This is a genomic window from Aeromonas sp. 2HA2 (genome assembly GCF_029237345.1).
In the GTDB taxonomy this organism is placed as follows: domain Bacteria; phylum Pseudomonadota; class Gammaproteobacteria; order Enterobacterales; family Aeromonadaceae; genus Aeromonas; species Aeromonas salmonicida.
This window is the reverse complement of the sequence record NZ_JAACGB010000003.1, coordinates 115,343-230,685: the sequence shown is the minus strand read 5'-3', so window position 1 is coordinate 230,685 and position 115,343 is coordinate 115,343. Positions and strand designations below refer to the sequence as shown.

The following is a 115,343-nucleotide window of genomic DNA, read 5'->3' as shown; positions in this document are numbered from 1 at the left end:
CGGTCTCTTCCTTGATGGCCTCCCGTGGCATAACCGGGATCCAGGATGCCTGCGCCACCGATTTCATCCGCCAGCGCCTGCTCAACATGCAGAAACGTGGATTGCTGCACATGCGCGTCACTGCCGCCACCTGTTTTCACCAGGATGACTACAGCGGAAAGCTGGATATTGCCGGCCACCTCGCCAAGGCCAGCCAGGTCAGGAGCGCCTTTGCCGACAATCCGCTGATCAAGGCCGATGCGGTCAAGATCTTCCTCGATGGCGTGCTGGAAGGAGATCCCTTCACCACACCGCCCTTTCTGCCCAATGCAGGCATGCTGGAAAACTACCAGCATCCCCATCTGACCATGGATCTTGCCACCGAGCAGGTGACCATCACCGCCAACAGCGAGGATGCTGGCAGCAATGGCATCGTCAATTACCGGGATGCCGACCTCAAGGACTATGTCACCGCCCTCGATAACGCGGGTTTCAGCATTCATATGCACAGCATCGGCGATCGCAGTACCCGGGTCGGACTGGATGCCTTGCAGGCCGCCCGTACCAGCAATGGTGACAAGGGGATCCCCCATACCCTGGCCCACCTGCAGGTGGTGCACCCTGACGATCAGAAAAGGCTGGGGGAGCTGGGGCTGTATCTCACCTTCACCTACGCCTGGACCACGCCCCAGATAGCCTATGACATGCTGGTCACCCCCTTCATCCAGCCGACCAGAGCAGGACAATCCTTGAGCGAGGCACTGTATGACCCCCTCGGCTACCTGCACGATGCGCTCTATCCGGTCGAGAATGCTCGCAAGGCGGGCGCCATCCTGGTGGCAGGCAGCGATGCACCTGTGGACAGCCGGGACCCCCGCCCCTTCGTCAACATGGCAGCCGGGATCGCCAAAGCGGCGGGCGATGGCGAGGATTACCGCCCCCATCAGCGCACCTCCCTCGCCGAAATACTGGCGGCCTATACCATCAATGGGGCCAAGGCAGTACGCCAGCAAGCCGTCACAGGATCCATCGAGACAGGCAAGTCCGCCGATTTCATCGTGCTGGACAGGGATCTGTTCGCCCTGGTCGAGGCCGGAACACCGGCCAGGATAGCCGAGACCGAGGTCGAGCTGACTGTCTTCAAGGGGGAAACCGTCTACTCTCGCTGAGCCATCAAGACCCCTGCCGTGAACCATGCAGGCGGCAGGCCTTTCCAACGCCAGAAAGCAGGAGCAGCCCAGGCTGCTCTTTTTATTGCGTCAGATGAACCTCTCTTTGGCTCGCGAGATACCGCCCTTTTTCTTCCTCTTTTCCTCCTCTCTTAACACTGGCTTAAGGATCCCCTGTCACCTTGCAGCCATTGTCATGAACGGAGCCACCCTGTATGAGCACCCTCAGAGATGCCCTGCGTCGTTTCGACGGTCAGCGCCGTTGCTGGACGGCCGGGCTTGAGCGATCCCTCCTCGCCTGGCTTGCCAGACGAGGCAAGCTGCCGGCCTCAAACCAGCCACCCCAACGGATCCTCATCATCCGCAGCACCAACCGGATCGGCAACAATCTGTTCCTGCTGCCGTTTTTGCAACAGGTACGCCGCGCCCATCCTTTTGCCGAGATAGAACTGGTGTGCAGCGGTGGACAACTGCTTCCCTTGCTTGGCGACAAGCAGTTGCAGCGCATCCATCAGATCAGGTTGCAGGGCAAGCACCTTATCCCGGCACTGCCCCGGTTGTGGCATCTGCGTCGCCAACACTATGACAGTGTCTATGTGCCCTTTGCCTCCAGCACGGATCACCTGATCGCCGCCTGGGTACGGGCCAGCGAGAAGGTGGGTTTTGACGATGCCAGGGGCGATGTGCTGTTTGACCGGCTGATCGCGCCCGACACTCACTGCCACTACGCTCACCAACCGCTGCAGCTGCTGGGCATGCACGCCAGCCAGGCCGATCAGATTGAACTGGGTAGCCAGCTACATGCCGCCTGCCCCCACCTGACCGCGCTGGCACAGGCTCATCCCGGCCGCCCCCTCATCGGCTTTTTCACCGGCGCACGCAAGGGCAAGGGGCTCTCCCTTCCCCAATGGCAGCGGCTGCTCGGGGATCTGCGCCACCACAGCCCGGATGCCCTGCTGATCCAGCTCACGGATCCTGCCTCCCCTCTACCCCAGCTTGGCGACATGCAGGTATCCCTTCACACCTTAAGCGAACTGACCCGCTTCACCGGCGGCCTCACCCTCTTTGTCAGCTGCGACACTGGCCCCCTTCATCTGGCTGCCGCCAGCGGTGTGCCCTGCCTCGGGCTCTTTACCCAGACAGATCCCGCGCGCTACGGCTGCCTCGGGGTCCAGCACCGCAACCTGGTCGTCAACGATCGTAACGCCATTGCCCTCGATGCCCACTGGCTTGCCGAGACGCTGGCGCGCCAGCAAACACCTAGGGAGCGGCAAGCCCCTCTCTCCCACGTGCAGTACCAGCAAGCATCCAGGGCTCTCTTGCTTGACGGTACCGGGTTGCCCCTTGGCGTTAAAACGGGCGGCCAAAGCCAGCCGTTTTAACGCCAGGACCCGGAGAACATGAAGAGAAACAATGACTCGACGGGGTATCCCCCGCTATGATGCCTTATCGATAGCGGGCTTCGATGAGGGCCAGCTGGCCACTCTGGCGCAGCATGACCAGGACGCGGGAGAACTCGGCGGCCCGGCGGTGGAAAGGAGACGTGTTGGCGATGCAGAGGGTCAGCGGGGTCAATCCCAGCTGGAGCGGCACCTCGACTATCTGCCCGGTCAGCCCCAGCTGGCTGAGCTTGAAGTTGGCCACTATGGAGTCGGTGAACATCAGATCGCCCCGACCGGCCGAGAGCATCTTGAAGACGTTATCCACATTCATGGTCAGATGGACCTTGAATCCCACCAGATTCTCCTTGCCCCAGCCATTGCCGATATAGTCGAGAATGGTAAACCCTTTGAGATCGGCCAGGGATTTTGCCTGCTGGATCTGCACCATCCCAGGGTGTCCTGCCTCGGTGAACACCGTCAGTGCAGAGAAGGCGACCGGCTCCTCGACTATCCGGGTATAACCCCGTCGCTCCAGGGTCGGCACGGTGACGAAGCCGTCGGCTTGACCGGCACGAACCAGTTTCTGGGCCCGTAGCCAGGGATACCCCTCGTGGCTCACCTTGATATCCAGTTCGCTGGCGACCCTGTCCATCACATCCACCATGATGCCCCGCATCTTGCCCTGCTCGTCCCGCCAGGAGTAGGGGGCAAAATCATCGAAATAGACCATTTTGAGCACAGGGACAGGTGCTGCCAGCGAGCAGGTCGTCAACAACAGCGCCCATAGACAACCGATCCAGACTCCTGGTTTCATCTTTTCCAGCCCCATCGACATCAGCCTGACCTGAGCCTAGTGCAAGCAGGTCGGGTGCGGGCAAGCGGCAACAAAAACAGAGGGAAGGCTTGCGCCTTCCCTCTTTCGTTATGCCCGTTCTCTTTTGTTATGTGCAGCGCTGTTCTTTGGTCTGCACGCTAGATTTTCACTCTAGATTTCCACTCTAGATTCCCACTCTGATTTGCACGCTTGCCGGGATCAGGCCAGCTCGGTCCGCAGCGCCTTGGTGGCATTGACCATTACCTTGAGTGCGGCTTCCGTCTCTTCCCAGCCCCGGGTCTTGAGGCCGCAATCCGGGTTGACCCAGAGCCGATCGGCCGGGATCTGCTTGGCTGCCTTGCGGATTAGATCCTCAATCCAGTCCTGGCTCGGCACGTTCGGCGAGTGGATGTCATACACGCCCGGACCGATCTCGTTGGGGTAGTTGAAGCGCTCGAACGCTTCAAGCAACTGCATCTGGCTGCGGCTGGTCTCTATGGTGATCACGTCCGCATCCAGCGCCGCCACCGCCTCTATGATGAGGTTGAAGTCGCTATAACACATGTGGGTGTGGATCTGGGTGCTGTCCACCACCGGGCTTGCGCTCAGGCGGAAGGCGCGCACCGCCCAATCCAGATATGCCTGGTGATCCTGCTTGCGCAGGGGCAGCCCTTCACGGATCGCAGGCTCGTCGATCTGGATGATCTTGATGCCGGCGGCTTCCAGATCCGCCACCTCGTCACGAATGGCCAGGCCAATCTGCAGGGCAGACTGCTCGCGGCTCACGTCTTCCCGCGGGAAGGACCAGCAGAGAATGGTCACGGGCCCGGTCAGCATGCCCTTGACAGGTTTGTCGGTCAGGCTCTGGGCAAACTTGGTCCACTCAAGGGTCATGGGGGTCGGGCGGTCAATGTCACGTGTGATCACCGGCGGCTTGACGCAGCGGGAGCCATAGCTCTGTACCCAGCCGAAGCGGGTGATGGCAAAGCCGTCCAGCAGCTCGCCAAAATACTCCACCATGTCGTTGCGTTCGGCCTCGCCATGCACCAGCACGTCCAGCCCGATGGCTTCCTGGCGCTCGATGGCATCCTTGATCTGGGCCTGGATGCCCGCCTCGTAAGCACTGTCATCAATGCGGCCCGCCCGCCACTCCTGACGCAGCACCCGAATTTCCGAGGTCTGCGGGAAGGAGCCAATGGTGGTGGTAGGCAGCAGCGGCAGCTTGAGATCATTGCGCTGCGCCTGCGCCCGTACCGGATAGGCACTCTGGCGGTCGAAATCGCTGTTGGTCAGGCTGGCCAGACGAGACTGCACCGCTTTCTTGTGGACCCGGCTGTCGGACTCCCGATCGACGATGGGCTGGCTGTAGGCGGTGATTTTGTCGATGTCACCACCGTCCAGGTAGTCGGAGAGCAGTCCCAGCTCGTAGCACTTTTGCAGGGCGAAGGCGAACCAGCTGCGGGTCTGGGGATCCAGCTCGTGCTCCAGGGTGAGATCCACCGGGCTGTGCAACAAGGAACAAGAAGAGGCAACCCAGAGCCGCTCGCCGAGCTTCTCTTTCAATGCTTTCAGCGTCGGCGCCAGCTTGGCCAGGTTGGCACGCCAGACGTTGCGACCATTGATCACACCGGCCGAGAGGACCCACTGGGCCGGCAAGTGCGGGACCAGGGTCTCCAGCTGCTCGGGGGCGGCCACCAGATCCAGGTGCAGGCCATCCACCTTGAGGCTGGTGATGATGTCGCGCTGATGGGCCACTGAGCCGAAATAGGTGGTGAGCAGCAGCTTGCAGGGGCCGCTCAAGCGCTCATAGGCGTTGAGGTAGGCCAGGCGCCACTCGTCCGGCAGGTCCAGCGCCAGGGCCGGCTCGTCGATCTGCACCCACTCCACCCCTTGCGCCGAGAGCCTCCCCAGTATCTCCTGATAGACGATCAGCAGGCGGTCGAGCAGTTCGAGACGGGAGAAGCCGCTCTCTTTCTCCTTGCCAAGCCACAGATAGGAGACGGGCCCCAGCAGCACGGCCTTGACCGGCAGCCCCAGCGCCTTGGCCTCTTCCACTTCGTCAAACAGTTGGCTCCAGCCCAGCTTGAAGCGCTGATCACGGCTGAACTCGGGCACCAGGTAGTGGTAGTTGGTATTGAACCACTTGGTCATCTCGGCGGCGGCAGCAGACGGGCCGGTCGGCGCACGGCCACGGGCCACCCGGAACAGGGTATCGAGATCGGTATCCCCATGGCGGTGGCGGGCAGGCACAGCGTCCACCAGCAAACTGGTGCCGAGCACTTGGTCGTACCAGGCAAAATCCCCCACCGGCAGCAGGTTGACCCCGGCGGTGCGCTGGGCCTGCCAGTGACGCTCACGCAGGCTCTTGCCGGTGGCGATGAGTTCTGCCTGAGTGGTCTCGCCACGCCAGTAGGATTCGAGGGCAAATTTCAGCTCGCGCTTGGCGCCGATACGGGGGAAGCCCAGTGTGTGTGCTCGTGTCATAGGTCCAATTCCTTGTGCTCATTCATCTGATGGGAAACTGGATGATTTGGCCATCCAGATGTTTACACATCCAAAATGACAAGATAAGGTGGCCTTGGCTATTGAATACTCTTCAACTGGCTCTCAAATAATCCGCAACTAGCGTGCAAGAGCCTCTTCAACGGATATGCAAGAAAGCCTTCAACTGATGCAACAAGGAGCCACGTCATGGCAGTGCCAAGCAATTCAGGCCTGGAAATCAAACATTTGAGAACCCTGACCGCATTGGCCGAGCAAGGGTCGCTGGCCGGCGCGGCGCAGAGCCTGAATCTGACCCAGTCGGCCCTCTCCCATCAGCTCAAAGAGCTGGAAACCCGTCTTGGCCTGGAGCTTTTTCTTCGCAAGAGCCGCCCCCTGGTGCTGACGGCGGCGGGCCAGCAGTTGCTGGCTCTGGCCCGCCAGGTGCTGCCGGCCCTGGCACAGACCGAGAAACAGCTGCAGGCCCTGCACAGCGGTGACGCTGGCCGGTTGCACCTGGCGCTGGACTGCCACAGCTGCATTCAGTGGCTGCTGCCGCTCTTGCCCGATTTTCGTCGCCAGTGGCCCGGGGTGGATCTGGAGGTGGAGTCTGTGCCCGGCTTTGATGCAATCAATGCCCTGCTCGGCGGTCAGCTCGACTTGCTGCTCACCTCGGACGTACAGGCCCGCGGGGATCTGCACTTCGAGCCGCTGTTCGCCTTCGATCTCACCCTGGTGATGGCGCCGGATCACCCTCTATGCCACCAGGGCCGGATCACCCCGGAGGATCTCAAGCAGGAGGTGCTGCTGGTCTACCCGGTGGAGCGGGCCCGCATGGACGTGTTCAGCCGCTTCCTGCAACCGGCCGGGGTCGAACCCGCCCGCTGCAAGCTGGTGGACAATACCTCCGTCATGCTGCAGATGGCCGCCGCCGGGCTCGGGGTCGCTGCCCTGCCGCGCTGGGCCAGCGAGGAGTTTGTGCGTCAGGGACTGCTTGAGGCCAGGCCACTCGGCAACGGTGTGCGCCGCCACATGTATGGGGCCGTGCGCGCCGCCGACAAGGATCAGCCCTGTTTGCAGAGCCTGTTCGAGCGCATTCGCAGCAAGATGGGTGAGCAGAAAGAGGCGTAAAAAAGCCGCCCCTGGGGCGGCTTGCGATGAGTCGGGAGCCAGCGCCCTCAGGGTTCGTCCTGGCAGTGGGTGGCACCATGTCGCCTCGGGCAGTTGGCGCAGAGCTCGCCATCGCGGCGCTTGTAGTGCAGGCAGCAGCGCTGGCGCACATAACCGGGGGACAGCGTATCGGCCGGGATCGATGCCGGACGCCACCCCGCCAGATGCTCGGCTGGCAGGCCACAGGCGGCGAGCCAGCGCGGCGCATGTTCGCTCACCTGCTCACGGCTGACATGGGTGAAAAAGTCAGGCACCCGCACCAGGGCCGCCAGCAGATCATCGGCCAGCAGCGGGCGCACGAAACCCGGTCTGAGTCGCTGCACCCCGCCCAGCAGCGCGAACAGCGCCTGCCAGTGGGCTTGCAGCCGCTCGCCAGCCACCTTGATCAACAGACTGATGTCCCCCTTGATCATGGGGTCGGCCGGCAGGGTAAAACCGGATACCACGCCATCCTGATAGTCCTGCCCCATGCGATCGACGGCGGGGACAACACCCAACCGATAAACAGCCGCCATGGTCAGATAGAGGGATTGCCAGCAGAGCATGCCCCAGCTGCGAGTCAGCCAGTAGGCCGGCCCCGCCTCAGGGTGCGCCAGCCGCCAGTGATCATATAGCGCCGCCGCCACCTCGGCAGGGGTTGAATGGGGGGGAGCCGCCAGCAGATGAGGCCTGTCCCCCACTCCCGCCAGCCGCCCCTTGAGCGAAGGAATAACCCCGGCCGCGACGGCAAACAGGGCCCCATGATCCGCAAGCGCACTAGCCTGTGTATCCGTGGTCAGTTCCTCAAGCCCACCGGCCCCGGTGAACTGGCGACTATCGCGGACTGCCAGTGGTGCAGCGGGCCCCGGGACTGGCCCGGGGCGCAGGGTCAGAATACGTATTTGAGTCGCGCCTCCATATTGCGTTCTGCCCCGAACCAGCAGTTGTTCTGGTCATAGCAGGAGTAGTAGGTCTTGTTAAAGAGGTTGCTGGCACTCACCGAGGCCTCTACCCCCTTCAGACGCTGGCTGAGTTGGGCCAGATCGTAGGACACCGCCATGTCCATCAGGAGGTAATCCGGTACCCTGTCCGTGTTGGCGGCATCAAGCTGGGCCTCCCCCACGTAACGCAGACCGGCCCCCAGCCGTAAACCGTTATCCAGCTGGTAGTTGCTCCAGAGGGATGCCATCTGTTTGGGCACCCAGACCGGGGTCTTGCCCTGCAGGCTGGTGGTATCGCGGGTGATCTCCATGTCCTGGCGGGTATAACTCAGCGCCAGATCCAGCTGGCTGGTGAGATCGACTCGCCCCTCCAGCTCGACGCCCCTGGAGATCATCTCTCCGGTCTGCAGCTTGGGCCCGTAGACGTTGTCCGGATCCGTCACCAGCGCATTTTGCTTGGTGATGTGGAAGACCGAGGCGGTAAAAGTCTTGCTCATGTCCTCGGAAAGATACTTGAGCCCCCCCTCCCACTGATGGCCTGTGGCAGGGTCAAAAGCCTTGCCGCTCTTGTCCGCCCCCGCTACCGGCTCGAAGCTCTCGGCATAGCTCACATAGGGGGAGAAGCCGCCATCCAGCTCATAGAGGGCGCCGAGACGGAAGGAGAGGTTGTCCTGATCTATCTTGGCGAGGGACTGGCTCGCCGCTCCCTGATAGAGGGTCTGGCTGTCGGTGTCCATCCGGTAGCTGTCGTAGCGGGCGCCGCCTATGGCCACCAGCCGGTCGAGTCGCACCTGATCCTGCAGATAGACGCCGGTCTGGGACTGGCGAATGGTCTTGCTGTCCTGATAGTTGAAGGTGAGGGCCGCCGGCACTATCTGGCTGTGGTTCGGGTTGAAGATGTCGATGGCGGGGGCGGAATAGTCCAGCGTATCCCGGTAGAGCACCCGCGCATCCAGATACTGGTAATCGACTCCGAGCAACAGGTTGTGCCGGGCGCTGCCGGTCATCACCTTGCCTGCCAGCTGGTTGTCGATGACAAAGCCTTTGGACTCTTCATCGGTCAGATAGGCATTGCGGGCCAGAGTGCGGTGGTCCGCCGCCAGCGCCGCATTGTAGGTGTTCTGCTGGTTAGCCGAGGCGTCCATGTAGCGGGCGTTTTGCAGCAGTTGCCAGTTGTCGTTGAAGTCGTGGCTCAGCTTGTAGCCAAGCAGGGTCACCTCCCGGCTGTAGTGGTTCCAGTTCTCGTCGCCGAGGAAGCTGTCACTGCCAAGCTGGCCCAGGGGATTGGACTTGACCGAGCTGCTGGCCGGCACCGTGGTGTAGATGCCCGCTTGTGGGTCTTTCTGGTAGTAGAGGTTCAGGTTGAGCAGGGTACGATCACTCAACTGCCAGTCCAGCGATGGCGCGAACACATAGCGCTCCTCCTGTGAAGTCACCGCCTGCCCCTCCTTCTGGCGGGCCAGTCCCACCAGCCGATAGGCAAGCTGCTCATTGATGGCGCCCGTGCTGTCGAGGGTCAGCTCCTTGAGGATGCCGGTGCCCGTCGCCACGCTGAGGCTGTGTCTGGCCTCACGTTGCGGCCGCTTGGCAATGAGGTTGACCATGCCCCCCGGCGGCATGCTGCCGTAGAGCACCGAGGTCGGCCCCTTGAACACCTCCAGCTGCTCTATGGCCACCGGATCTATCTGGGGTTGCAGGTTCCAGTCGTTGTATTGCAGCAAGAGGCCGTCGTAGAAGTTCTGGTAGTTGTCAAAGCCACGGATATTGAACAGGTCCAGCCGGTTGACCGCCCCGCCGCGCAGCTCGGTATTGACGCCGGGCACGTAGCGCAGCGCCTCGCTCACCGAGCTCACACCACGCTGCTCCAGGGTCTCGCCGTCCACCACTGAGATGGCCTGGGGCGTCTCCATGGGGTCGAGCCGGGTCTTGGTCGCCGTGTTGCGATAGGTCTGGCCCAGTACCGTCAGGGTTTCATCGGCCACCGCGCCTTGCGCATTGGACGTGGGGGCGGCCAGCACGGGGCCGGCCAACAGGGCGGAGATGGTCGCGGCGACCAGGGTCAATGGGGGGTGAACAAGTTGCATCTGATCCTCGACTGCTTGGCACAAGTTAATGGTAACAAATCTCATTTGCATTTTATTGTGCTAATTTGCTCTCGAATTAACAATTTGGGGCATGTCGGCAGGAAGAAGGGCAAAAGAGGGGCAAAAAAAGCCCCATTCGAAGACCGGTCATGTCAGTGGAGAAAGACCTTGAATTCAAATGGCTATCTTTTCTAAAGGTAGGCTTTAATGAGATGGCTGCCAATGGCGGGGTGCCACTGCACTTGATACAGGCCGGACGATGGGCGCCCTGCCGCTAAACGACTCACTGGGTTCAGCCCTGGCGGGGGGCTATGGGCAACCAGTACTCCATGTGGGCATCGGGTTGCAAACCATCGAAGCCTAAGGCGTAACGCTCCAGCTCGAAACCATCCAGCCCCCGATAACCCGAGGCTGGCAGCCAGTGCAAGATGAACCAGTTGAGGGTCTGCCCCAGCTGGCTGATGGGGCCGACGTGGGTAAGCACGGCGTACTCCTGGGGCGGAATGGCCAGACGAGCCAGCCCGTTCGGCGGCTCGCTCCCCTCCTCTGCCGCCACGCCCGCCCAGTAGGCCAGCTGCTCCCCCGCCCCTGACACATCCACCACGCCGATCAGATCGCAGGCCCTGTCCAGGCCGCCGGCACTGCGCAAGGCACGCCAGATGGCGGGCACCGTCTGCTGAAAATCGGGCGAGCTGGCAAAGAGCCCGCGGATCAGTCCCCTGACCCCCTGCAGCATGAAACCCGACTGGCTCTCGACCCTTACCTGCACCAATCGGGGAGTATTGGCAAGCGGCATAGGCGCTCGCACCAGCGGGGTGCGCAATCCCAGCCGCAGACCCCGTTTGCGATAGGCCAGCGGCGAGCAGCCGAACTGCTGCTTGAAGGCACGGCTGAAGCTCACCTCGGAACCAAATCCGTAGTTCAGCGCCAGATCCAGCACCCGCTGGCGGCTCGTGAGCAGCGCCTCCGCCGCCAGGCTCAGCTTGAGCTCGCGCACATAGTGGGCCACCGTCAGCCCTGTCTCGTGCAAGAAGACCCGCTGCAACTGCCAGCGCGACCAGCAGCTCTGCTCGGCCAGCTGCTCCAGCGACAATGGCTGATCCAGATGCCCGTGGATGTAGTCGAGCACCCGCTCGATGCGGGTGAAATGGGCGCTCGCCTGTGGCACAGGGCCAGGGGATGCGAGGGGGAAGGTCGGTGTCATCGGGTGGTCGGGATCGCTGCCAGCAGAGGGGCACGCTCGCCCAAGTGGCCACATTAAACATGGCCGCTGCCCCGGCGGCAAGTGGTCTGCGGCCACCGGCGAACAGCGCACGCCCCGTTTGTGGCTCAACCCCCCGCGCTCACCTAAGCCCTCAACAAGGCCGTCAAGCCAGGTTGTCAGACTGTCACAAAAGTGACGCGTTTCCCTGTCAGATTGTTTGAAAACAAATATATCAATTAGATTTGAAAGCCCATAAAGTCCTCGTTCGAATCTTTTTCAGGGAGAGCCAAGATGAAGAAAATTGCCTTGATCACCGGAGCCCGTGGCGGCATCGGATCCGCCATCACCACTGCCTTGCTGGCCCAGGGGTATCGCATCATCGCCACCCACTCCAGCGGCAACAGTGCGGCGGCCCACGACTGGTACGGGGAGCAGGGCTATCGGCCGGATCAGGTGCGGCTGCTGCCGCTGGACGTGGCCGACACCGCCATGTGCCGCGAGACCCTGGGTCGCCTGTTGCAAGACGAGGGCCGGGTGGACGTGCTGGTCAACAACGCCGGCATCACCCGGGATGGCGCCTTCAAGCGCATGGCGCCAGAGCAGTGGTTCGAGGTGATCCACACCAATCTGTGCAGCCTCTACAACGTGACCCAGCCGCTGTTCGACGCCATGTGCGAGCAGCGCGATGCCCGCATCATCAACATCTCCTCGGTCAACGGCCAGAAGGGACAGTTCGGTCAGGTCAACTACTCGGCGGCCAAGGCGGGCATGCTGGGCTTTACCAAGGCGCTGGCGGCGGAAGGAGCCCGCTTCGGGGTCACGGTCAACGCCATCGCCCCCGGTTACACAGCCACCCCCATGGTGGAGGCGATCCGCAGCGATATCCTCGACAGCATCAAGGCCGACATTCCGATGCGCCGCCTCGCCAAGCCGGAGGAGATCGCCGCCGCCGTGGCCTTCCTCGCGAGCGAAGCGGGCGCCTATATCACGGGGGAAACCCTGGCCATCAACGGCGGCCTTTATATGAAATAGCGCCGGAGTCAAGGCGAACGACAGAGGGCAGCCAACAGGCTGCCCTCTGTGTTTGCAAGTCGGGACGAGCAGGTTGCCACCCGGCTCAGGGGCGCGCCGGCACGGCCCCCGAGGGCTCGGCGAAGTGGCTGCGCAGGGCCGTGATCACCCGCCGCACCTTCTCCGGGATCTCCCGCTGGGGAGTGATGGCATGGATCTCCATGGGCGGCACCCGGAAGCCCGGCAGCAGCTCCAGCAGCCGACCCTGGGCGAGATCCTCGGCGATTTCCCCCTCCGGTTGCAGCGAGACCCCCTGCCCCGCCAGGGTGAACTGGCGCAACGGCAGCACGTTGTTGCACACCACCCTGGGCTTGGGTTTGACCTTGTGACCCTGCCCCTTGTCGTCGAAGAAGGTCAGGCCTCCACTCAGCATGTCCGCCGCCAGCCAGTCGTGTTCAAGCAGATCTGCCGGACTGCGCGGTGTACCCTTGCGCGCCAGATAGGCGGGCGAGGCACACAGCAGCATCCGGGTCTGACCCAGCTTGCGCGCCACCAGGCTGGAGTCGGACAGGGTACCGACCCGCAGCGCCACGTCGATGCGCTCGGCGATGAGATCCCGCTTCTCGTCGTCGGCGATGATCTGGATGCACAGGCCGGGATGGGCCTGCAACAGGGGCGACAAGGCCCGCGCCAGCGGCTGGCCCGCCATCCCCACGGGCGCCGTGATCCGCACCTCGCCGAGCAGGCTGTCGCGCACCTCGGAAAGGCGCAGCTCGGTCTGGTTCAGCGTCTGTTGCAGCGACTGGCACCCCTGCCACACCACTTCCCCCGCCTCGGTCAGGTTGAGGCGACGAGTGGAACGGTGCAGCAGGGTGAGGCCGAGCAGGCTCTCCAGCTGGCTGATATGCTGACTGACGGCGGAGGGGGTCATGCCAAGAGCCTTGGCGGCGCCCGTCATGCTGCCCGCCTCTACCACGGCGGCGAAGATGGCGTAACGTCTGAGCTGTTCCATTATTAAATCCAGCTTACAAGTGAATCAATTTTACAGTCGATTATTAAATCACATTTGGCGGAGTAGGATAGCCCCATTCCAACAGTGAAGGAGAATCACCCATGAAAATTGCCCTGATCGGTGCCAGCGGTTTTGTCGGTACAGCCATCCTCAATGAAGCCGTCAGCCGCGGCCATCACGTCACCGCCATCGTCCGCGATGTCAGCAAGGTGGCTGCCCACCCGCAGGTCACCGCCGTGGCGGTAGATGCCCAAAACCCACAGGCACTGGCCGAGGTGCTCAAGGGGCACGACCGGGTGATCAGCGCCTACAACCCGGGCTGGACCGCACCGGACATCTACGACCAGTACCTCAAAGGGGCCAAGGCCATAGTCGCGGCGGCCGTGACCGCCCGCAGCTGGTTGCTGGTGGTCGGTGGTGCCGGCAGCCTGGAAATCGCCCCCGGCGTACAGCTGGTAGATACCCCGGACTTCCCGGCCGAGTGGAAGCAGGGCGCACTGGCGGCCCGCGACGGTCTCACCGCCCTGCGCCGTGAAACCACCCTCGACTGGCGCTTCGTCTCCCCGCCCGTGTTCCTCGAACCCGGCGAGAAGCGCGGTGGCTATCACCTCGGTGGCGATCAGGTGCTCTTTAGCGGTGACAAGCCTGCCGGGATCACGGTCGGCGATCTGGCCGATGGCGTGCTGAACGAGGTGGAAAAACCGGCCCACCTGCGCCAGCGCTTTACTCTGGGCTACTGAGTGGGCAACCGAGTGAGCGCGCTCACCGATCAGGCCCTTGTCTGATCCCTGCTCAAAGCACACAGCAAGAAGGGAGGCATCAGCCTCCCTTCTTGTTTCTCGTCTCCGATAGCCCGGCCCACTCCCGCCAGTGAACGCTATGCCAGCCAGCCGCGTGCTCTCGCAATAGCCGGGGGCCCGCTGCGCTGATGGGACAGTCGGAACACAGCCCCGTTAACCGCTCAATAAACACCCACCTGAATGGGTGTCGAATTCTATTTCGATTTTTGTATATAACTAAGAATAATTTGTTGTTTCCGTCTTATAACGCCGAACAGTAGCATCACCCTCAATCCAAATGGCGCCATCTTTACCGGTCGGCCCGGTGTGTCACCACCGACCCGCGCTGTCATGTTTGCACTGAGTCGTCGGGAAAGCCCCGGTACTCAGAAAATGAGGAGGTGCACATGGAACATTCACCACTGCCAATCATCGATCTCGCCGCCCTTGGTGGCGCCCCTGCGACTCGTCGCCAGATGCTGGCCAAGCTTGGCCGGGCGGCCCGCGACATCGGCTTTTTCTATCTGACAGGCCATGGCCTGAGCGAGGCGCAGCAGCAAGAGACCCTGGCGCTGGCGGCCCGCTTCTTCGCCCTGCCGGAGCAGGAAAAACGGGCAGTGCAGATGGTACACTCCCCCCATTTTCGCGGTTACAACCAGGTGGGCGCCGAACTCACCCGCCAGCGGCCGGACAGGCGGGAGCAGTTCGACATCATGAATGAGACGCCTGCGCTGGCAGAGGACGAGATCCATGCCCCCTGGCAGCGGCTGATAGGCCCCAACCAGTGGCCTGCCGCCCTGCCCGAGATGAAAGCGCATCTGCTGGCCTGGCAGGATCGCCTCAGCGACATCACCCTCACCCTGCTCGACGCCTTCGCCGAGGTGCTGGCGCAGCCGCAGGGAGTGTTCGATGCCAGCATTCGCGGCAAGCCCTATCAGCACATGAAGCTCATCCACTATCCGGGACGCGAAGCAGGTAGCAGCAGCCAGGGAGTGGGCGCCCACAAGGATCCCGGCTACCTGACCCTGGTGATGCAGGACGATCACTCCGGGCTTGAGGTAGAGACGGCGGCAGGCTGGATCCCTGCGCCGCCCCTGCCGGGGGCCCTGGTGGTCAATATCGGCGAGTTGCTTGAGCTGGCCTCCAACGGCTACCTCAAGGCCACCCTGCACAGGGTGGTGAGCCCACCGCCAGGGGTATCGCGCCTCTCCTGCGCCTTCTTTATGGCGGCGCGGCTCGATGCCACTGTGCCGCTGCTGACCCTGTCGCCGAGTCTGGCGGCGCAGGCGCAAGGCCCCGAGAGCGACCCCGCCAACCCGCTCTTCTATCAGGTGGGGGAAAACGTGCTGAAAGGACGGTTGCGCTCCCACTCGGATGTGGCGGCACGCCACTATACCGCCGACCCGGCGTCAGCCAACGAACAGATGGCAAGCGGGCAGACGACAAGCAGCGAGCGGCGCGAACCTCAGCCAGCCTGACTCTGCCATACCTATTAAACGGGGGACGCCGCGGCGTCCCGCCATCCAGATGACACAAGCAGTTAAGCCACAGCCTGGCAATGACGGAGTAATAGAATGAAATTCAAGACAATGAGCGTGCACAGCGGCCAACGGATCGATCCCCAGACCGGCGCCCTCACCACACCGCTTTACCAGAGCAGCACCTTCAGCTACTTCAATGCCCAGGCGGGCAAGGAGCGTTTCGCGGGTCAAGCCCCCGGCTTTATCTACAGCCGCTTTGGCAATCCCACCACAGCCGAGCTGGAGCAAAAACTGGCGGCCCTTGAGGGCGCCGACGAGGCGCTGGTGGTGGCGAGCGGCATGGCGGCGGTGAGCGCCATCATGTATGCCCTGGCCGACAGCGGCGATGAAGTGGCCTACATAGGTCCGCTCTACGGCGGCACAGATGCCTTCCTGAAACAGACCTTCAGCCGCGCCGGCATCAAGGTCACCGCCTATGAGAGCGATCAGGATCTGCTGGCCAACATTCGTCCCGCCACCAAGGTGGTACTGTTCGAAACCCTGACCAACCCCACCCTCAAGGTGGTGGATCCGCGGGTGGTAGTGGAAGCGGCCCACAAGGTGGGCGCCATCACCGTGTGTGACAATACCTTCCTCACTCCCTATCTGTTGCGCCCGCTGGAGCTTGGCATCGACATCGTCATGCACAGCGGTACCAAATATCTGGGCGGCCACGGCGACATCATCGCCGGTGTGGTGGCTGGCTCCCACGCGCTGATGAAATCCATCCGCACGGTGGCGCTCAAGCACATTGGCTCCCCCATAGGCCCGCAGGAGGCCTACCTGCTGCAACGGGGAGTCAAGACCCTACCCCTGCGCATGGATGCCCACCTGCACAATGCGCAGAAAGTGGCCGAGTTCCTGGCCGCTCACCCGGCAGTGAAGAAGGTGATCTACCCGGGCCTTGCCAACCACCCGGGTCACGACGCCCTCGGCGCCTTCGCCAGCGGCTTTGGCGGCATGGTGAGCATAGAGCTTGAAGGGGGCTTTGCGCGCTGCGCCACCCTGCTCGACAACCTGCAACTGTTCGTGCAGGCGGTGAGCCTCGGCGATCTCGAGAGCCTGGCCTGCCATCCGGCCAGCACCACCCACGCCGCCATGGACGAAGCGAGCCGTCTCGCCGCCGGGGTGAATGACGATCTCATCCGCTTCAGCATCGGCGTGGAGGACGCCGACGATCTGATCGCCGATCTGGCAGCGGCACTGGCCCTCGTCTGACGGACAAAGGCTAACCTTTACGGCGGACAGACAATCTGACGTACAAAGAGCCCGCCCCATCGCTGTGATGGGGCGGGCTCTTTTATGGCTGCCTGATCTGCCGGCAAGAGGTAATGGCGCGGCAAGCCAACAGTCGATGTCAGAAACCGAGCGCCACCCGCTTCACCGGCCAGCCCAAGGTCGCCAGTTCAGGGGCCAGTATCTTGGCATCCCCCACGACCACTATCACCATGTCATCGGGATCGAGCCAGCGCCGGGCAAGGTCTCTCAGGGTCAACGCCGACAGCTGGCTGACCGCCTGCACCCGCTGCTCCACGTAATTTTGCGGCCACTTATCCAGCAAGATGGGCAACATGTAATCCACCTCCTGGGGCAGTGTCTCGTAATCCAGCGCCTGGCGGTTGAGCACACCTTCACGCAGGGTTCTCACCTCCAGCCGGGTGGGGCCCTGCCGCTGGTATTTATCGAGCTCCTGCAAGATCTGCTGCAAGGCGGCCCGGGTGACGTCGGTGCGCACACTGCTCTCCAGCAAGAAATGACCCGCCTTGCTGTTGCCATTGAATGAGGGGTGGATCCCATAGGTATACCCCAGCTCTTCCCTAAGCCGAATATGAAGACGATCCGTCAAGGAAGCATTCATCAACCGGGCCAGAAACTGCTCGCCAACCGCATCGCTCGCCATGGCACGACGGCCCATGCGAACAAGGCTCTGGCTGGCACCGGGATTGTCCACCAGATAGATGGCGCGTCTGGCCTGCTGGCCGGTAAACCCGAGAGGCTGCAAGGTGGGTGACTGCCCCTCTGGCTCAACCAGAAAAGAGAGTGCACTCATCACCTTCTCCTGCGCCAGATCGCCGCTCACTACGACCCGGGCCTCACCGCTGCGATACACGGAGTGATAGAAGGCTCGCACGTCATCCAGGGTCAGCGTCTGCCACTGGGCCTGCGGATCCGGCACCCTGGCCAATCCGTCGATCAGCGCATAAAACTGCTGGTCGGCCTGCCACTGCGGATCCCTTGCCTGTTGTTTCAGCCATTGCCGGGTCTCGAGCTTGATGCGCTGGAAGTCCGTCGGGCGCAAGGCCGGCTGAAGCAGCAGCTCCCGCACCAGGGCCAGCGTCTCGTCAAAGTGGGAGGTCACGCCCTGTATCCAGACAGTGCTGTGGCTACCGTCATGACCAAAACTGAGTCTGGCGCCCAACTGACGCACTCGCTCCTCAATGGAGGCCAGCTGCCAACGCTCGCTGCCCTGGAAGAGCATGCCGGCTGTCAGCTCCGCCAGTCCGGCCTTGCCATCCGGCTCGGCCCTGCGTCCGCCGGGCCAATGTATGCTCATGGCAAAGGCCGGCACCTCGTCGCTGTAGTGGCCGAGCAGTGAGACCCGATCCCCCAGGCTGGCTTGCCACAGGGTCGGTATGGGCACCGCCAGAGCACCACCACTTGCGGGCATCTTGCGCCTGTCGAGGGTTTCCTTGACAAGGCGGGGGGCCAGCCGGGTGTGGGACAAGGTCGGTGGCAAGGGGGGCGGCTCGACAAAATTGGCAGGATCTGCCTGCCATTCGAGGTGATCCCCGGGCACGACGCTCAGCACCACCCTGGGTTTTTGCAGTACATAACGTTGCAGCACCCGCTGCAGATCGGCGGGGGTTACCCTGGCTATTCGCTCGAGATAGCGATGAAAATAATTGGGATCCTGAAACAGGCTATGCCCGGTACTCAACTGCTCGGCCTTGCCAGCCACGCTGTCGAGCGACCAGATGAGATCGGCACGCAAGGCATTGGCCGAGTGGTCTATCTGGGCTTTGGAGGCCCCATCCCGAGCAAAACGGGCGATGACATTGTCTATTTCGTTCTTGATGGGCCCAAGCTCCGCCCCCTGCGCCAGATTGGGGATCGCCCTGATCACCAGCATGCAGGCGAGCACACCGCACTCATGGTTGGCAAAGACAGACACCAGCTTGCCACTTTGTTGCAGCTGCTGTTGCAGCACGCCACTGGCTGAGCCACCCAATTGGTCGGCCAACAGGTCCAGGGCTTCAAAGCCGGGTTCCCGGGCAGAGACGGTGGGATAGGCCAGCACCAGCATGGGCTCAGCGACCTGATCAACCAGAGTGCGGTAGCGGCTCTTTTTCAGGGCAACAGGCCGGGTCACTGAACGGGACAGCTTGGGGCCTGCAGGCAGGGTGCCGAAATACCGTTCGACCCAGGCCAGGGTTTGCGCTGGCTGGATATCGCCACCTATCACCAGAGTGGCGTTGTTGGGGCCATACCAGCGCAGGAAGAACTGGCGTACATCCTCCAGAGTGAGACGATCCAGATCCTCGACTCGCCCGAATGGCGTATTGAAGTAGGGGTGATTGGGTGGATAGAGGGTCCGATTCAGCACCTCCGGCACCCGACCATAGGCTGGCCCGTCGACAAACTCGGCGCGCTCGTTTTTGGCGACGTCACGCTTGGCATCAAACTTCTGCTGATACAGGTTATCGAGCAGGAATCCCATCCGATCCGACTCCAGCCAGAGCACTTTTTCCAGCTGGTTGGCCGGCACCGTCTGGTAATAGCGGGTCTGATCCCGCGTCGTCAGCCCGTTGATGCCGCGCCCCCCCACCTGTTGCAACAGACGGGTATGTCCCAGCTTCCCCACGTGGGCCGAGCCCTGAAACATCATGTGTTCAAAGAGGTGGGCCATACCGGACTGACCCGGCGCCTCTTCGGCCAACCCGACCCGATAATTCATCTCTACATAGACCAGAGGATCGGAGTGATCCGGCGTCAGGATCACCGTCAGGCCATTATCCAGCCGATATTGCTGATAAGGGACGATCAGCGGATTGCTGCCCTTTTTCTGCTCCTTGACCAGCACTGGGCCAGCCAGGGCAACAACACTGAAGAAATACAATACACTCCACACGACTCTCATGTTATGTCCCAATTCTCAAGCCTGAACATTATTATTGTTTTCTGTTGTTGCACTTATTTCATATTTTTCATATTCATATCAGTCGCCAGCTGCGCCGCAATTTATCTGCTTATCCGCAGGGATATCTGGCCATGGTGCCTGATCAGCACGCCCTCGCCTCACTGACAGCCACATGGATGCCACATGGATGCATAGTTTCGTGGTGACATATCGGCATACAGGCGGGCACGAGGGGCCAAGGCCGCCAGTGTAATCAATCGGGGTCTTGAGGGATATCCTGCGGGCGCCCTCATTTGTAACAAACCATAAGATGACAAGGGCCGCAGCTTAATAGCGGCCAGCCCGTCCATTATTTCAAATAAAGATGAATCATCACTGTTTTCGACAACTCAGGCCATGAACGGATACTGCATGAAAAATAGTGAAACATGGCTATTGAGCCAGAGAAAAATAATGGGTTGCGAAGTGATGCTACCCGTTCACTTAATAACGAAACAGTCGGTATCAATACAAGAGACAACACAGCCGACATAGCCCTGGCTGTCACACAGTGTCGATATAAAAAAGAGGCAAAAAAACAGGGAGCCTGAGCCCCCTGTCATTTCATTATCCATTGTCTATCAACTTCAGCCACGGGCTAGCAGTATGTTGAGCATGCGGCGCAGGGGCTCGGCGGCGCCCCACAGCAGCTGGTCACCCACGGTGAAGGCAGCCAGATACTCCGGGCCCATGTTGAGCTTGCGCAGACGCCCCACCGGTATGCTGAGGGTACCGGTGACGGCGGCCGGTGTCAGCTCGCGGGCGGTGATGTCGCGATCGTTGGGGATCACTTTCACCCAGTCATTGTGGGCGGCCAGCAGGGCTTCGATCTCCGCCAGCGGCACGTCTTTTTTGAGTTTGATGGTGAAGGCCTGGCTGTGGCAACGCAGGGCACCGATCCGCACGCACAGACCATCCACCGGAATGGCGGCATCTTCGATCCCCAGGATCTTGTTGGTCTCGGCCTGGCCCTTCCACTCTTCGCGGCTCTGGCCGTTGTCGAGCTTGGTGTCAATCCAGGGGATGAGGCCACCGGCCAGCGGCACGCCGAAGTTGTCCACCGGCAAGGTGCCGGAGCGGGTCTTCTCGGTGATCTTGCGCTCGATATCCAGGATGGCAGAGGCGGGATCCGCCAGCTCCACCGCCACTTCGTCGCGCAGCAAGCCCATCTGGGTGACCAGCTCGCGCATGTGACGGGCGCCACCGCCCGATGCAGCCTGATAGGTCGCCACACTGACCCACTCCACCAGATCGGCCTTGAACAGGCCACCCAGGGCCAGCAGCATCAGACTGACGGTGCAGTTGCCGCCGACGAAGGTCTTGAGCCCCTTGTTCAGCGCCTGTTCGATGACGTCACCGTTGACCGGATCCAGTATGATGACGGCGTCTTTTTCCATCCGCAGGGAGGAGGCGGCGTCAATCCAGTAGCCTTGCCAGCCAGCGGCCTTCAGGCGGGGATAGACATCCTTGGTATAGTCGCCGCCTTGCGCCGTGATAATGATATCCTGCTTGGCCAGCGCCGCGATATCGAAGGCATCCTGCAAGGTACCAGCATCCACACCGAAGTTGGGGGCGGCCTCACCGGCCTGGGAGGTGGTGAAGAAGGTGGGTTGAATACGGGCAAAATCCTTCTCTTCCTGCATCCGGCTCATCAATACCGAGCCCACCATGCCACGCCAACCGACCAAACCTACTTTTTTCATAATGTCCTACCCTGGATAGCTGTTATAGAAACTGTGTATTGAAACCCGTAACCCCTTGTCCGACGCGGGCCGTTCACAAGTAGATTACAAAATACGTGTTGCGAAAAATGCGTCTGTCCACATTACGGATTGTGACGGCGGGTGCAAGTCGAATTGCGCAATATTCTGTGCCGTTCGCTGCAATATCCGCCACCCCGCCGTAGCCTTGGCCGCCAAGCGGGTATCCCCCAGCTTCTTGCGCAAGGTTGGCGCGGGATCAACGCTGGGGCTCCCAGGTTCCAATCCTGTTTTTTGCCTGCCAAACGGGCTGACCCCTGCTATTATCTGCGGCCAAACATGAGCCAATAAAAATCAGGATATTGTGATGACCGACCACACTTTTATTCCCGGCAAGGACGCGGCACTGGAAGACTCCATCGACCGTTTTCAGACCAAGCTGCAAGCCCTGGGGTTTGATATTGAAGAGGCCTCCTGGCTCAACCCCGTGCCCAATGTCTGGTCCGTGCACATCCGGGACAAGGAGTGCGCCCTCTGTTTCACCAACGGCAAGGGTGCCAGCAAGAAGGCGGCCCTCGCCTCCGCCCTTGGCGAATATTTCGAACGCCTCTCCACCAACTACTTCTTCGCCGACTTCTATCTGGGTGAGCAGGCAGCGAACGGGGATTTCGTTCACTACCCGAACGAGAAGTGGTTCCCCATCGAGGGTGACCAGTTCCCGGCCGGTCTGCTCGACAGCTTCACCCGCAAGTTCTACAACCCGGACGGTGAAGTGACCGCCGACATGCTGGTGGATCTGCAGTCGAACAACGAAGAACGCGGCATCGTCGCCCTGCCCTTCGAGCGTCAGTCTGACCACGAGACCGTCTATATCCCGATGAACATCATCGGCAACCTCTATGTCTCCAACGGCATGAGCGCCGGCAACACCCGCACCGAGGCGCGCACTCAGGCACTCTCTGAAGTGTTCGAGCGCCACGTGAAGAACAAGATCATCGCCGAGGCCCTGAGCCTGCCACTGATCCCGGACGAGGTGATTGCCCGTTATCCGGGGATCGCTGCCTCCATCGCCGCGCTCGAGGCCGAAGGTTTCCCTATCTACAGCTTCGATGCCTCCCTGGGCGGCCGTTATCCGGTCATCTGCGTGGTGCTGCTCAACCCGAGCAACGGCACCTGCTTTGCCTCCTTCGGCGCCCACCCGCGCTTCGAAGTGGCCTTCGAGCGTACCGTCACCGAGCTGCTGCAGGGCCGTGGTTTGAAGGATCTGGACGTGTTCGTGCCGCCGTCATTCGACAATGAGCAGGTGGCGGATCACCATAATCTGGAAACTCACTTCATCGACTCCTCCGGCCTCATCAGCTGGGATCTGTTCAAGCAGGATACGGATTTCGAGTTCGCTGACTGGGATTTCCGCGGTACCTCCCAGGAGGAGTTCGACCACCTGATCGGCATCTTCCACGAGCTGGAGCAGCCGGTCTACATCGCCGACTATGAGCATCTGGGCGTCTACGCCTGCCGTATCCTAGTGCCGGGCATGTCCGACATCTACCCGGCCGAAGACTTGCTGCTGGCCAACAACAACATGGGTGCCAACCTGCGGGAAGTGATCCTGGCGCTGCCGTCCCTGGAGTGGGAAAGCGATCAGTACATGGCGCTGTTCGATCAACTGGACGAAGAAGGGCATGACGAACGTACCCGGGTGCGCGAACTGCTCGGCATCGCCGCCGCCAAGGGCACCGCCCTGCACACCCTGCGGGTGGGCGAGCTCAAAGCCATGCTGGCACTGGCCGCCGGTGAGCTGGAGACGGCGCTGGATCTCATCGACTGGACCATGGAGTTCAACCAGTCCGTGTTCCCGGCTGATCGCGCCAACTATTACCGTGCGCTGCGCGCCTGTGTCGAGCTGTTCATCGACGAGGAGCGTGATCCTGAGCAGTACCGCGCCGTCTTTACCCGCATGTACGGGGAAGAGACCCTGGCCCATGCCTGGGCTAACGCCCGCGGTGAAGCACGCTTCCACGGACTGGAGGCGGCGGATCTGTCACTCGCCCAGTTCCCGCTGCACCAGAAGCTGCTGGCCGCTTACGAGAAACTGCAAAAAGCCAAACGAGCCCATAGCTGGGCCTGATGTGATAGTCTGTTGAAGGGGCCTTGATGGCCCCTTCTGTTATATGGCGTCCTGGCGAGGGGTTTGTTATTCAAAGATGAAATAAAAAACAAAAAATACCCCTAAGGGGATTGGCAGCAAAGGGGGCATGATGCGGAACGGATGCAAAGATGCCTTGCCAGTGCCTGTTTTATGGCTTGACAAAGAAATTCTTTAAAATCATTGCATTAAAAAAGCACCATTTCTGTTTCAGCTGAAACCTGGTGTAAAGAACGGCTTCCAGAGGACTCAAATATTTGTAGTAAAATTACATTCACAATCTGCAATTCTTGATCGGAGTCAATTTTGACGATCTGGCCCTTTGTTATGATTTCCACAGGCAAAACAGCAGGTACATGAGAATTGAAAGCAGAATCTCCCTTTGATTGTCTCAAGCCAGAAGCCATCGCAGCATTGGCAGAAGACATCACCTATGCCAAGGCTACCAAGCCTGCACACAAGGTCATCCCCCTGGCCATCACAGCAGGCGCTTTCATCGCCATCGCGTTTGTCTTTTTCATCACTGTCACCACGGGTGCCGGCGATGTGGCCTGGGGCCTCAGCAAACTGGTCGGCGGTCTCTGTTTCTCCCTCGGTCTTATTCTGTGTGTGCTGCTCGGTGCCGAGCTGTTCACCTCCACGACCCTGACGCTGGTGGCCAAGGCCGCCAACCGCATCACCTGGGGTCAATTGCTCAAGAACTGGGGGCTGGTCTACTTCGGCAACCTCATCGGCGGTCTCATCATAGTCGCGCTCATCATCATGTCGGCCGAGTACACGGCGGCAAATGGCCAATGGGGCCTCAATGCCCTGAAAGTGGCCCAGCACAAGATCCACCACACCTTCTTCGAGGCCCTCGCCCTCGGTATTCTCTGCAACCTCATGGTGTGTCTCGCCGTGTGGATGGCCTTCGGTGCCCGCAGTGCAACCGACAAGGTGATGGTCATGCTGCTCCCGGTGGCCATGTTCGTGGCATCCGGTTTCGAGCACAGCATTGCAAACATGTTTATGATCCCGGTCGGTATCGCTATCCATAGCGTCGCAGGCCCGGAATTTTGGCAGGCCATCGGCCAGGATCCGGCGACCTTTGCCGATCTGACCGTATCCAACTTCGTCCTTCACAACCTCATTCCTGTCACCATAGGTAATATCATTGGTGGTGGCGTCATGGTTGGTCTGACTTACTGGTTTATCTTCCGTCGTCATCATTAAGGATGATTGCGGGATACTACATCAATACCGTGTGAGGTAATGAAAATGGCAGAACTTAACGAACAGTTCCAAAAAGCATGGGAAGGCTTCGCGGCCGGTGAATGGCAGACCTCTGTCAACACCCGTGACTTCATCCAGAAGAACTACACCCCGTATGAAGGTGACGAGTCCTTCCTGGCTGGCGCGACCGAAGCTACCACCAAGCTGTGGGACAAGGTCATGGAAGGCATCAAGATCGAGAACCGCACCCATGCGCCGGTCGATTTTGATACCGACCTGCCCTCCACCATTACCGCTCACGATGCCGGCTATATCGATCAGAGCCTGGAGCAAATTGTAGGTCTGCAGACCGACAAGCCGCTCAAGCGCGCCATCATCGCCAACGGCGGTATCAAGATGGTCAAGACCTCTTGCGAAGTGTACGGTCGTCAACTTGACCCCATGGTCGAGAAGATCTTCACCGAGTACCGCAAGACTCACAACCAGGGCGTGTTCGACGTTTACACCAAGGACATCCTGAACTGCCGCAAGTCCGGCGTCATCACCGGTCTGCCGGATGCCTACGGTCGTGGCCGTATCATCGGTGACTACCGTCGTGTTGCCCTGTACGGCATCGACTTCCTGATGGCCGACAAACTGGCCCAGTTCAAGTCCCTGCAAGCTGATCTGGAAAACGGCGTCAACCTGGAAGCCACCATCCGTCTGCGCGAAGAGATCTCCGAGCAGCACCGTGCCCTGGCACAGATGAAGGTCATGGCTGCCAAATACGGCTGCGATATCTCAGTACCGGCTGCGAGCGCCAAAGAAGCCGTACAGTGGACCTACTTCGCCTACCTGGCGGCAGTCAAGTCCCAGAACGGTGCCGCCATGTCCTTCGGTCGTACCTCCAGCTTCCTGGACGTCTACATCGAACGTGACCTGAAAAAAGGCGTGCTCACCGAGCAAGAAGCCCAGGAGCTGATGGACCACATGGTCATGAAGCTGCGTATGGTTCGCTTCCTGCGTACTCCCGAATACGATTCACTGTTCTCCGGCGACCCCATGTGGGCAACCGAGACCCTGGCTGGTATGGGCGTTGATGGCCGTACCCTGGTCACCAAGAACAGCTTCCGTATGCTGAACACCCTGTACACCATGGGCCCGTCCCCTGAGCCTAACCTGACCATACTGTGGTCCGAGCAGCTGCCAATCGGGTTCAAGAAGTACTGCGCCAAGGTATCTATCGAGACCTCTTCCGTTCAGTACGAGAACGACGATCTGATGCGTCCGGACTTCAACAACGATGACTATGCCATCGCTTGCTGCGTGTCCCCGATGATCGTCGGCAAACAGATGCAGTTCTTCGGTGCCCGTGCCAACCTGGCCAAGACCATGCTGTATGCAATCAACGGCGGTATGGACGAGAAACTCAAAATCCAGATCGGTCCCAAGACCGAAATGGTCAAGAGCGAGTACCTCGACTACAACGACGTGATGGACAGGCTGGATCACTTCATGGACTGGCTGGCCAAGCAGTACGTGGCTGCCCTGAACATCATCCACTACATGCACGACAAGTACAGCTACGAAGCCTCCCTGATGGCGCTGCACGACCGTGATGTCTATCGCACCATGGCTTGCGGCATCGCCGGTCTGTCTGTTGCGGCTGACTCCCTGTCTGCCATCAAGTTTGCCAAGGTCAAGCCGGTTCGTGACGAAGATGGCGTTGCCATCGACTTCGAAATCGACGGCGAATACCCGCAGTTCGGTAACAACGACGCACGCGTCGATGACATCGCCTGTGACCTGGTTGAACGCTTCATGAAGAAAATTCAGAAGCTGAACACCTACCGTGGCGCCGTGGCGACCCAGTCCGTACTGACCATCACCTCCAACGTCGTGTATGGCAAGAAGACCGGTAACACCCCGGATGGTCGTCGCTCAGGCGCGCCGTTTGGCCCGGGTGCCAACCCGATGCACGGTCGTGACCAGAAGGGTGCCGTTGCTTCCCTGACTTCCGTTGCCAAGCTGCCGTTCGCTTACGCCAAAGATGGTATCTCCTATACCTTCTCCATCGTGCCGAACGCCTTGGGTAAAGACATGGAATCCCAGAAAGCCAACCTGGCTGGCCTGATGGACGGTTACTTCCATCACGAGTCCAATCTGGAAGGTGGTCAGCACCTGAACGTGAACGTGATGAACCGTGAAATGCTGCTGGACGCCATGGAAAACCCGGAGAAATATCCGCAGTTGACCATCCGCGTATCCGGTTATGCCGTTCGCTTCAACTCTTTGACCAAAGAGCAACAGCAAGACGTCATCACCCGTACCTTCACCGCTTCTCTGTAATCGCTTATTGGTAAGCAAGAGTCGCAGTGACTAAAAACCGGCGCCCAGGCGCCGGTTTTTTTATGTCTGCTTGCCAGCAGGCATTAACGCGAAAGGGATATGGCAGCCTTCCCCTTCCACCCGGAAAGGACTGGGGTGGATTCTCCCCTCACCCTCCTGCCCGTCTCTTCCCTCTTTTCAGTGAAGCGAAAAGCCGCAACGAGCTCCATCGACTGGCCACCAGAGCACAGGCACAGCGCACTCGGTTCCCTCTCCCGCAAGGGAGGACCAGGGTGAGGCAAAGCCTGTGTATCGCTCGCGGCAAGCCGCCAGATAGCAGCAGGGGCAGAAGAGTATGGCTCCCCTGCCCCTGCGGCATATCAACAGCACTGTGGACCGGATAACGGCTTGGCTGGCCTGGGTTCAACTCGCCCAGGTGATGATGTGATCGATCCACTCACCGGCATGGGCTTCGTGTATCACCTTGCCGCGCACCGACTGTCCCGCCTGATGCATGGCGGAGCGACTGCCGGTGATCAGCGGATGCCATTCGGGCAGGGTCTGCCCCTCGGCCAGCAACCGGTAGGCACAGGTCGAGGGTAGCCAGTCATACTCGGCAATCTTGTCGAATGTGATCTGCAGGCAATCGGGCTCTTTCTGGAAGCGGTTGCCGTAATCGGAACATTGGCAGGTCTTGGTGTTGAGCAGATCGCAGGCGACGTTGGTGAACACCAGTTCGTCGGTGTCCTCGTCAATGAGCTTGTTCAGGCAGCACTTGCCGCAGCCATCACACAGGGACTCCCACTCGGCAGCTGTCATCTGTTGCAGGGTCTTTTCCTGCCAAAAAGGAGTTGGCTGCATTTTCTCGACTTGCTGCATAGAGGGGCTCGCTAAATAGACCAGTAAAGCGCGTGGTTATACGCCTTATGGCCCGATTTTTCAAGGTTGGCGGCGGTTTTGCCTATGAACTCCCTGCCGGTACCCTGGAGCAGATCTACGATATCAAAGTCACTCACATCGTCTGTATGCAGCAAGACCGATTTACCCAATAAGGCTCACGCGGTAAGACGGGCAATCAACTACGAGCGGAGCGGAGATGCCGCCAGCCTAGTGCCTTTACCAGCGAAATGCCGACCCCTGAGCCGGCATTTTTATGGCGCGGTGTGATTGTCAGACCTGACAGAGAGGGAAGCTGCGCAAGGGCAAATGGTCTTGGTTGAACACGGATTCAGCTTGCCCCTTTAACCCGGCTCGGAGGGGCATTAGCAACCAGCGTGGCCAGCTTGCTACCCCAAGCGGCGGCAGTATTGACTCATCAGTAAGACACTGTTGGCCAATACGGTTGCAGCAGCGTAACAATCTTGGCCCGTTGGATTCTGTCCGTAGGACATAGCTGTGGCATACTAATCCCCCGTTCGTCCAAATACGTTTCTTTATTCGAAACAACTAGGTGTGAATTTGCATGAAGAATACTTCATACAGGCAGTTCAACTACATCTATTCCTTTTTCGAGAAGTTCATGACGTTGGTATGCGATTTCTAAAAGTGAATCTCTGTCATAACTATCTACAAGACATATAACAGACTCCCAAACAGGTGGGAAATCAATTAAAATTACATTTTTTTCAGCCTTTTGTAAAAGGTCTTCTAACATAGATGCTGCTGGTCGAGTATCAGAAAACCAATATTTTCCATGTGTCTCAATAGACTGAATGGCTGAAGTGTAATGATTTTTTAAAACAGCATTTTTAAGGCTGTCTTTATCGATATCCATCTTTATCTCCTCGATACATTCCACAATTAAAAACATCATATCTACGACTATACAATCTATGCTTTGACCGAGTTTATGAGCTTACTTATTTGCTCAACCCCATCAAATGTAGATGGTAAATTACCATCCTCCGTTACTATTCCGGAGAAAATAACTCTTTCAAATCGCTCCAGAGCATCAGCATCTTTGCTTTTTATTTCACTAGCATAACTAGAATAACTTTGTATAAATCGACACAATGTCTTTCTAAGATCAATCTGCAATAACTGTGACTTAACCGATTTATAATTAAAGAGAAGGACTCTGAAATAATATATAGATATTGCGACTAAAGATATTGTAGGGAAAATGGATACCAGCAAGCCATCTCTGATGACAGATAAACTATCAATATTGACATAAATAAATATAAGCTCCGCGGTTATCGGTAAAACTATAACCAATGATAACAGCTTAAGCCAAACAAGAATCCCATCGCGTTCACGTATCTTCTCTTTTGATAAATCATCAAAGCCTTGATACAAACCAACAAAATTATATGCATTTTCATATCTAGACAGAGAATCCTCAATTGATTTTACTCGACGTTCTCTTTCACTTAAATCTTTATCCCATTCTTCTTTAAGTTGCTTAGCCTTCGCCGCAACAGCATCAAAATTTTTAAGTGAGTCAATCTCGTCACTGTTTGCAACAGCCTTAAAAATAGTTATAGGCATATCACGTATTGCGAACTCAATTTGCTCTCTAGCTGACTCTTCAAACAACTCCATATTATTAAATACAAATTTCCTGGCTCTTTCGAACTCAAAAGATAAGTCATTTTTAGTTGAGAGATACAATTCAAAAAGAAACCTGAAACACATTGAACAAATGTCATCCAAATGCTCTTTACTTAGCTCATCTTTATCTGCCAATCGACTAATAAATTGATCACCAATCCACTTTATATTTATTTGACAAAAGTTGTTCCATTCATCAGGGTTCTTATCCATGGCATTAATTACTAAACGAATCAGACTATTTCGCTGTTTATCGAAATCATTCAAGGGGATTAAGCCATCAATTTTTTGCCTGAACTTAGCAAGTACAGTTTTACTTTGATTTGTGTCAAATAGTTTAATCATAAATAATACAACTCACTAAAATAAAAATATGGTATCACACTGAATTTACCATATCCTACTTTGAGAATACCTCAAGATCTAGTTGTATATAAAATGTGTTTTAATATGCTCATAAAAATGCCGCCCATTGGGCGGCATTTTTCTATCAGAGATAACAGGCTAACTAACTTACCAGCCGGTTACTTCACGCAGAGCCTTGCCGATATCGGCAAGGGAGCGCACGGTTTTCACGCCTGCATCTTCCAGGGCGGCAAATTTCTCTGCTGCGGTGCCCTTGCCACCGGCGATGATGGCGCCCGCATGACCCATGCGCTTGCCAGCCGGGGCTGTGACGCCTGCTATGTAGGAGACCACCGGCTTGGTGACGTGGGCCTTGATGTAGGCCGCCGCTTCTTCCTCGGCGCTGCCGCCGATCTCGCCGATCATCACAATCGCTTCGGTCTTGGGATCGTTCTGGAACATCTCCAGGATGTCGATGAAGTTGGAGCCCGGGATGGGGTCGCCACCGATACCGACGCAGGTGGACTGGCCGAAGCCCTCGTCCGTGGTCTGCTTGACCGCTTCGTAGGTCAGGGTGCCGGAGCGGGAGACGATGCCCACCTTGCCTGGCTTGTGGATGTGGCCCGGCATGATGCCGATCTTGCACTCACCCGGGGTGATGACGCCCGGGCAGTTGGGCCCGATCATGCGCACGCCGGTTTCCTGCAGCTTCACCTTGACCTCGAGCATGTCCAGGGTCGGGATGCCTTCGGTGATGGTGACGATGAGCTTGATACCGGCATCGATGGCTTCCAGGATGGCGTCTTTGCAGAACGGCGCTGGCACATAGATGACGGAGGCGGTGGCGCCGGTGGCTTCCACGGCGTCACGGACGGTGTTGAACACCGGCAGGCCCAGGTGGGTGGTGCCACCCTTGCCCGGTGACACGCCGCCGACCATCTGGGTACCGTAGGCAATCGCCTGTTCGGAGTGGAAGGTACCCTGACCGCCGGTGAAGCCCTGGCAGATCACCTTGGTGTCTTTGTTGATCAGAACGCTCATTATTTGGCCTCCGCTGCTTTAACCACTTGCTGAGCTGCGTCAGTCAGACTCGTTGCGGCGATGATATTGAGGCCGCTGTCGGCCAGTTTACGGGCACCCAGTTCGGCATTGTTGCCTTCCAGACGCACTACCACGGGCACCTTGACCCCCACTTCCTTCACTGCGCCGATAATGCCTTCCGCGATCATGTCGCAGCGCACTATGCCGCCGAAAATGTTGACCAGCACGGCCTGCACCTTGCTGTCAGAGAGGATGATCTTGAACGCCTCGGTCACACGTTCCTTGGTGGCGCCGCCGCCGACGTCCAGGAAGTTGGCCGGTGAGCCGCCGTGCAGATTGACGATGTCCATGGTGCCCATGGCCAGACCGGCGCCGTTGACCATGCAGCCGATGTTGCCATCGAGTGCCACATAGTTCAGCTCCCACTGGGCGGCGTGCGCTTCGCGGGGGTCATCCTGGGAGGGATCGTGCATCTCGCGCAGCTTGGGCTGGCGATACAGGGCGTTGGCATCGATGTTGATCTTGCCGTCGAGGCAATGCAGGTTGCCCTGGGCCGTGATCACCAACGGGTTGATCTCCAGCAGCGCGAAGTCGCAATCCAGGAACATCTGGCCCAGACCCATGAAGATCTTGGTGAACTGCTTGATCTGATCGCCGACCAGACCCAGCTTGAAGGCCAGCTCGCGCGCCTGATAGGCCTGCGGGCCCACCAGCGGATCGATGGCGGCCTTGTGAATGAGTTCCGGGGTTTCGTGGGCAATCTTTTCAATATCCACGCCACCTTCGGTAGAGGCCATGAAGACCACGCGACGGCTGCCACGATCGACCACGGCGCCCAGATAGAGCTCCTTGGCGATGTCGGTGCAGGATTCCACCAGGATCTTGGTCACCGGCTGACCGTTGGCGTCAGTCTGATAGGTCACCAGGTTCTTGCCGAGCCAGTTCTGGGCAAAGGCGCGGATCTCGTCCTTGCTCTTGGCCAGCTTGACGCCGCCCGCTTTACCGCGGCCACCCGCGTGGACCTGGCACTTGACGACCCAGGTGGTGCCGCCAATTTTATCGGCCGCTTCGGCCGCTTCCTGCGGGGTTGCACAGGCATAACCTTCGGAGACCGGCAGGCCATACTCGGCAAACAGCTTTTTTGCCTGATATTCATGCAGATTCATAGATGCTCTATCCGTGTTGTAGGTATTTCCGTCCGGGGCTCGTGTTTCTCAATCCCCTGTGAAGGGGGCCTCAAGGGCCCCTTGTTATCTTTCTAATTCGCTCAGAATTTTGCTGATTGCCTAGACATCCAGCAACAGACGGGTCGGGTCTTCCAGCAGCTCCTTGATGGAGACCAGGAAGCCCACCGACTCACGACCGTCGACGATGCGGTGATCATAGGAGAGGGCCAGGTACATCATCGGCAGGATCTCGACCTTGCCGTCCACCGCCATGGGTCTGTCCTGGATCTTGTGCATCCCCAGGATGGCGCTCTGGGGCGGGTTGATGATGGGGGTGGACATCAGGGAGCCAAACACACCACCGTTGGTGATGGTGAAGTTGCCGCCAGTCAGTTCATCCACGGTCAGCTTGCCGTCACGGCCCTTGCCAGCCAAGTCTTTGATGGCCTTCTCGATGTCGGCCAGGCTCATGTTGTCGCAATCGCGCAGCACAGGGGTCACCAACCCGCGGGGGGTAGAAACGGCGATGCTGACGTCGAAATAGTTGTGGTAAACGATGTCGTCACCGTCCAGCCCGGCGTTCACTTCCGGATAGCGTTTCAGGGACTCCACCACCGCCTTGACGTAGAAGGACATGAAGCCGAGCTTGATGCCGTGCTTCTTCTCGAAGATCTCGCCGTACTGCTTGCGCAGCTTCATGATGGGCGCCATGTTGATCTCGTTGAAAGTGGTCAGCATGGCAGTGGTGTTTTTGGCTTCCAGCAGACGCTCGGCAATACGCTTGCGCAGACGAGTCATGGGCACGCGCTTCTCGGTGCGACCCACCAGCGGCGCTACCGCTGCCACGGGCGCAGCAGCGACCGGCGCGGCGGCAGGTTTGTTGCCACCCTTGATGAAGGCTTCCACGTCTTCCTTGGTGACGCGACCGCCCTTGCCGGTACCGGTCAGTTTGGCAACGTCGATGGCGTGTTCGGCCACCAGACGGCGAACGGAGGGGCTCAAGCCATCTGCGCCGTCGTCGGCAACCGCTTCCACCGGCTTCTCTTTGGTCTCTTCACCGGCCACGGGAGCCGGCTTGAGCATGGCGATCAGCTGGCGGGACAACACGGTCGCCCCTTCCGCTTGCAGGATGTCACCCAGAATACCGGCTTCCGGCGCGGGGACTTCCAGCACGACTTTATCGGTTTCGATGTCAACCAGTACTTCGTCACGGGCAACCAGGTCACCCGGTTTTTTGTGCCAGGTGGCGATGGTGGCGTCCGCCACTGATTCCGGCAGGTCCGGTACCTTGATCTCGATAGTCATGTAATCAGTTCCTTGTTACTTCTTGTTCAGGGCTTAGGCCAGAGTAAGGGCGTCTTCCACCAGGGCTTTCTGCTGCTTGGTATGGACCGACATATAACCGACGGCGGGTGAGGCCGAGGCCGGGCGACCGGCATAACGCAGACGGGCACCGCTTGGCAGCACGCCATCGTAGTGATGACGGGTGCAGTACCAGGCGCCCTGGTTCTGCGGCTCTTCCTGACACCAGACGAAATCGGTGACATGGGCGTAATCGGCCAGAATGGCGCGCACTTCCGCTTCAGGGAAGGGATAGAGCTGTTCGATACGCACCAGCGCCACGTCCTGCTGCTCGGCCTTGCGACGGGCATCGAGCAGGTCGTAGTAAACCTTGCCGGAGCAGAACACCACGCGCTTGACCCCTTTCGGATCCAGCGCATCGATCTCGCCGATGGCATTCTGGAAGGTGCCTTCGGCCAGCTCTTCGAGCTTGCTCACCGCCAGCGGATGGCGCAGCAGGGATTTGGGCGACATCACGATCAGCGGACGGCGCATGGGGCGCACCACCTGACGACGCAGCATGTGAAATACCTGAGCCGGGTTGGACGGTACGCACACCTGCATGTTGTGCTCTGCGCACATCTGCAGATAACGTTCCAGCCGCGCGGAGGAGTGCTCAGGCCCCTGCCCCTCATAACCGTGGGGCAGCAGCATGGTCAGACCGCACATACGGCCCCACTTCTGCTCACCGGAGGAGAGGAACTGGTCGATCACCACCTGGGCGCCGTTGGCAAAGTCGCCAAACTGGGCTTCCCAGATGGTGAGACCGGCAGGCTCAGCGCTGGCATAACCGTATTCAAAGGCCAGTACCGCCTCTTCGGACAAGACGGAGTCGAAGACCTCGAATGGACCCTGTTCATCGTGGATATTGCACAGCGGCGTGTAGGTGCTGGCATCGTTCTGGTTGTGCAGCACAGCGTGGCGGTGGAAGAAAGTACCACGGCCGGAATCCTGACCCGTGATGCGGATGCGGGCACCCTTGTCCACCAGGGTGGCGTAAGCCAGGGTCTCGGCAAAGCCCCAATCCAGCAGCTTCTCGCCGGCCGCCATCAGACGGCGGTCTTCGTAAATCTTCTCGACCTGACGCTGCAGCGTGTGGGCAGCCGGATACTGGCTGATGCGCTCGCCCAGTGACTTGAGGTGATCCATCGCCACAGTGCTGTCATAGTGCATGGCCCAGTCGTGACCCAGGTACGGAGTCCAGTCGACGGAGTGCAGCTCCATCGGACGCCACTCCTTGACCACGCGCTCCCCCTTGTCCAGGGCATCGCGATAGTCGTTGACCTGGGTGGTGGCCAGCTCCTGGGTGATGCTGCCTTCGGCTACCAGCTGATCGGCGTAAATCTTGCGCGGAGTCGGGTGCTGCTTGATCTTCTGGTACATCAAGGGCTGGGTCGCGCTCGGCTCGTCCGCCTCGTTGTGACCGTGACGACGGTAGCAGACCAGCTCGATCACCACGTCGCGCTTGAAGGTATTGCGGTAATCCAGCGCAATCTGGGTCACCAGCACCACGGCTTCCGGATCATCCCCGTTGACGTGCAGCACGGGGGCCTGCACCGCCTTGGCGATGTCGGTGCAATATTCGGTGGAGCGCACGTCACGCATGTTGGAGGTGGTGAAACCCACCTGGTTGTTGATGACGATGCGCACAGTCCCGCCCACGCCATAGGCACGGGTCTGGGACATGTTGAAGGTCTCGGCAACCACACCCTGACCGGCGATGGCCGAATCACCGTGAATGGTGATGGGCAGGACGCTGGAGCCATCCTTGTCGCCACGTCTGTCCATCCGCGCACGGACGGAACCGATGACCACCGGGTTGACGATCTCGAGGTGAGACGGGTTGAAGGCGAGCGCCAGGTGAACGTTGCCGCCCGGGGTGGCGAAATCGGAGGAGAAGCCCATGTGGTACTTCACATCCCCTGTGCCCCAGGACTCGCCATGCTTGCCGGCGAACTCGTCGAACAGCTCTTGTGCCCGCTTGCCAAGCACGTTGATCAGCACGTTCAGGCGGCCACGGTGGGCCATGCCGATGACGGCCTCTTTGCAACCCTGCTCACCGGCGCGACGGATCAACTCCTTGAGCATGGGCACCATGGCATCGCCCCCTTCCAGGGAGAAACGCTTGGCACCGGGGAACTTGGCACCCAGGTATTTTTCCAGCCCTTCGGCAGCGGTCAGGCTCTCGAGAAAACGGGTCTTCTCTTCGAGGCTGTAGTTGCCCTTGGCCTCGATGGATTCGAGTCTGTCCTGCAGCCAGCGTTTCTCCTCGGTAGAGGTAAGGTGCATGTAATCGGCACCTATGCTGCTGCAGTAGGTTTTCTTGAGTGAGGCGTAGAGATCGGAGAGCACCATGGTCTCGCGACCGATGGCATAGGAGCCGACATTGAAGGTGGCCTCCATGTCTGCGCCCTGCAGATTGTGGAAAGCAGGATCCAGTTCGGCAACGGTTTCACGGGTCCAGAGACCAAGGGGATCCAGATTGGCATTCTGGTGACCGCGGAAACGGAAGGCGTTGATCAGTTGCAGCACGCGCACCTGTTTCGCATCCACTTGCGGATCGGAGACGGGGGCACTGTAACGGGAGGGATCCTTGGCCAGACGACGGAAATAATCGCGGACTCGGGAGTGAGGTTGTTCAACCGCGTGGCCATTGACCTGGGGCAGCTCGCTAAACAGGCTGCGCCACTCTTCGGCTACGGATTCAGGGTCTTCCAGGAAGGATTCGTACAAATCCTCAATATAGCTTGCATTCGCACCAGCCAGGTGAGATGACTCCAACCAGGCCTTCATCACGCCGTTATGCATTTCTATCCCTTGTACATCTTGTTCACTGCAGCGCAGCTTGTAGGGTTTAAATAGCCATCCAGCCATGGGGTCGGATGGCTATCCAGAGGTCGGGCCTGGCGCGTGACGCCCTGGCCCTGATACTAAACAGCCCGATTGAGCAGCATCGACTTGATCTGACCGATGGCCTTGGTCGGGTTCAAGCCCTTGGGACAGACGTTCACGCAGTTCATGATGCCGTGGCAACGGAACACGCTGAAGGCGTCATCCAGGTTACCCAGTCGTTCGGTGGCGGCGGTGTCGCGGCTGTCAGCCAACCAGCGGTAGGCTGCGAGCAGACCGGCCGGGCCGATGAACTTGTCCGGGTTCCACCAGAAGGAGGGGCAAGAGGTGGAGCAGCAAGCACAGAGAATACACTCGTACAGGCCATCCAGCTTGGCGCGCTCTTCGGGGGATTGCAGGTGCTCACGCACGGGCGGCAATTTTTCATCGTTGATGAGGAAGGGTTTGACCTTCTCCCACTGGGTGTAGAACTGGGTCATGTCGATCACCAGATCGCGGATCACCGGCAGGCCTGGCAAGGGGCGGATAACGACGTTATTGCCCTTCTTCAGCAGATCGGAGAGCGGGGTGATGCAGGCAAGACCATTCTTGCCATTCATGTTGAGACCGTCTGATCCACAGACTCCTTCGCGGCATGAGCGGCGGAAGGCGAGAGTGGGATCCAGCTCTTTCAACTGGATCAGTGCATCGAGCACCATCATGTCGGAACCTTCAGGAATATCAAGACGATATTCCTTCATATAGGGGACGTTATCAACATCCGGATTGTATCTGTAGACAGAGAATGTGACGTTCATGTTGTTTGGCTCCGCAATCGTTAAGTCCGCACCTTGGAGAAGAGAGATGGGAATGCCTCCCACCTCTTCACAGACCGGCGAATGTAGCGATACGCCGATAATGTGTCCTTCATGGTGCTTGTCTCCACCATCGGTCAGTAAGTCCGCACCTTGGGTGGGAATGCCTCGCGTGTTTTCGGAGACATGTTGACAGCGCGACGGGTCATGGACTCGGTGTCCGGATGATAGAGGCTGTGGCACAGCCAACCCTCATCGTCGCGATCCGGGAAATCGAAGCGGCTGTGAGCACCACGACTCTCGGTACGGAAGTTGGCCGCCACCGCGGTGGCGAACGCCGTCTCCATCAGGTTGTCCAGCTCCAGGCACTCGATGCGCTGGGTGTTGAACTCCTTGGATGTGTCATCCAGACGGGCATTCTTCAGACGCTCGCGGATAAGCTTGAGCTCGGCCAGCCCTTCGGCCATGGCGTCACCTTCACGGAATACGGAGAAGTTGTTCTGCATGCAGGTCTGCAGGTCCTTGCGGATCTGGACCGGGTCTTCCCCATCGCGGGTGTTTTCCCAGCGATTGAAGCGGGCCATGGCCGCGTCGATGTCAGATTCGCTGGCATCGCGACCGTGGTCCATCTCGCCCAGGGTATTGACCAGGTGCATGCCGGCCGCGCGGCCAAACACCACCAAGTCGAGCAGAGAGTTGCCGCCGAGGCGGTTGGCACCGTGCACGGAGACGCAGGCTATCTCCCCTACCGCAAACAAACCGACCACAGGAACGTCATTGCCGTCTTTATCCTGGGCCAGACACTGACCGTTCACGTTGGTCGGCACGCCGCCCATCATGTAGTGGCAGGTCGGGATAATCGGGATGGGCTCTTTGACCGGATCCACGTGGGCGAAGGTACGAGAGAGCTCGCAGATCCCTGGCAGACGGGATTCCAGTACCTCTTTGCCGAGGTGATCCAGCTTGAGCTTGATGTGCGGGCCCCAGGGACCATCGCAACCACGGCCTTCGCGGATTTCGATCATGATGGAACGAGCCACCACATCGCGACCGGCCAGATCCTTGGCGTTCGGCGCGTAACGCTCCATGAAGCGCTCGCCATCCTTGTTCAGCAGATAGCCTCCTTCACCACGGCAACCTTCGGTCACCAGCACCCCGGCACCGGCGATGCCGGTCGGGTGGAACTGCCAGAACTCCATGTCCTGTACGCCGACGCCAGCGCGCAGCGCCATGCCGACACCGTCACCGGTGTTGATGTGGGCATTGGTGGTGGACTGGTAGATGCGACCGGCGCCGCCGGTGGCAAGCACTGTGGCCTTGGCCTTGAAGTAGACGACTTCGCCGCTCTCCATGTCGATGGCGGTACAGCCAACGATGTGACCATCCTGGTTTTTCACCAGATCCAGCGCATACCACTCGGAGAAGACGGTGGTCTTGCTCTTGACGTTCTGTTGATAGAGGGTGTGCAGCAGGGCGTGACCGGTACGGTCAGCAGCCGCCGCAGTACGGGCCGCCTGCTCGCCTCCAAAATTCTTGGACTGGCCACCAAACGGACGCTGGTAAACGGAGCCGTTGTCGAAACGGGAGAAGGGCAAGCCCATGTTCTCCAGCTCATAGATAGCCTCGGGGCCTGTCTTGCACATGTATTCGATCGCTTCCTGGTCACCGATGTAATCGGAGCCTTTGACGGTGTCATACATGTGCCATTGCCAGTTGTCATCGTGGGCATTGCCCAGCGCAACCGTGATCCCGCCCTGAGCGGAAACAGTATGAGAACGGGTCGGGAAGACCTTGGACAACAGAGCGCAGCTCTTGCCGGATTGGGCAATCTGCAGCGCGGCGCGCATACCGGCACCACCGGCACCAATCACGACCGCATCAAATTCACGAGTTGGAATAGTCACCTTACACACCCCACAGCACGACGAAACCAGTCATCAGATAGACAAACAGCACCACGACCAGCGCAAATTGCAGTGCGCCACGCAGTCCCACCGGCTTGATATAGTCAGTCAGCACCTGCCACAGACCAATCCAGGCGTGGATCAGTACGCACAGCAGGGTCAACAGGGTGAATACCTTGGTGAAAGTTTTGGCGAAAAAGCCGGTCCATACCTCGTAGCTGATGTCATTGAAGGCGACAAAACCAACCAGATAGAGGACGTAAGCCGTCATGATGAGGGCGGTGGCGCGGATCAGGATGTAATCATGAACACCGCTGCGCCCGAATGTTGCAGAATTGGTTACCATACCAGTACCCCCGCCAATACCGCCAAAATCGCGGTGATCACGAAGGCCACACGGGCACTCTGATTACCGGATTCCAGCTCTTCCCAATAGCCCATGTCCATGACCAGGTGACGCAAACCGCCCACAATGTGGTAAGCCAGCGCAGTCAGGATCCCCCACAACACGAATTTGACCAGGAAGTTGTCCATGATGGACAACACTGTTTCAAATCCTTCGGGAGAGGCGAGTGAAGTACCAAGCATCCACAGCAAGATAGAGAGCGCCACAAAGGTGATCACCCCTGAGACACGATGCAAGATGGAAGCGATGGCGGTGACAGGAAAGCTGATCGTCTGTAGGTCGAGGTTTACAGGTCTCTGTTTATTTTTCACGGCTTTGCCCACTCAGCTCCATTGAGCACGTTAGTTATTGTTTTTACACGCTTATGAGGGCACGGAGTGGCATTTGTTAGGTTTTTGTTACCAAAACAACTCGGGAAAGCCAAAAATAACATTTTCAATATCACATCCGGCTTTGCGAAAGCGTTTCAAACACCGACAGCCATCACCCACGAGGCGCAGTATATCGGCGGGCTTAACCAATGACAATCAATTAGCTACAAAGAAAACTCAAAACCGTAAACCAGATCTCACAACTCATTTAACAAATCATTAATGATCATCCAGCAAAATTGACAACGACCCTGAACTCTGTTTCAAATAAGGCGCTCCAGCCGCCCTGGTACGGGTCAGAACCTTTGCCAGCGTCATCAAACTCGTAATAAAGTAGAGCTGGAACCAATTATAAAAGAGCAAAGGAGACGTGCTATGGCTGATAAGATAGCCACCCTACATCTGCCCGGTAAAGACCCGGTAGAACTACCGATCCTGTCAGGGACTGTCGGACCCGACGTGATTGACGTCAGAAAATTGGGCGCGCAAGGGTACTTCACCTTTGACCCCGGATTTATGGCAACCGGTGCTTGTAAATCATCCATTACCTATATCGACGGCGATCAGGGTGTCTTGCTGCACCGTGGTTACCCCATCGCCCAGTTGGCCACCCAGGCCAGCTACCTCGAAGTCTGCTATATCCTGCTGTACGGCGAGGCACCCACCAAGGCGCAGTACACGGAATTCGATCGTCTGGTCACCCGCCATACCATGGTGCACGAACAGATCGCCTTCTTCTTCCGCGGCTTCCGTCGTGACTCCCACCCCATGGCCATCATGTGCGGCGTGGTCAGTGCGCTGTCTGCCTTCTATCACGATGCGCTCGACATCAACAATGAAGAGCATCGCGAGATCTGTGCCTTCCGTCTGCTCTCCAAGATGCCGACCCTGGCCGCCATGTGCTACAAGTACTCCATCGGTCAGCCGTTCATGCAGCCGCGTAACGCCCTCTCCTATGCCGGCAACTTCCTGCACATGATGTTTGGCGTGCCGACCGAAGAGTACAAGGTCAATCCCATCGTCGAACGCGCCATGGACCGCATCTTTACCCTGCATGCGGATCACGAGCAAAACGCCTCCACCTCCACAGTGCGTCTGGCCGGCTCCTCCGGTGCCAACCCGTTTGCCTGTATTGCCGCCGGGATCGCCTCCCTGTGGGGTCCGGCCCACGGTGGTGCCAACGAAGCTTGCCTCAAGATGCTCGAAGAGATCGGCTCGGTGGAACGCATTCCCGAGTACATCGCCAAGGCCAAGGACAAGAACGATCCCTTCCGTCTGATGGGTTTCGGTCACCGTGTCTACAAGAACCACGATCCCCGTGCCCAGGTGATGCGTCAGACCTGTCACGAAGTGCTGGAAGAGCTGCAGATCAAGGATCCGCTGCTGGAAGTGGCCATGGAGCTGGAACGCATTGCGCTGTCCGACCCCTACTTCATCGAGAAGAAGCTCTACCCGAACGTGGACTTCTACTCCGGCATCATCATGAAGGCCATCGGCATCCCCATGTCCATGTTCACCGTGATCTTCGCCATCTCCCGTACCATCGGCTGGATTGCCCACTGGAACGAAATGCACTCGGATCCGGATCAGAAGATCGGTCGTCCGCGTCAGCTCTATACAGGGCAGGCACTGCGGGAATTCACTCCTATCGATCAGCGCTGATGCCCTGAGTCGACATGGTTTGTTACCAAGGCGGTCATTGACCGCCTTTTTATTTGCCGCTCTAATGCCCCTTTTCGATCAAAAGGAGTCCATCATGAGACCACTCTTCCTTAGTGCCGCCCTGCTGCTCACCGCTTGCCAGAGCGCCCCCGCCCCGTCACAAGGGGAAACCCTCTACATCAACAGCCAGCTGATTGACTGCGTCGGTGTCGGCCCCATGCAGTGCATGCAGGTTCGCAGCGATGAACAGCAAGCCTGGAGCCTCTTCTACCAACAGATTGAAGGATTTCAGTTTGAACCCGGCTACCGGTATCGCTTGACCGTCAGCAAGGAGCAGCTCACCGATGTACCGGCGGATGCCCCCTCCCTGCGTTATCGCCTGATCAACATCGTCAGCAAGCAGGCAGCCCGATAAAAGGCTTGCCATCAAAGGCATCGTTTGGAAATGATTGTTCAGTTCCTGGCCGCATTCTGATAGGCTGGCAAACGCACACATTAATTAATCAGCGTACCCAGGCAGCGATGCCCTCTCACTATGATCACGATCCGTACCACCAGGGCCAACGACTGGCCCACTATCATGGCTATTCAGGACGAGTGCTATCAGCAGCTGGATCCTGAGCCCCTCGAGGTCATGAGCAACAAGGCCGACCTGGCTCCCGACTGCTGCTGGGTGGCCGAATATCAGGGCAAGGTGCTGGGTTACCTGCTCTGCCATCCCTGGCAAGCCCACCAGCCACCGTCCCTGTCGGTACGGATGCAGACCCTGGCGGGAAACGACGAGTTCTATCTGCACGACCTGGCCGTCTCAAAGCAGGCGCGCGGCAAGGGCGTTGGCCAGCTGCTGCTGGAGACCGCCCTTACCTTTGCCAGTGAGGAAGGTTATGAACATATAGGTCTGGTAGCGGTACAGGGCGCGGCTCGTTTCTGGCACAAACAGGGCTTTGTCCCTGCCGCTACACCCAAACCACTTAACGAATATGGTGAAGGCGCCGTTTACATGCGGCGGCCCCTGCCAGACCCTGCTTGAGGGTCGCCCCGCAGCCAATAAAAAAGGCGCCTTTCGGCGCCTTTTTTCACATCATCGATTCATCAAGCCTTGAACTTGCTGAATACCAGTGATGCGTTGGTACCGCCAAAGCCGAAGCTGTTGGACATGACGGTATTGAGATCGGCCGCTTCGTACTCGCGTACTATGGGCAGACCTTCGGCCTTCTCGTCCAGGGTCTCGATGTTGATGCTGGGGGCGATAAAGCCATGTTCCATCATCAGCAAGGAGTAGACAGCTTCATGCACGCCAGCAGCGCCCAGCGCATGGCCGGTCATCGCTTTGGTGGCGGAGATCTTGGGGCCCTGGGTGCCAAACAGGGTCTGGATGGCTTCCAGCTCTTTGGTATCACCGACCGGCGTGGAGGTGCCGTGGGTGTTGATGTAGTCAACCTTACCCACACCTTGCATCGCCATCTTCATGCAACGCACCGCACCTTCACCGCTCGGGGCAACCATGTCGTAGCCATCAGAGGTGGCACCGTAACCGGTCAGCTCGGCATAGATGTGAGCACCACGGGCCAGGGCGTGTTCCAGCTCCTCGACCACCAGAATGCCGCCGCCACCGGAGATAACGAAACCGTCGCGGTTTGCATCATAGGTACGGGACGCTTTTTCCGGCGTGTCGTTGTACTTGGTGGACAGGGCGCCCATGGCGTCGAACTGTATGGTGGATGACCAGTCCAGCTCTTCACCACCACCAGCGAAGACCACATCCTGTTTGCCCAGCTGGATCAGCTCCATGGCGTGACCGATGCAATGCGCAGAGGTGGCGCAGGCGGAGCTGATGGAGTAGTTGACACCCTTGATCTGGAACGGCGTCGCCAGGCAGGCAGAGGTGGTGGAAGACATGGTGCGCGGCACCATGTAAGGGCCAACACGCTTTACCCCTTTCTCGCGGGCGATGTCTACAGATTCCGAGGTGTTCTTGCCGGAGGCACCACCTGAACCGACCACCAGGCCGGTACGCTCGTTGGAGACCTGATCTTCCGCCAGACCGGCATCTTCAATGGCCTGCTGCATGGAGAGATAGGCATAGGCCGCAGCGTCACCCATGAAACGCATGACTTTACGGTCGATCAGTTCAGACGGCTCGAGTTTGATGTTACCCCAGACACGGCTGCGCAGGCTGTGCTGCTCGAACTGCTCGGAATAGGTGATGCCGGATTTACCTGCTTTCAGGGAGGCCAGCACTTCTTCCTTGTTGTTGCCGATACTGGAGATGACGCCGATACCGGTGATCACTGCTCTTCTCATTAATTCATCTCGTCTGGAAAAACTGGCGCCAAGTCTACCCGCTTTCGGCTGCCAAACTGGTCTGCTTTCACGTAGAATGCCCGCGTTCTTATGACGCGAGCAGAGGGAAACGTGAGTCAAACATCCTTACATCATGCCCGATTGGACTGGAATGAAGCGGGAACTCCAGTCTCCAGTGACTTCGGGGATGTGTACTTTTCCAATGATAACGGTCTAAGTGAAACCCGCTACGTCTTTTTGCAGCAAAATGGGTTGCCAGCGCGATTTTCGCACCACAATAGTGACAGTTTCGTGATAGGTGAAACAGGTTTCGGCACAGGCCTTAACTTTCTGGCGACAATGAAAGCCTTCATGGAACAGGCTCCCCACACCGGCAACGGCGCCCGTCTGCACTTCATCAGTTTCGAAAAATTCCCCCTCACCCGGGACGATCTTCGCAAGGCGCTGGCCGCCTGGCCCGAGCTTGCCCCCTTCAGTCAGGCACTCATAGCACAGTGGCCACTGCCCGTCCCTGGCTGCCATCGTCTGCACTTTGCGGGCGGCCGCATTCGACTCGATCTCTGGCTTGGGGACATCAAGGAGATGCTGCCGCAAGTACCTCATGGTGAACAGGGGCTGGTGGATACCTGGTATCTGGATGGATTCGCACCGGCAAAAAATCCCGAGATGTGGACGCAAGACTTGTTCGACGGCCTCGCTCGCCTTGCTCGTCCCGGTGCAACCATCTCCACCTTTACCAGCGCCGGCTTCGTGCGTCGTGGCCTGATTGCCGCCGGCTTTGCCATGAAGAAGGTCAAGGGCCATGGCAGCAAGTGGGCAATGCTGGCAGGCGAGCGGGTAGACAAGAGACCACAGCGCACCATTGCCCCCTGGTATGCCAGACCGGCGGGGCGAGACGGCGAGGTAGTGATCATCGGCGGCGGCATCGCCTCGGCCATGACGGCGCTCTCTCTGGTAGAGCGGGGCCGCAAGGTCACTCTGCTTTGCGACGACAATGAACTGGCGACCGGTGCCTCCGGCAATCGACAGGGGGCACTCTATCCCCTGCTCAACGGCGAGCACGATGCCTTGTCACGCTTTTATTCACTGGCCTTCGGCTATGCACGCCAACGGCTGCTGACCCTGGCCGAGCGCCATCCCATCGCCTTTGATTTATGCGGTGTAGTGCAGCTTGGCTATGACGACAAATCCACCGCCAAGCTGGCCAAGATGCAACTGGGCCCCTTCCCGCCCGCGTTGATGCGCCCGCTGACGACCGTTGAAGCCGAACACGAATGTGGTCTGCCCTCGGGTCATGTCGGGGTCAGCTATCCGTTGGGGGGCTGGCTCTGTCCGGCCGATCTCACCCGCGCAGCAATAAAGGAGGCGCAGGCAAGCGGTCTGCTGCAAGTGGAATACGATTGCCCTGTCACGGCTATTCATGAGCAAGTGGATGGCTGGCTGATTGCAAGCCGTGAGGGTCGTCAATGGCAGGCACCCAATCTGGTAGTGGCCGCTGGTCATCAGTTGCCAGCCCTGCTCCCCTTTGCCGAGCTGCCGCTCTATCCGGTGCGCGGTCAGGTGAGCCATGTGCCGACCACTGCAACCCTGAGCCAGCTCAAGACGGTGCTCTGTTACGATGGCTATCTCACGCCAGCCCATGATGCAGAACACTGCATCGGCGCCAGCTATGGCCGCAATCAGAGCACACAGGCATTCAGCGCAGAAGAACAAGCTCAGAACCAGGCTCGGCTGCAAGCCTGCCTGCCGGACCAGGCCTGGCCAGCAGAGGTGGATGTAAGCAGCAATGAGGCCAGGGTCGGCGTGCGCTGCGCCAGCCGGGATCACCTGCCGGTGGTGGGGCCAATCGCCAGATTGGCCAGCCTGGCGGATCACTACGCCCGGCTTCTGCGTGATCAGCAAAACGCTGCACCACTGCCGCTTCATCCGGGCCTCTACGTGCTAGGGGCACTCGGTTCGCGGGGCCTGTGCTCGGCGCCTCTGTGCGGCGAACTGCTCGCCAGCGAGATCTGCGGCGATCCCTTGCCACTGGCCACCGACCTGCTGGAAGCGCTTCATCCTGCCCGCTACTGGATACGCAAACTGCTCAAGGGCAAGCCCCTCAATTAGCCCATTGGTGCAGCTGACGGCTTGGATACAATAAAAACGGGCTCCCCGATGGGAGCCCGTTTTATCGCTTGTCATGCATGTCGATGTGCTAGATGCCTTTGGGCCAGACCAGCCCAAGTTTGCGGCCATGATCGGTCTGCTGCTGCAACAGAGTGAAACGCTCACGGGAGCTGGCAAGCACCTCCTGCCCCTGCTGCCAGGCCTGATATTGCAGGGCGGCGCAATCACGCGCCACCGGCAGTTGTACCAGCTTGATGCCAAGCAGGCTGACGCTCTCCAGCAGTATGTCCTTGTGGCGGCTCTCGTAGTCGAACATGGCACCCACCAGCGCGTCCCATTTTTGCCGCTCGGCGGCGGAAGCTCTGGCCTTGTCCATCCAGTTCGGCACCATCACCTTGATGCGGGTCATGACCTTGACCTGTTCCAGCTCGCAGCGGCTCACCCCGGGGCGGGTCTGCAGTTGCCAGGAAAGTTGGTAACTGGCCATGCCGATATGGCCTCTGGCCTGGGCAGGCCCCTGTTTTGCTATCTGCCGGGCCACACTGGCGACATCCTGCCCAAACACCCGATAAAACTGGAAATCCACCTTGATATCCGGCTCCACCTTGATGCCGGCATAATGCGACATTTCGGCCCCGACCGTAGCAGCATGGAGCAAGAGTGCCACCATGAAAACTTTGCTGACCATGCCCATTTATGCTGCCTTGACCTCATTGATGACTGGAGTGTTATTTTAATTAATAATCAACGTATTAATAGACGAAACAAGAGATTAACCGCGTTCCCGTCGGCAGTCATCTACTCCCGTCACAAAGACTATGTGTCAGCCAGACAAGTCGCAACCCCGCGTCCCCATTGATTTGCAAGCGAGATCACAAGTGATGACCAACATCATGGTGAGTTACCCCTTATTAGATAATAATCGCCGAGTTTTCTGTTGATGCTTTCCGCAATTGACCAGATTAACCGCCAAGTTAACCCATGAAATGCATCCACCTTCATTTCGTACTCAGGAACTCACTCTATGATGGAACTCCTTATTGGTACCCTGGTCACCCTGACCGTGGGGCGCTACATCTTCAAGGGCTACTCGGCCACCGGGGTGCTGCTCAGCGGCGGTTTGCTGCTGCTGACCATTACCGCCCTGATGGGCAAGACGGTGCTGCCCGCCAGCGTCACCTCCACCGGCCATGTCGCCACCGATATCTTCGAATATGTGCGCTTCCTGCTGGTGGATCGTGGCGGTGGCCTGGGCATGCTGATCATGGTGCTGTGCGGTTTTGCCGGTTACATGAGCCACATCGGCGCCAACACCATTTTGGTGAAGCTGGCCAGCAAGCCGCTCGGCATCATCAAATCCCCCTACATACTGCTGGTGGCCGCCTATCTGGTGGCCTGTGCCATGTCGCTGGCGGTGAGCTCTGCAACCGGTCTGGGCGTGCTCTTGATGGCCACCCTGTTCCCGCTGATGGTCAACATGGGGATCTCCCGTGGCGCCGCAGCCGCTGTGTGTGCTTCTCCGGCCGCCATCATTCTGGCGCCCACCTCGGGTGACGTTGTGATGGCCGCCCAGGCCGCCAACATGGAGCTGCTCGACTTTGCCTTCAAGCTGACCCTGCCCATCTCGCTGGTGGCCATCGCCGCCATGGCGGTCGCCCACTTCTTCTGGCAGCGTTATCTGGACCAGAAATCGGGCGAGCACAACGAGCCTGTCGCACCGAGCGATCTCATTACGGATGCTCCCGGCTTCTACGCCATACTGCCGTTTACCCCCATCATCGGCGTGCTGCTGTTTGACGGCAAAGTGGGCCCCAAACTCGACATAGTGACCATCATCGTCATCTGTCTGGTGCTGGCTGCCTTGCTGGAGCTTGTGCGTAAACGCAATGGCAAGGATCTGCTCGAAGGTCTGCAGGTATGCTGGCGCAGCATGGCAGATGCCTTCGCCGGCGTGGTCATGCTGCTGGTGGGCGCCGGTGTGTTTGCCCAGGGTCTGATGGGGCTGGGCTTCATCGCGAACCTCCTGGATCTGGCCCAGAGCTTTGGCACCGGCGGTATCGTCATCATGCTGGTACTGGTGGTCATCACCACCCTGGCCGCCTTTACCACAGGATCCGGCAATGCTCCCTTCTACGCCTTCGTGGAGCTGATCCCGCACCTGGCCACCAGCCTCGGCGTCAATCCCGCCTATCTGGTCATCCCCATGCTGCAAGCCTCCAACCTGGGTCGCACCATCTCGCCTGTCTCCGGCGTGGTGGTTGCCTGTGCGGGCATGGGCAACCTCTCCCCGTTCGAGGTGGTCAAACGCACCTCGGTACCGGTCGCCGTCGGCCTGGTGGTGGTGATCCTCGCCACCCAGATCATGGTTCCCGCCTGAGATCTGCGTCGGACCAACGCGGTTCCCTGAGCAGGCTCCCGCCTGGTCCTTCTCTTCCCTTACTAGCCCGGCGTCCTGCCGGGCTAGTATCTTCCCCCGAGGTTGGAGTAGACTCGGTGCTCTTTTTCTCTAAGGAGGACCGAGATGAGTATTACGGTTCAACTTGCCCATTTCAGTGACTGCCACTCCCATTTCGATGGCGCCCCCATGCGCTTCTTCCCTGTTGGCGAGTCAGAATGGCGCACCCCGTGTGGCGGCTATGCCCGCATTCTTACCAGACTCACCGCCCTGCGCCAGCATGCTGACGCGGCGGGCCAGACCTGCCTGTTCCTGCACGGTGGCGATACCTTTCAGGGGTCACTCTATTTCAACCGCTTCAAGGGACGGGCCAATGCCGACTTGCTGAGCCTGTTGCGACCCGATGCCATGGTGATCGGCAATCACGAGTTCGATCTGGGCAACGGTCCTCTGGTAGAATTTTTGCGCCAGCTCGATTTTCCCGTGCTGGCCGCCAACCTCGACAGCAGCCAGGAGCCGACCGATACCCCGCTGCGCCTGCAGGGCCTGCCCATGCTTCATGATGCCAGCCGTCCCTGGCATAAACGCATCATAGACGGCGTCCCCTTTGCGCTGCTTGGCATCACGCTGCCGCAGATGGCCGCCATCGCCAATCCGGATCCCCATACCCGCTTTCATGGTATCGATGACACCCTGACCGCCGCGATCGGCGAGATCAAGGCCGAGGGCATCCACCACATTATTTTGCTTAGCCACCTGGGACTGGAGCAAGACAAGCGCCTTGCGGCCCGCTTTCCGGAACTGAGCCTCATCATTGGCGGCCACACCCACAGTCAACTGGGGGATCTCGCGCCCTTGGGGCTCGAGATCGATGGCAGTTATCCGTTGATGGTAAACGAAGTGGCTATCCTCCATGCCGCTCACAGCGCGCTCTGCCTGGGGGTATGCGAGCTGGAGTTTGATGCCAGCGGACGTGTGAGTCGCAGTCAAGGCCAACTGGAATGGTTGCCCTGGCAACCCTGGCCGTTTGCCTCAGAGCCCCCTGCAGGGCTGTACTTCTGCGAGCCGGCCTCAGAGCTCGAGCAGCATCTGGCCAAACGCTACCGGCCCGAGCTCGAGACCATGACACAGCGCATCGTGACCCATCTCGCCGGGCCGCTCCATCATCAGCGCCTGCCCGATGCCAATCTGCCCGCCGGCAGCCAGGTTGCTCCGCTGGTGGCCCACGCCATGCTGATCGGAGCCCGCGAACAGGTTGGTCAGGTGGATTTCGCCCTGCACAACGCAGGGGGGGTACGCTGCTCCCTGGAGCCAGGTCCCTTGAGCGAAGCGGACATCGCAGGTCGCCTGCTCCCGTTTGCCATCCCCCTCACCCTCTACCGGGTGCATGGCCATGAGCTGGCTGAGGCGCTGGAAGGCGCCATCGACAACGCCACCAACAACGGCGTGACGGGCAATGGTAACGGCAGCTTCCCCTACACAGCCGGGATGCGCTTCTGTTATCAGGCTGATCGTCCCAAGGGGGCCAGGATCACCCGTCTGGAGTGGGAAAGCGCGCCAGGCTGCTGGCAGCCAGTCGAGGCCAACGCCATCTATCGGGGAGTATCCAGTGCCTATACCGCCTCCGGCAAGGAGGGCTACACGGCGTTGGCTCGCACCCTGACCCAGCACAATCAGGAGCTCGGCATTACGCTGGCGGATGCCTTCATCCGCTGGGCCCGTTATCTGCCCGAGCTCGCAACCCTGCCGGGGCTGGTGGAGTATCACGGCCCTCACGCCATGCCGTGAGTCAGCGGGTAAGGGACTCACGTTACCGCTTCTCCTTCCTGTGTCAGAAAAAGTGCCGCTTTCTTGCCGGGAAGCGGCACTTTTGCAAATTATTTCAAGCACATTACCCTCGCCCATTGCATAGCGCAGTCAGGCTCGGCAAGATAGGCCCGCTTTCGAGACTTCCCAGCAGGAACAGGTCACCCATGAATCATGCCATCCGTTTTACCGCTCCTCGTGTCAATCCGGGCCTAAGGCCGCTAGTCATCCTGCTCACCGGTCTGCTGGCCTTGCTGTTTTGTCTGCGCAATCCGCTGTTTCATGGCATGGCCCCCGGTTTCGATGCCTCGTTGTTTGCGGTGATGGGCAAGATGTGGAGCGAGGGGGGCGTGCTCTATCGGGACATGATCGACATCAAGGGCCCCATGATCTTCGCCCTCGATGCGCTCGGTTATCATATGGGCGGTTTCTTCGGGATCTGGCTGCTGGAATGGGCGCTCTGCTGGCTCGGTCTGCTGGCCAGCTGGCAGGCATTCGCTCAGCTTGGCCTCTCCCTGCGCGCCCGCCTCGGCACCATGCTGGCAGTGCTGGCGCTCTACAGCACCCGCTATTACTACGGCAACATGACAGAGGACTGGACATTCCACCTGGCCCTCATCGCCCAGTGGGCCTTCATCACCATGCTGCTGGACAAACGCTTCAGCTGGGGCCCAGCCCTGGTGGCGGCGCTGACCTTTGCTATCGTGGCCTGGATGCGTACCAACAACGGCGCCTTCTGGGGGGCCTGGTATCTGGTACTGTTCTGCCATTGGTGCCTGCGCGAACAATGGCGTTGCGCCTTCGCCCTGCTCTTTTCCAGCCTGCTGGGTCTGGCCCTGATTGGCGGCCCCCTGTTCGCCTACTTCCAGCACCACAGCCTGCTGGCCGAATTCAAGTATTACGCCTTCGATATCTTCTTCGAGGGCAGCTACGGCACAGGCTTCTCGCCGGATGTGGGCAGCGTCGGCCTGCTACGCACCGGCCTCATCATGCTGCTGCCCGCCTTCATCGTCCTGATGATGGGCCGGCGTCAGGAGTGGTATCTGCCCGCCCTGTGCGCCACCCTGTTTGGCGTGATCTTTACCCTGATTGCCAACTCTGTCTCCGGCCATGTGTTTGATCACTACGACGTTCTCTATCTGCCGCTGGCCCTGCTGCCGCTCGCCTGTCTGCTGGATCGCAGCGAACAGCAGGCCGATGGTCTCGGCCTGCTCTGCATCTCGCTGGTGGTGCTGACTGCCAGCTGGCTGCTGGCCCAGCAGCTCGGTTATGGCTGGAGCACCAAAGAGTGGTCGCTGGAACGAGTACGGGAAGTGCTCGGCAACAGCCTGCTGTGGGCCTTGCCCGTGCTGATCCTGGTGCCCCTGTGGCGCGCCTGGGATGTGCGCAGTGCCACCCCCTGGCTCGCCTCGCTGGCCATGCTGGCCCTGTTGCTCAACAACGCCTGGGAGGGCAGCCTGAAGGGCAAGCCGTTCAACCCGCCAGCCCAGGTGCGGGTCGACCGGATCAAGGCCGAAACCGGCCCGACCGACAAGATCTGGGTCGATGGCATTCAGCCGCAATACTATCTGTGGACCGATCGCCAACCAGCGTCGGCCTACCTCTTCTTTGCCAATGTCAATCCGCCCTACGATGTGCGTGAGCGGGTGCTGGCCGACATCAAGCGCCAGAGCCCCAAGTTCATCATCGCCAAACCGGAGCGGATTGCAGACGAGCTGAAACAACCGACCACCCCATCCAGTCTCGCCTTCTATCAATATCTGGTGAGCCAGTATGAAGAGGTGGATCCGGGCCTCTATCGCAGGCGCTGATCCCGCCCCATCGCCGAAAAGGGCCGTCATTGCATGCAGTGACGGCCCTTTTGTTTGGGCGCACGACCCGTTTCGGGCAAGCGCAAGCCCTATCCAAGCCGACGCGGGATGACTACAATGACGCTCTTTTTGATGTGACGAGTGACAAACCATGGTGGAACTGACCTATCTCGGGGGCTATCCAGACCCGCTCAAGGCCCAGGTACAACAGCTGATCGCGGCAGGCAAGCTTGGGGATATGCTGGAAAAACGCTACCCGGACAGTCACCTGATCCAGAGTGACAAGGCATTGCTGGGTTACACCATGGAGTTGAAGAATCGCTACCTCAAAAGCTCGGCGCCCCTTTCCAAGGTGATCTTCGACGGCAAGATCAACGTGATCAAGGATGCCCTCGGTCTGCACACCTACGTCAGCCGGGTGCAAGGCAACAAGCTCAAGGCCAAGAACGAGATCCGCATCGCCGCCCTGTTCAAGGAGGCCCACCCTGCCTTTTTGAAGATGATAGTGGTACACGAGCTGGCCCACCTGAAAGAGAAGGATCACAACAAGGCCTTCTACCAGCTCTGTCAACACATGGAGCCGGACTATCATCAACTGGAGTTTGATCTCAGGCTCTGGCTTACCTGGCGTGACCTTGAGCGTGCCGCTCGCTGATCGATAGCCGTTTCAAGGAGGAAACATGATCCCATTTCGCCGCACCCTGTTGCCCCGCCCCCGTTCCGTCATGTTCAAGGGATGGCTGACGGGAGTGTGGATCATGATGGCGCAGCTACTGGCGCTGCCCCTCACTGCCGCCGAGCGCTGGCAGAACGATACGTATCTCATCGACAGCTTTTTCGAAGTCGCCATGAAGCGGGAGTATGGCGAGGAGCAGAACGTGCGATTTGCCCGCTGGCAACAGCCCATCCGCCTCAAGCTCATCAACGAGTTTGGCGACAAACCGCTGCAAACCGAAGTGGTCAAGATCCAGAGCCAGCATCTGGCTGGCATCATAGGCCGCCCCATCACCCTGGTGAACGACAAACCCAACATCACACTCATCATGACCGAACGAGCCCGGATGGCGAGCTGGGCCAAACGGACCATGGGCCAGGGTGCGGCCATCACGACGGCGCTCAAGGAAGGGCTCTGTATGGCCAACTTTGCCATCAATGCCCGTTACGAGATAGCGCGCGCCACCATCATCATTCCCGTGGATTACAGCCGCGCCAAGGGACGTTTTCTCGACTGTGTGGTGGAAGAGCTCACCCAGGTGATGGGGCTGCCCAACGACTCTGACAAGGTGTTTCCCTCCATCTTCAACGACAACAGCATCGACAGCTTCCCCACCGGACTCGACTATGTGCTGCTCAAGCTCGCCTATCACCCTGCCCTTCACACCGGCATGACGGCCGCCGAGGTGCGCGCCGCCCTGCCTGTCGCCATCAAGGCACTTCGCGCCAATGGCGAGATAACCCAGGCCGATCAGAGAGTCCAGGTCAACAGCCTCAAACGGTGGGCCGGATTGTAAGCGTATCTGTCTTCAGCAGAGGCTAAACAGTGCGAGTCGTAACATAGCCAGATACGGATACAGAAAACGCAGCCCAGAGCTGCGTTTCATTTGATCCGATAATCCGGTTTCAGGCCTGCCTGCCTTATTTACACTCACGCGGTAGCCATCGGGCCTCAGGAGGCGGCGTTTTCCGGCATCCAGCTGTCGGCATTCTCCCACACCTCCTGCACCATGGCCTCCGCCAGCTCTTTGTCTTCCTTGCTGGCCCGGCTGACCGTCATCGCCATGGCGCCGCCCGGCGCGACCCGCACATGCAGGTCGGGGAATTTCTCGCCCAGCTGCTTGAGCAACTCCTGACGCAGCGCCTCCATGGTGGTGGTAGGGATCTGATGTTTCTTGTCGATGATGATTTCCAGACGCATAGGATAAGTCTCCATGATTTATAACTGTATTTTTATACAGTAAAAATCAAAAGTAAAGGAGGGATTATCTGCTTCCCCAAGCAGGCCTTCAATCAAAGTTGCAGTGACGTCGCAGATAACCGGTTTTCCTGCTCCCGGGCGGCTCATACCCGCCCGTTTTATGCTCCATGCCCCCTTCATCTACCCTGATAGCGCCCTAAAAAATAGTTGATATTCATTCTCAACAGGAGCATGATTTGATTGTTATAAGATAACATACCAATTCATAGAGCGAGTATCATGCGCCCCAACATTCACCCCGAATACCGTCAGGTCCTGTTTCACGATCTGACCGCCAACACCTATTTTCTGGTGGGTTCCACCCTCAAGACAGATCGCACCAAATTGTGGGAAGACGGCAAGACCTATCCCTATGTGACCCTGGATGTCTCCAGTGCCTCGCACCCCTTCTATACCGGCAAGCAGAAGCAGATCGGCAAGGAGGGTCAGGTCGCCCGCTTTGGTCAACGTTTCGGCCAATTCTTCAACAAAGGAAAAGACAAGTCATGAAAGTGCTCTCCTCCCTCAAATCAGCCAAGTCTCGCCACCCGGATTGCCAGATTGTCCGTCGCCGCGGCAAGCTGTTCGTGATCTGCAAGAGCAATCCCAGATTCAAGGCCCGCCAGCGCTGAGCAAGTCAGCCCCTTCACTGGCCCTCTTCCCGGGGGCCAGTACAACCTTCGAAAAACTGGCCTGATCTGTCATCTACGACACTGATGACGCCTGGCTGGCGCCTCGCCTCTGTCTGCAATCCCCCTGTCAGAGCGGGGTGGCGCATTTGCGATATTCGGTCGGGCTGACACCGACCCGTTTCTTGAACACCCGTGAGAAGTAGAGCTGATCGTCATACCCCACCTGCTGGCCAATGGCGGCGACCGACATGGGCGTGGTCTGCAACAGGAGCTTGGCCCGCATGATCCGCTGATCTTCGCGCCAACGTACTATGCTCACCCCCACTTGCTCGCGAAACAGGTGAGCCAGCCGCGAAGGAGACAAAAACACCTGCTCGGCCAACGCCTCGACCGATATCTCAGCCGAAAGCGAGTCGCTCAGGATCTGGCACGCCTCGTGAACCCTGTGATCAATGGCGGGATATTCCGTCAGGGAGGACGCCTCGTAACAACGGATGAGCAGCCGCTCCAACAGGTTCATTGCCAGTTGCTCCGACATGGGCCTCAGCTGCTTGTGGGTCTCTTCGATATCGAGAAACAGCGCATCAAACTCATCGAGCAATTGACCGTCTGCCAGATTCAGACGCCCCACATTGGCAACCGCCCGCGGCCACTTGAGCCAGTCGGCCCAATAGGCTCTTGGCCGGAAATAAACCCAGCGGTGATACCACTCCCGGGCATCCGGTGCCCGGCCGTAATGGTGCACGGCCGCGGGCGGGAAGAGCAGCAAGTCGCCTGGCTCCACCGTGAACGCCTGATCACCCTGAAAGATCTGCCCCTTGCCCTTGATGGTCAAGTTGACGATGAACCCCTTCATGCCACCAGGTCGGTCGATGATGAAGTCGAGCGGGCTGTGTTGCTCGATAGGTGTCATGCCAGAGACGAGGAAGACATCGAAGGCATATCCGGGCAACAGGGGATTGAGTTGTTTTGGCTTCTCTTTTTGCATTGATGACATGGCACAAAAAAGCGCTTGGGTAAAAAAATCGGCATGGGCCATTGTAGAGACTCGCTTTGGGAACACGCTATCTGACGGCCAGCGCAGTGTGAATTTATTGAACTGGCTCACAGTCGGGTCTGCTGCGCGCCGGGGGAGGTCCAGACAACAAGGCCAGCGAGATGCTGGCCTGAGATGGCGTGAGAAAACCAGGGTCAGACTCGTGCCTTGCGCACCTGCTTGTAGCGGTCGAACAGGACGGCGGCGAGCAGGATCAAGCCACGCACCACGTACTGGGCGAACGGGGATATGTTGAGCAAATTCATCGCATTTTCCATCAAACCCAGGATCAACACACCGGCGATGATGTAGGAGATCTTGCCAATGCCCCCCTTCATGGAGACCCCTCCCAGCACGCAGGCCGAGATGACCACCAACTCGAAGCCGATGGAGGTCATGGGCTGCCCGGAGGTCATGCGGGAGGCGAGAATGATCCCTGCAATCGAGGCGATCAGCCCCGTCATGGTGAAGATGATGATCTTGGTGCGCACCACGTTGACCCCCGCCAGCCGGGCGGCCTCTTCATTGCCCCCCATCGCCAGGGTATTGCGGCCAAAGGTGGTCTTGTTGAGCAGCAGGCCAAACAGCACGAAGCACAGCGCCGTCAGCCAGATAGGCGTCGGGATCCCCAGCAGGGCTGAGCTGCCAAGTTCGAAGAAGCCCTCCTCCACTATACCGACCGCCTTGCCGTCCGAGATGATGTAGCCCACCCCGCGCGCCATCTGCATGGTTGCCAGCGTGGTGATCAGGGCATTGATCTTGAACTTGGCCACCACTATGCCGTTGATGAGGCCAAACAGGACGCCGACCGACATGCCGGCCAGGATGCCGACAGTGATGCTCTCGGTGGCGTTGATCCCCACGGCGCAGGCCACGCCGGAACAGGCGACGACCGAGCCGACCGACATGTCGAATTCACCGGAGGCGAGGCAGAACAGCATGCCGCAGGCCACCATGCCGGACATGGAGACCGCAAGGCCCAAGCCACGCATGTTGATCAGGCTGGCAAAGTTGGGGATCAGCACGCAGGCCAGCAGGAACAGGATGGCGAAGATCACCAGCATCCCGTATTGATCCCACACTCGAGCCAGTTGCACTCTGGTGCCGGTGGCCGCCGAGACAGTCGCGGCCTGACCGACAGAAGTCGTTGTTGTCATGGTATTTCTCCTGATTATTCCGGATGCTGTTACATCGCTGTCATGGGTTGTCAACGGGCCGGCATGGCCAGGTTCAGCGCCTTGACTTCATTGGCGTCATGGTGGGAAAGCTCCCCTGCGATCACCCCTTCCCGCATGACCATGATCCGATCCGCAATGCCCAGTACCTCCGGCAGCTCACTCGAGACCACCACGACGGCAATACCTACCTTGGCCAGATCGTAAATCACGTTGTAGATTTCATTTTTTGCCCCGACGTCGATGCCGCGGGTCGGCTCGTCGAGCAAGATCACCTTCATGTCTTCGGAGAGCCAGCGGCCCAGAATGGCCTTCTGCTGGTTGCCGCCGGAGAGGTTCATGATGGCTTGATGAGGAGACGGGGTCTTGACCCGCATGTCGCGGATCCGCAGCCGTGCGTTCTCGTCTTCCCATTTCTGGTTGATCCAGAAGCCTCCCCACGCCTTGTGGCGCCGGGCGCTGATATTGATGTTTTCCTGCACCGAGTGGATGGGGATGATGCCAAGGGCCTTTCTGTCCTCGGTACAGAGCATGATGCCGCTGTGAATGGCATCGATGGGATTGCGGATGGGTACCGGCTTGCCGAACACCGAAATCTCGCCGGACACCATCTTGTCGGCACCAAAAATCAGCTTCATCAGCTCGCTGCGACCGGCGCCCACCAGACCGAAAATGCCGAGGATCTCGCCGCGTTTCACTTCAAACGAAATGGGTGCCTTCAACCCGGGTCCCATCAGGTTGCTGACCTGCAAGCCAACGTCCCCCAATGGACGAGGGCTGTAGCCATAGATATCCGTCAGCTCGCGTCCCACCATGGTCTTGACCAGCAGATCCCGGCTGACCTCTGCCATAGCGTCAAAGGTGCGCACGAACTGGCCATCCTTGAAAACGGTGATGGCATCACACAACTCGAAGATCTCGTCCATGCGATGGGAGACATACAAGATGACCTTGCCCTCATCGCGCAGCTGGCGAATGACCCGAAACAGCTGCTCTATCTCGCGGGACGACAAGCTGCTGGTCGGCTCATCAAAGGCGATGATATGCGCATCCCGGGTCAGAGCCTTGGCGATCTCCACCATCTGCCACTGGCCCAGCGACAGGTACTTCAGCGGCGTCTCGGGCGACACATCCATGCCGAGGCGCGCCAGCTGTCTGGTCGCATCCCGGTACAGTTTTTCCCGATCGATGACACCGTGCCGAGTGGGCAGCTGGCCCAGATAGATGTTCTCGGCGATGGTCATCTCGGGGACCAGATGCAACTCTTGGTAAATGATGGCGATCCCGCTCTCCAGCGCATCGACCGTGTTTTGAAACACCCTCTCCTGGCCATCCAGCTTCACCACCCCTGTGGTGGGGGCCTGAAAGCCGCTCAGGATCTTGAGCAGGGTGGATTTGCCCGCGCCGTTTTCGCCCATCAGCGCATGCACTGTGCCCCGGTGACAGGAAAAGGAGACGTTTTGCAGCGCCTTGACGCCAGGAAACTCCTTGCTGATGCCGCAAAACTCCAGATAAGGAACTGACTGATCCATGTGTTTACTCCAGGTAACAGGCATGGGCGGTTTTGCGTCATGCCTGTAGAGATGTCAGGGGTTAAACCGCGCCTGTCACAGACCTTTTTTCTGCAGCTCGACCTTGAAGTTGTCGCGGGTAATGAGCACAACGTCGGTCACTTCGGTGAACTTGGCCGGCTCTACGTCATTGACCACCCAGTCATGGAGCATCTGGATGCTCTTGTAGCCGTGCACATCCGGGCTTGGCAGCAGAGAGCCGAGGAAACCGGTGGCGCTGGACTTGGACAGCTCGTTCACCGCGTCCACCCCATTGATGCCGATACCGATGACGTTCCCGGCCTTGAAGCCCTGCCCTTCGGTGGCGCGCACGCCGCCGAGCACAGTGTTGTCATTCATGCCGACGATGAGCCAGTTCTTCACCTCGGGATGCTGCACCAGCATGGAGTTGGCGGCGTCCAGTGCCCCCGGAATGTCATTGGCCTTGGTCGGCGCACGATAGATCTGGGCATCGGGGAAACCGGCGGCCTTGAGCGCGCTCAGAGAACCCTCAACCCGGCGACGGGCGGTATCCAGCTCATCGGCCGTGATGGCAAGCACCCCTGTCGCCTTCACGTCCCACTGGCGTTTTTGCATCTCCTTGTAGAGCTCCTGCCCCTGGCGTTCCCCTATCTTGGTGGCGGCCATCATCACCAGTGGCACATTTTCCATGGGCTTGCCCTTGGCGTTGACGAACTGATCGTCCACCGTGATGACTTTCAGCCCCATGCTGTTGGCCTTGGCCATGATGGCCGAGCCCAGCTTGGGATCAGGAGTGCAAATGACAAAGCCCTTGGCGCCGTTGGCCGCCAGGCTGTCGATGGCATTGAGGGTCTTCTCGCCATCGGGCACGGCAATCTTGATGACATCAAAACCGAGATCCTTGCCGGCCTTGTCGGCAAAGGTCCATTCGGTCTGGAACCAGGGTTCCTCCGGCTGCTTGACCAGGTAGCCCAGCTTCAATGCCTCAGCAGAGAAAGCAGAATTTGCTATACCGAGGGCAAACCCTACTGCAATCATGCTTTTAACTATTTTGTTCATGCGAGTGTCTCCAACTGTTCTATCAATCCATGTATCAACGAAGTGCGGCTGTTCAGTTGATTCACTCCGTAGCCGCATAAAAGCACGTTCAAACATGATGTTATTGTTGTCGCTAGATGAGCGAACCAAGTTGTAATCGTTTTCACATGAAAAAATGGAGAGCAGGATCACGCCATGAAATTGCAGCCATTTTGTCTATATATTTAGCAAAATAGTCACATATCAAATTCAGGAGGGTCGTCACCCTCTTGCACTGACAGCGTTTAAATCCATATTTCCAGCAGCCAATGGCTAACCGTCCGCTCTGTGCATCTCCTATGGTTCCTCCCTGTTACCCCTTCATTGATGGTCAGGAGCACATATGTCTGAGCACCCCAAGTCCGAGCACATCGTCATAGGACTCGACTTCGGCAGCGATTCGGTCAGGGCACTCGCCGTGCGTTGCCACGACGGCGCTGAACTCGCGACCCATGTCGTCTATTACCCACGCTGGCAGGCCGGCCACTACTGCCAGCCGGTCACCAACCAGTTCCGCCACCACCCCCTCGACTATCTGGAGTCCATGGAGCAGGCGGTGGTGGCGGTGGTGAGTCAGCTCACCCCCGCCCAGCGAACCGCCGTGCGCGGCATAGGGGTGGACAGCACCGGCTCGACGCCGGCCCCCATCGATGAGGAAGGGCGAGTGCTGGCCCTGCGCCCGGAGTTCGCCGACAACCCGAACGCTATGTTCGTGTTGTGGAAGGATCACACCGCCATCGAGGAGGCCGAGGCCATCACGGCGCTCTGCCACGGCGGCCGGTTTCCCGACTACAGCCGCTATATCGGCGGCATCTACTCCTCCGAGTGGTTCTGGGCCAAGATACTGCACGTCTCCCGCAGCGATGCTGCGGTGCGCGCCGCCGCCTGCAACTGGGTCGAGTTGTGCGACTGGGTACCCGCCATCCTGAGCGGCACCCAGGCCCCTGCCAATATCAAGCGCGGGCGCTGCTCCGCCGGCCACAAGTCCCTCTGGCACCCGAGCTGGGGCGGCCTGCCAGCCGCTGATTTTCTCAATGCGCTGGATCCGCTGCTGACCCAGGATCTCGACTTCCCGCTCTTTACCGACAGCTGGACCGCCGATCTGCCGGTCGGCACCCTGACGCCCGAATGGGCAGAGCGGCTGCACCTCTCCTGCGAGGTGGTGATGGCAGGCGGCGCCTTCGACTGCCACATGGGCGCGGTCGGGGCCGGGGCCGGCAACAATGCGCTGGTCAAGGTGATAGGCACCTCTACCTGCGACATCCTGATCGCGGACGAAGCCACCATAGGCGATCGTGCGATTGCCGGGATCTGCGGCCAGGTGGATGGCAGCGTGGTGCCGGGCAGGGTGGGACTGGAGGCGGGACAATCGGCGTTCGGCGACATCTACGCCTGGTATCAGCGCCAGTTGAGCTGGCCGCTGGACCGGCTCGCCGCTCAGTATCCGGAGCTCTATACCGCCATCGAGGCCCACAAGCAGCAGCTGTTGCCAAGCCTGGCCGCCGCCTGGGATCAGCAGCGTGACCTTGCTCACCTGCCGGTGGTGCTCGACTGGTTCAACGGACGCCGCACCCCTTACGCCAACCAGCGCCTGCAGGGCACAGTCTCCGGGCTCAACCTCGGCACGGATGCGCCCGACTTGTTCGGCGCTCTGGTTGCCTCCACCGCCTTCGGTGCCCGCAGCATCATGGAGTGCATGACTAGCCAACAGGTGCCGGTGGACCAGGTGATCGCGCTCGGCGGCATCGCCCGCAAATCAACGACTGTGATGCAGACCTGCGCCGACGTGATGAATCGCCCCATCCAGGTGGTGGCATCGGATCAGTGCTGCGCCCTGGGGGCGGCCATCTTTGCCGCCGTGGCGGCCGGTATCTACACCGATGTGGCTGATGCCCAGCGGGACATGGCGAGCGCCGTGGAGCGCACCCACCAGCCACACCCTGAGCGGGTCACCGAATATGAGCGGCTCTATCAGCGTTACCTTCAATGGAGCCATGCCGCCGAGCCCCTCTACAACCAGGGAGCACTGGCATGAACCTCAAAGCGCTCAAAGAGCAGGTGCTGACCGCCAACCTGGATCTGCCGCGCCATCATCTGGTGACCTTCACCTGGGGCAACGTGAGCGGCATCGACAGGGAGCGGGGTCTGGTGGTCATCAAACCGAGCGGCGTCAGTTACGACAAGATGCAGCTTGAGGACCTGGTGGTGCTGGATCTCACCGGCAGACAGGTGGAGGGGGCCCTGCGCCCCTCTTCCGACACTGCCACCCACCTGGTGCTCTATCGCACTTACCCTGAACTCGGCGGCGTGGTGCACACCCACTCCACCCACGCCACCGCCTGGGCCCAGGCGTGCCGCGCCATCCCGATTTTTGGCACCACCCAGGCCGACTATTTCAACGGCGAGATCCCCTGCTCCCGTCTGCTCACCCCGAGGGAGGTCGAAGAGGATTACGAGGGGCTGACCGGTCATCTCATCGTCGAGACCCTCAAACAGACCCCCATTCTCACCATGCCGGGGGTGCTGGTGGCCAACCACGGCCCCTTCAGCTGGGGCAAGGATGCGGATGAGGCGGTGCACAACGCCGTTGTGCTGGAAGAGGTGGCGCGCATGGCGTGGCTCACCGGCCAGATAAACCCAGAGGCGCACGCCCTGCCAGACTACCTGCTGGAGAAACACTACCAGCGCAAACATGGCAAGCACGCCTATTACGGCCAGACCGAGACTTAATCAATCAAGAGGACAAGATCATGGAATTTATGAAACAGCTGGAAGTGTGGTTTCTGGTCGGCAGCCAGCACCTGTATGGCGCGACCACCTTGAAGCAGGTCGCCGATCATGCCCATACCATGACCAGCCAACTCAACGAGGGGGCCGGGCTGCCCATCAAGATAGTGCTCAAGCCCACCGGCACTACCCTCGATGAAATAAGCAGCGTCGCTCGCGATGCCAACCACAGCGAGCAATGCGTCGGGCTCATGGTGTGGATGCACACCTTCTCCCCCGCCAAGATGTGGATCCCGGCCCTGAGTCAGCTGCAAAAGCCTCTGCTGCAATTTCACACCCAGTTCAACCGCGATCTGCCCTGGAGCGAGATCGACATGGACTTCATGAACCTGAACCAGACCGCCCACGGCGGGCGCGAGTTCGGTTTCATGGGGGCCCGCCTGCGACTGCCACGCACAGTGGTGGTCGGCCACTGGCAGGATGAGGAAGCCAGGAGCAAGATCGGCAACTGGATGCGCATCGCCGCCGCCATTCACGACAGCCGCCACATGAAAATCGCCCGCTTTGGCGACAACATGCGTAACGTGGCCGTCACCGAAGGCGACAAGATTGAAGCCCAGATCCAGTTCGGCTATCAGGTCAACTATCACCCGGTCGGCGATCTGGTGAAGATCATCGATGCCGTGCCCGCCGCCGATATCGAGGCGCTGCTGGCCGAGTACGAACAGAGCTATATCCTGACCGAGGCGGTGCAAGCAGGTGGGCCACTGCGCGCGTCCCTCTACGAGGCGGCGCGCCAGGAGCTGGGGATGAAGAAATTCCTCACCGAGGGCGGTTTTGGCGCCTTCACCACCACCTTCGAGGATCTCTACGGCCTGCACCAGTTGCCGGGGCTGGCCTGCCAGCGCCTGATGCAACAAGGCTTCGGCTTCGGGGCCGAAGGGGACTGGAAGACGGCGGCCCTGCTGCGCACCATCAAGGTGATGGGGGCAGGCCTTGCTGGCGGCACCTCCTTCATGGAGGACTACACCTACCACCTGGAGGCGGGCAACAACCTGGTACTGGGATCCCACATGCTGGAGGTGTGCCCCTCCATCGCCGCCGACAAACCCGTTCTGGATGCCCAGCATCTGGGGATCGGCAAGAAGGCCGACCCTGCCCGTCTGCTGTTCGCGGCGCCAGCCGGCAAGGCGGTCAACGCCAGCCTCATCGACATGGGCAATCGCTTCCGGCTGGTGGTCAATCAGCTGGAGGTGGTGGACTTGCCAGAGGCCATGCCGAAATTGCCGGTGGCGAGCGCCCTGTGGAAGCCCCTGCCGAGCCTTCAGACCAGCGCCGAGGCCTGGATCCTGGCGGGCGCCGCCCACCACTCTGTGTTCACCCAGTCGGTAGACATAGAGCAGCTGCGCACCTTCGCCGACATCATGGGCATAGAGTTCGTGGTGATTGACGAGCACACCCGCATCCCCGAACTCAAAGAGACGCTTCGCTGGAACGAGGTCTACTACAAGATCTGCCACTGACCCACTTCTAAGGCCAGCAGCCACCAGCATGACAACAGCCCCGCCAGCGGGGCTGTTGCTTTTTTGATGGGGCAGACAGATGTCACCCTGTCAGGGAAGGAACTGACGGCGATCAGGGATGGTCGCGGCTCTCCAGCAGCCAGTGACAGACCCGCTGCACTCCCTGGCGCTGGCTGTTGGGACGGGCAACCAGGGCATACTCGTGATCCGTGCTGAGCACCGGGGCAAAGGGGGCTACCAGGGCACCGCTCTCCAGCTCCTCGGCCACTATGGAGGGATCCCCGAGGGAGAGGCCGAATCCCTGCAAAGCGGCATTCATCGCCAAGTCCAGGGTATCGAACAGCTGGCCTCCCTGGGGCTGCCAGGGGGTGGCGATGAAGGCGGCAAACCAGTTGCGCCAATCCCGCCGATCGGCGCTGGCATGGAGCAGGGGCAGCTGGGGCAGCTCTTCTATGGTGCGCTCGAACAAACGGTGCTTGGTGGCAAAGGCGGGGGCACAGACCGGGGTCAGCCGCTCCCGAAACAGGGGCTGACTGTGGGGATAGCGCGCCAGACAGGATTGATAGACGATGGCGAGATCGAAGGGCTCGCGGGAGAAATCGATGCCGTGGCTGTGACTGCCGCGCACTTCGACTGCCTCCCCCTCGAAGTCCTGCAACCGTCGCAGCAACCAGCGGCTGGCGCAGGAAGGGACCTTGATGCTGATGGCCTGCTCGTGGGGCAGGGTTTGCAGGGCGCAGAGCCCCTCCCCTATGCGGGCCAGCCCCTCACGGACGAAGGGCAGCAGGCGCTCGGCGGCCGGGGTCAGGGCCAGGCAACGGGTACCTCGTACGAAGAGCAGGTGGCCGAGGCGGGCCTCCAGCTGGGCAATCTGCTTGCTCACCGCCCCCTGGCTCACGCACAGCTCGTCAGCGGCCAGGGTAAAACTCAGGTGGCGGGCAGAACACTCGAAAACCTGCAAGCCATACAGGGGCAACTGGCTGCGGGGTTGGCTGGACAACATACAAGCCTCCATGCTTGAGAAAAACTCATGCATAACATGCCGAATAATCCGTTGTCCGGCAAGAGAGCGAGGACTAAAAAGGGACATCTTTCAAACACTCAGGTGACGACGTCATGTCTTCCCCCCGCATTGTCAGCAAACTGCCCCAGGTGGGTACCACCATCTTCAGCGTGATCGGGGATCTGGCCGCCCGCCATCCCAGCATCAACCTCTCCCAGGGGGCGCCGAGCTTCCCCTGCGATCCCGAGCTCATCCGGGTGACTCACGAGGCCATGCTGGCCGGGGAGAACCAGTATGCCCCCATGACGGGGCTGCCCGCCCTGCGCGAGCAACTGGCGGCCAAGATAGGGACCAGCTATGGCCACCACTATGACGCCGGCGAGGAAGTCACCATCACCGCCAGCGCCAGCGAGGCCCTGTTCTGCGCCATCACAGCTCTGGTGCACCCGGGGGACGAGGTGATCATGTTCGAGCCGGCGTTTGACAGCTACCGCCCCATGATCCAGCTGCAGGGGGCTACTCCTGTGGTGATCGCCCTCAAGGCACCCCATTTCGCCATCCCCTGGGATGAAGTGGCGGCCCGCATCACCCCCCGCACCCGCATGATAGTGCTCAACACCCCCCACAACCCCACCGGCACCGTCTGGCAGGCAGGGGATCAGGAACACCTGGCCCGCCTGGTGCGCGGCACCGACATCCTGATCCTCTCGGACGAGGTGTACGAGCACGTGGTGTTCGACGGCGCCCTGCACCAGAGCGTGATCCGCTATCCGGAGCTGGTGGAACGCTCAGTCGCCGTCTTCTCCTTCGGCAAGACCTTCCACGTCACCGGCTGGCGGGTGGGTTACTGCGTGGCGCCCCGCCCCCTGATGGAGGAGATCCGCAAGGTGCACCAGTTCGCCATGTTCGCCGCCGACACCCCCATGCAGTACGGCTTCGCCCACCTGTTGCAGCAACCGGCCCACTACCAGGGATTGGCAGCCTTCTACCAGCGCAAGCGGGACCTGCTGGTCTCGGCCCTGGCGGAATCGCGCTTTACCCTGCTCCCCTCCGCCGGCAGCTTCTTCATGCTGGCGAGCTACGAGCGGGTAAGCGACGAACCGGACAGCCTCTTCGTGCAGCGCCTTATCCGAGATCACGGGGTCGCCACCATTCCGGTCTCCGCCTTCTATCACGACGGCACGGATCAGCGGGTCATCCGCCTCTCCTTCTCCAAGGATGACGACACCCTGCTGGCGGGCGCCGAGCGCCTGTGCGGCGTCTAGGAGGCACCATGGACTCAGTACGCGTTGCCGTCCTGCAGATGGTGTCCGGGGATACTCTCGACCACAACCTGACCCAGGCCGAGGCGCTGCTGCGCCGGGCCGCGGCCCAAGGGGCCGAGCTGGCCCTGCTGCCCGAGTACTTCTACCTGATGCCTGCCGACGAGCGGGCACGGGTTGCCCTGGCCGCCCCCGTGAGCGATCACCCTCTGCTGGCCTGGGCCCAGGAACTGGCACGGGAGCTTCACCTCTGGATCCTGGCAGGCACCCTGCCCCTTGAAAGCGATGAGCCCGGCAAGATGCACAACAGCAGCCTGCTCATCGACCCGAAAGGGGAGCTCGTGAGCCGCTACGACAAGCTGCACCTGTTTGGCTTTTGCACCGTGCAGGAGCAGTATGACGAGGCCGCGACCATGAGCCCGGGCCGGGAGGTGGTGAGTCATCCCCTGCCCTGGGGGGTGCTGCGCGTCGGGATCTGCTACGACTTGCGCTTTCCCGAGCTATTTCGCCTGAGCCCTGCCCCCGATTTCATCGCCCTGCCCGCGGCCTTCACCCATACCACCGGGCTGGCGCACTGGGAGCTGCTGCTGCGGGCCCGTGCGGTGGAGAATCTGGCCTTCGTGCTGGCCTCAGCCCAAGGAGGTGAGCACCCCGGCGGGCGCCGCACCTTCGGCCACAGCATGATCATCGATCCCTGGGGCCGGGTGCTGGCCCAGGTAGAGGAGGGTCAGGGCATGGCCATCGCCACCCTGGATCTGGCGGCCCAGCGCCTGGTGCGCAGCCAGCTGCCTGCCCTCACCCATCGCAAGATAGCCGTCGGCATCTGAAGCCGGCATCCTTCACGACCATTGGCATGACGCCACAGACGCCACAACTGCAAGGGAATGACCATGAAATTCAATACCGCAATGATGCTGGTGGCCCTGGCCACCGCCGGCCAGGCCGCCGCCAAACCCCTGGTGATAGCCACCGACGCCACCTACCCTCCCTTCGAAATGGTCGACAGCAGCGGCAAGCTCGGCGGCTTCGAAGTAGATCTGGCCTATGCCCTGTGTGAGGCCATGAAGACGGAGTGCGAGGTGATCAACCAGCCCTGGGATGCCCTGCTCCCCGGCCTGCAGGTGCGCAAGTACGACGCTATCATGTCCTCCATGAACATCACGGACGAGCGGCGCCAGAAGGTCGCTTTCAGCCAGGTCTACTACATGATGCAGAACCGCTTCGTGGGACGCAGCGACAAGGCGACCGACTTTGCCGACACCCCTGAGCACTTCAAGGACAAGGTGATAGCGGTGCAGGAGGGCACGCCCCAGGACAACTTCATCACGGCCCGCTACGGTGACGTGGCCAAGATCAAGCGCTACGTCAACGCCCAGTCCCCCATGCTGGATCTGCAGTCCAGCCGAGCCGACTACACATTCGGCAACATGGTGCAGTTGAAGGTCGGTTTCCTCGACAAGGAGATGGGCAAGCAATTCGCCTTCGTCGGCCCACAGTTCAACGGCACCCAGGACAAGATCCTCGGGGAAGGAGTGGCGGTGGCCCTGCGTAAAAACGATGACAAGCTCAAGGGCCAGTTCGATGCCGCCATCGAGAGCGTCAAGGCGGATGGCACCTTCGACCAGCTGCTCAAGAAGTATCAACTGGAAGACCTGCTCTGATCCCGACGCCGGGCATCTGTCAGGCCATACCTTGCATGCCAGTCGACACCGACTGGCATTCTTTTACCCGGGATCTGCCGGCAAGGCGGCAAACTGCCCTCCTTTAAGCAGGCAGCCTGTCACCTCGACGGGGGAGAGCATGGTCTGATACCAATAGCAGCAAGCACTATCTGCCTTCTGACCTCGATCCTTCCCTTGCAACCCTCTGTGCAAGCGAAAAAGAGACTTCCGCATAGGGATTGTTCGGTAATAATTTCGTTGTCTGTCGCATTTCAAGGAGATGGAATGGAACTCCCCTCTGTGGTCACCTCGATTCTGGCTATTGCCCTGCTCTTTTTGGGTCCCTTATTTTTACTGATTGGCGCCATGACGTTTATCATGAAGAGGTACAAACGGCATCACACCAGCCCTTTGACCCGGGATCTGCTCAGGCCGGCAGGCCATACCCTGCAAGAGCAAATTGATGATCAGCGGATCGATCTCTTCGGCCTCATATTGATGACCCCCTTGATGCTGCTCATGGTCGCCCTGCTGGCATTGTTGCAAAACACCCTCGACGGCACTCGGGTATCACTCAACCAACTAGTCATTTTCGGGGTAATGGCAGCAGGTGCCTTTAGCTACTTCTCCTATCGCACCTATCAGGTCATCCGACGCCTACAGCATCTGAAACTCGGCTATGCCTGTGAGCTGGCCGTCGGTCAGGAGCTCGAATACCTAGTCAGGCCCAAGGATCACCCCTATCGGGTCTATCACGATATTCCGTTCGATGGGTTCAACATCGACCACCTGATAATTTCCCCCAATGGCGTCTTCGTTGTCGAAACCAAGGGGCGATCCAAACCCATCAATGACGGTACCAGGCAGTTCAAGGTAAGGGTGGAAAACAATGTGCTGCACTTCCCAAATCATGTAGAAACCGAACCGCTGGATCAGGTTAGGCGCAGCGTTACCTCGGTGCGTAACTGGCTCAATAGCGCCACGGGTACAGATGTGCCGGTGGGCGGGATCCTGGTGCTACCCGGCTGGTATATCGAATTGTGTCAAAAGACGACCGCCCCCTATGTCGTCAGTGCAGCCGCACTACCCAAAGTCTTGCCCCAGTTGAGAGTAGGCACACTGGAACTGGCACATATTCAAGCTATTGCCCATCAGGTGGAGCAAAAAGTAAGAGACATCGCCAAATGACACCACAACAATCAGCCCAATAAACCAGCAGCCAGACGAGCTGCCCTTCGTTCTGCCTGCGCTATGGTTTACCATGCAGGCAATTGTGGTGCAGGGCACCGCTCACTCAGGTACTTTGGCGCCGTCGCCATCCCGGACACCCTATCTCGGAACTTATGAGCAAAACAGCACAATCCGGCATTGAGCCCACCTTCTATTTCCACGTTTTGCAATATGTCTTTTTTAATGACCTGATTTATAAAGGTTTATGGCTCTAACGCTGATGAGAGTGGTACACAACTGGGACGTGGTGAAATTTGAGGGGCATTGCTACAGATAGTAACACTCTTCGACTGAGCAACTTAACCGACAGGATTTCATCCGTTTTTGCCGTACGTTTTTTCCGTAATAAAACCAAGCCAGACCCGTCCAGCTGTTTCATATTTGAAACACCACATGCAGAAGTTCGTGGGCATAAACTGCAGAAGTTCATTTTCCTGTTATATTTAAATCACTTGCTGAAGAATTCAAACAACCTCACTCGAGCCTGAAAGGCTCCCCATGTAGAAAGCCCCCACCAGCAGACAGTAAACAAGCCGCACTCGCTCATCCCACCCCAGCAATACGTTCAGCATGACTGCGGTAGTCGTTCCCAATCCCGGGCTCAGTGAAGGACAACAGGCCATTATTGCCAGAGACTATGCCATGACTGAGAACCTGCTATTGATCAGCCAACGGATCCCCTTAGTACATTACGCATTGGAACGGATGCAGGTGAGCTATAACGGTGAACACCAACAACATCCCTTGCTCTACCCGCTGGTGCTGGCCAACCGGGACGAGCTGATCAAGCAAGGTTGCACCTTCAAGCTCAAGAGCGCGGATTTGCAAATACTCCCACAGTAGGAACAATAGAAATATTGTGTGAAAAAAGCCCATAAAACAATGCCAGTCAGGCCTGACTGGCATTAGACACTACAATATCACTCATTTTTATTCTTGTTCATCTATGCCAGTCATTGTTGGAGGCGCAGACAGATTTCCACGTTGATCTTAACAAACTCATCCCAAGAAATTACCTCCGCCAACTTGACACGATAGTAGTCTTCCACTCGACAGACGAGGGGACGATTTGCATAGATTGTGCAATTATGGCTCTGCTCGTTGAAATAACGGCAGACACCATTACCAGCATCCAGGAAAACAGTTTGAGGGCTCTCACTCACCCTACGACAGCACTGACCACAGGCGGAGCAGGGAAATGGGGTCAATACTGGTTGCATGGCAATTCAAGCTACTTGCAGACGAGTAAGGAGATCCTGTGCAGCCAATGTGGTAGCCCGGATCGCATTATCCTGCCCGCTGGCGGCAGTGAGTGAGGTTTCCAATTTTTCACTCATCTGAGTAAATCGAGGATCAAGTTCAGCACGAACAATTGTGCGCATCTCCATATCAAACTGACTGCTGAGATTTTGAGCAATATCTTCTACTTCCCGCTCGAAGCGTTCACGTTCGCGCTGCATTTGCTCATATTGATCCTGCATTTGCTTGTTCGCGGGGTCACCTTGATAGAGATCCCACATGGACATCAGCACGGTAATGCCCGTACCGACATAGGGGATGTATTTTCCAACGACTTTAGCACCAATTTTTTCCATTGTTTTTGGCCCGACCCCCTTCATGAGTGAAGGAAACCACTCTTTAGTGAGCTTGAGAGCTGAAATGATATGCTCCGGTTTTGCCGCCCCGCTCAACGTCTTAAACCCTTGACCAATCATGTCACCATCAATACGTGAGAACACGCTCTCACGAGGCGCTCTTGATGCATCGTGTTGTTCGGTGAATGAGGGAATATCGGCTTTGCTGTTAAGATTTAGTTGTTCCCTGTCGAGCGCAGCTTCCAAAATCTCGATCTCGTCTCTGAAGCTGGAAACGAGGTAATTCAGCTCATCCTCAAGGCTGAGTACCACCTGAGAGGAAGCCTCTTGATAGATCTGTTCGATGATAGGCTGAGATTGTGAGGGATCTTGCCGAATTGCACTCTTGCTACGCTCATAAACTTGTTTGCTACTGCGGCTTATCTGGTTTGACACTTCGTGACGGCAATGATTCTGATCTTTAACTAGGCGCTTGAGTAGTTCGTCATATTTGCGCACCATGTCACTGCTGCTCGAATTAGACAACTGAGCCAGAAAATCACTCAAAAAAGTCTGTAAAGTATTGGCTAACCGTTGATTTACATCATTCAGGTCAATGCTGCCAATAAAGTCGTTTAGCGCAGTTTCCAGCTCCGGACAACCACTATTATTGACAAGGCCCTGTTGACCAGAAAGTTTTCCTTTCAGTGCCCGCGCTGCATTAACTCGCATGATGGGGATATCCTGCAATACGCCGCTCATGCCTCTGTCCGCCGCCAGAACCTGTAAACGGGAGCGAGTCTGATCCTTAAGACGGATAAAATCTTCCTGCCCAAGTGGATTTTTTTCGTTGAATACCAAGAACAGTTTCTTTTTTTCCTCCAGCAGATCGATCAACTTTTTCAAGGTCTTTTCTTCTTCTGCCGCACCAGACGGATTGACCACAAAAATGATGGCATCGGCCTTCATCATCTGTACCTTGGTTACCTCCTCATGCTCAAGCGGGGCATCGACACCAGGCGTATCTAGAATGGTGTGATTGTTCCAGCGATATGCTCCCACCGTGCTAGTGAGGGGTATATCTCCAGTGGGGGCAGACTCCTCACCAAGCAGAGCGTTGATCAAAGTACTTTTACCCGCGTTATATATGCCATATACCATGACGCAAATCCCGGGAGTCTGCAGCTTGTCTTCAAACTGAGTGATAACAGTCTCAAATTCCTTCTGCATAACTGGGTAATCGGCAATCAATTGACTAGTCAGTTTATAGGTATCGTAAAGCTGACTGGATGTAATCTGCATAATGAAACCTCACTAATAACGTTCACATTGACATCAATACTATTTCTGAATTTTTTGTTGTGCTGTCTGTTTGAGTTCCTCGAAACCCAGCTGGGTACGAGTGACCTCTTGGGTCAGTACCCGAGCAGTTTGCAGTGCAGCATCGAGCTGACGCGTTAACGAAAAGTCAGCGTGCTGACGAACAGTTGCCTCAATAGCCTGAGCGTAGGCGGTATGTGTCTGTGCAAGGAGCTGTTCAAGGTTATCTCCGGTGATCACTTCAACCTCACGCATGCTGACCTCGGCACCTCGGCCAGCAACACCACCAAGGCTCCCACCTACAGTGGCCCCAATGGCAGCCCCTGCGGGGCCACCAGCAACGAAGCCCAAACCAGCACCAATCAAAGTCCCAACTCCACTAGTAAGACCACGATTCCCCTTTCGCACTCCCCCTGGGATCTGCTCCATTGCCTTGTCGAGGTTGAAATCGGGCAGCTTCAGTGCAGCTGCGTGCCAGGTCTTACTGACGGCATCTTTAAAATCCTCTGTTATCTGAGCGAAGACGTTACTTAGCGCCTGCCCGATCACACCTTGCAACAAACTGTCCCAGTTACGATGAGCTTTACGCAGCGCCACATTCATCAGATATTCTTCGTTGCGCCGCCCAGCAAGCTCATCAAAATCGATATCGATCGAACGGCGCATCGTGGCCTGTGCAACGCGAATTTCCCGCGTTACAGCCTTAGGTACATCTGCCTGTAACCTGCTAATTGTCGTCTCGAGCTCAGCGATCAAATCCTTATAGGGTGATAACTCCATCTGGCACCCCTGCATAAAATTATAAAAATTTTGCATGGGCACATTTTTTTTCAACCGTAGCCCTTTATCTTGCGAGATGCGATGCAATGTGGAGAAAAGTTGCCCCATACCACTATCAGCCAGTTTTTCAAAATCATTGGCATGCTCCTGCGCATACCGAGCCGAAATAGAAAGCAGATGATTGCTGTTGATAAAACCTAGTTCGCGGGAAATAACATCACGCTGATCCTGTCGACGCTCAGCGCTCTTCATCTGCACCGTGACCTTGATCTCTTCAAGCTCATCATCCCAATACTCATCATTGAGGTCACTGCCAGTGACCAGGATCAGCATCTCTTTACCCTGGGTATTAAGGCTGCGAATTTCATTAAGATCGCTGGCTCGGCCCGGTGCATCGGAGCGCATGGTATAGAGAATAAGGTCGGCGTGTTCCACATAATCTTGGGCGAGACGACCATTCTGTTCGTTCACCGAGTGCAGGCCAGGTGAATCGACCCAGGTCAGGCCAGGCAAACGAAAACCTTGTATCGAGCTGGTTGCTTCGGTGGCGCCGACGCGAAACTCCCGACGATTCAAAGCCTCATCTTGGCTATCGCCGTTTGAGGCACAGGTATTTTCATGGGTGAAATAACTTGGATGGCTATCTGTGGGTAGCGCCTCTTTAACCCTCTGGTCGGGGTCAGTATGACCCCAAGCCATGTAATTACCTAATGAGCTTTTACCTGACTTCACCTTGCCATAGATAAACACCAGTAGAGAGTCGTTAAACCCCTTACGAAACTTGATGCCCTTATCACGCTTGCTGATCTCATTATTCCAAGCGGTGTCGGTAGCTGCGACTGCCGAGAGAAATCCCTTAAGCTGGGTGCTCAATGGATTATCATTTGGCAAATTTTTTTGGGCGGTAGTAAGGTGTGTCTCCATATGACGGTGAAACTGTTGACGTAGATCCGTGAATTGTTGATCGAGCTCACGCGCTTCAGCCAACGACGTCTCGAATTGCCCCTGGAGAGCATGAAACGATGCAATCAGGTTTTCGCGTAACATAACCTCAGACATCTAACTCCCCTCTCAACGCTTGCACAGTTGATCGCGTTTGTTTTCTAGCCGTTGACGTACACTTTTCAATTTACCTAAAACCTCTTCTGCATTATTAATCTGACTATGAGCATCATAGATGGCAGGATCGGGTTGCAATTCAACCTGATACAAGGTTTCAAAACGGGTTAGACTGTCTTTGGTTACTTTATCCATAAAATCTAGTTTGTAAGCAGTGATAAAGGGTGTTCTTATTTGGCGAGCCCCTTTGAGCAAGTCGGCGCAAAATGCAGGTACTTTGGTATATTTCACCTCAACCAAACCATCCAGCAGTTGTTTAAAATCACCTGTTTGCTCTTCACCTTGCTCTACATATTTTCTGAGCGTCGCTTGTTTCCGCTCTTCGAGAGCTTTAGCCTGCCGCGCCTGTTCGGCCCGTTCTTCTGCTTCACGCTCACGCCTTCTCTCTTGGCGCGCTTCCCATTCACGCTCTTCCTCTTCCTCTTTGAGCTTTTTTGCCGCATATGAAACGGCACCGACTACTGCTGCACCGATTAACCAAGGTAGTGCCATATTTTTATCTCCTTAATTGTTAATTAATTGAGCGGTAGTAGTTTCGAGTATTTTCTAATGCCACATCAAGGGTGGTTAACGCATTGTTAAATGCGTCAAATTCTTTCGCCAATGTTTTTTTGGTCGCAACTATAGTTTGTCGGAATGCCAACTCACATTGCTCTATTTCGGTGATGATGTCATCTAAAGCTTGACGCTGGCGACTAACCTTCACCGCCGAATAATCACCCCTGATACTATTTAGATGTACTTTCAAATCATCTATATGGCTAGCACGAACCAAATTATCTTCTTTTTTCTGCACCCCTTTATGGAAACGAGTTCCGGATATTTTGAAAAAATCAGGCTGAAAACCAAGATCTTGTTGGCACTGTTCCAATATACGTTTTTCAATAGTATTGATCTTTTCTCTATCCTCACAGTCTATTTTGCTGAGAATAATGATGATATTCTGTTCGGCATACTCACCAAAGGACTCTTTTAGAGCGCGTAAAAAATCCATCTCTATTTTCTCCAGCTCACCCTGTGGCTGATGAACAAACAAGACAATATCAGCCTTGGCAGCACCTTGTTGTGCCACAAAATCATCTTCTTGGTTCGCATCCAGCCCTGGAGTATCAAGAAAAATATATTGTTCGGTCTCAAACTGTTTGAGCTCTGCAGTTTCACGCACATCACGAGTTCGGAAGCACTCAGTCTGAATATGGTCAGTAAGCATATTAAGCAAGTAACTCTTACCCGCATTCATCAATCCCCAAGCAGCAATTGTTGGCTTACTTCCACCGAGCTCTTGTTGCAACAGATTGTTTGCTCTACTAAACAACACCTGCAGTTGTTCTTCTTTCATATTTAAACCCCAATTTATTAAGACCTAGCCTTATGAAACAAATATTATTTCCCTAGTAACTTACACCCATATCAAGAACTATTTCAGCATTCGTGTATTTCATATACATCTGTTGTGCCGCTCCCCATCAAAAGGATAGAAAGCCCTACATTCCAAACCAGTACTCATGGCTGGTTTCGAGTGGAATAATACTACACCAAAAGGCTCCTTTCGGAATCAGTGTATAAAACCACATGTCACATTTTCAGGCAGAAGTCAGCGCAAACCAGACGATCGCCCACTACAGGCTCCGGATCTAGAGTAGAATACCCAAGTAACTGCGGCAGTCGTTCCCAATCCAAACCTTAGTCAAGGGCAGCAAGCCATCATCGCCAGCGACTATGCAATGACCGGGAACCAACTATTGATCAGCCAACGGATCCCCTTGGTACATTACGCATTGGAGCGGATGCAAGTGAGCTATAACGGCGAACACCAACAACATCCCCTGCTCTACCCGCTGGTGCTGGCCAACCGGGAGGAGCTCATCCAGCAAGGCTGTACCTTCAAGCTCAAGAGTGCAGACCTACAAATGCGACCAAGTTAACCCTGGCGCCATGATGTCCGGCTTCTCGGCACATCCGGCAAGGAGAGATAGAAATAAGAAAGGCTCCCGGCGTGGCGGGAGCCTTGACTGTAATAACATCCGCGACTGCGCATTTTATTAAATCGTTTAATCGGAATTCGTATTTTGGGGACTCCCGTAATGATTCCCGGCAACACTCATAACATCTGGGTGCTTTGGCGACTCACCATGCCAACGCAGCTTGGCCACCTTGCCATAATGATGAAAAAAGGTATTGGTACAAGGCTTATCAACTCATTTTAAGCCGGCGAACCAAACCGCAGATAACCAAAGTCAGCAGTGAGATCGGGCCTGTCGAACCACCGCCACCGTTGTCGCCACCATCGTTGCGACCATCGTCAGTCTTGGCACCTTGCACAGTGATAACGATTGGCTGGGTAATCACGTTACCGCCAGTACCGCTACGCAGGCCGAGGGTGAAGCTCTTGGCACCAACGAACGCCAGGTCACGAGCAGCCACGCGCACTGTGTAGGTCGGATTGCCCGTAGCATCCAGTGCAGTCTGTCCAGTAGTCGGGTCAAAGCGCACCAGTTGCGAGATACCATCGTTGTAGTGCTGACCCACTACAGCGCTACCTGATTCACTATACAGTTCAACAGAGAGGCGCTTGCCTGCTGCATCAGTACCGGAGGCAGTGATGGTAACGTCGATATACGGCTTCGCATTGGTCAGGGTAGTGCTGTCTACTTTCATTGTGAAAGTGCGGCCAGCAACGTCTGCACTCGGCATGACGCCTGCACCAGTGCCTTTTGTCCATCCGTAGTAAGCACGGAGGTTACCATCAGGCATCGTCAACAGGCGAGCGGCATCAGGGCTGTCAGGGTTGTTGTAGAAGTTTTGGAGCAAATACTTCTCGCTTGGGCCGTAAGGGTAAATATCCCCTTGCTCAATGGCGGAAGGACTGCCACCGAACATGTTGTTCTTGGTCAGATCACCGTAACCACACATCAGACGACCCGCCCAGATGCCTCCTTGGTCGCAGAATCCTTCCGCATTTTTACGGTTGTAAAGATCTTCTGCGCCGAACAGGTGGAAGGCTTCATGTGCGTAGGTATCAGCGGTAGTGTCATAACGACTTACCATAAAATCAGCGCCGGAAGTAGCCATCCCATCAAACTTGCCATCAGTGCCGCCCTTGGTGGAAATCCACATGTCGGCACCAGAGCTGTGCGCAGCGAAGGTCAGGTCTTGAATGTCCTGCTCGTTGGTGCATACACCGTCCCACAGCGGAGGCGGCATGATGCCGAAGTTCGGGCCATAAGAGCTACGAACACCGATAACCTTTTCGTTGAGCAGAACAACCGCGGCTGAGTAGCCTGTTTTACACGTCAGGTTCAGGACGGTATCGCTCATAACGAGGATCTGCTTCACCTCGAAATGCAGGTTCTCAGGATTGCCATTTTTGACGATGCCGGTGCGCTGACTGGTGTAATACTCGTCCATAGCCGCTACGCGCTGGTGAATGGTGTTAAACACTTTTTCGGCACCATCTTGATCAACGATGGATTTAGGAACCAATACGTTTACATCAATAACCGTAGTGGCCATCACCGCATTGCTTGCAACCAAGGTTGCAGCCATAAGGAGTAGCTTTGACATCAATAGTTTCTCCGGAACTAGTATAACCATATGAAACCGCAAGCAATACTCTAACGAATCCAGCTTGCAATGCGTGACATGATGTTTTAAAAAAACATCATGATTTGTGAACGAATTCACAATCCCATAAAACACAAAAACTTTATTAATTCTCAGCTTAACGCCCACTTTATTACCCCCTCGTGGCTAACCTATTCAATCACTTTTACAACTTTACCAATAATGAATAGAGCCCCCCTTTGACTTAACAACACGAACACACTCTATACCCAACCATTGAGAGCTAAAACGAGCCAAAATTGTTATTGAAATTTACATGTCATAACCATAAGCCAAATTGTTCCATAGCCATTTTCATTGCTTTTATAATACACAAAAACAATTATTAAATTGATTTTCGTAGTATGAACATGACGACTTGTTTTTCTATATCATAAAAGCAAGCCGTCTAAAAATATGGCAAATTGACACATGTACCAATCATGTTTAACCTCCTAAAAAAACAGGAGGATATATGAACAACAATGAACCAGCACTAATAAAAACCAAAACACTATTAAAAATACTTGGCATATCTAGATCGACGCTGTACAGATGGATTAAAGAAAACAAATTCCCACCACCTCTCAATAAAGGATTTTATTCTACCACTGCGGTAAATAGCTGGATATCAAGTGAAAAGCACTCATCTTAGATGATGAATTATATAATTTTATGGTTCGGTTATATTCTGAGTTCCTGCAAGGATTTTACAGCTTCCATTAATTTTTTATCCCATAACTCATATGCCTCACGTTGCTCATTAGTCCAATCATGAAGATTGTAAATAGCCATCACACCCGCCATTCGGTGGCCAAGCATTTTCTCGGTTACCTGTGGCATGACGCGTTCTTCCGATAAACGCGTACTCAGCGTCCGACGCATGTCATGCATACGCCAATACGGCAGATCCAGTTTATCTCTCACCCGCTCTGCTAGCTGGATGAGAGATGCACTACTTAATGGCATCTTTGGATTCACCGGTGAGCGACATACAGGGCCGCCCTTGAGCCGAGATTTCGCCGCCGCTTCTTGAAGCAAGAGCATCACCCGGGTAGGAATAGGTCGACGTATTGGCGCCCCACTTTTGGCACGAGAAGCGGGAACCGTCCAAATTTGCTCCTCCATATTGAACTCACTCCACTGCGCACCCAATGCCTCACCACTGCGACAGCCAAGCAGGATCACCAGTTTGGCGGCCAATTTTAATCCGCGGCTGGCCCTACTCTGTTCAAATGCAATCCAAATCTGAGCGAGTTCACGCATGGTCAGTACGCGAGTGCCTCTCTCAGGTTGAGAGCCCACGTCTTCGGTGCGTAATTGCAACACAGGGGAGCCGCCAATGAGATTACGTCGAATACAAAAGCTAAGAATGGACTTTAATCTGCGCAATAAATGACCCGCATTTTTGGGCTTTTTCTTGCCAATTTTATCAAACCACTCCAGCCAGCTGGAAAACGGGATCTGTTCCACCGGAATACCAATAAACAGAGGTTCGAAATAGCGCTGCATGGTATGCTCATAGAGCATGACCGTACGGGGCCGCAGCTTCGGCAGATGGTGCTCACGAAAATGCTCGCAGCACTGTTTAAGTGTGACATTATGCTTCTGGTGGAGCTTATCCCAGAAAACTCTGGGGTGTTCGTTACGCTCCAGTGCACCACGGATAGCAGGGATCAATGCCCTGGCATCAGCGAGTTTAAGGTCGGGATAGCGTCCAATTTTGAGTCTCGCCGCCTTTCCTTGCCAGCGATAGCGATATTGCCATGAAATGGTGCCACGCTCGGTGACCCGAGCTGACAATCCATCACGATCTGACAATTCCGTCTTGCCAAAGTAGGGCTTACCATAGAGGGCCCGTAGCTTCGCATCAGTAAGTGGCATATGACTCTCCTGTGATTGGTCATCTGATTTTTCACTGACACATTAACGCGTCCTGACCTGTACGCAGATACGTACCAAACTGGTCTGAAACGGACTGAATCAAGATCGGACAAAGTGAGACAATCTGAGATGACGCACCGTATAACGACTTGTTTTTCAAGCATATAAACACAATTCAGAACCACGAAATGAGCCAGCAGACAAATCCTACTTTCTATTTCCACGATTACGAGACCTTCGGGATCAGTCCGGCGAAGGACAGGCCGTCGCAGTTTGCCGGTATTCGCACCGATGCAGATTTCAACATCATCGGCGAACCACTGGTCATCTATTGCAAGCCGCCGGCGGATTATCTGCCGGATCCGGAGGCGTGCCTCATCACTGGCATCACGCCGCAAAAGGCGATGAAAGACGGACTGTGCGAGGCGGATTTCATTCGCCAGATCCACGAGCAGTTCGCTACACCGAATACCTGCGTGCTGGGCTACAACAGCATCCGTTTCGATGATGAAGTGACCCGTTACACCCTCTATCGCAACTTCTATGACCCTTACGCCTACGCCTGGCAAAACGGCAACTCCCGCTGGGATATCCTCGACATGCTGCGGGCCTGCTATGCCCTGCGCCCGGAGGGGATCGAATGGGCCTTTGATGAAGAGGGCAAACCAAGTTTTCGTCTCGAAAAGCTCACGGTAGCCAACGGTGTATCCCACGCCAATGCCCACGATGCGCTCTCGGACGTGCTGGCCACCATAGAGATGACCAAGCTGGTGAAAAAAGCCCAGCCCAAGCTGTTTGAGTACCTGTTTGCCCTGCGCAACAAGAACAAGGTCAAGGCGCTCATCGATGTGGTGACCATGAAGCCGCTGGTCCACGTCTCCGGCATGTTCTCCCCCTGGCAGGGGTGCGTGAGCTGGGTATCGCCACTCGCCTGGCACCCCACCAACCAGAATGCGGTGATCATGGTGGATTTGACCCGCGACCCGACCCCGCTCATCGAGCTTTCCAGCGAGGAGATCCGCGAGCGGCTCTATACCCGCAAGGACGAGCTGGGAGATCTGGCCGCCATTCCGGTGAAACTGGTGCACATCAACAAGTGCCCTGTGCTGGCGCCAGCCGCCACCCTGACACCGGAACGTGCCGATGAGCTCACCATCGATCGGGAGCAGTGCCGCAAGAGCCTGAACCTGTTGCGCGCTCACCCCGAGGTGCGGGAAAAACTGGTGGAGGTGTTCAATCAGGAGTTCGCGGGCAGCAATGACCCGGACCCCGATACCCAGCTCTACGCCGGTTTCTTCGGCCACGGCGACAAATCCACCATGGATCTGGTACGCACCACCCCGGCCGACCTGCTGGGTGAGCGTGAGTTTGCCTTCACAGATGCGCGGCTGCCAGAGATGCTGTTTCGCTACCGCGCTCGCAACTGGCCCCACACCCTGAGCGAGGCGGAGCAAAAACGCTGGCGTCTGCACTGCAGCGACTATTTCAGCCGCCGCCTGCCGGACTATGCCCCTCGTCTCGAGGCACTGGCAGAACAGAATCAGGGGAACGAACGGAACTTTGCGATTCTCAAGAGTCTCTATCGCTACCTCGAAGATCTATGAGATGTGATCGGTTTCACAGTTAAATGACTGTATGCTCCCCTCACCCCATTCATAATGGGCAGGGGAGTAAAGACTCCCGAAATTTCAACTATTTGTGCACTAACATTGCATTGACTGTGTTTGGCTATCGACCCTTGGAGATGCTTCATCTGATGCGCTCAGGATTGCCCGGTTTCGGTTTGTTCGTCTGCTCCCTGCTGCCATCGGTCAGCATGGCGGCAGTACGTTTTGATGTCCCCGAGTACCTGTTGCGGTTGCCGCAGCAAACCTATCAACTGATCGAAAGCAACTTCAACCACCTCTACCAGCAGACCGACTTCACCCCCCAGATCACCAACAGCTATTTCAACCGCTCCGATCTCTACAACTTTGTGGGGGTACCGCTGGCCATTACCCCCCAGGCCGGTTTCCAGCTGGAGGTTTTTGGTCAGCTCTATAACCAAAGTTCACAAAGCTATGTGCACATGAGCAAGGATCTGTCGCTCTATCGCATGATCCGGGCCGATGTGATTGGCAACCCCAATGATGAGGTTGCCATCGGCCTGGGGCTCGGTATCCCGCTCAGCGCCCGGCTCACTTTCAAGGCGCTGCTCTCCAGCAACGAGATCCCCGGCTATGGCGCCGCCAACTACGCCATCGGCTTCGAGTGGCGTTACTGACCTCACGCGGTCAGCATATTGACAGGATTTACCAACAATTCAGGCTCCCGATGGGAGCCTGAAGGTTTATGGCAGAAAAGGATCAGAGGTAGCGGATCACCCGCCCCTCGCCCCCTTGCAGAGTAAGCAAGGTACCGATGGCGCCCTCGTCCCAGAAATCCTGCCCACCTTCCGGCAACAGGCACTCCTGGGGTTGCGCTTCCCAGTTGAACAGGCAAAGCAGGCTACCCCCTTCAGGCAACACCACTGCGCCGCAGACAAACTCCATCGACTCGAAACGGGCAGACGGGGCTCGGACTGCACACAAGGCCAGCAGCTTTTGCAGTTGCCCCCCTTGCTCACCATCAAGCGCTTGCAGTCTGTCTCCTGCCAGCATCATGCCGCCGCTTGCAACCAGCGCCGCCAGATGGAAGCTGTAATCCACAGGGCTGGCCTGCTGACTCGGCAGATCCCGCAGGCAGATGCAGTCAGGATCGAGCGCCCATAGTCTGTCGTTCTGCCAGGCACGGCAGAAGACCTCGCGGGCGATCTGGCGAAAACGGTGGCCATTGCGCTCCACGTCGTCGCTCACCCGCATGCCGTGTACCAGTCCCAGGCTCGGCCAGATTGGCGCGTTGCAGCCAAGCAGGAAAGCCCCCTCACCCGCCCCGCGCAAGATAGCCGCCATCCCACGACGATAGGCTTCCACCCGGGTGGCGGAGGTGTCGTGGAAGCGGCCGCCGTGGATGGCGCCCCAGAAGTTGGCATCCAGCTTGAAGTAGTGAATGCCCCACTGCTCGCGCAGGGTGCGGAACACGCCCTCGAGGTGAGCCTGCACCTCGGGGTGGGTGCCATCGAGTACGTACCAGGGGGTGCAGCGCCAGCCACCATAGGTGACTCGCTCGGAGGGCAGCGGCAGGCCATCTTCCCCCTTCACGAACCAGTCGGGATGATCCTGAAACACCTGTGAACCTGGCTCGGCAATAAAGGGGGCAACCCAGAGTGCGGGCTCGCATCCGGCGGCGTGGATCTCGGCCGCCAGCGCAGCCACCCCTTGCTCGAACTTGGGCGAAGGAGTAAGCCAGTCCCCCATTTTGGCCTGATAGCCATCATCGATCTGCACGTAGCGCAGGGCCGGGAAACGCTCGGCACGCACCGCCAGATTCTCGCGAATGTCATCGGCGCTGACGTCCGCATAATAGTGATACCAGGAGCACCAGCCATTGGGGCGCTCGCCCACCTGACCGATCAGCGAGCCGTGTTCGGCGGCGATCCGCTCCGCCAGTTCGGCCAACAGCGCCTCCCTGTCAGCCCCTTCCAGGCAGATCAGCGCCTCGCTTTGCCAGTGCTGACCGGCAGACAACAGGCGATCTTCGCAGTTCATCAGGATCTGCAAGCGGCCATCCGGATAGAGGCGAAACTCGCCCCCAAAGCGGTGACAACTGGCAAAGGCGAGCAGCAGCCAGCCATTGTCATGCTCCACCAGCAACAGGTTATGAACTGTGTGATAGCCATCATCGTCCGTGATGCGATAGACGCTTGAATCGGGGCAACGGCCAACCGGTTGCGGGGATTGCCAGCTGCCCATGGTCTGGGCCAGCATCTGGAACCCTTCGCCATAGAGAGGGGTGTCGAGCGGGAGGCCGAGCTTGCCATCAAACAGTACCCAGCGAGCGACCCGGGCATCGTCACTGCCCGTGTTGTCGAGCCGGATACGGCACAAGGACCCGTCCCACTGACGGGTCTGCAACAACTGAGGGGGCAGATCACTATCGGCCGCCAGTTGGCGCACGCGGGACAAGAGGGATGTCATGGCTACTCCTTGTAATTGGGAAATATGTGTTCAGCACGCCATGGTCTTGAAAATCCATGGTTCAGAAAGATCTGCTATCAAAGAATCTTCAATGAAATCAGCCATCATCGAACTGATTTCAGCTGTTATTGTTTTAATGCCGCGCCCCTGCCTCTCTGGTAAACTGCCCATTCATTCACAGTTTCCAAGTTGAGGCTCAGGTGATTGCGCAACGTGCCTTGCTCTACCTTCGCGACTTCATGGTCATAGTCGCCTGCCTGCTGGTGGGTAAAACCCTGGCCGCCATACTGCCTTTTGCCTTCCCCGGCAGCATCATCGGCATGCTGCTGCTGTTCGTGCTGCTCTCCTTGCAGCTGGTGAAGCTGCACTGGGTCGAGCTCGGTGCCGGCCTGCTGCTGCGGCATATGGGCGTCCTGTTCGTGCCGGTGGCCGTTGGCCTGGTCGCCTGGCTTGAGCCCCTGCGCCAGTCCTTCGGTCTCATCATGCTCTGCATAGTGCTCGGGATAGTCTTGATCCTGGGCACTGTCGGGCGCCTGTACCAGAGGATGAACAAATGATCTTCTGGCTTGCCATTCCCCTGACCCTGGCACTCTATTTTGCCACCCGGGCCCTCTATCGCCGCCTGCCCTGGCCCATCATCAATCCCGTGCTGGTGCCCACCGCCGTCATCATAGGCCTGCTGCTCTGGCTGGATCTGCCCCTTGAGCAGTACGAGAGTGGCACCCTCCCCATCACGGCCCTGCTGGAACCCGCCGTGGTGGCACTGGCACTGCCGCTGTATCAGCAGGCCCGCCAGATCCAGGCCAGGCTCAAGCCCATCCTGGTCTGTACTCTTGCCTCCGTCTTGATCTCAGTCTGCACTACTCTGGTTGTCGGTCATTTTATGGGCGCCGACCCGGCGTTGCTGGCATCGCTCGCCACCAAGTCCATCACAACCCCGCTTGCCATGAGCGTCAGCCAGTCCATCGGCGGTATACCTGCCATAGCGGCGGCCGTGGTGGTGGTGGTCGGGATTGTAGGCGCCCTCATCGGATACCCGCTGCTCACGCTGATGCGGGTCACAGATCCCGAAGCCCAGGGACTCGCCATGGGGGCCTGTGCCCACGCCATCGGTACCGCCACCTCTGCCGAGAAGGGCATTACCCAGGGCGCCTTCTCGTCGCTGGCCATGGTGGTGTGCGGCATCCTCACCGCCGCCGTCGCCCCCCTGCTGTTTGCTCTTTATCACTGGTTGACCTGAGGGTCACCCATTTACTGGCGCTGCGGGCCTGTTGGCCCGCCACTGTGCGAGCTGACGCACAATTTGCGCAAGACAAACGTTTCCTTTATCCTCCTCCTCCTTTTGCCCGTCAGGGCGTGAGCGCGCTCACACATTTTGCCGAGCTTGCTCCCTACAATGGCCCCCCAATTGGCCTTTGAGGACACACTATGCATCCCCGTTTTGCCAAGCCACTCGATACCCTGTCCGCCCCGCTCAAAGCGGCGCTGCTGCCCATGCTGGACAACGATTTCCAGGCCAGTTTCACGCCACAGCAGGTGGCGACCCTGAAAGCCGCCACAGGGCTGGAAGATCGCGCCCTGCGTCTGGCGCTGCTGCCACTGGCCGCCGCCTGCTCGGTGGCGCCTATCTCCAAATTTTTTGTCGGCGCCATCGCCTGCGGCCTGAGCGGCACCTGGTATTTCGGCGCCAACATGGAATTTGCCGGACAAGGGTTGTTCCACTCGGTCCATGCGGAACAATCCGCCATCTCCAACGCCTGGTTGGGCGGTGAGACAGGGATCAGCGAGATCACGGTCAACTACACCCCCTGTGGCCATTGCCGCCAGTTCATGAACGAGCTGAGCACAGCCAAGACGCTGCAAGTCTCCCTGCCTGACGACTTGAGCGCGCTGCAATCCTTCCTGCCCCACTCCTTTGGCCCGGCCGATCTCGACATCACCGATGCCCTGATGAGCCCGCAAGCCCATGACGAGCTGGTGCTCGAGAGCGAGGATCCGATCTGGCGAGCAGCGCTGGCCGCTGCCCGTCAAAGCTACGCTCCCTACAGTCAGGGCTATGCCGCCGTGGCGCTGCTGTTTTCCGATGGCCGCCTCTTCTGTGGTCGCTACGCTGAAAACGCGGCGTTCAATCCCAGCCTGCCGCCGATGCAGATGGCCTGCGCCCACGCTGTGCTGTGCGGCGAAGATCTCGCCAGCATCCGTCGCGCCGTGCTGCTGGAGAGCAAAAACGGCCAGATCAGCCAGCGGGATTCCGCCCAGTCCACCCTCAAGGCGCTGGGCTCGGTCGAGCTGGAATACCAGGCCGTCTAAGGTAAATCGCGCCCAACAACAAGGGGAGCCATTGGCTCCCCTTGTTGTTGCTGTTGATCGCGGAGTCACGTCAGTCCGTCAGGATTCCCAGATGATGCTCTGGTAGGAGGACCACTGCTCGCCGATGTCCGCGTATTTTTGCTCCAGCAGGTGGCGCTTGATCTTCATGGTTGGGGTAAGTACACCATTTTCAATGTTCCAGGGCGTCTTCACCACCAGGATGCCGCGAATTCTGGCGTGAGATTCCAGTTGATCATTGACCCGGTTGCGCGCCGCCTCCAGCTGGGCATTGATGGTTTCCCGGTTACCCTTCATGGCGCTCTCGGCCAGCTGCACCAGCGCAATGGGCTGGGGCATGCCGTAACCAATCACGCACAGCTGCTCTATGATGGGCTCCTGTCCCAGCAAGCCTTCAATGGGCACAGGTGCCACATACTTGCCCTTGGCGGTTTTGAACACATCCTTCATGCGGCCTGTGATGGTGAGGTAGCCCTCTCTGTCCAACTTGCCCATGTCGCCAGTGTGGAGCCAGCCATCGGCATCGATGGCTTCGCTGCTGTGTTCGGGATCCTTGTAGTATCCCAGCATCATGCCGTCACAGCGACAGAGGATCTCCCCCTCATCGGAAATCTTGATGGTCACCCCGGGCCCCGCCTTGCCGACCGTGCCTATCTTGTCGGCGCGGAAGGGGTAGTTGAGGGTGGAAAAAGCGTGGTTCTCCGTCATGCCCCAGGCTTCGGTTATCTTGATGCCGATGCTGTTGTACCACTGCAGCAGGGCCGGTGACACTGGCGCCGAGCCGCAACCCAGCACCCGCGCCTGATCCAGCCCCAGCCCTTTTTGCAACTTGCCCTTGATGAGACCCGAGACAAACGGGATCTTGAGCAACAGTTCCAGCTTCTTCTGGGGCAGCTTTTCGTGGATCTTGATGCGGAACATGGCCCACAGCCGGGGCACAGAGATAAAGACGGTGGGACGGCAACGCTTGACGTCATCAATGAAGGTGTCGAGCGACTCGGGGAAAGCGATGGTGGCGCCGCTGAACAGGCTGCCGCCATAGATGTAAACCCGCTCTGTGATATGGGCGAGCGGCAGATAGGAGAAGCCGCGATCGATGGCGGTCAGCTCCACCGCTTCAACCAGCTTTTCACAGGACCAGGCATAACGCTCGACGCTCAACATGGCACCCTTGGGCTTGCCGGTACTGCCTGAGGTGTAGACCAGGCTCAGCAGCGCATCCGGCACCTGCACCGGGCTGTCGGGGATAGGTTCGTGTGCCTCCAGCAGATCGTCCCACTGATGGCTGGCGGGCATGGTCTCATAGGGCATTGCGATGCGCAGCAGGGAGGCTGGCACCCCCGCCTCCTGGCTCTTCCAGTCGTCCAGCTTGCCGACGAAGATCGCCTTGGCTTCGCTGTGACGCAGCACATATTCGATGGTATCGACGTTGGCGGTCGGATAGATGGGCACGCTCACGTACTGCCCCATCTGCATGGCCAGATCGGCGATAAACCACTGGGCGCAGTTCTTGGAGAGCAGGGCCACCTTGTCACCGGGCTCCAGCCCCAGATGGCGCAGCGCCGTCACCATGCGCCTCGCTTCGTCAGCCACTTCACCCCAGGTAAAGTCGACGTATTCGCGGTTGATGGTTTGACGAAGATAGACTCGGTCAGGACACTGCCGCTCCCAATGGTAGAGCATCTCGAGCGGCAGTTTATTGGCAATACGTGAAGAGGAAGCCATAGTTTAATCCCTGAAACAAAAGGCGAAACTTATTATTAACCTTTCACTAACTTCAGGGAAGCGTCAACTCAAACTTCTGTTTGAAATGTGTATTCGATCAAGCTTCTGCTTGTTGTTGCAGACGTTGCCACATGGCTTGTACCAGCTCTTCATCCTGTTCGGAGAGCTCCCCCTCCAGGATGGCCTCGTTCAGGCTACGCAGTACATAACTCTTTACATCCCGCACCAGTGTCTTGCCTTCCAGCTCGGCACGCGCCACCGCCAGCGAAATGTGACCGCGCAGATAGCCCCCCGCAAACAGCTCATCTTCAGTCGCCGTGGCCACCATGGCGTCTATCAGTCCCAACAACTTGTGCTCAAATTCATGAATCGTCATGTAACGCAGCCTCATTTTCAGAGTGGCTGGCAAAAAATTGCCGGCAAAATAATTCGGGGGAGTGGAACCGCGATCCGGTTGATCGCGGCTCTCTGGCGCAAGGGCCAGCCGCATCCTTGATGTCCTATTCCGGGTTGGCCACCGGGTAGATGACCTGATCCTTGTATCCCGTGGTTATGCGCAGATAACCACTTAACGACCGGTTCAGTGCCGGATCATCGGTATCCACCAGCAGCGGCCTGCCCGCGAGGGCAGCCAGCTTGGCTTTGGTGGCCAGGACCTGGATCTGGTCCCGCCCGACAGCCCGGATCACCTCTGGACTCAGTTGCTGATTTCCGCGCCCGAACAGATGTCCCTGACCGCCGATCAGGGTAATGATTAGGCGACAGTGACGACCGCGGATCCGGGTCAGGATCTCGGCGGCGGACAGATCCTGCCCGATAAGCCGGCCGTTTTCCACCAGATCCACACCGAGCAAGGTATTTTCCAGGCCTAGCTCTGCCATGCAGGCGGCGACCGTGCTGCCCGACCCCATCAGGTAGAGGGTATCTGGCTCCATCTGCTCCACCACACCCGCGGCGAGATCTGCCAGTACCAGCTCTTCGGACTCCCGCCCCCCCTGCTTGACCGCCTGCACGTAGCGCAGATCCCCCGGTACCAGCAGCTGGCCATAGTGGCGGGCTCGCACCTTGCCCAAGCGAAATGCCTCCTCGTCGATGTCCATCACATCGGCATCCACCAGACTCAGCAATTCGCCGGCGATCATGCGGGCTGCCACGCGACCACTGGCGGCGGGGGTCACGCCGTACACACCGGAGTGGATCTTGCAGCCCGCCGGAATACCGAGCACATGACAGGATTCCCCGACAGCGGCGCAAATGTCCCGCGCCGTACCATCGCCGCCGGCAAACAGCAAGAGATCGACGCCGGCCGCACGCATCAAGTCGGCGGCGGCGCGAGTGTCGGCTGCCGTGGTAGCACCAGAGACGGGCTGATAGACGATGCGACAAGGCAACTGAAGAGACGCCGCGAGATCGGCCCCCATCTCGCCCTCGACCGTCAACAGCTCAAATGGGGTAGCAAGGTCGCACAGGGGCAACAAGGCTTGTCGTGCCCGCTCCTGCGCCTTGGGCACGGCCCCCCGAGCCAGCGCTTCAGCCACCACGCCGTCACTGCCCTTGAGACCAACCGCGCCACCAATGCCGGCAACCGGGTTAATGATGAGCCCTAAACGAAACATAGATTTCTCCCTCTGATCGGTCGCCATTCTATCTTTTCAAGGCGCTGGGACAAGCCATGTCGGGCCAGCACTCATCCTCCTTTTCCATCATTTTGCCAAGAGCGGTCACCACGGCTGCGAACAACTCGAGCAGCAAGCGGGTCAGCCACAAAAAAGAGCGCCATCAGGCGCTCTTTTTTTATCCACACAACCGGCTTATTCGTTGCTGATGATGATGCCAACGCGGCGGTTCTCTGCCCGACCGGCAGCCGTCTTGTTGTCTGCCACCGGATCCCGTTCACCGCGGCCACGGATGTCCAGGTTGGCCGGCTGCATGCCGACCGACACCAGCACATCGGCCACCGATTTCGCCCGTTTCAAAGAGAGCTGATCGTTATAAGCCTCAGGTCCGTTGGAATCGGTGTGACCATCGATCCGCGCCTTGTTCAGGCCAACCCCCAGCAAGGTCATGCCCAGCTTTTCCACCAGGACACGGGTGTCAGGGTTGAGGGTTTCCGAATCGTTGGCAAACAGCACACGGTTGGAGAAGTCCAGAGTCCAACCCTCATCGGTCAGGCGAAAGCCCTGCTCCTTGAGTACGCCGATCTGCTCCGCCGTCAGACCGCGAGGGGCACTTTGACAGCCCGCCAACACGCTCAACAGCAGGCCGATCAGGCCGGTTTTCATCAGGACAGTGATCTTCATTGTTATTTTTCCTCAGCAGAAACATCAAATTCCAGCTGGTCATGAAGTGCAAGCTCCCGACGCAGCCGTTTGGATTGGTACATGGCATTGTCAGCCTGCTGCAACAGTTCACCGGCAGTGAGTCCCTCATCCGGATACACGGCGAGGCCTATGCTGATGGCAGCCACCAGCTGACGACCATCCCCCAGTACCACGGGGTCGGCCATCGCCAGCTGGATGCGGGACACCACATCCTGCGCTTCGCTTTCTTGCAACAGAGGCGTCAGCAAGATGGCGAATTCGTCGCCGCCCAGCCGACATACCAGATCCATCGGCCGAAGCTGATGTTGTACCCGTCTGGCCAAGGCGATCAGCACGTCATCCCCGGCGGCATGGCCCAGGGTGTCGTTGATCTGTTTGAAGCGATCACAGTCGAGGTAGAGCAGCGCAAACCGCTCCTCTTGCAAACGGCCCGTGGTCACGGCTTGATCCAGACGAGCCTCAAAAAGAGCACGATTGGGCAGACCGGTCAAGGCATCATGAGTGGCCTGATGCAGCAGGCTGGCGTTCTCCCGCCGTTGGTGGGCCTGCCAGGCCTCCAGTTCATCGAGCAGAGAGTTGAAATCCTGGCCGAGTTCGTGCAACTCGGCGATGTCAGCCTCGGGTACCCGCATGGCAAGGGTACGTTGACGACTGACGCTGTGGGCCACCTGAGCCAGCTTCTTGAGCGGCACAGTGATGGAGTTTTGCATCCAGCGCGCCACATAGATAGACCCCACTGCACTGAGGATGAGGCAGACCAGCATGGCCATCAGGGTTTGCAGCAGAAACAGCAGCAGGTACTGACCGTGGCCGACCAGATGGACGCGGGCTATCTCGACGCCGCCCCGCATCATGGGCTGCTCGATGGGACCGGGCAGGATGATCTGTGCAAGATACTGCTCAAGGCCAGACCAGGGGGTGGTCATGGCCCGGCTCCAACTTGCCAGCGGTCTGCCATTGGGCAACAGGATGCTGGCCAGTGCTACATCCTCGTGGGTGACAATGGCCTGCAGCGCCTCTTTGGCGACCTCTTCGTCATGGAATACCACGGCCGCTTCACTGGTGTAACTGATGGCACGCGCCACCAGCTCCAGGTTGTGGTCCGCATAGATACGCAGGGCCAGCAAAGCGATACCGGTCAACAGCACACCGGCCATACAAACAGCGGTCAGGGACGTCACCATGTGGGTGCGTCCCAAGCTCTGTCGCAAAGTGAGCCGCTGCGCCTGTGAGCGAAAAAACGCCTTCATGGTGTCTCCTCATCCGCTCTGGCCAGCTTCAGCACAGCGGGGTGGACCCGCACTCCACTCATGGCGAGGGCATCCAGATTGACCCGAAAGCGAATGCGCTCCGACCCTATCTGCAAGCAGAATACGGCGTCGGCGGTACACTCGGCGCTCTGCTCGCTGATACTGAGAATCGCATGGCCTCGCAGCCGCTGGAACAGTGGCAGGCGCCGCTCTGGCGCCAGTACTCCCAGATAGAGCACATCGCACTGCCGCCCCAGCATCTCATCCTCGACATCATAACGGCGCACACTGACCGGCCGGCCATTGGCCTGCTGCTTGATGGCAAACAGCGCTGTGGCATATTCCGTCGGCGCGGCGATGCATAAGCGCAACGCCTCTGGCTCGGTGGGCCAGCGAGTGTAGCTGAGTATGTCGAGCACTGTCTGGCGCACCTGCTCTGAGCGCTGCTCGGCAGAGGTCAAAGGAAGGTGCTCGCGGGCCAGCGCCAGCGAGCAGAACAGGAGCGTCAACCACGCCAGGGACCGGGTCAGAGAAAAAAAGTGCATCATGCCTGCGCTTATTGAACATGCGGTCTAGATGAAGGGCTGATGCCCGTTCAGGGAGATCCGGATGAATGTAGTATTGAACTTGTCAGCAGCATGACAAGGCAACATCGACAGAGCAAGGGGGTGCGCCAGTAATTGTCGCTATAAGAAGAGGGCCCACGCTGGCGTGAGCCCCGATATATCACTTGAATTCATTCGCTTACTTCTTGCTGATCCCGTATTCACGCAATTTGTTGGCGATGGCGGTGTGCGACACGCCAAGGCGCTTGGCCAGCTGACGAGTGGAAGGAAACGCTGGATAGAGCCGTTCAAGCAGCCGGCTCTCGAAGCGTTTCACCGCCTCGTCCAGGCCCCCTTCGAACCACTCGTCGATGAGCGGCATGGCATCGGCGGCCACCGGCAGATCCACGTGCTCCGGACCGATTTCGTCCCCTTCCAGCAAGGTCATGGCGCGGTAGAGGCAGTTGCGCAGCTGGCGCACGTTGCCGGGCCAGCGGTAGGCCGTCAGGTACTCGGCCATGTTGCGGGTAAAGCGCGGTCTTGGCCGTTGCAACTCGCTGGCGAAGCGGGAAACAAACTGCTGGGCCAGTGCCATTATGTCCGCCTTGCGCTCGCGCAGAGGGGGCAGCGCCAGACTCAACACGTTGAGGCGATAGTAGAGATCTTCCCGGAACTTGCCGTCGTGCACCAGATCCAGCAACTGCTTCTGGGTGGTACAGATGAAGCGCACATTGACCTTCACCTCCTGCTCGTCACCGACCCGGCGAAACACCCCGTCCTGCAGCACCCGCAGGAACTTGGTCTGCAGATGGGCAGACATGTCGCCGATCTCGTCCAGCATCAGGGTACCGCCGCTGGCCAGCTCCAGCACGCCGCGCTTGCCTTCGGTGTTGTTGCCAAACGCCCCGGGGGCGTAACCAAACAGTTCGCTCTCGGCCACGTTGTCCGGCATGGCGGCGCAGTTGAGGGCCATGAAGGGGTGGCTGGAGCGCAGGCTGGCACCGTGGCAGGCGCGGGCCAGCAGCTCCTTGCCGGTGCCAGTCTCGCCGACGATGAGCAGCGGCGCATCCTGCATCGCCAGCTTGCTCGCCTCTACCAGTACCTGCTTCATCTTCTGACTCTCGGCCTGCAGGTGCTCGAAGCCCCCCACTTCCACCGCGTGCAAGGCACTGAAGTGCATGCCGACCCGGCGGGCAGATTTGAGCACCACGACGGCGCCGGCCAGGGCCTGGCGGCCCTTCTCTTCGGCCACGAACAGCGGCATCAGATCCGCCAGATACTCTTCGCCGTTGAAGCTGAGCTTGCAGGTCTGCGGCTTGATTTCGCTCGCCTCCAGCCAGCGGCTGAAGGAGAACCCCTTGACCAGAGAACCAAGGGCCATGCCACGTATCTCTTCCACCGGCAGGGCCAGGGTCGTCAGAGCAGACTGGTTGGCCTGGGTCACCTTGCCCTTGGCGTCGAGAGAAAACACCAGATCCGGCAGCGCCTTGAGCAGGGCCTCAATCTCGTGGTGTTCACGCTCTGATGGCATGTAGGGGATGGTCTTGACGTCATAGACGCCGGGAATGCGGCGGATCTCCGGCATCAGATGCTGAAAATCGCGAAACTCCAGCTCGGGAAAGTTGAGATAGATGATGCCTGAGGTATCGATTTCGATGCCGCGCAGATCGATGTTGTGCTCCACCAGACGGTCGAGCAGTTCCCGGGTCAGGCCCAGGCGGTCTTCACAGCTGACTTCAAGACGCATTCGGGACACACTTCCTAGCTAACTCTATGAATGACCGGATAATACAGACTCGATCCCGCCAGTGCGAGCGCTGGCCCATAAAAATGCGGGCCCGCCCCGCTTTCGCCGGGCAGGCCCGAGTCACTGGAGGAGGCTTATTTGTACAGCGGATCGCTGAACAACTGGTCGGTACGCGCCGCCATGATAAAGTCGTTGCGATGTAACCCGCCTATCTTGTGGGTCCACCAGCTGACGGTCACCTTGCCCCATTCGGTCAGGATCGCAGGGTGATGAAACTCGGCCTCCGCCAGTTCACCCAGACGGTTGGTAAACGCCAGCGCCTCCTTGAAGTTGCGAAAAGTAAATTCCCGCCTCAGTTGCAGCTCTCCTTTCACCACCAGCGGCTGCCAGTCGGGAATGAGGTGCATCAATTCGCTCAGCTCCTGCTCGCTCACCTTGGGGGCATCGGCGCGGCACGCTTCACACTGCTGGCTGGCCAGTTCGGACATGGGGCTCTCCTTGTTCATCAATGGGAATGAGATAACGAAAAATCGTGGTGAGTTCAGCTCGCCTGCTTGCCGGCCGCCGGCTCAAAGCGTGGCGGGCGCAGGCCGAGGCGCCTCGCCTCCCCCACCATGGCCATGATGTCCTGCTCCGCCAAACGGTAGAGCGCCGCCAGCTCAGGCAGCACAAAATAGGTGGGCTGCATGATGTCGATACGGTATGGGGTGCGCAGCACTTCTATGGGATCGAAGGGTTGCAGCACAGGCTGGCCACCGAGGGCATAGGCGGTCTCGCCGATAGAGGAGAGAATGCCGCCGCCGTAAATTCTCAGCCCGGCAGGGGTATTGAGCAGACCGAACTCCACCGTGAACCAGTAGAGCCGGGCCAGAAAGACCCGATCCTCCTTGCTCGCCTGCAGGCCAAGCTGGCCATAGACATGGGTGAAGTGGGCGAAGGCGGGATTGGTCAGCATGGCGCAGTGGCCGAAGATCTCGTGGAAGATGTCGGGCTCTTGCAAATAGTCGAGTTCGTCCCGGCGCCGGATAAAGGTAGCCACCGGAAACTGGCGATTGGCCAGCAGGGCAAAGAAGCGGTCGAACGAGATAAGCGCGGGCACGGCAGCCACCGACCAGCCGGTGGCGGGTTGCAGCACCGCATTGATATCCATCAGCTGGGGGATGCGATCACGGGGTAACGTCAGGCATTCCAGCCCCGCCAGATAGTCGTCGCAGGCCTTGCCAGCAAGGGCTGCGAGCTGGCGCTCGATCAGGATCTGCCAGGTGCCATGCTCCTCATTCGAGTAATGGACAAGACCCAGGGGATCTGGCTGGTGTGCTGTGTAGAGACTTGCCATGAGCGGTTCCATCCTGTGCGCACGCCCGGACATCCAAGCATCGGCGACTCATCGTTGACTGACAGGATCACTGTAACGGTTTGCCCCTCAAAAAAGCAGCCGACCCCAGGGTCGGCTGCTGACGTAATTTGTAAACAATTTGTGACAACCACAATCGAGGCCCGGGCCGTCACCCCCTGTTGAGATACCCCGCCAGCTGACTGATGAGCCGCTTGCGCAGCTCACCGAGCTTGGGCTTCTCGTCACCACACCAGGGCAACGGGCGGCACGCCTCTATGGTACGCAGGCCAAGGCGGGCAGTGAGCAGACCCGCGCCCACCCCTTGCGCGGCGCGGGCGGAGAGCTTGGCGGCAAGCTCGGCTCCCAACAAGTCCATCCCCACCTCGGTCACCAGCTCGGTGGCGCCGGCATAGAGCATGTTGCGAAACACCTGACGAATGAGGCGGATGCGGCTCCAATAACCGAGCTCGATGGCATAGACGTCGGCGATGTCCTCGATCATCCGCAGGTTGCGCCACAGCATCAGCATCATGTCGACGGTGGCAAGGGGGCTCAGGGCCACCAGCACGGCGGCCTCCCCCGACCATTTGGCCACCCGGGCCTGGGCCAGCTTGTCACGCTCGGTGAGCACCAATTGGCTGTAGAGGGTCAGCACTTCCCGATCGCTGTGGCTCTCGTCAAGCTGGCTCAGCCAGCTTTGGTACCCCTCGCGCCCCTTGTCGCCACTCTTCTCGGCGAGCGCCTCGCAAAAAGCCTGCCCCTGCCCGACGCCCTGACGGGCCAGCAGATCGTCGGCGCGCGAGCGCACATCCTGCCGCCGCTTGAGTGTGCGCAGCCGCAACCACTCGCGCCCAACTACGCCGGCCGTACCCACGGCCACCAGACCGGAGGCCAGCAACCAGGCGCTGCCCCAGAGCGGGGTGGTGAGCAACTGGTCATAGAGAAAGACGCCATATTGCCCCAAAGAGAGCAGGCCAACAGCTCCCAGCCCCCAGGCGAGCAGCCGATGGCGACGACGAGGCTTGATGGTGAGGGCGGGCTCCACGTCGGTGAGATCATCGAGCTCGTCGAGGCGCTCGAAGCTCGCCTCTTCCAGAAGCTGGGCCGGAGCCGGCGGGCGCTCTTCGCTCGCCACCGACACGCTGGGCTCGAGGACCACCTTGCCCTGCAATGGCGCAGTCTCATCGGCCCTGTGTTTTGTCTGATCGTTCATCTTTTTGCTTGTTCCTCCACGCGGCTGTGCAGCCATGCCTGATCTGTATCCATTGCCACAGAGCCTGGGTTATTCGAGGTGATCCCCGAGCAGAAACTCCAGCGCCGCATCGAGCCGGATATGGGGCAATGCCTGATGGGGACTCATCGCCAAAGGGCGAAATGCCTGAAAATCAAAGCCCTGATTGTTCCACCACTGGGCTGGCGGGATATGGGCAGGCACCTCCCCCGGGAAGAGCAATAACGGCTCCCCCGAGAGGCTGGTACCGCGGATGGCGGGAAACTCGCAGCCATTGGCCACCCCCTTGCCCACCTCGGTCGCCTTGATGGCGGCCAGCGCCAGACACTCTGTAGTGATCCCCTCAAAGCGTGCCTGACCCCGGCCGCTGCGCACTAGGTGCTGGAGCAAAGAGACCAGAGGGCCGTGCTGCTCGGGGGTAACGTGATCGGCCTTGCTCGCCACAAACAGCAGTTTGTCGATGCGCGGCGAGAAGAGCCGTCGCCACCAGTTGCTCTTGCCGTAGGCAAAGCTCTCCATGATGCGGGCGATGGCCTGCTGCATGTCACCAAAGCTGGCGGCGCCGGCATTGAGGGGTTGCAGGCAGTCCACCAGCACTATCTGACGATCGAAACCGGCAAAGTGCTGCTCATAAAAGCCCTGCACCAGATGCTGCTTGTACTGCTCGAAACGCTGCTTGAGAGTGGCATAGAGGGTGCCATCGGCGGGCTCGCCAGCAGGTTTGTCCCACATCCAGGGCACAAACTGCAGCATGGGGGCACCGGCATACTCCCCCGGCAGCACAAAGCGACCGGGTTGGATGAGGTGCAGCCCAAGCTCGCGCTTGCAGGCATGGAGGTAATCGGTGTAACGCTCGGCAAGCTCCGCCACAGGCCGCTCTTCGAAGGCCTGCTCAGCCTGCCACGCGATCGCCAGCCACGCGGCCGCCAGCGCCTGCAACTCGGGGCGACGCAGCTGGTCACGCACCTGCTCGCTCCACTGCTCATAACTCAGTTCAAGCAGCGGCAAGTCGAGCAGCCACTCCCCCGGATAGTCCACCAGATCCACATAGAGGGTGGACATGTCTCCCAGGTGCTTGCGCAAGGGATGGCGGGTGCGATAGCGGATCTCGAGGCGCACCTCGGCCACCCCGCGGGTAGGCTCGGGCCAGGCTGGGGGATCGCCAAACAGGGCATCGAGCCCGCGCTCATAGGCGAAGGTGGGAATGTGGGCATTTTTCTGGGGCACCCGACGGGCGCCCAGGATCCGCCCCTGCCGCTGGGCATCCCACAACGGCAAGCGGCCATCGATGGCCGCATGTTCAAGCTGGTTGACCAGCGCCGTGATGAAGGCAGTCTTGCCGCTGCGGGAAAGACCCGTCACTGCCAGTCGTATGTGGCGATCCCGTACCCGGTTCACCACGTCGGTGGCCTTGTGCTGCAAGAGCGACCATTTTTGTTCGAGTTTGTTGCGTATCAAAGCGGATCCCGTTCTCCCGTTTGCCCCATTTATTCTCGATCGTACGACCCGGTTGCACTCACCGAACCTGCCAACCAGATTGGTCATGCAGGTTCGATGAGTCCGGCAGGCCTCATCGAACCGTCACGGATTCACAGCTTGCTGAATTCCCGTTGCAGAGTGAACTCCTTGGAAGTCACCAGCTTCTCGATGCGCTGCAGCCTGGGCTCCAGAGTATCGAGCTCCTGCGCGATACGGCCCAGTGCCTGATGGGGCGTGATCCCCGCCTGCCAGCTGCGTGCCTTCATGCGCACCTCGGCAAAATCTCCCTCCTCGTTTTGATAGAGAGTGACCGGCTTTTTATCGAGCAGAAACCAGGCTGCTATGTAGGCGGTGAAGGTGATGAAACCTGCAAAGATGAGACCGCTGATGGCCAGCAGCCGCACGATCCAGGTCTCCACCCCAAAGTAGTCGGCAAGGCCGGCACACACACCGGCTATCTTGCCCTGTTGGGGGTCGCGATAGAGATTGCGCCCCTCCCGATTCGATGGACTCATACCTTGTTCCTCCAGCCCGGGACTTCCGCATCCAGAATCGATTCCAGCGCACCGACCCGCTCCTGCATCTTCTCGGCGCGGGCCAGCAAGCCTTGCAGTTGCTCCCGTTCGCTATCGGCGAGACCGGCACCAATCCGTCCCTTGGCACGGTAGTGCAGCACCAGCCAGATAGGGGCTACCACCACCATGAAGACCACCATGGGAACCATCAATACGCCCAGCAGATCTTCCATCCGTTACTCTCCCTGTTTTGGTGTGGTGTCGCCCTGGCCCAGCTTCTGACGCATGGCCTCGAGCTCCTTGCTTATCTGATCGTCGGCTTCCAGCTCGGCAAACTGCTGGGCCAGCGCCTTGTCCGATTGTCCCAGATCGGCACGGGCTTCCATCTCGTCGATGCGACGCTCCATGCGCTCGAACTTGCTGACCACGGCCTGACTGTCGCCACGGGCCACCTGGCTCTGCACATTGAGACGGCTGCTGGCAGCTTCGGTGCGGATCGCCATCGCTTTTTGACGGCTGCGGGCATCTTCCAGCTTGGCTTCCAGCTGACGTATTTCGTCACCCAGTTTCTCGATGCCGCTGTCCACTGCCTGCTGCTCGCGATAGAGGGTCTCGGCCAGCTCGCTCTGCTTCTTCTTCTCGATGAGGGCGGCACGCGCCAAATCTTCGCGCCCCTTGGCCAGCGCCAGCTCGGCCTTGCCCTGCCACTCGTTCACTCGCTCCTGATGGCGACTGACCTGGCGGCCTATCTCTTTCTGGCTGGCGAGGAAGCGGGCCAGATTGGAGCGCTCCTTCACCAGTTCATCTTCCATTTCCTGGATGATCAGGCGCACCATCTTCTGGGGATCTTCTGCCTTGTCGAGCAGGGACGTCAGGTTCGAATTGATGATGTCGGCCAGACGGGAAAAAATACTCATGATAGAACTCCTGTGGTTGGCATACGTTGTTTCTCCATTGACAATGGCAACTTGTGTGCCAATCTGAAACAGAATTTAACTTGTTGATTTATATGGGCCTGTGGGTCGAGTTTCGAGATACCCCATCTAAGTGATGATTAAAATCACCAACTTTTGGTAAGATTGACCAGCTTTTACAACTGACAGGGATCACTATGAGCACGGCCACGGAAAGCCTGTTGGGGGAATCCAACGCATTCCTCGAGATCATTGAGCAGGCCTCCCGCCTCGCACCGCTGCGCAAACCCGTGCTGATCATCGGCGAACGGGGAACGGGCAAGGAGCTCATCGCCCACCGCCTACATTATCTCTCGGGGCGTTGGGATCAAAGCTTTGTCACCATCAACTGCGCCACCTTGAGCGAGAGCCTGCTGGAAACCGAGCTGTTCGGCCACGAGGCAGGATCCTTCACCGGCGCCGCCAAGCGCCATCAGGGCCGGTTCGAGCGCGCCGATGGCGGCACTCTGTTCCTCGACGAGCTGGCGACCACCAGCGCCCGGGTACAGGAAAAACTGCTACGGGTCATCGAATACGGTGAATTCGAGCGAGTGGGTGGGGCCAAGGCCCTCAAGGTAGATGTACGGCTAGTGTGTGCCACCAACGAGGATCTGCCGGCGTTGGCCGACAAGGGGCACTTTCGCCACGACTTGCTGGACAGGCTTGCCTTTGATGTCATCACTCTGCCCCCCTTGCGGGAGCGGCGCGAGGACATACTGATGCTGGCGGAGCACTTCGCCCACGGCATGACCCGGGAGCTGGGTTATCCCCTGTTTGCCGGATTTTCGCGCAAGGCGACCCAGCTGCTGCTGGATTACCCCTGGCCCGGCAACGTGCGGGAGCTCAAGAACGTGGTGGAACGCAGCATCTATCGTCAGGGCAATCCCCAGTTGCCGCTCTCGGATCTGGTGCTCAACCCGTTCGATTCCCCCTGGCGGCCCCGTGCGCAAGGTGCCCCTGCCACGCACATCGCCAGTGAGAGCCTGCCACAGACTAACCCGGCCGCTCAAAGCCTGCCGCTGGATCTCAAAAACGCGGTGGCTGAGTATGAAATTGATTTACTCAAGCAAGCCATGCAGCAATCCCAGTATAATCAGCGCAAAGCCGCCCAGTTGCTGGCCCTGAGTTATCACCAGTTCCGTGGCATGCTGCGCAAATACCAGCTGCTGGACAGTGATAACGATGCGGATTGACGCCACAGGAAATGCTGGCCCTGCGCTATCACCAGTGCCGTGGCATGCGGCGCAAATACCCGCTGCTGGACAGTGATAACGATGCGAATTGAAACCACAGGGAGCCCGGTTCAGGCCGACTCCTGCAACTCGCCAGCCCCGATACTGGCACATTTGTATAAAAACATGGTTCTACAATGAGAATGCTCAAACCCTTGCTGCTTGGATTGCTGGTGCTGGTTACCGGTTGTCAGAAACAAGACGACGCGTCCAGGACGGGACTCATCTACTGTGCGGAAGGCTCGCCCCAAACCTTCAATCCCCAGGTCTCCAATTCCGGGGTGACCCTGGATGCCAGCTCCCGCCCGCTCTACGATCGCCTGCTGGAGGTGAACCCCAACACGCTGGCGCTGGAAGGGGGGCTCGCCACCCGCTGGAGTGTAAGTGACGATGGTCTCTCCTACACCCTGACTCTGCGCAAGGGCGTCACCTTTCACCACACACCCTGGTTCAGTCCCTCACGCAACCTGAATGCCGACGATGTGCTGTTCACCTGGCAGCGGCTGCTGGACAAGCAGCACCCCTATCACGCCATTTCAGGGGGCGAGTATCCCTACTTCTACAGCCTGGGGCTGGATCAACTGATCAAGCGGGTCTACAAGAAGGGACAGCTGCAGGTGGTGTTTGAACTGAATCGGCCGGATGCCTCCTTCCTCGCCACGCTGGCCAGCGACTACGCCATAGTGCTCTCCGCCGAATATGCCGACCAGATGCGCCGCGCCGGCACCCCCGCACTGCTGGACACCCAACCGGTCGGGACAGGTCCGTTCAGCTTCAAGGAGTATCGCCACAACGAATATGTGCGTTACCTGCGCCACCCGGGTTACTGGGGCGGCGAAGCCAAGATTGAACAACTGGTCTATGACATCACGCCAAAATCCGCCAAGCGCCTGGCCAAGCTGCTGACGGGCGAGTGCGATGTGATGAGTACCCCCGTTGCCAGCCAGTTGTCGGTGATCAAGCAGAACCCGAAGCTGAGCCTGTCCATACAGTCGGGCATGAACGTGGCCTTCCTTGCCCTCAACACCCGCAAGGCACCCTTCAACAAGGTACAGGTACGTCAGGCCATCGCCAGTGCCATCAATATCGACAACCTGTTGCAAGCGGTCTACTTCGAGACAGGACAACCGGCCAACAGCCTGCTCCCTCCCCTCTCCTGGGGCTACAATCCTTCTCTGCCGATGCGTCAGCAAGACTTGAAGCGATCACGTCAGCTGCTCAAGGAGGCCGGGCTTGAGCACGGATTCGAGATGCAGGTGCTGGTACAGCCGGGTTCGCGCCCCTACAACCCGGATGCCCTCAAGACAGCCCAGCTGATGCGCAGCGATCTGGCCAAAGTCGGCATCAAGCTGAAAATCGTGCAGCAGGAGTGGCCTGTCATCGAAACGCGCCTCGCCCACGGCCAATACGACAGCCTGCTATCGGGCTGGATTGCCGACAACGCCGACCCCGACAACTTCTTTCGCCAGTTGTTGAGCTGCACCGCCGTCGAGCGTGGCAACAACTACAGCCGCTGGTGCAGTCCGGCCTTCGATCAACTGCTGGATGACGCTGTGACCACACCCCAGCTGGCGTTCCGGTTGCGCAACTACTATTACGCCCAGACCCTGCTCAACGAGCAGTTGCCGCTCATCCCGCTGGCCCATGCCCTGCGCACCCAGGTCAGTCGCAGCGACATTGAGGGGCTCTCCCTGATGCCTTTTGGCGGCACCGTCTTCTACCAAGCCCACAGGGAGTAAGCATGTTTCTCTATATTTTGCGCCGCATCAGTCTGCTGCTCATTACTCTGCTGGCCCTGACCTTCGTCGCCTATCTGCTGGATTATCGGCTCATCGGCCTGCAAGCCAGCTTCTGGAGCGGCTATCCTGACTTCCTGAACAAGATTCTGGACGGGGATCTGGGGCTTTCCAGTGTATCCGGTCTGCCTGTGCTGGACGAGATCCGCCACTACTTCCCGGCCACCCTGATCCTCTGTGCAACGGCGTTTGCCATCTCGCTGCTGGTGGGCATTCCGCTGGGCACCCTGGCGGCGCTCTCACAAGGCAAGCCGCTGGATCTCTCCATCATGACCGCCAGTCTCATCGGTTATTCGGTGCCGGTATTCTGGCTGGCGCTGCTGATGGTGATGTTCTTCTCGCTGGATCTCGGCTGGTTGCCCGCCTCCGGCCAGATCAGCCTGCTCTACGACGTGCCCTCCATCACCGGCATAGCGCTGTTCGACGTGCTGATGAGCCATGAACCCTGGCGCCAGGCGGCACTGCACGATGCCCTGCGCCACTTGATCCTGCCCTCGCTGGTGCTGGCGGTGGTGCCCACCACAGAGGTGATCCGCCACGTGCGCAGCTCCCTCATCGACGTGATGAAGCAGAACTACATCAAGGCGGCAGCGAGCCGTGGTCTCTCCCGCCGGCAGATTGTCTGGCGCCATGGCCTCAAGAATGCCCTGCCACCCGTGTTGCCGCTGCTGGGTCTGCAACTGGGCAGCGTGCTTACCTCCGCCATGATCACGGAGGTGGTGTTCGAGTGGCACGGGATCGGTCGCTGGCTCATCAGCAGCATAGCCCTGCAGGACTATGCCGCCATCCGTGGCGCCACCCTGGTAGTAGCTGGCTTCGTTATCTTTACCAGCGTCAGCACAGAGCTGCTCACCACCATCATCTATCCGGCACGACGTAAAGAACTCTATGCAAAACAAGACTGAAGGTGCTCACGGCATGACCTGGAGCCAGGAATCCTATGCAAGACAAGACTAGCCTCTACCCCGAGCTCAAGATCCTCTCCCCGCTGGAGCAGACCTGGGCCTCCTATCGCCGCAATCCGCTGGCAATGGGGGCACTCTGGTGCTTCGTGATCCTGCTACTCATCACCTTGATTGGCCCCTTCCTGGTGCCCTATGGCATCGATGAGCAGCACAGTACCCACCTGCTGCTGGCACCCTCCTGGGCCAACAGCGGCAACATAGACTACTTTCTTGGCACAGACGATCTGGGCCGTGACATCCTCTCCCGGCTGGTAGTAGGCGCGCGCTTCACCTTCGGCAATGCCTTGCTGGTAGTGCTGATCGCCATGGTGATAGGCACGGCCATCGGCATCCTGGGCGGCATGAGCAAGGGGCTCAAATCGAGCGTGCTGCACCACTTGCTCGACACCCTGCTCTCCATCCCCTCTCTGCTACTGGCTATCATCATGGTCGCCATTCTGGGGCCCGGCCTGTTCAACACCCTGATTGCCATCACGCTGGCGCTGATCCCCCCCTTCATCCGGGCGACCTACAATGCGGTCCACACCGAGATGCAAAAGGAGTACATCATCGCCAGTCGCCTCGACGGCTCGCCCCCGTTTCGGATCATGCGTCTGGCCGTACTGCCGAACATAGTGGAGACCCTGGTCGCCCAGACCACTCGCACCCTCTCTGCCGCCATCCTCGATATCTCGGCGGTGGGGTTTCTCGGTCTCGGTGCCCAGTCTCCCCAGCCGGAGTGGGGTGCCATGCTGGCCGACTCGAGCGATCTCATCTATCTGGCCCCCTGGACCGTGACCCTGCCGGGCATGGCCATACTGTTCAGCGTGCTGGTCACCAATTTAGTTGGTGAAGGCATCCGTGAAGCACTCAAAGAGGGGAATGATTAATGCCCTTGCTCGACATACGCAACCTCACCATCGAAATTGACACGCCACAGGGCAAGGTCAAGGCGGTGGACAAGGTGAGCCTGACCCTGACCGAGGGGGAGATCCGCGGCCTGGTGGGGGAATCCGGCTCCGGCAAGAGCCTGATTGCCAAAGTGATCGTCGGCATCCAGAAAGACAACTGGACGGTACGTGCCGACCGGATGCGCTTCAACGACATGGATCTGCTGACCATGGCCCCCAAGGAGCGGCGCCGGATCATGGGCCGCGAGATAGCCATGATCTTTCAGGACCCCATCAGCTGCCTGGATCCGTCCGGGGAGATTGGCGCCCAGCTGGAAGAGGCGATCCCGACCGATTCGTTTGAAGGGAAATTCTGGCAACGCTTCCAGTGGCGCAAGAAAAAAGCCATCGCGCTGCTGCACAGGGTCGGCGTCAAGGATCACCGCAAGGTGATGCGCGCCTATCCCCACGAGCTCTCTGACGGCATGTGTCAGAAGGTGATGATCGCCATGGCCATTGCCAACAAGCCGCGCCTGCTGGTAGCCGATGAGCCCACCAGCGCCATGGAGTCCACCACCCACTCCCAGATCCTGCGGCTGCTGGACAAGATGAACAAGCTGGGCAACACCACCATTCTCATCATCAGCAACGACATTGCCGCCATCGCCAACCTGACCGACACCATCAATGTAATGTACTGCGGCCAGATGGTGGAGGTAGGTACCCGGGAGCAGATCCTGGATACCCCGCACCACCCCTATACCGATGCCTTGCTCAAGTCCATTCCCGACTTTGACAAGCTGGTGCGCCACAAGTCGCGACTTGAAACCCTGCCCGGTGTCATTCCACCGCTGCAGCATCTGCCCATAGGTTGCCGGCTCGGTCCCCGTTGCCCCTATGCCCAGAAGCAGTGCGTACAGACGCCGCTGATGAGCAAGATCAAGGGCCACCAGTTCAGTTGCCACTTCCCGCTGAACATGGAGGAGCCGAAAAAATGATGTTCGTTAACGCCCCCGTCAAGGAGCACAGCTTGTGATTGAACCTTCCCTGTTGCAGGTCAGAGGCCTTAGCAAGACCTATCAAAACCGCACCGGCCTGTTTCGCCGCCGGGCGGTGGAAGCCATCAAGCCACTCTCGTTTGATCTGGACGTGGGCCAGACGCTGGCCATCGTCGGTGAAGCCGGCTCCGGCAAGAGTACCCTGGCACGGATCCTGGCCGGCATGATAGAGCCCACCAGCGGCGACATCGCCATCGAGGGTCAGACCCTGGTGCATGGCGACTACCAGACCCGCTGCAAGCTACTGCGCATGATCTTCCAGGACCCCAACTCCTCCCTCAACCGCAAGATCCGGGTCGGCCAGATCCTGGAGACACCGCTGCGGCTCAACACCGAAATGAGTGACGAGGAGCGCCGCGACAAGGTAATGCAGACCCTGCGCATGGTGGGCATGCTGCCGGATCACGCCCTCTTCTACCCCCAGATGCTCTCCGCCGGTCAGCAACAGCGGGTGGCGCTGGCACGGGCGCTGATCCTCAATCCCAAGATAGTGGTAGCCGATGAGGCGCTCTCCACCCTGGATATCTCGGTACGCTCCCAGATCATCAACCTGTTGCTGGAGATGCAGGAGACCATGGGGCTGAGCTATGTGCTGGTAGCCAACGATCTGGGGGTGGTAAGCCACATCAGTGACGAGGTGCTGGTGATGCACGACGGACGAGTGGTGGAACGTGGTAAAACCCTCAAGGTGTTCGCCGATCCCCAGCATGAGGTGACCCGCCGCCTGATCCAGAACTACAACAACGAATACCGCCGCTAATCCCGTGGCCGGTGCCAGTCCTGACACCGGCACTCTCCCCTGCTCACCTGCTTGAAAACGCGCAAAAAAATCCCGGCTCAGGGGCCGGGAATTGCGCTCAAAAATGATGCGTCGCTCGTAGTAGGAACATGGCCATGGTAGGCAGCCCCCTTGACATCAACAACTGTCAGATCTGACAGGCAGCCCGCTATGGAACCTGAACTGCGGATCCGGCGAGCAGACAAGCTCGGCTTCGAGTTTGCCAAAATAAGCCACCCGCTCGCTGATATCCTCACCCGCATATTGCTCGGCCAGGGCCAGATAGTCCTGATAATGGCGCGCCTCGGAGCGTAACAGGGAGACATAGAAGCGACCCAGCTCCTCGTCCAGATGGGGCGCCAGCTTGGCAAAACGCTCGCAGGATCGCGCCTCTATGTAGGCACCGATGATCAGCTTGTCAACCAGAGTTGCAGGCTCGTGGGTACGCACATGCTGCATCAGGTTGCGGGCGTAGCGGGAGGCGGTCACGGGGCCATAGGGGATGTTGCGGGCGGCCATCAGCGCCAGTACCTGCTCGAAGTGGTGCAGCTCCTCCTGGATGAGGCGCACCATGGGAAACAGCAGCGGGTTGCGGGCCAGCTCCTCAAACACGGTGCGATCGGACTCCCCCATGCTGCGCTTGCCCAGGATCTCGGCCTTCTCCGGGATGGCATCCAGCTCCCGATAGAATTCCAGCTTGGGCAGCAGATGACGTTTTCCCTTGGGCAGGCAGTAGCGACGCACCAGGCTGTGGGCAGTGAGCGCAGCCTTGTTCTCGCAGTTGGCGTGATCGATAAGCAGGGTGGGCAGATGGGCGGGATCGCGCGCCATTGCCACCCACTCATCCGGGGTCTCGCACTGCAAAAACTGGCGCACGGGGGCTAACAAGTCATCCATCTGAATTCTCGTCTGTTCTGGTTGATACGGCATTTAGTCGAGTGGATACGACAGCGCGAAGGGCGCGACAGGGTGACTATGCTAGCGGATCCCGCCGTCACTGCCCACACCCGGCTGCATAAGTGCTTTTTTTTCAATCAGATAACATCCCTCCCCCATTGCCCAGACACAACAATGGGGGCCGCAGCCCCCATCTCATCTCTGTCATTGACAACGAAAACGTTTAACTGCCTTCGTTGAAAATTTCCAGATTGCTGGTGCCTTCCTGCCACTCACGCACCGCCTTGTTGTCATCGCTGCGCATGGCGTTCAAGTGATCCAGATAGGACTGATCCACGTCTGAGGTGACATAGTGACCGTTGAACACCGAGGTTTCGAAGTGGCGCAACTCGGGGTTGATCTCCCGCACCGCTTCTTCCAGATCTTCCAGATCCTGGAAAATCAGGCCATCGGCACCAATCAGTGCACACACCTCTTCCACTTCCCGGCCGTGGGCGATCAGCTCGTTGGCGGTGGGCATGTCGATGCCATAGACGTTGGGGAAACGGATTTCCGGTGCCGCCGAGGCGAAGTAGACCTTGGCCGCGCCCGCTTCTCGGGCCATCTGGATGATCTGCTCAGAGGTGGTCCCGCGCACTATGCTGTCATCCACCAGCAACACCTTCTTGCCCTTGAATTCTGAGCTGATGGCGTTGAGCTTGCGGCGTACCGACTTCTTGCGCTGGGTCTGTCCCGGCATGATGAAGGTACGGCCTATGTAGCGGTTCTTCACGAAGCCCTGACGGTACGGCAGGTTCAGGGTATGGGCTATCTCCAGCGCCACGTCACAGGAGGTCTCCGGGATGGGGATGACCACATCCACATCGAGATCTTCCCACTCGCGCGCAATCTTCTGGCCCAGCTTGCGACCCATGTTGAGGCGGGCGGCGTAGACGGAGACCTTGTCGATGCACGAGTCGGGACGGGCGAAGTAGACATATTCGAAGATGCAGGAGCTCATCTGCGGGTTTTCCGCACACTGCTCGGAGAAGAGCTGGCCCTGCTCTGTGATGTAGATGGCTTCACCCGGCGCGACATCGCGCACCGTCTCGAAACCGATGGCGTCAAGCGCCACGCTCTCGGAGGCGAGCATGTACTCCACCTGGCCCTGCTCGTCTGCCCGACGACCCAGGATCAGCGGACGAATGCCGTTGGGATCACGAAAGCCGATGAGGCCATGACCAATCACCAGGGAGACGACAGCATAGGCGCCACGGATCTGCTGATGGGTCTTGCGCACCGCAGAGAAGATATCCTCCGGACGCAGCGCCATCTTGTCGCAGAGATCCAGTTCGTGGGCCAGCACGTTCAGCAGCACTTCCGAATCGGAGGTGGTGTTGATGTGACGACGGGCCACCTTGAACTGCTGCTCCTTGAGATCCTTGGCGTTGGTGAGGTTGCCGTTGTGAGCCAGCACCATGCCGTAGGGAGAGTTCACGTAAAAAGGTTGGGCTTCAGCGGCACTTGAGCTGCCTGCGGTGGGATATCTGACATGACCTATGCCGATATGCCCCTTCAGTCGCTGCATGTGACGCACTTCAAACACGTCCTTCACCAGGCCGTTGGCCTTGCGTTGCCGGAAGTTTCCACTGTCTATGGTCACGATCCCGGCGGCATCCTGTCCCCTGTGCTGCAACACCGTCAAGGCGTCGTAGAGGGCCTGATTGACGGGGGTGGTGCCAACTATACCGACAATACCACACATGTCTTTGCTACCTCGAAGTCACTATACCTGTTTAAGAAAACTGGATGAGTTCAACATGAACCCGAAAAACCACTGGATAACCGGTTTGAACTCCGGTACCAGCTTGGACGCCACCCACCAGTCGCTCTGGGAGAGGCTGGTGAAGGTATCCATAAAAAACAGCAGGGCACTGACGATCAGCACTCCGCGAATGGCGCCAAAACAGATGCCAAGCACCCGATCCGTTCCTGACAGGCCGGTCTTTTCCACCAGCAGCCCCACCACATAGTTCACCACGCCGCCCAGGATCAGGGTCGCCACGAACAGGGCTGCAATGGCCAGGCCGTTGCGTACCAGGGGATCGGAGAACGAGGTGAAATAGACGGCGAGATCGGGATAGAAATGGCTGGCGATAAAGAAGGCGATAAACCAGGTGACAAGGGACATGGCTTCCTTGACGAAGCCGCGCACCAGGCTGATGAGGGCGGAGAAACCGACGATGCCGATGATGGCGTAATCAATCCAGACCATAGGAAAAAGTGTCCTGCGAAATTGCGGCGCAGTCTAACAAAAACGATTGCGCAATGCTTGATAAAAATGTGTTAAATGTTCGACCGGGGGCCGGATGAAGCACTTTTTTTGGCGCCAACGCGAAGATTTGGCGCCCAAACGCACAACGCCATGGCATGGCCATGGCGTTGTGTTCATGCGTGTGTGCTTAACCTATGTGGGTCAGGCCACCCATGTAGGATTGCAGCGCCGCCGGAATGGCGATGCGGCCATCTTCCTGCTGGTAGTTCTCGATCACGGCCACCAGGGTGCGGCCCACTGCCAGACCTGAGCCATTCAGGGTGTGCAGCAGCTGCGGCTTGCCATCGATGCGGACGCGAGCCTGCATGCGGCGCGCCTGGAAGTCGGTGCAGTTGGAGACGGACGAGATCTCGCGATAGGTGTTCTGGGCCGGCAGCCACACTTCCAGATCGTAGGTCTTGGCGGCGCAGAAGCCCATGTCGCCAGTGGCCAGCGCCATCACGCGATACGGCAGCTCCAGCAGTTGCAGCACCTTCTCGGCGTGACCGGCCATCTCTTCCAGCGCATCCCAGGATTTCTCGGGGTGAACCAGCTGTACCATCTCGACCTTGTCGAACTGGTGCATGCGGATGAGACCACGGGTGTCGCGGCCGTAGGATCCGGCTTCGGAGCGGAAGCAGGGGCTGTGGGCCGTCATCTTGATGGGCAGCTCCTGCTCATCGAAGATCTCGTCGCGTGCCATGTTGGTGAGCGGCACTTCGGAGGTCGGGATCAGGGAGAACTTGCGCACCTTGCCCTCTTCTTCCCCTTCACCATTGATGCCGGTGTTGAACAAGTCTTCGGAGAATTTGGGCAGCTGGCCGGTGCCGTACAGGCTGTCCGGGTTCACCAGGTAAGGCACGTAGCACTCGGTGTAACCGTGCTGCAGAGTGTGCAGATCCAGCATGAACTGCGCCAGGGCGCGGTGCAGGCGGGCAATCTGACCCTTCATCACCACGAAACGGGCGCCGGAGAGCTTGACGCCGTTCTTGAAGTCGACGCCCTTGGCCGCTTCACCGAGATCGATGTGATCGCGCACCGGGAAGTCGAACGCGCGCGGGGTACCCCAGCGGCGCACTTCGACGTTGTCGTTTTCGTCGCGACCCACCGGCGTGGTCTCGCTCGGCAGGTTGGGGATGGCGTCGGATATGGCTTTCAGCTGGGCCAGCAGGGCATCCAGCTCGACCTTGCTGGTCTCCAGCTCGTCGTTGATCTTGGTCACCTCGGCCTTGAGCGGGGCCACATCTTCACCACGACGGGCAGCCTCACCGATGGACTTGGAGCGGGCATTGCGCTCGGCCTGCAGCTCCTGGGTACGGGACTGCAGATCCTTGCGTTTCTCTTCCAGAGCATTGACAGCCGCTACGTCCAGAACGTAGCCACGTGTCGCCAGACGAGCGGCAGCTTCATCGATCTCGCTACGCAGATATTTGGGATCCAGCATGGTTTACCTACTTTTTTAAAATGGGATCTGGGCCTGGGTCATCAGACCGGGCGAGAAAACAGATCCGGAAGTTAACATCGGTTGGCGCACCCCTATCGTCTTCAGCTTCGGGCCTTCAAAATCAGGCCTTCGAAATCAAGAAGATGGCATCAGGCCAAGACAAGCGGGGTCAGAGGGGCAGTGTATCAGACCGCCCCCCCGCGCGAACAGGGACTATTTGTGTCGTTTTTACTGACGTTACCTGCCATGTGAGGGCAAATACGCCCCCTGCTGGCCCCTTTACGATGCAAGGCTCATATAGCCCCAGGTATCACCCAGCACACTTGGGCGAATGCACATCGGCGGGCTCGCCCTGTCAGGTGTCCCGCTTGTGTGGGCTCTGTTTATCCAGCTCGTGGAGATAATCGAGCTTCTGGGCGATCTGCTTCTCGAGACCGCGATCCGTGGGCTGGTAGTACTGCTTGCCCACCAGCTCCGGCGGAAAATATTGCTCGCCAGCGGCATAGGCGCCCGGTTCGTCATGGGCATAGCGATACTCGGCGCCATAGCCCAGATCGCTCATCAGCTTGGTAGGTGCGTTGCGAAGGTGCGGCGGCACCTCGAAATCGGGCAGGTTTTTGGCGTCGTTGAGCGCCGCTTTCCAGGCGGTGTAGACCGCATTGCTCTTGGGAGCGCAGGCGAGGTAGACGATGGCCTGGGCGATGGCCCGCTCCCCTTCGGCAGGACCGATGCGGTGGAAGCAGTCCCAGGCCGACAGCGCTACCTGCATGGCTCTTGGGTCGGCATTGCCCACGTCTTCCGAGGCGATGGCCAGCAAGCGGCGGGCAATATACAAAGGATCACAACCTGCGCTCACCATGCGGGCATACCAGTAGAGGGCCGCATCGGGGGCCGAGCCGCGAATGGACTTGTGCACCGCCGAGATGAGGTCATAGAAGTGATCGCCGCCCTTGTCAAAGCGCGCCACGTGCTCCCCCACCACGGCGGCGAGCAGGGCGCTGTCGATCACCCTCTCCCCTGCCTCATTGGTCTCGGCCATGTCGGCCAGCAGCTCCAGATAGTTGAGGGATTTGCGCCCGTCACCATCCACGGCTTTGGCCAGCGCCTCCTTCACTCCGGGGGCAAAGGTGAGTGCCGGATCATTGAGACCGCGGGAGTCTGTCATTGCCTGATCCATCATGGCGAGGATGTCGTCCTTTTCCAGTCGCTTGAGCAGATAGACCCGGGCCCGGGAGAGCAGTGCGTTATTGAGTTCGAACGAGGGGTTTTCGGTGGTGGCACCGATAAAGGTGATGGTGCCATCTTCGATGTGGGGCAGGAACACATCCTGCTGGCTCTTGTTGAAGCGGTGCACCTCATCGACGAACAATATGGTACGCACCCCGCGCCAGCTGTTCTCCTTCGCCTTGTCGATGGCGGCGCGGATCTCCTTGATGCCGGAGGTGACCGCAGAGAGTCGCTCCACCTCCGCCTGACAATAGTGCGCCATCAGTTCCGCAAGCGTGGTCTTGCCGGTACCGGGCGGCCCCCACAGGATCATGGAGTGGCAGTGCCCCGCCAGGATCGCTTTGCGCAGGGGCTTGTCAGGCCCCAGGATATGCTGCTGACCTATGTACTGGTCGAGGTTTTGCGGCCGCATCCGGGCCGCCAGCGGACGAAAGTCCGACGAAAAATCCAGCGATAAATTGCTCATCTGCATTGACCATCCAGCGTCATGCCGACCGCCAGTGGCGGACAGTATGACGATAGATCCAAAGACATCATGCGGGCCGCCAGCAGGTGATGGCCCGACGAGACATCCAAAGAGAAATTGCTCATCAGCGCTGGTCGTCCAGCTCGACCCCCTTCGGGATCTTGAAGACAAATTCGTTGCCCTTGAGCACCGGCTTGCGGTTGAAACTGCTCAGGGTAAATTCGCTCCACTGCCCCTGTGCCTCTTTCACATCGAAACGACTGATGTTGTTCTGCCTGTCGAACGTGACGCGAAAGGAGGCGATCAGCTCATCCTTGTTGCGGCTGGTAACGGTGTAGACATTCCCTTCCTGGGTCACGTCATAGTGCTTCCAGAATTTGTCGTCGTTGCCGGCGATCAGGATGAAGGGGGTATTGAGCACCGCATCCTGGAGTTTGAGGGCGGTTACCTGCTCGACGAAGGGGTCATAGACCCAGACGTCCTTGCCATCCGCTACTATCAGGCTCTCGTCCGGCGAGGTAGTGTGCCAGTTGAAACGATTCGGGCGCTGCACCAGCAGATCGCCACCGGCCTTTTGCAGCTCTTTGCCCTTGCTGTCGTAAACGGTCTGGGCAAACTTGGCGGAGAATAGGCTCACATCGGCCAGCTTCTGCTTGAGGCTGCTGGCCGCATCCGCCCACACCTGACTGCTGGCAACCAGCAACACAGACCCTATCAACAGTTGTTTTTTCATCACGCTTTTCATGAGGACGTTCTCGATAAAAGGCCACACCCGATGAGGGTATGGCCAGGGTAGAGGAAGGGTGAGCCTTAGTCCCGTACCGGCGGCGGTGCCAGCACATCGCGCTGACCATTGCCGCCCGGCGAGCTGACGATACCCTGATTTTCCATCTGCTCGATGAGACGAGCCGCACGGTTGTAACCAATCTTGAATTTGCGCTGCACGCTGGACGTCGAGCCACGGCGCGACTCCACCACAAAGGCCACCGCCTCGTCAAACAGGGGGTCGAGCTCTTCGTCGCTACCACCGCCATATTCGCTGCTGCCGCCCTCGCCGCCTGACTCACCGGAGAGGATCTCTTCGATGTAGTTAGGTTCACCGCGCAGTTTCCAGTCCGCCACCACCTTGTGTACCTCGTGATCATCGACGAAGGCGCCATGGACACGGGTGGGGTTGGAGGTGCCGGCCGGCATGTAGAGCATGTCGCCCATGCCAAGCAGGGATTCGGCACCGCCCTGATCCAGAATGGTACGCGAGTCTATCTTGCTCGACACCTGGAACGAGATCCGGGTCGGTATGTTGGCCTTGATAAGACCGGTGATCACATCCACAGAGGGACGCTGGGTCGCCAGTATGAGGTGAATACCGGCGGCCCGCGCTTTCTGGGCAATACGAGCGATAAGCTCTTCGACCTTCTTGCCGACAATCATCATCATATCGGCGAATTCGTCCACCACCACCACTATGTGGGGCAGCTTTTCCAGCTCCGGCGGCATCTGATCCATGGAGTCACCCGGGCGCCACAAGGGATCCCGCATCGGTTCTCCCTCAGCAGCCGCAGCCAAGACCTTGTCGTTGTAGCCCTTGAGGTTACGCACCCCGACCGCCGACATCAGCTTGTAACGGCGCTCCATCTCGCCCACACACCAGCGCAGGGCGTTGGCAGCATCCTTCATGTCGGTGACCACTTCGGTCAGCAGATGGGGGATCCCTTCGTAGACAGAGAGCTCCAGCATCTTGGGGTCGATCATGATGAAACGCAGATCGTCCGGGGACGACTTGTAGAGCATGGAGATGATCATGGTGTTGACCCCCACCGACTTGCCCGAACCGGTCGTACCGGCCACCAGCAAGTGCGGCATCTTGGCCAGATTCACCACCACGGGCTCCCCTGCGATGTCCTGACCGAGCCCCATGGTAAGGGGGTTGCGGCTATCACGGAAAGCATCGCAATCGAGAGTCTCGCGCAGGTAAACGGTCTGGCGCACCCGGTTGGGCAACTCGATACCGACGAAAGTCTTGCCCGGGATCACTTCCACCACCCGCACACTGCTGGCGGAAAGTGATCGGGCCAAGTCCCGCGACAGATTGGTGATCTTGCTCGCCTTCATGCCAGGGGCCAGATCCAGTTCGAAACGGGTGATGACAGGGCCCGGATAGACACCGACCACCTTGGCCTGCACGTTGTAGTCGGCCAGCTTGGCTTCCACCAAACGGCCCATACGGTCCAGCTCGTCTTTGCTCATCATCTGGGTCTTGGCGGGCGGTCTGTCCAGCAGCTCAATGCTCGGCAAGGGAGGCATGCTCAGTTGCACACGGCGCTTGGGTTTGCCCGGCGTGGCGGCAACCGGTGCGACCGGCTCACCCTCGGCCCAAGGCAGATCGAATTCGTCATCCTCGTCATCGGCCGTGGTCAGGGCCGGCTGGCGACGGGCATTGGCAGCGGCAGCGCGCTTGGGTTTGGCCGCGGGTGCCGGCTCGTCATCTTCATCATCAAACTGCGGGTCGAACTGGAAGGTATCGTCATCGAGCTCCGGCAGCCACTCATCGGAGGTTGCCTTCTGGCCCTTGGCGGTACCGTTACCCTTGGGACGACGGGTCCAGCTGGAGTGCGGCTCATCTTCGTCTTCATCATCGAGCTCGAGGGCACCGACGCCCCCTTCCAGCAAGGGATCGGCTCCCTCGTAACGGGGCTGACGCCAGCCACCGGTCAACCAGCGACCCAGTGTGGTGGGGAAGTGGTAGATGGCGCTGACCGAACCGGTACAGGTGGCGCCAATCCGCTCGACTATGGTGAGCCAGGACCAGCCGGTAAACAGTGTGATGCCGGTTGCCACGAAGCAGAGCAGCATCAGATTGGCACCGACGCCGCCAAACAGCGGCACCACGGCGGAGGCGATCACGTCCCCCACCAGGCCACCGGCGGAAAAATTCTGCATGTCATTGAAGTTCATGCTGGCAATGGCGGACATGCCGAGCACGGTCAGCACGAAGCCGACGATGCGCACCGACAGGGTGAGATAGTCCACATCCAGCAGCCGGCTCGGACGCCAGAACAGGCTCCAGCCCAGTAAAACCACCAGGGGTGGAACCAGATAGGAGAAAGCCCCAAAGGTAAACATGGTGATATCGGCGAGCCAGGCCCCCGCGCTGCCGGCGAGGTTCTTCACCTCCCCTTGCCAGGAGGTCTGCGACCAACCGGGATCGGCGGGATGATAGGACAACAGGGCAAGCAAGAGATAGGCAGCCATCAGAGTGATGGCGATCAAGACGGCTTCGAAGATCCGTTGTGTACCTGATAAAGGAGTAAACAGCTTTTTATCGGCCAAACTCCGGCTCCTTTCTGAAAACATATAATGCGGGGGGATAAGGGGGCCTAGTATCCCTGAAAAGCCCACCGATTGTCAGCCAGTGCCTGATGGGCTAGGCCATATTCACAACCAACTCGATAAGAAGAAACGAGCGGACCGGCCGCTCGTTTCTGACTGTCGTGACTTGTCATTAGCCTGGCAAGCCACAGCATAACCCAACTCAACGGGTGCTGATCACCAGACGACTGCTCTGCTTGACCTCTTCCATCACCACATAGGTGCGGGTGTCATTGACGCCGGGCAGTCGCAGCAGGGTTTCCCCCAGCAGGCGGCGGTAGGCCGACATGTCGCTGACGCGGGTCTTGAGCAGATAGTCGAAATCGCCGGAGACCAGATGGCACTCCTGGATCTCTTCAAGCACCTGAACAGCCTTGTTGAACTGTTCAAACACATCCGGCGCACCGCGATTGAGGGTAATTTCCACGAACACCAGCAGAGACGCAT

At 58.6% G+C, this 115,343-nt stretch carries 99 protein-coding genes (2 of these 99 running past the window's edge); 43 read left to right on the top strand and 56 right to left on the bottom strand.

Annotated elements, in window-relative coordinates; genetic code table 11:
• Both GWQ29_RS07330 and GWQ29_RS07325 read left to right on the top strand, forming a co-directional pair.
• A protein-coding gene (locus GWQ29_RS07330) for an amidohydrolase family protein (protein WP_275919104.1) crosses the window boundary here: on the top strand, positions 1 to 1,148 show its 3' portion. Its footprint begins 784 nt before the window's first position; 1,148 of the gene's 1,932 nt are visible here — the last part of the coding sequence; its start codon lies off the left edge, out of view; its stop codon occupies positions 1,146 to 1,148.
• Between the two features lie 215 nt (positions 1,149 to 1,363).
• The gene (locus GWQ29_RS07325; protein WP_275919103.1) at positions 1,364 to 2,530 is read left to right on the top strand and encodes a glycosyltransferase family 9 protein; all 1,167 of its coding nucleotides are present in this window, start codon (positions 1,364 to 1,366) and stop codon (positions 2,528 to 2,530) included.
• 64 nt (positions 2,531 to 2,594) lie between these two features.
• On the opposite strand, the gene GWQ29_RS07320 is transcribed toward GWQ29_RS07325, so the two are convergent.
• The gene (locus GWQ29_RS07320; RefSeq protein WP_258394180.1) at positions 2,595 to 3,260 is read right to left on the bottom strand and encodes a transporter substrate-binding domain-containing protein; all 666 of its coding nucleotides are present in this window, start codon (positions 3,258 to 3,260) and stop codon (positions 2,595 to 2,597) included.
• A 303-nt stretch (positions 3,261 to 3,563) separates the two neighbouring features.
• Entirely contained in the window at positions 3,564 to 5,828 is a 2,265-nt protein-coding gene (gene metE, locus GWQ29_RS07315; protein ID WP_275919102.1) for a 5-methyltetrahydropteroyltriglutamate--homocysteine S-methyltransferase, read from the bottom strand.
• Positions 5,829 to 6,035: 207 nt separating this feature from the next.
• Here metE and GWQ29_RS07310 point away from each other — a divergent pair, with 207 nt between their 5' ends.
• Positions 6,036 to 6,956 carry a LysR substrate-binding domain-containing protein gene (locus tag GWQ29_RS07310; RefSeq protein ID WP_099993520.1) on the top strand — a complete coding sequence of 307 codons (921 nt, stop codon included), beginning with the start codon at positions 6,036 to 6,038 and terminating at the stop codon, positions 6,954 to 6,956.
• A 47-nt stretch (positions 6,957 to 7,003) separates the two neighbouring features.
• Here GWQ29_RS07310 and GWQ29_RS07305 read toward each other — a convergent pair whose 3' ends face one another.
• From GWQ29_RS07305 to GWQ29_RS07295, 3 genes are all read right to left on the bottom strand, one after another.
• On the bottom strand, positions 7,004 to 7,774 hold the full coding sequence (locus GWQ29_RS07305) for a siderophore ferric iron reductase (protein ID WP_111588299.1): 771 nt from the start codon (positions 7,772 to 7,774) through the stop codon (positions 7,004 to 7,006).
• Between the two features lie 89 nt (positions 7,775 to 7,863).
• Positions 7,864 to 9,999, bottom strand: a complete 2,136-nt coding sequence (locus GWQ29_RS07300; RefSeq protein ID WP_275919101.1) for a TonB-dependent siderophore receptor — start codon at positions 9,997 to 9,999, stop codon at positions 7,864 to 7,866.
• Positions 10,000 to 10,291: 292 nt separating this feature from the next.
• Positions 10,292 to 11,203, bottom strand: coding sequence for an AraC family transcriptional regulator (locus GWQ29_RS07295; protein WP_192873215.1), 912 nt, complete (start codon positions 11,201 to 11,203; stop codon positions 10,292 to 10,294).
• A 291-nt stretch (positions 11,204 to 11,494) separates the two neighbouring features.
• On the opposite strand from GWQ29_RS07295, the gene GWQ29_RS07290 reads away from it, so the two are divergent.
• Positions 11,495 to 12,235: an SDR family oxidoreductase gene (locus GWQ29_RS07290; RefSeq protein ID WP_042869918.1), complete on the top strand. Its 741-nt coding sequence runs from the start codon at positions 11,495 to 11,497 to the stop codon at positions 12,233 to 12,235.
• 85 nt (positions 12,236 to 12,320) lie between these two features.
• Here GWQ29_RS07290 and GWQ29_RS07285 read toward each other — a convergent pair whose 3' ends face one another.
• A complete protein-coding gene (locus tag GWQ29_RS07285) occupies positions 12,321 to 13,226 on the bottom strand; it encodes a LysR family transcriptional regulator (RefSeq protein WP_021138227.1) in 906 nt (301 codons plus the stop codon).
• Positions 13,227 to 13,327: 101 nt separating this feature from the next.
• Here GWQ29_RS07285 and GWQ29_RS07280 point away from each other — a divergent pair, with 101 nt between their 5' ends.
• The 3 genes from GWQ29_RS07280 (at position 13,328) to GWQ29_RS07270 (ending at position 16,743) form a co-directional block, all read left to right on the top strand.
• On the top strand, positions 13,328 to 13,966 hold the full coding sequence (locus GWQ29_RS07280; protein WP_058394494.1) for an NAD(P)-dependent oxidoreductase: 639 nt from the start codon (positions 13,328 to 13,330) through the stop codon (positions 13,964 to 13,966).
• A 446-nt stretch (positions 13,967 to 14,412) separates the two neighbouring features.
• Positions 14,413 to 15,483: a 2-oxoglutarate and iron-dependent oxygenase domain-containing protein gene (locus GWQ29_RS07275; protein WP_275919100.1), complete on the top strand. Its 1,071-nt coding sequence runs from the start codon at positions 14,413 to 14,415 to the stop codon at positions 15,481 to 15,483.
• A gap of 96 nt (positions 15,484 to 15,579) precedes the next feature.
• Complete coding sequence (locus tag GWQ29_RS07270; protein WP_265421411.1) at positions 15,580 to 16,743, top strand: PLP-dependent aspartate aminotransferase family protein; 1,164 nt, start codon at positions 15,580 to 15,582, stop codon at positions 16,741 to 16,743.
• Between the two features lie 139 nt (positions 16,744 to 16,882).
• On the opposite strand, the gene GWQ29_RS07265 is transcribed toward GWQ29_RS07270, so the two are convergent.
• Positions 16,883 to 19,663 carry a pitrilysin family protein gene (locus GWQ29_RS07265; protein ID WP_265421410.1) on the bottom strand — a complete coding sequence of 927 codons (2,781 nt, stop codon included), beginning with the start codon at positions 19,661 to 19,663 and terminating at the stop codon, positions 16,883 to 16,885.
• Positions 19,664 to 20,289: 626 nt separating this feature from the next.
• Entirely contained in the window at positions 20,290 to 21,405 is a 1,116-nt protein-coding gene (gene asd / locus GWQ29_RS07260; protein ID WP_275919099.1) for an aspartate-semialdehyde dehydrogenase, read from the bottom strand.
• 364 nt (positions 21,406 to 21,769) lie between these two features.
• Between asd and ycaO the strand changes: the two genes are divergently transcribed.
• From ycaO to pflB, 3 genes are all read left to right on the top strand, one after another.
• A complete protein-coding gene (gene ycaO / locus GWQ29_RS07255; RefSeq protein WP_275919098.1) occupies positions 21,770 to 23,530 on the top strand; it encodes a 30S ribosomal protein S12 methylthiotransferase accessory factor YcaO in 1,761 nt (586 codons plus the stop codon).
• A gap of 381 nt (positions 23,531 to 23,911) precedes the next feature.
• Positions 23,912 to 24,760, top strand: coding sequence for a formate transporter FocA (gene focA / locus GWQ29_RS07250; protein WP_005310913.1), 849 nt, complete (start codon positions 23,912 to 23,914; stop codon positions 24,758 to 24,760).
• Positions 24,761 to 24,805: 45 nt separating this feature from the next.
• Positions 24,806 to 27,088 carry a formate C-acetyltransferase gene (gene pflB / locus GWQ29_RS07245; RefSeq protein WP_275919097.1) on the top strand — a complete coding sequence of 761 codons (2,283 nt, stop codon included), beginning with the start codon at positions 24,806 to 24,808 and terminating at the stop codon, positions 27,086 to 27,088.
• Positions 27,089 to 27,490: 402 nt separating this feature from the next.
• Here pflB and GWQ29_RS07240 read toward each other — a convergent pair whose 3' ends face one another.
• Complete coding sequence (locus GWQ29_RS07240; protein WP_005310910.1) at positions 27,491 to 27,928, bottom strand: YcgN family cysteine cluster protein; 438 nt, start codon at positions 27,926 to 27,928, stop codon at positions 27,491 to 27,493.
• A 65-nt stretch (positions 27,929 to 27,993) separates the two neighbouring features.
• Here GWQ29_RS07240 and GWQ29_RS07235 point away from each other — a divergent pair, with 65 nt between their 5' ends.
• The gene (locus GWQ29_RS07235) at positions 27,994 to 28,119 is read left to right on the top strand and encodes a hypothetical protein (protein ID WP_275919096.1); all 126 of its coding nucleotides are present in this window, start codon (positions 27,994 to 27,996) and stop codon (positions 28,117 to 28,119) included.
• Between the two features lie 422 nt (positions 28,120 to 28,541).
• Here GWQ29_RS07235 and GWQ29_RS07230 read toward each other — a convergent pair whose 3' ends face one another.
• From GWQ29_RS07230 to sdhC, 10 genes are all read right to left on the bottom strand, one after another.
• A complete protein-coding gene (locus GWQ29_RS07230; RefSeq protein WP_275919095.1) occupies positions 28,542 to 28,841 on the bottom strand; it encodes a hypothetical protein in 300 nt (99 codons plus the stop codon).
• Between the two features lie 56 nt (positions 28,842 to 28,897).
• Positions 28,898 to 29,965: a hypothetical protein gene (locus GWQ29_RS07225; RefSeq protein ID WP_275919094.1), complete on the bottom strand. Its 1,068-nt coding sequence runs from the start codon at positions 29,963 to 29,965 to the stop codon at positions 28,898 to 28,900.
• 168 nt (positions 29,966 to 30,133) lie between these two features.
• A complete protein-coding gene (gene sucD, locus GWQ29_RS07220) occupies positions 30,134 to 31,006 on the bottom strand; it encodes a succinate--CoA ligase subunit alpha (protein ID WP_275919093.1) in 873 nt (290 codons plus the stop codon).
• Positions 31,006 to 32,172, bottom strand: a complete 1,167-nt coding sequence (gene sucC, locus GWQ29_RS07215) for an ADP-forming succinate--CoA ligase subunit beta (RefSeq protein WP_005310904.1) — start codon at positions 32,170 to 32,172, stop codon at positions 31,006 to 31,008. Before sucC ends, sucD begins: the two co-directional genes overlap by 1 nt.
• Before the next feature lie 120 nt (positions 32,173 to 32,292).
• Positions 32,293 to 33,477, bottom strand: a complete 1,185-nt coding sequence (odhB, locus tag GWQ29_RS07210; RefSeq protein ID WP_059167560.1) for a 2-oxoglutarate dehydrogenase complex dihydrolipoyllysine-residue succinyltransferase — start codon at positions 33,475 to 33,477, stop codon at positions 32,293 to 32,295.
• Between the two features lie 33 nt (positions 33,478 to 33,510).
• Positions 33,511 to 36,321, bottom strand: a complete 2,811-nt coding sequence (gene sucA, locus GWQ29_RS07205; RefSeq protein ID WP_265461459.1) for a 2-oxoglutarate dehydrogenase E1 component — start codon at positions 36,319 to 36,321, stop codon at positions 33,511 to 33,513.
• A 122-nt stretch (positions 36,322 to 36,443) separates the two neighbouring features.
• Positions 36,444 to 37,160, bottom strand: a complete 717-nt coding sequence (locus tag GWQ29_RS07200; RefSeq protein WP_005310899.1) for a succinate dehydrogenase iron-sulfur subunit — start codon at positions 37,158 to 37,160, stop codon at positions 36,444 to 36,446.
• A gap of 134 nt (positions 37,161 to 37,294) precedes the next feature.
• Positions 37,295 to 39,061: a succinate dehydrogenase flavoprotein subunit gene (gene sdhA / locus GWQ29_RS07195; protein ID WP_034524204.1), complete on the bottom strand. Its 1,767-nt coding sequence runs from the start codon at positions 39,059 to 39,061 to the stop codon at positions 37,295 to 37,297.
• A gap of 1 nt (position 39,062) precedes the next feature.
• Positions 39,063 to 39,407 carry a succinate dehydrogenase, hydrophobic membrane anchor protein gene (sdhD, locus tag GWQ29_RS07190; RefSeq protein WP_005310895.1) on the bottom strand — a complete coding sequence of 115 codons (345 nt, stop codon included), beginning with the start codon at positions 39,405 to 39,407 and terminating at the stop codon, positions 39,063 to 39,065.
• Positions 39,401 to 39,790 (bottom strand): succinate dehydrogenase cytochrome b556 subunit, encoded by a 390-nt coding sequence (gene sdhC / locus GWQ29_RS07185; RefSeq protein ID WP_265461458.1) that lies wholly within the window; start codon positions 39,788 to 39,790, stop codon positions 39,401 to 39,403. Before sdhC ends, sdhD begins: the two co-directional genes overlap by 7 nt.
• Before the next feature lie 423 nt (positions 39,791 to 40,213).
• Here sdhC and GWQ29_RS07180 point away from each other — a divergent pair, with 423 nt between their 5' ends.
• From GWQ29_RS07180 to GWQ29_RS07170, 3 genes are all read left to right on the top strand, one after another.
• Positions 40,214 to 41,500: a citrate synthase gene (locus tag GWQ29_RS07180; RefSeq protein ID WP_159166252.1), complete on the top strand. Its 1,287-nt coding sequence runs from the start codon at positions 40,214 to 40,216 to the stop codon at positions 41,498 to 41,500.
• A gap of 94 nt (positions 41,501 to 41,594) precedes the next feature.
• The gene (locus tag GWQ29_RS07175; RefSeq protein WP_058394625.1) at positions 41,595 to 41,915 is read left to right on the top strand and encodes a DUF4377 domain-containing protein; all 321 of its coding nucleotides are present in this window, start codon (positions 41,595 to 41,597) and stop codon (positions 41,913 to 41,915) included.
• 120 nt (positions 41,916 to 42,035) lie between these two features.
• Positions 42,036 to 42,530 (top strand): GNAT family N-acetyltransferase, encoded by a 495-nt coding sequence (locus GWQ29_RS07170; RefSeq protein ID WP_265421403.1) that lies wholly within the window; start codon positions 42,036 to 42,038, stop codon positions 42,528 to 42,530.
• Between the two features lie 62 nt (positions 42,531 to 42,592).
• On the opposite strand, the gene fabB is transcribed toward GWQ29_RS07170, so the two are convergent.
• Entirely contained in the window at positions 42,593 to 43,804 is a 1,212-nt protein-coding gene (fabB, locus tag GWQ29_RS07165) for a beta-ketoacyl-ACP synthase I (protein WP_265421402.1), read from the bottom strand.
• Between the two features lie 90 nt (positions 43,805 to 43,894).
• Here fabB and mnmC point away from each other — a divergent pair, with 90 nt between their 5' ends.
• Positions 43,895 to 45,913, top strand: a complete 2,019-nt coding sequence (mnmC, locus tag GWQ29_RS07160; RefSeq protein ID WP_275919092.1) for a bifunctional tRNA (5-methylaminomethyl-2-thiouridine)(34)-methyltransferase MnmD/FAD-dependent 5-carboxymethylaminomethyl-2-thiouridine(34) oxidoreductase MnmC — start codon at positions 43,895 to 43,897, stop codon at positions 45,911 to 45,913.
• Positions 45,914 to 46,001: 88 nt separating this feature from the next.
• On the opposite strand, the gene GWQ29_RS07155 is transcribed toward mnmC, so the two are convergent.
• A complete protein-coding gene (locus GWQ29_RS07155) occupies positions 46,002 to 46,601 on the bottom strand; it encodes a DUF922 domain-containing protein (protein WP_265421400.1) in 600 nt (199 codons plus the stop codon).
• Positions 46,602 to 46,937: 336 nt separating this feature from the next.
• Between GWQ29_RS07155 and dcuC the strand changes: the two genes are divergently transcribed.
• The 5 genes from dcuC to GWQ29_RS07130 all read left to right on the top strand — a co-directional run bounded on the left by dcuC (position 46,938) and on the right by GWQ29_RS07130 (position 53,436).
• A complete protein-coding gene (dcuC, locus tag GWQ29_RS07150; protein WP_017411587.1) occupies positions 46,938 to 48,290 on the top strand; it encodes an anaerobic C4-dicarboxylate transporter DcuC in 1,353 nt (450 codons plus the stop codon).
• 144 nt (positions 48,291 to 48,434) lie between these two features.
• Complete coding sequence (locus tag GWQ29_RS07145; protein ID WP_275919091.1) at positions 48,435 to 50,096, top strand: bifunctional metallophosphatase/5'-nucleotidase; 1,662 nt, start codon at positions 48,435 to 48,437, stop codon at positions 50,094 to 50,096.
• A gap of 185 nt (positions 50,097 to 50,281) precedes the next feature.
• The gene (locus tag GWQ29_RS07140; RefSeq protein WP_275919090.1) at positions 50,282 to 51,925 is read left to right on the top strand and encodes a hypothetical protein; all 1,644 of its coding nucleotides are present in this window, start codon (positions 50,282 to 50,284) and stop codon (positions 51,923 to 51,925) included.
• A 151-nt stretch (positions 51,926 to 52,076) separates the two neighbouring features.
• A complete protein-coding gene (locus GWQ29_RS07135; protein WP_005310875.1) occupies positions 52,077 to 52,580 on the top strand; it encodes a M48 family metallopeptidase in 504 nt (167 codons plus the stop codon).
• Positions 52,581 to 52,650: 70 nt separating this feature from the next.
• Positions 52,651 to 53,436 carry a DUF2927 domain-containing protein gene (locus tag GWQ29_RS07130; RefSeq protein ID WP_275919124.1) on the top strand — a complete coding sequence of 262 codons (786 nt, stop codon included), beginning with the start codon at positions 52,651 to 52,653 and terminating at the stop codon, positions 53,434 to 53,436.
• Between the two features lie 155 nt (positions 53,437 to 53,591).
• On the opposite strand, the gene GWQ29_RS07125 is transcribed toward GWQ29_RS07130, so the two are convergent.
• Positions 53,592 to 53,840 carry a DinI family protein gene (locus GWQ29_RS07125; RefSeq protein WP_021140432.1) on the bottom strand — a complete coding sequence of 83 codons (249 nt, stop codon included), beginning with the start codon at positions 53,838 to 53,840 and terminating at the stop codon, positions 53,592 to 53,594.
• A gap of 279 nt (positions 53,841 to 54,119) precedes the next feature.
• Here GWQ29_RS07125 and GWQ29_RS07120 point away from each other — a divergent pair, with 279 nt between their 5' ends.
• The gene (locus tag GWQ29_RS07120) at positions 54,120 to 54,389 is read left to right on the top strand and encodes a type B 50S ribosomal protein L31 (RefSeq protein WP_021140431.1); all 270 of its coding nucleotides are present in this window, start codon (positions 54,120 to 54,122) and stop codon (positions 54,387 to 54,389) included.
• Positions 54,386 to 54,511 carry a type B 50S ribosomal protein L36 gene (gene ykgO, locus GWQ29_RS07115; protein WP_005300174.1) on the top strand — a complete coding sequence of 42 codons (126 nt, stop codon included), beginning with the start codon at positions 54,386 to 54,388 and terminating at the stop codon, positions 54,509 to 54,511. Before GWQ29_RS07120 ends, ykgO begins: the two co-directional genes overlap by 4 nt.
• 127 nt (positions 54,512 to 54,638) lie before the next feature.
• On the opposite strand, the gene araC is transcribed toward ykgO, so the two are convergent.
• The 4 genes from araC to GWQ29_RS07095 form a co-directional block, all read right to left on the bottom strand.
• A complete protein-coding gene (gene araC, locus GWQ29_RS07110) occupies positions 54,639 to 55,550 on the bottom strand; it encodes an arabinose operon transcriptional regulator AraC (RefSeq protein WP_005310828.1) in 912 nt (303 codons plus the stop codon).
• A 152-nt stretch (positions 55,551 to 55,702) separates the two neighbouring features.
• Positions 55,703 to 56,704, bottom strand: a complete 1,002-nt coding sequence (gene araH, locus GWQ29_RS07105) for an L-arabinose ABC transporter permease AraH (protein WP_017412388.1) — start codon at positions 56,702 to 56,704, stop codon at positions 55,703 to 55,705.
• A gap of 50 nt (positions 56,705 to 56,754) precedes the next feature.
• Positions 56,755 to 58,254 (bottom strand): L-arabinose ABC transporter ATP-binding protein AraG, encoded by a 1,500-nt coding sequence (gene araG, locus GWQ29_RS07100; protein ID WP_275919089.1) that lies wholly within the window; start codon positions 58,252 to 58,254, stop codon positions 56,755 to 56,757.
• A gap of 75 nt (positions 58,255 to 58,329) precedes the next feature.
• Positions 58,330 to 59,313: an arabinose ABC transporter substrate-binding protein gene (locus GWQ29_RS07095; RefSeq protein ID WP_059169096.1), complete on the bottom strand. Its 984-nt coding sequence runs from the start codon at positions 59,311 to 59,313 to the stop codon at positions 58,330 to 58,332.
• 361 nt (positions 59,314 to 59,674) lie between these two features.
• Here GWQ29_RS07095 and GWQ29_RS07090 point away from each other — a divergent pair, with 361 nt between their 5' ends.
• From GWQ29_RS07090 to araA, 3 genes are read left to right on the top strand one after another with little or no spacing between them, the layout of a single operon-like run.
• Positions 59,675 to 61,366, top strand: a complete 1,692-nt coding sequence (locus GWQ29_RS07090) for a ribulokinase (RefSeq protein WP_275919088.1) — start codon at positions 59,675 to 59,677, stop codon at positions 61,364 to 61,366.
• Positions 61,363 to 62,061: an L-ribulose-5-phosphate 4-epimerase gene (locus GWQ29_RS07085; protein ID WP_275919087.1), complete on the top strand. Its 699-nt coding sequence runs from the start codon at positions 61,363 to 61,365 to the stop codon at positions 62,059 to 62,061. Before GWQ29_RS07090 ends, GWQ29_RS07085 begins: the two co-directional genes overlap by 4 nt.
• Positions 62,062 to 62,081: 20 nt before the next feature.
• Positions 62,082 to 63,581, top strand: coding sequence for an L-arabinose isomerase (araA, locus tag GWQ29_RS07080; protein ID WP_113721788.1), 1,500 nt, complete (start codon positions 62,082 to 62,084; stop codon positions 63,579 to 63,581).
• 112 nt (positions 63,582 to 63,693) lie between these two features.
• Here araA and GWQ29_RS07075 read toward each other — a convergent pair whose 3' ends face one another.
• Positions 63,694 to 64,584 carry a LysR substrate-binding domain-containing protein gene (locus tag GWQ29_RS07075; RefSeq protein ID WP_275919086.1) on the bottom strand — a complete coding sequence of 297 codons (891 nt, stop codon included), beginning with the start codon at positions 64,582 to 64,584 and terminating at the stop codon, positions 63,694 to 63,696.
• A 113-nt stretch (positions 64,585 to 64,697) separates the two neighbouring features.
• On the opposite strand from GWQ29_RS07075, the gene GWQ29_RS07070 reads away from it, so the two are divergent.
• From GWQ29_RS07070 to GWQ29_RS07050, 5 genes are all read left to right on the top strand, one after another.
• Positions 64,698 to 65,849: a methionine aminotransferase gene (locus GWQ29_RS07070; RefSeq protein ID WP_275919085.1), complete on the top strand. Its 1,152-nt coding sequence runs from the start codon at positions 64,698 to 64,700 to the stop codon at positions 65,847 to 65,849.
• Between the two features lie 8 nt (positions 65,850 to 65,857).
• Positions 65,858 to 66,673, top strand: a complete 816-nt coding sequence (locus GWQ29_RS07065) for a carbon-nitrogen hydrolase family protein (RefSeq protein WP_275919084.1) — start codon at positions 65,858 to 65,860, stop codon at positions 66,671 to 66,673.
• Positions 66,674 to 66,736: 63 nt separating this feature from the next.
• Positions 66,737 to 67,507 (top strand): ABC transporter substrate-binding protein, encoded by a 771-nt coding sequence (locus GWQ29_RS07060; protein ID WP_275919083.1) that lies wholly within the window; start codon positions 66,737 to 66,739, stop codon positions 67,505 to 67,507.
• A 285-nt stretch (positions 67,508 to 67,792) separates the two neighbouring features.
• Complete coding sequence (locus GWQ29_RS07055; RefSeq protein WP_275919082.1) at positions 67,793 to 68,695, top strand: nuclease-related domain-containing protein; 903 nt, start codon at positions 67,793 to 67,795, stop codon at positions 68,693 to 68,695.
• A 612-nt stretch (positions 68,696 to 69,307) separates the two neighbouring features.
• A complete protein-coding gene (locus tag GWQ29_RS07050; RefSeq protein WP_275919081.1) occupies positions 69,308 to 69,580 on the top strand; it encodes a hypothetical protein in 273 nt (90 codons plus the stop codon).
• Between the two features lie 383 nt (positions 69,581 to 69,963).
• Here GWQ29_RS07050 and GWQ29_RS07045 read toward each other — a convergent pair whose 3' ends face one another.
• From GWQ29_RS07045 to GWQ29_RS07030, 4 genes are read right to left on the bottom strand one after another with little or no spacing between them, the layout of a single operon-like run.
• Positions 69,964 to 71,613 carry a GTPase gene (locus GWQ29_RS07045; protein WP_275919080.1) on the bottom strand — a complete coding sequence of 550 codons (1,650 nt, stop codon included), beginning with the start codon at positions 71,611 to 71,613 and terminating at the stop codon, positions 69,964 to 69,966.
• A 39-nt stretch (positions 71,614 to 71,652) separates the two neighbouring features.
• A complete protein-coding gene (locus GWQ29_RS07040; RefSeq protein WP_275919079.1) occupies positions 71,653 to 73,470 on the bottom strand; it encodes a dynamin family protein in 1,818 nt (605 codons plus the stop codon).
• A 12-nt stretch (positions 73,471 to 73,482) separates the two neighbouring features.
• Positions 73,483 to 74,022: a hypothetical protein gene (locus tag GWQ29_RS07035; protein ID WP_275919078.1), complete on the bottom strand. Its 540-nt coding sequence runs from the start codon at positions 74,020 to 74,022 to the stop codon at positions 73,483 to 73,485.
• Positions 74,023 to 74,041: 19 nt separating this feature from the next.
• Positions 74,042 to 74,869 carry a GTPase gene (locus GWQ29_RS07030; protein WP_275919077.1) on the bottom strand — a complete coding sequence of 276 codons (828 nt, stop codon included), beginning with the start codon at positions 74,867 to 74,869 and terminating at the stop codon, positions 74,042 to 74,044.
• A 385-nt stretch (positions 74,870 to 75,254) separates the two neighbouring features.
• On the opposite strand from GWQ29_RS07030, the gene GWQ29_RS07025 reads away from it, so the two are divergent.
• A complete protein-coding gene (locus GWQ29_RS07025; protein WP_275919076.1) occupies positions 75,255 to 75,455 on the top strand; it encodes a hypothetical protein in 201 nt (66 codons plus the stop codon).
• Between the two features lie 268 nt (positions 75,456 to 75,723).
• On the opposite strand, the gene GWQ29_RS07020 is transcribed toward GWQ29_RS07025, so the two are convergent.
• Together GWQ29_RS07020 and GWQ29_RS07015 are read right to left on the bottom strand one after the other, a co-directional pair.
• Complete coding sequence (locus tag GWQ29_RS07020; RefSeq protein ID WP_275919075.1) at positions 75,724 to 77,262, bottom strand: SVAGG family GlyGly-CTERM protein; 1,539 nt, start codon at positions 77,260 to 77,262, stop codon at positions 75,724 to 75,726.
• Positions 77,263 to 77,817: 555 nt separating this feature from the next.
• Complete coding sequence (locus tag GWQ29_RS07015; RefSeq protein ID WP_275919074.1) at positions 77,818 to 79,017, bottom strand: site-specific integrase; 1,200 nt, start codon at positions 79,015 to 79,017, stop codon at positions 77,818 to 77,820.
• 188 nt (positions 79,018 to 79,205) lie between these two features.
• On the opposite strand from GWQ29_RS07015, the gene sbcB reads away from it, so the two are divergent.
• A complete protein-coding gene (gene sbcB / locus GWQ29_RS07010) occupies positions 79,206 to 80,621 on the top strand; it encodes an exodeoxyribonuclease I (RefSeq protein WP_275919073.1) in 1,416 nt (471 codons plus the stop codon).
• 152 nt (positions 80,622 to 80,773) lie between these two features.
• Positions 80,774 to 81,280 carry a hypothetical protein gene (locus GWQ29_RS07005; protein ID WP_275919072.1) on the top strand — a complete coding sequence of 169 codons (507 nt, stop codon included), beginning with the start codon at positions 80,774 to 80,776 and terminating at the stop codon, positions 81,278 to 81,280.
• An 82-nt stretch (positions 81,281 to 81,362) separates the two neighbouring features.
• Here GWQ29_RS07005 and GWQ29_RS07000 read toward each other — a convergent pair whose 3' ends face one another.
• On the bottom strand, positions 81,363 to 83,072 hold the full coding sequence (locus GWQ29_RS07000) for a glycoside hydrolase family 36 protein (protein WP_275919071.1): 1,710 nt from the start codon (positions 83,070 to 83,072) through the stop codon (positions 81,363 to 81,365).
• Here GWQ29_RS07000 and GWQ29_RS06995 point away from each other — a divergent pair.
• From GWQ29_RS06995 to cdd, 4 genes are all read left to right on the top strand, one after another.
• Positions 83,071 to 83,265: a hypothetical protein gene (locus tag GWQ29_RS06995; RefSeq protein WP_125609331.1), complete on the top strand. Its 195-nt coding sequence runs from the start codon at positions 83,071 to 83,073 to the stop codon at positions 83,263 to 83,265. The genes GWQ29_RS07000 and GWQ29_RS06995 overlap by 2 nt on opposite strands.
• Positions 83,266 to 83,272: 7 nt before the next feature.
• Positions 83,273 to 83,629 carry a CidA/LrgA family protein gene (locus tag GWQ29_RS06990; protein WP_005310798.1) on the top strand — a complete coding sequence of 119 codons (357 nt, stop codon included), beginning with the start codon at positions 83,273 to 83,275 and terminating at the stop codon, positions 83,627 to 83,629.
• Complete coding sequence (locus tag GWQ29_RS06985) at positions 83,626 to 84,312, top strand: LrgB family protein (protein WP_099993608.1); 687 nt, start codon at positions 83,626 to 83,628, stop codon at positions 84,310 to 84,312. The genes GWQ29_RS06990 and GWQ29_RS06985 overlap by 4 nt, the downstream gene beginning before the upstream one ends.
• 188 nt (positions 84,313 to 84,500) lie before the next feature.
• On the top strand, positions 84,501 to 85,382 hold the full coding sequence (cdd, locus tag GWQ29_RS06980) for a cytidine deaminase (RefSeq protein ID WP_275919070.1): 882 nt from the start codon (positions 84,501 to 84,503) through the stop codon (positions 85,380 to 85,382).
• A gap of 78 nt (positions 85,383 to 85,460) precedes the next feature.
• Here cdd and GWQ29_RS06975 read toward each other — a convergent pair whose 3' ends face one another.
• The 14 genes from GWQ29_RS06975 to pspA form a co-directional block, all read right to left on the bottom strand.
• Positions 85,461 to 87,125, bottom strand: coding sequence for an AMP-binding protein (locus GWQ29_RS06975; RefSeq protein WP_275919069.1), 1,665 nt, complete (start codon positions 87,123 to 87,125; stop codon positions 85,461 to 85,463).
• 97 nt (positions 87,126 to 87,222) lie between these two features.
• Positions 87,223 to 87,501, bottom strand: a complete 279-nt coding sequence (locus tag GWQ29_RS06970; protein WP_034523848.1) for a YfcL family protein — start codon at positions 87,499 to 87,501, stop codon at positions 87,223 to 87,225.
• 124 nt (positions 87,502 to 87,625) lie between these two features.
• Positions 87,626 to 88,741: an ATP-NAD kinase family protein gene (locus GWQ29_RS06965; RefSeq protein ID WP_219597406.1), complete on the bottom strand. Its 1,116-nt coding sequence runs from the start codon at positions 88,739 to 88,741 to the stop codon at positions 87,626 to 87,628.
• 195 nt (positions 88,742 to 88,936) lie between these two features.
• Positions 88,937 to 89,425 (bottom strand): OmpA family protein, encoded by a 489-nt coding sequence (locus tag GWQ29_RS06960; RefSeq protein ID WP_021139593.1) that lies wholly within the window; start codon positions 89,423 to 89,425, stop codon positions 88,937 to 88,939.
• 2 nt (positions 89,426 to 89,427) lie between these two features.
• Complete coding sequence (locus GWQ29_RS06955; RefSeq protein ID WP_099993614.1) at positions 89,428 to 90,696, bottom strand: diguanylate cyclase; 1,269 nt, start codon at positions 90,694 to 90,696, stop codon at positions 89,428 to 89,430.
• Positions 90,693 to 91,244, bottom strand: a complete 552-nt coding sequence (locus tag GWQ29_RS06950; RefSeq protein ID WP_099993616.1) for a YfiR family protein — start codon at positions 91,242 to 91,244, stop codon at positions 90,693 to 90,695. The genes GWQ29_RS06955 and GWQ29_RS06950 overlap by 4 nt, the downstream gene beginning before the upstream one ends.
• A 196-nt stretch (positions 91,245 to 91,440) precedes the next feature.
• Entirely contained in the window at positions 91,441 to 92,988 is a 1,548-nt protein-coding gene (gene tyrR / locus GWQ29_RS06945; protein ID WP_021139596.1) for a transcriptional regulator TyrR, read from the bottom strand.
• A gap of 134 nt (positions 92,989 to 93,122) precedes the next feature.
• Positions 93,123 to 93,476 carry a 4a-hydroxytetrahydrobiopterin dehydratase gene (locus GWQ29_RS06940; RefSeq protein ID WP_275919068.1) on the bottom strand — a complete coding sequence of 118 codons (354 nt, stop codon included), beginning with the start codon at positions 93,474 to 93,476 and terminating at the stop codon, positions 93,123 to 93,125.
• 53 nt (positions 93,477 to 93,529) lie between these two features.
• Positions 93,530 to 94,324: a phenylalanine 4-monooxygenase gene (gene phhA, locus GWQ29_RS06935; RefSeq protein ID WP_111588332.1), complete on the bottom strand. Its 795-nt coding sequence runs from the start codon at positions 94,322 to 94,324 to the stop codon at positions 93,530 to 93,532.
• A 169-nt stretch (positions 94,325 to 94,493) separates the two neighbouring features.
• Complete coding sequence (locus tag GWQ29_RS06930) at positions 94,494 to 95,537, bottom strand: TIGR01620 family protein (RefSeq protein ID WP_275908912.1); 1,044 nt, start codon at positions 95,535 to 95,537, stop codon at positions 94,494 to 94,496.
• Between the two features lie 69 nt (positions 95,538 to 95,606).
• Positions 95,607 to 97,013, bottom strand: a complete 1,407-nt coding sequence (locus GWQ29_RS06925; RefSeq protein ID WP_275908913.1) for a YcjX family protein — start codon at positions 97,011 to 97,013, stop codon at positions 95,607 to 95,609.
• Between the two features lie 131 nt (positions 97,014 to 97,144).
• Positions 97,145 to 97,549 (bottom strand): envelope stress response membrane protein PspC, encoded by a 405-nt coding sequence (gene pspC, locus GWQ29_RS06920; protein ID WP_005310766.1) that lies wholly within the window; start codon positions 97,547 to 97,549, stop codon positions 97,145 to 97,147.
• Positions 97,546 to 97,782 (bottom strand): envelope stress response membrane protein PspB, encoded by a 237-nt coding sequence (gene pspB / locus GWQ29_RS06915; RefSeq protein ID WP_025326779.1) that lies wholly within the window; start codon positions 97,780 to 97,782, stop codon positions 97,546 to 97,548. Before pspB ends, pspC begins: the two co-directional genes overlap by 4 nt.
• A gap of 3 nt (positions 97,783 to 97,785) precedes the next feature.
• Entirely contained in the window at positions 97,786 to 98,466 is a 681-nt protein-coding gene (pspA, locus tag GWQ29_RS06910; RefSeq protein ID WP_005310762.1) for a phage shock protein PspA, read from the bottom strand.
• 194 nt (positions 98,467 to 98,660) lie between these two features.
• Between pspA and pspF the strand changes: the two genes are divergently transcribed.
• The 6 genes from pspF to GWQ29_RS06880 all read left to right on the top strand — a co-directional run bounded on the left by pspF (position 98,661) and on the right by GWQ29_RS06880 (position 105,182).
• Complete coding sequence (gene pspF / locus GWQ29_RS06905) at positions 98,661 to 99,695, top strand: phage shock protein operon transcriptional activator (protein ID WP_169046283.1); 1,035 nt, start codon at positions 98,661 to 98,663, stop codon at positions 99,693 to 99,695.
• A 182-nt stretch (positions 99,696 to 99,877) separates the two neighbouring features.
• Positions 99,878 to 101,473 carry an ABC transporter substrate-binding protein SapA gene (sapA, locus tag GWQ29_RS06900; RefSeq protein WP_192873408.1) on the top strand — a complete coding sequence of 532 codons (1,596 nt, stop codon included), beginning with the start codon at positions 99,878 to 99,880 and terminating at the stop codon, positions 101,471 to 101,473.
• Positions 101,474 to 101,475: 2 nt separating this feature from the next.
• The gene (locus tag GWQ29_RS06895) at positions 101,476 to 102,435 is read left to right on the top strand and encodes an ABC transporter permease subunit (RefSeq protein WP_099993626.1); all 960 of its coding nucleotides are present in this window, start codon (positions 101,476 to 101,478) and stop codon (positions 102,433 to 102,435) included.
• 35 nt (positions 102,436 to 102,470) lie between these two features.
• The gene (locus tag GWQ29_RS06890) at positions 102,471 to 103,364 is read left to right on the top strand and encodes an ABC transporter permease subunit (RefSeq protein ID WP_275919067.1); all 894 of its coding nucleotides are present in this window, start codon (positions 102,471 to 102,473) and stop codon (positions 103,362 to 103,364) included.
• Positions 103,364 to 104,362 carry an oligopeptide/dipeptide ABC transporter ATP-binding protein gene (locus tag GWQ29_RS06885; protein WP_099993630.1) on the top strand — a complete coding sequence of 333 codons (999 nt, stop codon included), beginning with the start codon at positions 103,364 to 103,366 and terminating at the stop codon, positions 104,360 to 104,362. Before GWQ29_RS06890 ends, GWQ29_RS06885 begins: the two co-directional genes overlap by 1 nt.
• A 34-nt stretch (positions 104,363 to 104,396) precedes the next feature.
• The gene (locus tag GWQ29_RS06880; RefSeq protein ID WP_275919066.1) at positions 104,397 to 105,182 is read left to right on the top strand and encodes an ATP-binding cassette domain-containing protein; all 786 of its coding nucleotides are present in this window, start codon (positions 104,397 to 104,399) and stop codon (positions 105,180 to 105,182) included.
• A gap of 156 nt (positions 105,183 to 105,338) precedes the next feature.
• On the opposite strand, the gene miaE is transcribed toward GWQ29_RS06880, so the two are convergent.
• From miaE to lrp, 8 genes are all read right to left on the bottom strand, one after another.
• Positions 105,339 to 106,097 (bottom strand): tRNA isopentenyl-2-thiomethyl-A-37 hydroxylase MiaE, encoded by a 759-nt coding sequence (gene miaE, locus GWQ29_RS06875; RefSeq protein WP_256688196.1) that lies wholly within the window; start codon positions 106,095 to 106,097, stop codon positions 105,339 to 105,341.
• A 223-nt stretch (positions 106,098 to 106,320) separates the two neighbouring features.
• Complete coding sequence (gene purF, locus GWQ29_RS06870) at positions 106,321 to 107,841, bottom strand: amidophosphoribosyltransferase (protein WP_005310748.1); 1,521 nt, start codon at positions 107,839 to 107,841, stop codon at positions 106,321 to 106,323.
• Positions 107,842 to 107,862: 21 nt separating this feature from the next.
• On the bottom strand, positions 107,863 to 108,351 hold the full coding sequence (locus tag GWQ29_RS06865) for a CvpA family protein (protein ID WP_005310746.1): 489 nt from the start codon (positions 108,349 to 108,351) through the stop codon (positions 107,863 to 107,865).
• Between the two features lie 187 nt (positions 108,352 to 108,538).
• Positions 108,539 to 109,834 (bottom strand): serine--tRNA ligase, encoded by a 1,296-nt coding sequence (gene serS / locus GWQ29_RS06860; protein ID WP_275919065.1) that lies wholly within the window; start codon positions 109,832 to 109,834, stop codon positions 108,539 to 108,541.
• A gap of 355 nt (positions 109,835 to 110,189) precedes the next feature.
• Positions 110,190 to 111,533, bottom strand: a complete 1,344-nt coding sequence (locus tag GWQ29_RS06855; protein ID WP_275919064.1) for a replication-associated recombination protein A — start codon at positions 111,531 to 111,533, stop codon at positions 110,190 to 110,192.
• Between the two features lie 118 nt (positions 111,534 to 111,651).
• On the bottom strand, positions 111,652 to 112,260 hold the full coding sequence (gene lolA, locus GWQ29_RS06850) for an outer membrane lipoprotein chaperone LolA (RefSeq protein WP_219597417.1): 609 nt from the start codon (positions 112,258 to 112,260) through the stop codon (positions 111,652 to 111,654).
• 77 nt (positions 112,261 to 112,337) lie between these two features.
• Positions 112,338 to 114,857: a DNA translocase FtsK 4TM domain-containing protein gene (locus tag GWQ29_RS06845; RefSeq protein WP_275919063.1), complete on the bottom strand. Its 2,520-nt coding sequence runs from the start codon at positions 114,855 to 114,857 to the stop codon at positions 112,338 to 112,340.
• 202 nt (positions 114,858 to 115,059) lie between these two features.
• Positions 115,060 to 115,343: the 3' portion of a leucine-responsive transcriptional regulator Lrp gene (lrp, locus tag GWQ29_RS06840; RefSeq protein ID WP_005300047.1), read on the bottom strand. Its footprint extends 208 nt past the window's final position; the window shows 284 of its 492 coding nt (coding positions 209–492); the start codon falls outside the window, past its right edge — the gene reads right to left on this strand; its stop codon occupies positions 115,060 to 115,062.

Excerpts from the sequence above, each read along its gene's own strand:
- GWQ29_RS07325 (WP_275919103.1), top strand. The coding sequence starts at position 1,364 with ATGAGCACCCTCAGAGATGCCCTGCGTCGTTTCGACGGTCAGCGCCGT.
- GWQ29_RS07320 (WP_258394180.1), bottom strand. The coding sequence starts at position 3,260 with ATGGTCTATTTCGATGATTTTGCCCCCTACTCCTGGCGGGACGAGCAG.
- metE (WP_275919102.1), bottom strand. The coding sequence starts at position 5,828 with ATGACACGAGCACACACACTGGGCTTCCCCCGTATCGGCGCCAAGCGC.
- GWQ29_RS07310 (WP_099993520.1), top strand. The coding sequence starts at position 6,036 with ATGGCAGTGCCAAGCAATTCAGGCCTGGAAATCAAACATTTGAGAACC.
- GWQ29_RS07300 (WP_275919101.1), bottom strand. The coding sequence starts at position 9,999 with ATGCAACTTGTTCACCCCCCATTGACCCTGGTCGCCGCGACCATCTCC.
- GWQ29_RS07295 (WP_192873215.1), bottom strand. The coding sequence starts at position 11,203 with ATGACACCGACCTTCCCCCTCGCATCCCCTGGCCCTGTGCCACAGGCG.
- GWQ29_RS07290 (WP_042869918.1), top strand. The coding sequence starts at position 11,495 with ATGAAGAAAATTGCCTTGATCACCGGAGCCCGTGGCGGCATCGGATCC.
- GWQ29_RS07285 (WP_021138227.1), bottom strand. The coding sequence starts at position 13,226 with ATGGAACAGCTCAGACGTTACGCCATCTTCGCCGCCGTGGTAGAGGCG.
- GWQ29_RS07280 (WP_058394494.1), top strand. The coding sequence starts at position 13,328 with ATGAAAATTGCCCTGATCGGTGCCAGCGGTTTTGTCGGTACAGCCATC.
- GWQ29_RS07275 (WP_275919100.1), top strand. The coding sequence starts at position 14,413 with ATGGAACATTCACCACTGCCAATCATCGATCTCGCCGCCCTTGGTGGC.
- GWQ29_RS07270 (WP_265421411.1), top strand. The coding sequence starts at position 15,580 with ATGAAATTCAAGACAATGAGCGTGCACAGCGGCCAACGGATCGATCCC.
- GWQ29_RS07265 (WP_265421410.1), bottom strand. The coding sequence starts at position 19,663 with ATGAGAGTCGTGTGGAGTGTATTGTATTTCTTCAGTGTTGTTGCCCTG.
- asd (WP_275919099.1), bottom strand. The coding sequence starts at position 21,405 with ATGAAAAAAGTAGGTTTGGTCGGTTGGCGTGGCATGGTGGGCTCGGTA.
- ycaO (WP_275919098.1), top strand. The coding sequence starts at position 21,770 with ATGACCGACCACACTTTTATTCCCGGCAAGGACGCGGCACTGGAAGAC.
- pflB (WP_275919097.1), top strand. The coding sequence starts at position 24,806 with ATGGCAGAACTTAACGAACAGTTCCAAAAAGCATGGGAAGGCTTCGCG.
- GWQ29_RS07240 (WP_005310910.1), bottom strand. The coding sequence starts at position 27,928 with ATGCAGCCAACTCCTTTTTGGCAGGAAAAGACCCTGCAACAGATGACA.
- GWQ29_RS07235 (WP_275919096.1), top strand. The coding sequence starts at position 27,994 with ATGGCCCGATTTTTCAAGGTTGGCGGCGGTTTTGCCTATGAACTCCCT.
- GWQ29_RS07230 (WP_275919095.1), bottom strand. The coding sequence starts at position 28,841 with ATGGATATCGATAAAGACAGCCTTAAAAATGCTGTTTTAAAAAATCAT.
- GWQ29_RS07225 (WP_275919094.1), bottom strand. The coding sequence starts at position 29,965 with ATGATTAAACTATTTGACACAAATCAAAGTAAAACTGTACTTGCTAAG.
- sucD (WP_275919093.1), bottom strand. The coding sequence starts at position 31,006 with ATGAGCGTTCTGATCAACAAAGACACCAAGGTGATCTGCCAGGGCTTC.
- sucC (WP_005310904.1), bottom strand. The coding sequence starts at position 32,172 with ATGAATCTGCATGAATATCAGGCAAAAAAGCTGTTTGCCGAGTATGGC.
- odhB (WP_059167560.1), bottom strand. The coding sequence starts at position 33,477 with ATGACTATCGAGATCAAGGTACCGGACCTGCCGGAATCAGTGGCGGAC.
- sucA (WP_265461459.1), bottom strand. The coding sequence starts at position 36,321 with ATGCATAACGGCGTGATGAAGGCCTGGTTGGAGTCATCTCACCTGGCT.
- GWQ29_RS07200 (WP_005310899.1), bottom strand. The coding sequence starts at position 37,160 with ATGAACGTCACATTCTCTGTCTACAGATACAATCCGGATGTTGATAAC.
- sdhD (WP_005310895.1), bottom strand. The coding sequence starts at position 39,407 with ATGGTAACCAATTCTGCAACATTCGGGCGCAGCGGTGTTCATGATTAC.
- GWQ29_RS07180 (WP_159166252.1), top strand. The coding sequence starts at position 40,214 with ATGGCTGATAAGATAGCCACCCTACATCTGCCCGGTAAAGACCCGGTA.
- GWQ29_RS07175 (WP_058394625.1), top strand. The coding sequence starts at position 41,595 with ATGAGACCACTCTTCCTTAGTGCCGCCCTGCTGCTCACCGCTTGCCAG.
- GWQ29_RS07170 (WP_265421403.1), top strand. The coding sequence starts at position 42,036 with ATGATCACGATCCGTACCACCAGGGCCAACGACTGGCCCACTATCATG.
- fabB (WP_265421402.1), bottom strand. The coding sequence starts at position 43,804 with ATGAGAAGAGCAGTGATCACCGGTATCGGCGTCATCTCCAGTATCGGC.
- mnmC (WP_275919092.1), top strand. The coding sequence starts at position 43,895 with ATGACGCGAGCAGAGGGAAACGTGAGTCAAACATCCTTACATCATGCC.
- GWQ29_RS07155 (WP_265421400.1), bottom strand. The coding sequence starts at position 46,601 with ATGGTCAGCAAAGTTTTCATGGTGGCACTCTTGCTCCATGCTGCTACG.
- dcuC (WP_017411587.1), top strand. The coding sequence starts at position 46,938 with ATGATGGAACTCCTTATTGGTACCCTGGTCACCCTGACCGTGGGGCGC.
- GWQ29_RS07145 (WP_275919091.1), top strand. The coding sequence starts at position 48,435 with ATGAGTATTACGGTTCAACTTGCCCATTTCAGTGACTGCCACTCCCAT.
- GWQ29_RS07140 (WP_275919090.1), top strand. The coding sequence starts at position 50,282 with ATGAATCATGCCATCCGTTTTACCGCTCCTCGTGTCAATCCGGGCCTA.
- GWQ29_RS07135 (WP_005310875.1), top strand. The coding sequence starts at position 52,077 with ATGGTGGAACTGACCTATCTCGGGGGCTATCCAGACCCGCTCAAGGCC.
- GWQ29_RS07130 (WP_275919124.1), top strand. The coding sequence starts at position 52,651 with ATGTTCAAGGGATGGCTGACGGGAGTGTGGATCATGATGGCGCAGCTA.
- GWQ29_RS07125 (WP_021140432.1), bottom strand. The coding sequence starts at position 53,840 with ATGCGTCTGGAAATCATCATCGACAAGAAACATCAGATCCCTACCACC.
- GWQ29_RS07120 (WP_021140431.1), top strand. The coding sequence starts at position 54,120 with ATGCGCCCCAACATTCACCCCGAATACCGTCAGGTCCTGTTTCACGAT.
- ykgO (WP_005300174.1), top strand. The coding sequence starts at position 54,386 with ATGAAAGTGCTCTCCTCCCTCAAATCAGCCAAGTCTCGCCACCCGGAT.
- araC (WP_005310828.1), bottom strand. The coding sequence starts at position 55,550 with ATGGCCCATGCCGATTTTTTTACCCAAGCGCTTTTTTGTGCCATGTCA.
- araH (WP_017412388.1), bottom strand. The coding sequence starts at position 56,704 with ATGACAACAACGACTTCTGTCGGTCAGGCCGCGACTGTCTCGGCGGCC.
- araG (WP_275919089.1), bottom strand. The coding sequence starts at position 58,254 with ATGGATCAGTCAGTTCCTTATCTGGAGTTTTGCGGCATCAGCAAGGAG.
- GWQ29_RS07095 (WP_059169096.1), bottom strand. The coding sequence starts at position 59,313 with ATGAACAAAATAGTTAAAAGCATGATTGCAGTAGGGTTTGCCCTCGGT.
- GWQ29_RS07090 (WP_275919088.1), top strand. The coding sequence starts at position 59,675 with ATGTCTGAGCACCCCAAGTCCGAGCACATCGTCATAGGACTCGACTTC.
- GWQ29_RS07085 (WP_275919087.1), top strand. The coding sequence starts at position 61,363 with ATGAACCTCAAAGCGCTCAAAGAGCAGGTGCTGACCGCCAACCTGGAT.
- araA (WP_113721788.1), top strand. The coding sequence starts at position 62,082 with ATGGAATTTATGAAACAGCTGGAAGTGTGGTTTCTGGTCGGCAGCCAG.
- GWQ29_RS07075 (WP_275919086.1), bottom strand. The coding sequence starts at position 64,584 with ATGTTGTCCAGCCAACCCCGCAGCCAGTTGCCCCTGTATGGCTTGCAG.
- GWQ29_RS07070 (WP_275919085.1), top strand. The coding sequence starts at position 64,698 with ATGTCTTCCCCCCGCATTGTCAGCAAACTGCCCCAGGTGGGTACCACC.
- GWQ29_RS07065 (WP_275919084.1), top strand. The coding sequence starts at position 65,858 with ATGGACTCAGTACGCGTTGCCGTCCTGCAGATGGTGTCCGGGGATACT.
- GWQ29_RS07060 (WP_275919083.1), top strand. The coding sequence starts at position 66,737 with ATGAAATTCAATACCGCAATGATGCTGGTGGCCCTGGCCACCGCCGGC.
- GWQ29_RS07055 (WP_275919082.1), top strand. The coding sequence starts at position 67,793 with ATGGAACTCCCCTCTGTGGTCACCTCGATTCTGGCTATTGCCCTGCTC.
- GWQ29_RS07050 (WP_275919081.1), top strand. The coding sequence starts at position 69,308 with ATGACTGCGGTAGTCGTTCCCAATCCCGGGCTCAGTGAAGGACAACAG.
- GWQ29_RS07045 (WP_275919080.1), bottom strand. The coding sequence starts at position 71,613 with ATGCAGATTACATCCAGTCAGCTTTACGATACCTATAAACTGACTAGT.
- GWQ29_RS07040 (WP_275919079.1), bottom strand. The coding sequence starts at position 73,470 with ATGTCTGAGGTTATGTTACGCGAAAACCTGATTGCATCGTTTCATGCT.
- GWQ29_RS07035 (WP_275919078.1), bottom strand. The coding sequence starts at position 74,022 with ATGGCACTACCTTGGTTAATCGGTGCAGCAGTAGTCGGTGCCGTTTCA.
- GWQ29_RS07030 (WP_275919077.1), bottom strand. The coding sequence starts at position 74,869 with ATGAAAGAAGAACAACTGCAGGTGTTGTTTAGTAGAGCAAACAATCTG.
- GWQ29_RS07025 (WP_275919076.1), top strand. The coding sequence starts at position 75,255 with ATGACCGGGAACCAACTATTGATCAGCCAACGGATCCCCTTGGTACAT.
- GWQ29_RS07015 (WP_275919074.1), bottom strand. The coding sequence starts at position 79,017 with ATGCCACTTACTGATGCGAAGCTACGGGCCCTCTATGGTAAGCCCTAC.
- sbcB (WP_275919073.1), top strand. The coding sequence starts at position 79,206 with ATGAGCCAGCAGACAAATCCTACTTTCTATTTCCACGATTACGAGACC.
- GWQ29_RS07005 (WP_275919072.1), top strand. The coding sequence starts at position 80,774 with ATGCGCTCAGGATTGCCCGGTTTCGGTTTGTTCGTCTGCTCCCTGCTG.
- GWQ29_RS06995 (WP_125609331.1), top strand. The coding sequence starts at position 83,071 with ATGGCTACTCCTTGTAATTGGGAAATATGTGTTCAGCACGCCATGGTC.
- GWQ29_RS07000 (WP_275919071.1), bottom strand. The coding sequence starts at position 83,072 with ATGACATCCCTCTTGTCCCGCGTGCGCCAACTGGCGGCCGATAGTGAT.
- GWQ29_RS06985 (WP_099993608.1), top strand. The coding sequence starts at position 83,626 with ATGATCTTCTGGCTTGCCATTCCCCTGACCCTGGCACTCTATTTTGCC.
- cdd (WP_275919070.1), top strand. The coding sequence starts at position 84,501 with ATGCATCCCCGTTTTGCCAAGCCACTCGATACCCTGTCCGCCCCGCTC.
- GWQ29_RS06975 (WP_275919069.1), bottom strand. The coding sequence starts at position 87,125 with ATGGCTTCCTCTTCACGTATTGCCAATAAACTGCCGCTCGAGATGCTC.
- GWQ29_RS06970 (WP_034523848.1), bottom strand. The coding sequence starts at position 87,501 with ATGACGATTCATGAATTTGAGCACAAGTTGTTGGGACTGATAGACGCC.
- GWQ29_RS06965 (WP_219597406.1), bottom strand. The coding sequence starts at position 88,741 with ATGTTTCGTTTAGGGCTCATCATTAACCCGGTTGCCGGCATTGGTGGC.
- GWQ29_RS06960 (WP_021139593.1), bottom strand. The coding sequence starts at position 89,425 with ATGAAGATCACTGTCCTGATGAAAACCGGCCTGATCGGCCTGCTGTTG.
- GWQ29_RS06955 (WP_099993614.1), bottom strand. The coding sequence starts at position 90,696 with ATGAAGGCGTTTTTTCGCTCACAGGCGCAGCGGCTCACTTTGCGACAG.
- GWQ29_RS06950 (WP_099993616.1), bottom strand. The coding sequence starts at position 91,244 with ATGATGCACTTTTTTTCTCTGACCCGGTCCCTGGCGTGGTTGACGCTC.
- tyrR (WP_021139596.1), bottom strand. The coding sequence starts at position 92,988 with ATGCGTCTTGAAGTCAGCTGTGAAGACCGCCTGGGCCTGACCCGGGAA.
- GWQ29_RS06940 (WP_275919068.1), bottom strand. The coding sequence starts at position 93,476 with ATGTCCGAACTGGCCAGCCAGCAGTGTGAAGCGTGCCGCGCCGATGCC.
- phhA (WP_111588332.1), bottom strand. The coding sequence starts at position 94,324 with ATGGCAAGTCTCTACACAGCACACCAGCCAGATCCCCTGGGTCTTGTC.
- GWQ29_RS06930 (WP_275908912.1), bottom strand. The coding sequence starts at position 95,537 with ATGAACGATCAGACAAAACACAGGGCCGATGAGACTGCGCCATTGCAG.
- pspC (WP_005310766.1), bottom strand. The coding sequence starts at position 97,549 with ATGAGTCCATCGAATCGGGAGGGGCGCAATCTCTATCGCGACCCCCAA.
- pspB (WP_025326779.1), bottom strand. The coding sequence starts at position 97,782 with ATGGAAGATCTGCTGGGCGTATTGATGGTTCCCATGGTGGTCTTCATG.
- pspA (WP_005310762.1), bottom strand. The coding sequence starts at position 98,466 with ATGAGTATTTTTTCCCGTCTGGCCGACATCATCAATTCGAACCTGACG.
- pspF (WP_169046283.1), top strand. The coding sequence starts at position 98,661 with ATGAGCACGGCCACGGAAAGCCTGTTGGGGGAATCCAACGCATTCCTC.
- sapA (WP_192873408.1), top strand. The coding sequence starts at position 99,878 with ATGCTCAAACCCTTGCTGCTTGGATTGCTGGTGCTGGTTACCGGTTGT.
- GWQ29_RS06895 (WP_099993626.1), top strand. The coding sequence starts at position 101,476 with ATGTTTCTCTATATTTTGCGCCGCATCAGTCTGCTGCTCATTACTCTG.
- GWQ29_RS06890 (WP_275919067.1), top strand. The coding sequence starts at position 102,471 with ATGCAAGACAAGACTAGCCTCTACCCCGAGCTCAAGATCCTCTCCCCG.
- GWQ29_RS06885 (WP_099993630.1), top strand. The coding sequence starts at position 103,364 with ATGCCCTTGCTCGACATACGCAACCTCACCATCGAAATTGACACGCCA.
- miaE (WP_256688196.1), bottom strand. The coding sequence starts at position 106,097 with ATGGATGACTTGTTAGCCCCCGTGCGCCAGTTTTTGCAGTGCGAGACC.
- purF (WP_005310748.1), bottom strand. The coding sequence starts at position 107,841 with ATGTGTGGTATTGTCGGTATAGTTGGCACCACCCCCGTCAATCAGGCC.
- GWQ29_RS06865 (WP_005310746.1), bottom strand. The coding sequence starts at position 108,351 with ATGGTCTGGATTGATTACGCCATCATCGGCATCGTCGGTTTCTCCGCC.
- serS (WP_275919065.1), bottom strand. The coding sequence starts at position 109,834 with ATGCTGGATCCCAAATATCTGCGTAGCGAGATCGATGAAGCTGCCGCT.
- GWQ29_RS06855 (WP_275919064.1), bottom strand. The coding sequence starts at position 111,533 with ATGCAGATGAGCAATTTATCGCTGGATTTTTCGTCGGACTTTCGTCCG.
- lolA (WP_219597417.1), bottom strand. The coding sequence starts at position 112,260 with ATGAAAAAACAACTGTTGATAGGGTCTGTGTTGCTGGTTGCCAGCAGT.